Origin of the sequence: Streptomyces nitrosporeus (assembly GCF_008704555.1) — a bacterium.
Lineage (GTDB): Bacteria > Actinomycetota > Actinomycetes > Streptomycetales > Streptomycetaceae > Streptomyces > Streptomyces nitrosporeus.
Genome location: NZ_CP023702.1, coordinates 5,096,030 through 5,211,372 on the forward strand (window position 1 = coordinate 5,096,030; position 115,343 = coordinate 5,211,372).

Genomic DNA, 115,343 nt, shown 5'->3' on the forward strand with positions numbered 1-115,343 from the left:
CCGGGCGCTGACGCGGCTCTCGTTCTGTGTGCTGTCGTAGCGGCGGCAGGCGGGGCCTGGATGGCTTTCACCGGCGCCTGAGGCATCCGGCCCGCTGACGAGCATCCCGCGTGAGAGAGTTCACCGGTGCTTCCCCCGGTGCCCGACGGTGCCGGACTCGCGCCGCTGGGCTTCCAGAACGGCGCACCAGCGTGAATGGTCCCGGCCGGGGTGGCATACGGGCCGGGCTTTCGTGGCCTCCACGCGCCCGAGCCCGGTTTTCTATCCAAAACGCGCGTTGTTCTTAGAATGGGCGGGTGGAGGACATCGAGACGATCGCGGTGCTGCAGGACCCGGTGCGGCGCCGCCTGTACGAGTACGTGGCGGCCCAGGGCCGGGAGGTCGGCCGTAACGAGGTCGCCGAGGCGGCGGGGGTGTCGCGCACGCTCGCCGCGCACCACCTGGACCGGCTGACCGAGGCCGGACTGCTGGTGAGCGGCAGCCGCAGGCTGACGGGGCGGTCGGGGCCGGGGGCGGGCCGCCCCGCCAAGGTGTACACGCGGGCGCGGGCCGAGTGGTCGGTGTCCCTGCCCGCGCGTGACTACCGCACCGCCGCCGAACTGCTCGCCGAGGCCGCCGAGGAGGCCGGGCTGGACGCCGGGCTCTGCGCGGCGGCGCGCCGTCGGGGCGAGGTGCTGCGGGGGGAGGCCGGGCCCTGCGGCAGCCTGGGCGAGGTCATGGGGGTGCTGGCCGCCCGCGGTTACGAACCGCACCTGGAGGAGAAAGCCGGAGCGGAAGCGGGGGAGGGCGCGCGTGCCGTCCGTATGCGCAACTGTCCCTTCGACGTCGTCGCCGAACGCTTCCCCCCGCTCGTCTGCGGCATGAACCTCGCACTTCTGGAGGGGCTGCTCGGCGCGGACGGGTCCCTCCGCGCCCGGATGGACGCCCGGCCGGGGGAGTGCTGTGTCGTGGTCGAAGATTCTAAAAACAATACTGATTGACATAGAAAAGCGGGCCGTGCTGGGATGTGGTCATGACCGCACCCCGGCCGACCGCCCATCTCGCCGAACTCAACATCGCCACCCTCAGCTACCCCCTCGACGACCCGCGCGTGGCGCCGTTCGTCGAGGCGCTCGACCCCGTCAACGCCGCCGCGGACGGCACGCCCGGCTTCGTGTGGCGGCTGGTGGACGAGAGCGGGGGTGACGCCACCGGCCTGCGCCCGGCGGGCGAGAACGTCATCGTCAACCTGTCGGTGTGGGAGACCCAGGAAGCCCTGTGGGACTTCACCTACCGCAGCGGGCACCTGGAAGTGATGCGGCGACGGCGCGAATGGTTCGAACGGCACGTCAGGGCGCACCTGGTGCTCTGGTGGGTCCCCGCCGGCCACATCCCGACCGTGGAGGAGGCCCTGGAACGGCTGGCGGACCTCCAGGCGCACGGGCCCTCGCCCCGGGCCTTCACCTTCGCCTCGTCCTACACCGCCGCCGAAGCCGCCCCGTACCTCCCGGACTCCCCGCACCCCTCGGACTCCCCGAGTACTCCGTGCCTCCCGGACTCCCCGGACTCCCCGGACTCCCCGGGCCTTCCGGCCGCGCGGCCCGTGTGACCCGCCCGGGGTGCCCGGCGAGGGCGGGCCGGATGCCGGACGAGGGGGCGGAGGCGGCGGCCCGGCTTCGCCGGCCGTCATCGGCATGGCGAACCTCTTCTCTCCGTGACGCACCGGCACCAGGAACGGCACCGGTGCGTCACGGGGGCTTCCCGTGCTGTCGTACCCGCCCGGTACGGTCGGTCCCATGTCCAACACCGCCGTGCTCGAAGGCGTCCTGGAGCGGATCACCTACGCCAACGAGGAGAACGGGTACACGGTCGCCCGGGTCGACACCGGGCGGGGGAGCAACGACCTGCTCACCGTCGTCGGTTCCCTGCTGGGCGCGCAGCCCGGGGAGTCGCTGCGGATGGAGGGGCGCTGGACCTCGCACCCGCAGTTCGGCAAGCAGTTCCAGGTGGACAACTACACCACCGTCCTCCCCGCCACGATCCAGGGCATCCGCCGCTATCTCGGCTCCGGGCTGATCAAGGGCATCGGCCCGGTCATGGCCGACCGGATCACCACCCACTTCGGTGTCGACACCCTGGACATCATCGAGCAGCAGCCGAAGCGGCTGGTGGAGGTGCCGGGTCTCGGACCGAAGCGCACGAAGATGATCGCGGCGGCCTGGGAGGAGCAGAAGGCGATCAAGGAGGTCATGGTCTTCCTCCAGAGCGTCGGCGTCTCGACCTCCATCGCCGTCCGCATCTACAAGAAGTACGAGGACGCGTCGATCTCCGTCGTGAAGAACCAGCCCTACCGGCTGGCCGCCGACGTCTGGGGCATCGGCTTCCTCACCGCCGACCGCATCGCCCAGGCTGTCGGTATCCCGCACGACAGCCCGGAGCGGGTCAAGGCCGGCCTGCAGTACGCACTGTCGCAGTCCACCGACCAGGGGCACTGCTTCCTGCCCGAGGAACGCCTGATCGCCGACGGGGTGAAGCTCCTCCAGGTCGACACGGGCCTGGTCATCGACTGTCTGGCCGAGCTGGCCCAGGACCCCGAGGGCGTCGTACGCGAGAAGGTGCCCGGACCCGAGGGCGGTGAACTGGTCACCGCCGTCTACCTGGTGCCCTTCCACCGTGCCGAACTCTCCCTCGCCGCCCAGGTGCAGCGGCTGCTGCGTACCCCGGAGGACCGGATGCCGGCCTTCCAGGACGTCGACTGGGAGAAGGCGCTGGGCTGGCTCGCGCGGCGTACGGGGTCCACCCTCGCCCCCGAACAGGAGGCCGCCGTACGGCTCGCGCTCAGCCGGAAGGTCGCCGTCCTGACCGGCGGGCCGGGCTGCGGGAAGTCGTTCACCGTACGCTCCGTGGTCGAGCTGGCCCGTGCGAAGAACGCCAAGGTGGTGCTGGCGGCCCCCACCGGCCGTGCCGCGAAGCGCCTCTCGGAACTGACCGGCGCCGAGGCGTCCACCGTGCACCGGCTGCTGGAGCTGAAACCGGGCGGGGACGCGGCCTACGACCGTGAACGCCCGCTCGACGCGGACCTGGTGGTCGTCGACGAGGCGTCCATGCTCGACCTGCTGCTCGCCAACAAACTCATCAAGGCGGTGGCACCCGGTGCCCACCTCCTCCTGGTGGGGGATGTGGACCAACTGCCCTCGGTCGGGGCGGGGGAGGTGCTGCGCGACCTGCTCGCGGACGGCGGACCCGTCCCGGCGGTGCGGCTGACCACGATCTTCCGCCAGGCCCAGCAGTCCGGAGTCGTCACCAACGCCCACCGGATCAACTCCGGCACCCCGCCCCTGACCCAGGGCCTCGACGACTTCTTCCTCTTCGTGGAGGACGAGACGGAGGACGCCGGGGTGCTCGCCGTGGACGTCGCCGCCCGCCGCATCCCCGCCAGGTTCGGCCTCGACCCGCGCCGTGACGTCCAGGTCCTCGCCCCGATGCACCGGGGCCCGGCGGGCGCCGGCCATCTGAACGGGCTGCTCCAGCAGGTCATCACCCCGGGCCGCCCGGACCTGCCCGAGAAGCGGTTCGGCGGCCGGGTGTTCCGGGTCGGCGACAAGGTCACCCAGATCCGGAACAACTACGAGAAGGGCGAGAACGGCGTCTTCAACGGCACGGTCGGCGTCGTCACCGCCCTCGACCCGGACGAACAGCGCCTCACGGTCCGTACCGACGAGGACGAGGAGATCGGCTACGACTTCGACGAACTCGACGAACTGGCCCACGCCTACGCCATGACCATCCACCGGTCCCAGGGCAGCGAGTACCCGGCGGTCGTCATCCCCGTCACCACCAGCGCCTGGATGATGCTCCAGCGGAACCTGCTGTACACGGCGGTGACCAGGGCGAAGAAGCTGGTCGTCCTGGTCGGCTCCCGTAAGGCCATCGGACAGGCGGTCCGCACCGTTTCCGCAGGCAGACGCTGTACGGGGCTGGCCTTCCGGCTGAGCGGAGGAGCCGGCGGAGAGCCCCGGGAAGCGGCCCCGGAGACCTCCCGGGAAAAATGATCGATCAAAACGGTGGGAAACATCACTACGCCCTTCCGGAACCGGATCCGAGGGGGCAGGATGAGAAAGTTGACGGCACTCAGTGCCGTCGGTAGGTCCAATGGACGACCCCGAGTGCACTCTCCTGAGCCAAATGGGGGAGGGTGGAGACAGTCAGGGCACCTCGAAGAAGAGGCACTACGTCGGTGAGGGATGACGTGAGCGACAAATCTGTAGTACTGCGGTACGGCGACGACGAGTACACCTACCCGGTGATCAACAGCACCGTCGGTGACGAGGGCTTCGACATCGGGAAGCTGCGGGCCAATACCGGCCTGGTCACGCTGGACAGCGGATACGGCAATACGGCCGCCTATAAATCCGCCATCACCTACCTCGACGGCGAGCAGGGCATCCTGCGGTACCGCGGATACCCGATCGAGCAGCTCGCCGAGAGCTCGACGTTCCTCGAGGTCGCCTACACGCTCATCAACGGTGACCTTCCCAAGGCCGACGAGCTGTCGGCCTTCAAGGACGAGATCACCCAGCACACCCTGCTGCACGAGGACGTCAAGCGCTTCTTCGACGGCTTCCCGCGTGACGCCCACCCGATGGCCATGCTGTCCTCGGTCGTCAGCGCGCTGTCCACCTTCTACCAGGACAGCCACAACCCGTTCGACGAGGAGCAGCGCCACCTCTCGACGATCCGGCTGCTCGCCAAGCTGCCGACGATCGCCGCGTACGCGTACAAGAAGTCGATCGGTCACCCGTTCGTCTACCCGCGCAACGACCTGAGCTACGTCGAGAACTTCCTGCGGATGACCTTCTCGGTCCCGGCCCAGGAGTACGTGCCGGACCCGATCGTTGTCTCGGCGCTCGAGAAGCTGCTCATCCTGCACGCGGACCACGAGCAGAACTGCTCGACCTCCACGGTGCGTCTGGTCGGCTCCTCCCAGGCCAACATGTTCGCCTCCATCTCCGCCGGTATCTCCGCGCTGTGGGGCCCGCTGCACGGCGGCGCCAACCAGTCGGTGCTGGAGATGCTGGAAGGCATCCAGGCCAACGGCGGCGACGTCGACTCCTTCATCCAGAAGGTGAAGAACAAGGAGGACGGCGTCCGCCTGATGGGCTTCGGCCACCGGGTGTACAAGTCCTTCGACCCGCGCGCCAAGATCATCAAGGCTGCCGCGCACGACGTGCTGTCCTCGCTCGGCAAGTCCGACGAACTGCTGGACATCGCGCTCAAGCTGGAGGAGCACGCGCTCTCCGACGAGTACTTCGTCTCGCGCAACCTCTACCCCAACGTGGACTTCTACACGGGCCTGATCTACCGGGCCATGGGCTTCCCGACCGAGATGTTCACCGTGCTCTTCGCGCTCGGCCGCCTCCCGGGCTGGATCGCCCAGTGGCACGAGATGATCAAGGAGCCGGGTTCCCGCATCGGCCGCCCGCGCCAGATCTACACCGGCGAGGTCCTGCGCGACTTCGTCCCCGTCGAGAGCCGCTGAACCCTCGGCGTACCGGTTCCGGTCCGACGGCACCCCTGCCGGCTCCGGCCTGAGGAACCCGTGTGACGCCTGGCGGCACCGCCGCCCACTGCCTTCGCCCCGCGTGCCGCGCTCATCCCGTCGAGCGCGGCGTCGGGGCGATTCGGCTGTCCCGAGGGCTTTTCCTGAAGGCTCCCGGGCTGTTCCAGGGGCTTTGGGGGCTTTCCGAGGGCTTCCGGGGCGGGCGCCGCTGCCTTCCGAGGGCTTCCGGGGGCGGGCCGCTGCCTTCCGAGGGCTTCCGGGCCGGCCGCATTCAGAGGCCGAGTGGTCCTGACCGCGGCCGTACGGCCGATCCCTGGGGCGGACCCGTACAGCCGGGCCCGTAGCCGATCCGTGCGGCCAGCCAGCCGTACAGCCTTGCAGCCGTGCGGCGTGGCCGGGAGTGGGACAGGGGCGGCCGGGCGCCGGGCCGCCGGGCCGGAACGCGAGAAGCGCCCCGTTTGTCGATCCCCCCACGGGTCGACGGACGGGGCGCTTCCCATATCCCGGAGCGGATTCCCCCCACGGGATCCGGCCGGGCGTCTGCCGGGAGCCGGAGCTCCCGTTGTTCCGGTGATGTGCCTGTTCAGTTCATCCTGCTGTGCGATCTGCCGGGGTACGTACGCACGGGAGGGCCGCTCAAAGCTCCCCGGTGCACGTGCCCCGGCCAACGCTTGCCCGGAGCGTCCCCCAAGACACTCCGTCGGACGTCCCCCAAGACATCCTTGGCATCGCACTCTTAGACTCACCAACCCATCAGATGGTTACCCTCGAATCGGTGTGATCTAAGTCTCTTTGTGGGAATTATGTGAAGGAGCGCAACCGCAGGCTGTTCGTCACGACGAAGACCGACGAAAACGCCATCGCCGCTCCCGCAATCATGGGGCTGAGCAGGCCGAACGCAGCCAGAGGCAAGGCAGCCACGTTGTACCCGAAGGCCCAGAACAGGTTGCTTCTGATGGTCGACAGAGTACGCCTCGACAGCCGGATAGCGTCAGTGGCCACCTTGAGATCTCCACGAACCAGCGTGAGATCGCCCGCCTCGATCGCCGCGTCCGTGCCGGTGCCCATCGACAGGCCCAGGTCGGCGACCGCCAGGGCCGCCGCGTCGTTGACGCCGTCACCGGCCATCGCCACGGACCGGCCCTCGGCCTGGAGACGCCGGATCACCTCCACCTTGTCCTCGGGCATGACCTCCGCGTGGACCTCCTCGATCCCCACCGCGCGGGCCACGGCGTCCGCCACCGCCCGGTTGTCGCCGGTGAGCAGGATCGGCCTGAGACCCAGGGCGCGCAGCTGCGCGACGGCCTGCGCACTGCTCTCCTTCACCGTGTCCGCCACCTCCAGCACGCCCCGGGCCTCGCCGTCCCAGGCGACGGCGACGGCCGTACGCCCCTGGGCCGCCGCGTCCGCCATCGCGTCGGACAAGGTCTGCGGGAGGCTGATCCCGGCGTCCTCCAGCAGCCGGGCCCGGCCGGCCAGCACCTGGCGCCCGTCCACGGCGCCCCGCACCCCGAGCCCCGGTACGTCGGTGAACTCCGCAGGGGCGGGCAGGGCGCCTTCCGTACGCTCGGCGGCGCCGGAGGCGACGGCCCGGGCGACCGGATGCCCGGACGCGTGTTCCAGACCGCCCGCGAGGCGGAGCAGTTCGGCCTCCTCCGTACCGGCCGCGGTGTGCACCGCGCCCAGGGTCATCCGGCCGGTGGTGACGGTGCCGGTCTTGTCGAGCACGATCGTGTCGACGCGGCGCGTGGTCTCCAGCACCTCGGGGCCCTTGATCAGGATGCCGAGCTGGGCGCCGCGCCCCGTACCGACCATCAGAGCGGTGGGTGTCGCGAGTCCGAGGGCACACGGACAGGCGATGATCAGCACGGCCACCGCCGCGGTGAACGACGCGGTGACGTCGTCCGTGACCAGCAGCCAGGCGACCAGCGTCACCAGGGCGATCAACAGGACCACGGGTACGAACACGGCGGAGACGCGGTCCGCGAGACGCTGGGCCGCCGCCTTGCCGCTCTGGGCGTCCTCGACCAGTTTCGCCATCCTGGCCAGCTGGGTGTCCGCTCCGACGCGGGTCGCCTCGACGACCAGCCGCCCCGACATGTTGAGCGTGCCCCCGGCGACGGAGTCACCCGGCACGGCGTCCACGGGCACGGACTCCCCGGTGAGCATCGAGGCGTCCACGGCCGACGCGCCCTCGACGACGGTGCCGTCCGTCGCGATCTTCTCACCGGGCCGGACGGCGAAGCGGTCCCCGACGGCGAGCCGGCCGACGGGGACACGGACCTCCTCGTTCCCGCGCAGCACCGTCACCTCCTTCGCACCCAGGTGCAGCAGGGCCCGGAGGGCCGCACCCGCCTTCCGCTTGGCCCTGGCCTCCAGCCAGCGGCCCAGCAGGATGAAGGAGACGACGCCGGCCGCGACCTCCAGATAGATGGTCGAGGAGGGATCGGTACGGGAGACGGCGGCCTCGAACCCGTGCCGCATCCCGGGCATGCCCGCGTCGCCGAAGAACAGGGCCCACACCGACCAGCCGAAGGCCGCGAGGGTGCCGACCGACACCAGGGTGTCCATCGTCGCGGCTCCGTGCTTGAGGTTCGTCCACGTCGCACGGTGGAAGGGCAGGCCGCCCCAGACCACCACGGGGGCGGCGAGCGTGAGCGAGAGCCACTGCCAGTTGTCGAACTGGAGGGCGGGGACCATGGCCATCAGCACGACCGGCACGGCGAGGGCCGCGGAGACCAGCAGGCGCTGCCGGAGTGCGGCGAGGGCCGCGGCGGCGGCCTGTCCGCGGGTGTCGGCGTCGGCGTCGGTGGTGGGGGTGAGGTCAGGGACGGGGGGAGGCGCGCTACCGGAAGACAGGGCGCCGGGCGTGGCTGTCCGCAGGGGCTCCGCCTCGGGAGCGGGCGCCTCCGGCCCCCCTGCCTCCGAGGACTCTGGGGCCTCCGGAGCGGCCGTGTCCTCCTGGCCCGATGTCCGGGAAGGCGCAGGGGCGGCGCGGGTCACGTGCCGGGCGGTGTAACCGGTCCGTTCCACGGTGGCGACCAGGTCGTCAAGCGAGGTTCCGGAGGTGAACCGGACGCGTGCCTTCTCGGTCGCGTAGTTGACGGTGGCGGTGACACCGTCCATCCGGTTGAGCTTCTTCTCGACGCGGGCCGCGCACGAGGCGCAGGTCATTCCGCCGATCAGCAGCTCGGCCTCGGACGTCTCCGCTACCGGGACGTCCGCGGCGGCGGTGGTGGTGCTGGCCATGGTGCCGTACTCCTGAATGACGCGGATCGGGCCGTCTCCCTCCCCAGTATCCGCTGCCCGCGGATCACCGGCTGGAGGGGACGGCCCGAGGGGCGGGGCGTGTCAGGCGGCCCGGCCCACGAGCTCGTAACCCGCCTCGTCGACGGCGGCCCGTACGGCGTCGTCGGCCAGCGGGGCCGTGGAAGCGACGGTCACGCGGCCGGTCGCGGCCTCCGCCTTGACGGAGGTGACCCCGGCGAGCTCGGAGATCTCCTCGGAAACGGCCCCTTCGCAGTGACCGCAGGTCATGCCCTTCACCTCGTACACGGTGGTGATGCCGTCCGTCTGGGCCGCGGCCGCTCCGTCGTGGCAGGAACCGGTGGACGAGCAGCAGGAGCCGGCGGCCTGAGGCGTGTCGGTTTCGGCGGTCATGACGTTCTCCTCTTCGCGAGCACACTTGGACAGGGCGGGGAATCGCCGCGGTCGCGGCGGCCTCACCTGAGAACCACTATACCCCTAGGGGGTATCAAAGTGCCGTAGTGGTGGAAGAACGGTCCGCGGTGGTGGCGGGATGCGCCCGCCGGGACGGGGAGCGGGGCGGGAAGGCCGGGTGGCGGGAGCGGCGGGAAGGGGCGGCGCGTCCCGGCCCCTCCGGGACGGGCCCGGGGTGCGCCGGGACCCGGCCCCGGTCCACGGTCCCGGTCCGCAGCTCCGTCCGCGGTCCCGGCCCGCAGCCCCGTCCGTGGTCCCGGTCCGCGGCCCCGGTCAGGGGCTCAGTGTTCGCGGTTGCCGGGCCGGGAGGCGACCCAGGTGAGCACGGTGTCCACGTACCAGTAGGGCCTGCCGTGCTGAACGGCGTCGGGCGGAGGGAGCAGCCCGTGCTTGCGGTACGACCGGACGGTGTCCGGCCGGACGTGGATGTGCGCGGCGATGTCCTTGTACGACCAGAGCCTTCGGTCCGTCATGGTGTGCCCCTCTCCATACCCGCCCCCGCCTCTCGCGTCTTCGTGCGTCCGCCCTGTTCGTTGCCGAACGAGCGGCACCGGCATGTGGTCGGGGAGCGTCACGGGCCTGTGACGCGAACCCGACGGAACACGGATATGTGTGACAGAGGGGTGACTACCGGGCGGCGGGCGGCGAGGGGCGACGGGAACGGCGGCGGGGCCCGGCCGGTCAGCCGGCGGGGCGGGCGGGGCCGCAGGCGCGGAGGAACTCGCGGGTGCGCCGGGCGACCGGCAGGGGCTTGTCGGGCGGGCACGGGTACATGTCCTGTTCGACGATGGCGAAGAGGTCCCTGCCCAGGGCGCGTGCGGCGTCCAGTACGGGTTCCAGCGCGGGCACCCCGCCGGGCGGTTCGCACATCACTCCACGCGCCACCGCGGGACCGAACGGCACCCCGTTCGCCACCACATCGGCCAGGATCACCGGATCGACCTGCTTGAGGTGCAGGTAGCCGATGCGTTCACCGTAGGTCTCGATGAGCTTCACGCTGTCCCCGCCGCAGTACGCGTAATGACCGGTGTCCAGGCAGAGCGAGACCAGTGCGGGATCGGTGGCGTCGAGGAAGCGGCTGACGTTCTCCTCGCTGTCGATGTGCGTGTCGGCGTGCGGGTGCACCACGGTCCGCAGCCCGTAACGGTCCCGCACCTCGCGGGCCAGCCGTTCCGTCTGGGTGGTCAGCTCGCGCCACTGGGCGGCCGTGAGCGTGCTGTCCTCCAGCACCTCGCCGGTCTTGTCGTCCCGCCAGAACGACGGAATGACCACCAGGTGCCCGGCACCCACGGCCTGGGCGAGTGCCGCGTTGTCGGCGACATGGGCCCAGGTGCGTTCCCAGACGCCGGGGCCGTGGTGCAATCCCGTGAAGACGGTGCCCGCGGAGACGGACAGCCCCCGACGCGCGGTTTCGTCCCTCAGCCTGGCCGGGTCGGTGGGCAGGTAGCCGTACGGGCCCAGTTCGATCCACTCGTAGCCCGCCTCGGAGACCTCGTCCAGGAAGCGTTCCCAGGGCACCTGGCGGGGGTCGTCCGGGAACCACACCCCCCACGAGTCGGGTGCCGAGCCGATACGGATGCCGGTCGGAGACGGTGCGAAGGAGGTCATATCGCTCACACTCACCGTCCCGTGAGGGAGTGTCAAGGCTTCGTCCGAATGTCCGGACAAAGTGTTGACAGGGTTCCCGGGCCGGACAACCCTTGGGCCTGGGCGGGAACCGGCCGGCGGACAGCCGAAGGGATGCGCATGCCTGAGCCGTACGACGTGATCACGATGGGCCGGATCGGGGTGGACCTCTATCCGCTCCAGGCCGGCGTGCCCCTGGCCGACGTCGAGTCCTTCGGGAAGTTCCTCGGCGGCTCGCCCGCCAACGTGGCCGTGGCCGCGGCCCGGCTCGGACGTCGTACCGCCGTGATCACCAGGACCGGCCGCGACCCCTTCGGCGACTATCTCCGCCGGACCCTCGACGAGTTCGGGGTCGACAGCCGCTGGGCGACCCCCGTCGCGGAGTACCCGACACCGGTCACCTTCTGCGAGATCTTCCCGCCGGACGACTTCCCCCTCTACTTCTACCGCCTGCCCACGGCACCCGACCTGGAGATCCACGGCGAGGAACTCGACCTGGAGGCGGTACGCGACGCCCGTATCTTCTGGATGACCGGCACCGGCCTGTGCGCCGAGCCGAGCCGCACCGCCACCCTCACCGCCCTCCGGGCCCGCGCCACGGCCCCGGCCGGCCGGCCGGGACCGGGGCCGCGCGCCACCGTGTTCGACCTCGACTGGCGGCCCATGTTCTGGACCGGCCGGGACGGTGCCGGGGACTCCGCCGCACGCGCCCCCGCCCACTACCGGGAGGCGCTCGCGTACGCCACGGTCGCCGTCGGCAACATCGACGAATGCGAGATCGCCACCGGCGAGCGTGAACCGTACGCCGCGGCCCGCGCCCTGCTGGCGGCCGGAGTCCAGCTGGCCGTCGTCAAGCAGGGGCCCGCCGGTGTCCTCGCCGCGCACCGGGACGGCACCGTCACCGAGATCCCGGCCCTCCCCGTGGACGTGCTCAACGGACTGGGAGCCGGTGACGCCTTCGGGGGCGCCCTCTGCCACGGGCTGCTCGCCGGCTGGGAGACCGGACGGATCATGCGGTACGCCAACGCCGCGGGCGCCGTCGTCGCCTCCCGGCTGGCCTGCTCCTCGGCGATGCCCCGCCCCGACGAGGTGGAACAGGCTCTCAGCGACGGCGCCGTCCGCCGGCCGGCCCCCGGCACCGGGGCGGACCCCCGGGAATCCGCGGCCGGGGCGGACCCCCGGGGATCCGCGGCCGGGGCGGGCCCCCGGGAATCCGCGGCCGGAGCGGCCCCACCGGCGCCGGAGGCCACGGCCCCCGCCCCCGAGGCCGCGTCGTGAGCGGGCCCGCCGCCGGCAGCACCGCCGATCTCGTCCGGCTCAGGGCCCATCACCCCGAAGCCGTCGCCGTGGCCGCCGGGGCCCGCCGCAGACGGCCCCTCATCGGACCCACCGGCCGCCTGATGATCATCGCCGCGGACCATCCGGCGCGCGGCGCGCTCGCCGTCGGGGACGACGCCTACGCGATGGCGGACCGCTTCGACCTGCTGGAACGCCTCTGCCTCGCCCTGTCCAGACCCGGCGTGGACGGGGTCCTCGCGGGCGCCGACGTGCTGGAGGACCTGCTGCTGCTCGGAGCGCTGGAGGACAAGGTCGTCATCGGCTCCATGAACCGGGGCGGACTCGCCGGTGCCGCCTTCGAGCTGGACGACCGTTTCACCGGCCACCGCCCCGCCGACCTCTCCCGGCACGGCTTCGACGCGGGCAAACTGCTGCTGAGGATCGACCGCGACGACCCCGGTTCCCTGGAGACCCTGTACACCGCCGCCCGTACCGTGGACGAGATGGCGGCCCACCGGCTGCCCCTGTTCATCGAACCGTTCCTCTGCCACCGCGCCGGCGGCGCCCTGCGCACCGACCTGTCGGCGGCGGCCGTCACCACCTCCATCGCCGTCGCCTCGGGCCTCGGCGGCACCTCGGCGTACACCTGGCTCAAGGTCCCCGTCACCGAGGACCCGGAGGACATGGCCCGGGTGATGCAGGCGTCGACCCTGCCCGCCGTCCTGCTCGGCGGCGAGGTGAGGGGCGATCCCGGCCCGGCGTACGAGAGATGGCGCGCGGCGCTGCGGCTGCCGACCGTGCAGGGGCTCGTCGTCGGGCGTTCGCTCCTCTACCCGGCCGACGGCGACGTGGCCCGGGCGGTCGACACCGCCGTCGGACTGCTGTGAGCCCCGGCGCGGAAGACGGCCGGAGAAGGGTAGGGATGGACCCATGACACGCGAGACACAGCAGCGGCGGTACCACGTACGGGCGAACCGCCGTGCGACGGACGGCCCCTACGCCCTCGACATCAGCCCCGAGTCGGCCGGCTGGGAGCGTTCGGCCCTGCGTGTCCTGGACATCGGACCCGGCGGTGTTCATACGCTGGTAACCGGCGGGAGCGAATGGATCGTCCTGCCGTTGTCCGGTGGCTGTACGGTGCGCACAGCGGATTCCGTCTTCGAACTCCTGGGCAGGGAAAGCGTGTTCAGCCAGGTGACCGATTTCGTCTATCTGCCCCGTGACGCCCGCGCACAGATCACCTCCGGCGCCGGAGGCCGCTTCGCCCTGGCAGGAGCGAAGTGCGAGCGACAACTCCCCGCTCGCTACGGCCCCGCGCCGGAGGTCCCGGTGGAACTCCGCGGGACGGGAAACTGCTCACGGCAGGTCAACAACTTCGCGGCGGCGGACACGTTCGAGTGCGACCGCCTCATCGCCGTCGAAGTGCTCACCCCGGGCGGCAACTGGTCCTCCTACCCGCCGCACAAGCACGACGAGCAGATCCCCGGCACCGAGTCCGAACTGGAGGAGATCTACTACTTCGAGGTCGAGGGAGGCGGACCGGCCTACCACCGGGTGTCACCGTCCCGGCCCGGCGGCACGGACGTCCTCGCGGAAGTGTCCACCGGTGACGCCGTCCTGATCCCCGACGGATGGCACGGCCCGTCCATCGCACCACCCGGCCGCACCCTGTACTACCTGAACGTCATGGCCGGACCCGGCGAACACCGCGAATGGCTGATCCGGGACCACCCCGACCACCGCTGGATCCGCGACACCTGGCCGGACCAGCCCGTCGACCCCCGCCTCCCGCTGCACCGGCCCCCGTCCCCGTCCCCATCCCCATCCCCTCCCGCGTCTCCGTCCACGTCTCCGTCCTCCTCGCCGACGCCTCCGGAGGCCGCCCGGTGACCCGCACCCCCCAGTCCCGGCCCTCCGCCGCGCCGCCGTCCCGCAGGCTCACCACCGCGCAGGCACTGATCACCTTCCTGGCCCGCCAGTACACCGAGCGCGACGGCCGCCGCCAACGGCTGATCAACGCGACCTGGGGCATCTTCGGACACGGCAACGTCGCCGGTGTCGGCCAGGCCCTCGTCGAGGCCGGGCCCGCGATGCCCTATCTCCAGGGACGCAACGAGCAGTCCATGGTCCACGCCGCCGTCGGCTACGCCCGTCAGTCCGGCCGCCTCTCCGCCCACGCCGTCACCACCTCCATCGGCCCCGGCGCCACCAATCTCGTCACCGGCGCGGCCCTCGCCACCGTCAACCACCTGCCCGTCCTCCTGCTGCCCGGCGACACCTTCGCGACCCGGCCTGCCGACCCGGTGCTCCAGCAGCTCGAAGCGCCGCACAGCGGAGACGTGTCGGTCAACGACTGCCTGCGCCCCGTCTCCCGCTACTTCGACCGGATCACCCGCCCCGAGGCCCTGATCCCGGCCGCCCTCCAGGCGATGCGCACCCTCACCGACCCCGCCGCCACCGGCGCGGTCACACTCGCCCTGCCGCAGGACGTCCAGGCCGAGGCGTACGACTGGCCGGAGGAGTTCTTCGCCGAGCGGACCTGGCACGTACGCAGGCCCGCCCCCGACCCGTACGAACTCGAACAAGCCGTCCGCGCCGTCCGGACCGCCCGGCGCCCCCTGATCGTCGCGGGTGGCGGCGTCCACCACAGCGCCGCCGAGGAGACCCTCGCCGCGTTCGCCGCCGCCACCCGTATCCCCGTCGCCTCCACCCAGGCAGGGAAGGGCTCGCTGCGCCACGACCACCCCGCCGACGTCGGAGGCATCGGGCACACCGGTACCGCCACAGCCGACCACCTCGCCCGCGAAGCCGACCTGGTCATCGGCGTCGGCACCCGCTACACCGACTTCACCACCGCCTCCGGCACCCTCTTCGCCCACCCCCGCGTCCGCTTCCTCAACCTCAACATCACCGGCTTCGACGCCCACAAGCTCGCCGCCCAGCCCCTCGTCGGAGACGCCCGCACCTGCCTGGAAGCGCTCGGCGCCGCCCTCGAAGGCTCCCGCCCCTGGCGCGTGGACGCCTCCTACGAGACCGAGTACACCGACGCCAAGGAACTCTGGGAACGCCGTGTGGACGCGGCGTACGCCACCCCCGACCCGGACGCCCGGCCCACCCAGGTCCAGGTCCTGGGACTGCTGGACGCCCTCGTCGACGAGGACGACATCCTGATCAACGCGGCCGGTTCACTCCCCGGCGACCTCCACAGACTCTGGCGGACCCGCGCCCCCGGGCAGTACCACGTCGAATACGGCTACTCCTGCATGGGGTACGAGATCCCGGCCGCCCTCGGGGTCCAGCTCGCCGCACCGGGACGGCCCGTATGGGCCCTCGTCGGCGACGGCACCTACCTCATGAACCCCACCGAGATCGTCACCGCCGTACAGGAGTCCCTCCCCGTCAAGCTGGTCGTCCTCCAGAACCACGGGTACGCGTCCATCGGCGGCCTCTCCGCGTCGGTCGGCGCCGAAGGCTTCGGCACCGCCTACCGCTACCGCGCCGAGGACGGCGGCTACACCGGTCTGCCGCTCCCCGTCGACCTCGCCGCCAACGCCGCCTCACTCGGCATGCGGGTGCTGCGCGCCCGGACGGTGGACGACCTGCGCGCCGCTCTGGCCGAGGCCCGCACCGCGGACCGCCCCACTTGTGTCTACGTCGAGACCGAAACGCCCGACACAGTGTCGGGGCCGCCTCCCGCGCAGGCGTGGTGGGATGTTCCCGTGGCCCGGACGGCGACCCGGCCGCAGGCGGTCGAAGCCCGCAAGGAGTACGACCGTCAGGCCGCCACCCGCCGCCACCACCTCTGAACCCGGCGCGCCGCACGCCCGTACCGTCCGCCCCGTACCGCACACCCGTACCGCCGCCCCGGCCCGGCGCGCCGCCCCCGTGCCGCCGCCATCCGTGAACCCGGCGCGCCACGCGCCCGTACCGCCGACTCCGTACCGCACATCCCGTACCGCGCCACCTGTGAAGGAGCCCCGCCTTGAAGACCCTCAACCACTGGATCGGTGGCAAGACCGTCGAGGGGACGTCGGGTAACTACGGCCCGGTCACCGACCCGGCGACCGGCGCCGTCACCACCCGGGTCGCCCTCGCCTCCGCCGACGAGGTGGACACCGCCGTCGCCGCCGCGAAGGCCGCGTACGCCACCTGGGGCACCTCCTCGCTCTCCGCCCGCACGAGCGTCCTCTTCCGCTACCGGGCCCTGCTGGACGCCCACCGCGACCAGATCGCCGCACTGATCACCGCCGAACACGGCAAGGTGCACTCCGACGCCCTCGGCGAGGTCGCCCGCGGCCTGGAGATCGTCGAACTGGCCTGCGGGATCACCACCCAGCTCAAGGGCGAGCTCTCCACCGAGGTGTCCAGCCGGGTCGACGTGGCCTCGATCCGCCGGCCGGTCGGCGTCGTCGCCGGGATCACCCCGTTCAACTTCCCGGCCATGGTGCCGATGTGGATGTTCCCGCTGGCCGTCGCCTGCGGCAACACCTTCGTCCTCAAGCCCAGCGAGAAGGACCCCTCGGCGGCGAACCTGCTGGCCGAACTCGCGGCGGAGGCGGGCCTGCCCGACGGCGTACTGAACGTGGTCCACGGCGACAAGGCCGCGGTCGACGCCCTCCTCGCCCACCCCGACGTCGCCGCCGTCTCCTTCGTCGGATCCACCCCGATCGCCCGTCACATCCACACCACCGCCTCCGCGAACGGCAAGCGCGTACAGGCCCTCGGCGGTGCGAAGAACCACATGCTGGTCCTCCCCGACGCCGATCTGGACGCCGCCGCGGACGCCGCCGTGTCCGCCGCGTACGGCTCCGCCGGTGAGCGCTGCATGGCCATCTCGGCCGTCGTCGCGGTCGGTTCGGCCGGGGACGGCCTGGTCGCCCGGATCAAGGAACGCGCCGAGAAGATCAAGATCGGCCCCGGCACCGACCCCGCCTCCGAGATGGGCCCGCTCATCACCGCCGCCCACCGCGACAAGGTCGCCTCCTACGTCACCGGCGCCGCGGCCCAGGGCGCCGACGTCGTCCTCGACGGCACGGGGTACACGGTCGACGGCTTCGAGGACGGCCACTGGATCGGCATCTCCCTCCTCGACCACGTCTCCACCGACTCCGACGCCTACCGGGACGAGATCTTCGGCCCCGTGCTGTGCGTGCTGCGCGTCGGCACGTACGAGGAAGGCGTCGCCCTGATGAACGCCTCGCCGTTCGGCAACGGCACCGCGATCTTCACCCGCGACGGCGGAGCCGCCCGCCGCTTCCAGCTGGAGATCGAGGCCGGCATGGTCGGCGTCAACGTCCCGATCCCCGTCCCCGTGGGCTACCACTCCTTCGGCGGCTGGAAGGACTCCCTCTTCGGCGACCACCACATCTACGGCGACGACGGCGTGCGCTTCTACACCCGGGGCAAGGTCATCACCACCCGCTGGCCCGACCCGGCCGACGCCCCCACCGGCGTGGACCTCGGCTTCCCGCGCAACCACTGAGATTCCTGTGAGCTTCCTGGCCAACCGCTGAGCGCCTGGCCAACCACTGAGCGCCGGGTCCCGGACGCGCCCGCCGGGGCCCGGCGGCGGGGCCCTGGCGCCCGGACTCCGGCGGCTCGGCCCTGGAGGCTTGGCCCGGCCGCAAGCACTTCGAGCCGCGGATCGCCCTGCCGTACGCCGTCCCGGGTGCCAGCCATACCGCCCTGGGCTTCTTGCCGCCTGTGCCCGCATCGGTGAAAGGGGTCGAGGGCGGCGAGAGCGGCCGCCGGACTCCCTGGCCAGGGAGTTGCTCCCCGCACGTGCGGGGGTGACCCCGATCAGGCGGTGCGTGTCGAGCGAGGCGACGGCTGCTCCCCGCGTTGCGGGGATGACCCCATCCTCAGCGCGGGCATCTGCCCGGGCCGACTCTGCTCCCCGCGTACGCGGGGATATTCCGGCCGGAACAGGTCTGTCGGGTGGGCGAAGATACTTCCCGCACGCGGGGAAGCCCGTCGCCGAGGCCGGGTAAAGGTACTCGAACTCGTTCTGTACTCCGATGGCGGCCTACGGCTTCGCGGGGGAAGCGGATAAATGGGCGCGGAGCCAGAATTTCACACCAGTTGCCGCTGACCTTCCCCCGGGAAGGCGCCGGAGCATCATTCTGAGCCAATGGTGAAGTCTTCACGGGCGAAACCGAGGGGCTCGCGTGCACCGGTCGGGAGCAGGTCGTTGCTGTGGCCATGAGAGGCAGATGTATGGGGCACTTTTGCGCCGTCTTCTGGGCCCGGCGGGCCGAAGAAAGAAACGGAGATGGCTGGAGAGGGAGCAGTTGGGTTTACTTCCCGTCGAAGATCCCACAACGACCTGCCGCGACATCTTGCGATGCGCGGCAGCTTGAGAGGAGATCACCTTGAAGTTGCTCGCTCGTTTTCGGAAGACCAAGAGGACGGCGATCCTTTCCACAGCCCTTCTCGGCCTGGTCATCCCGACGAACGCTCTGCTCACCGCCACGCCGGCCGCCGCTGTCTCTTGCAGCGGATGGGGATGGAGCAACCCCGACGCAGGCCACGGTTACATGACGAAGAGCGGTACCCATCTGAAGTCCGGCCCGTACTCGGCATGCGCCGACCTGACGACCACGGTCCCCGTCGGCACCCACCTGTACTACCACTGTTACGTGGTGAACGACTACGGCAACACCTGGACCCACGTGCGGATCGACGGAACGAGCATCGAGGGCTGGACTTCGGACGACAACCTCGACGACAACGGGGCGACCAGCCGCTGCTGAGTCCGTGGCGGTGCCGCTCCGCAACTGAGGAGATCTGGTCCCCGGTCGGAGCCACCCGCTGACAGTGATGTGACCGGTGTTTCTGCTGATGAGCTGACTTGCCCACGGGCTGTCGTCGCCGACTGCCCTGTCCGAGGTCGTCGACCCGTCGGCGGGACCACCGGTCACGTGGCCGGACGGGCTTTGCCACGTCAGGAACCCGGCCGGCTGGGGCTTTTCCGGGCGGCGTCGGTGGACACCCCCGCACCGCGTACGGAAAACCAGATGCCGGGGCGCACCGGGGTCGCGCATCCTGGGCCGCATGAACGACCCTCTCCTTCCGCCCCGTTACGAGATCCGCGCACAGCACACCGAGTCCACCGTCACCGTGTACCAGGCGTACCGTCCCGCCATCGGACTGCCGGCCGCACGCGACGGGAGGTTTCCCGACGCGTGGAAACGGGAGCGGATGACGTGGATCAAGCCGAGTTTCCTGTGGATGATGTACCGCTGCGGATGGGGGACGAAGGAGGGACAGGAGGTCGTCCTCGCCGTCGAGATCGAACGGAGCGGTCTCGCCTGGGCCCTGGAGAACGCCGAACTCTCCCACTACGTGCGGGGTGTGCACGAGGACCAGGCGGCGTGGAAGCGGGCGCTGCGTGCGGCACCGGCCCGGGTGCAGTGGGACCCCGAACGTGACCTGGACCTGAACCCGCTCGGGTACCGCTCGCTGCAACTCGGACTGGCGGGAGAGGCATCCCGGCGTTACGCGGACGAGTGGACGGTGTCCATACGCGATGTCACACCCCTGGCGCGTGAGGTGCACGCGGCCGTGCGGGCGGGGGAGCGGGAGAGGGCAGCCGCCCTGCTGCCCGTGGAGACGCCGCTGGACCTGGGAGCCCCGCGTCCGGTGGCGGCAGCGGTGTGAGCCCTCGCGGGTGACACCCGGCTGTACGGGAACCCTGCCGCCCCTGTGCCCCTGCCGCCTCTGTGCCTCTGTGCCTCTGTGCGGGATCGTCGACCGGGCCGAGCACGGCCGACAGCTGTACTCTGCTGCGGAAGTTGAAGATGTACAGGACACACACGTGGGCTTTCGGCGGGGGGCGAAGGATGCGCGTACGTCAGGCCGTTCTCCCTGTTCTCGCCCTGCTGGTGCTGACGACAGCGGGGTGTTCCTCATCCGGGGACGAGGACGGGGACGGAGACGATCAGAGGCTGACCGGGCTGCGGGAGACCTACTGCAGGGAACTGGGGATGTGGCAGAGGGTGCGGAACTCCGCGGACACGGTCACCCCGGACCCGTCGGCGTACGACGAGGCCGGGGACGTGGCTCAGGACGTGTTGCGCGCGATGCGCCCGCTCCGGGAGGAGAGCGTCCACGGGGGAGCCACCACCTTGGGCGAGGCGACGGCGCGGACGGTCGGCAACAGCGACGGCGAGGCGGAGGGGAGCGTCGTGCGGTACTGCGCTGACGCCGGCTTCGAGACGCTGACACGCTGAGGGCCGTCCGCCAAAGCTCCCTCGGAGGCGAGCCGAGAGCAGGAGGACCACCCGTCGGCTTCCGGGGAGGCGAGGTCTCTTTGGAAACGAAGCGTGCGCGGCGCGGGGGCCGTGCGCACCGGGGAGAATCGCCCCATGCGGATTCTGATCATCACCGCCGGTTCACGAGGAGACGTCGCGCCCTTCACCGGCCTGGGGCGGCGCCTGCTGGACGCGGGCCATCAGGTCGCCGTAGCCGCTCACCCGTCCTTCGCCGCACTCGTCGGCGGGTGCGGTCTCGATCACCGGCCCATGCCGGGAGACCCGCAGGAGCTGATCCGGGGCTGGGCCCGTGCCGCGACGCGGGAGGAACGCCGGGCGTTGACGAGGGCGTACGCGGACGGGCTCGCCGACGGAGTGGCGCAGGCCGTGGCGGGCGGAACCGACCTGGTACTCACCGCCTTCGGCCCGGCACCGCTCAGCCGGGCAGCCGGTGAGGCGTTCGGGGTCCCCGTCATCGGTACCTACCTCGTACCGCAGTTCGCCACCCGGCAGTTCGCCCTGCCCGGCGCCCAGGACACCGGAGAGCTGGGGCCGGAGGGCAACCTCGCCGCAGGCCAGGAAGTGCTGAGGCGTGCGGAAGGGCTCTTCGCCGGCGCCGTGACCCGGCTGCGGGCCCGCCTCGGACTGCCCGCCGCCCCGCCCTCCGTACCGGCGGACACCGGGCCGGTCTTCCACGGTTTCAGCCAGCTGGCGGTTCCGCGCCCGGAGGACTGGCCGTCCCGGGCCGAAGTGACGGGCTACTGGTGGCCTCCGAGGCCGTACGGCTGGCAGCCCCCGGCTGAACTGACCGACTTCCTCCAGGACGGTCCGCCCCCGGTGTTCATCGGATTCGGCAGTATGGCGCCGGGGCACGGGGAACGGCTCAGCGAACTGGTGACGGCGGCGGTGAAGCGGGCAGGAGTACGCGCGGTGGTGCAGGCGGGATGGGCCGGACTGGACGGCTGCGGACCGGACACCCTGGCCATCGGCGACCTCCCGCACGACTGGCTGTTCCCCGCACCGCCGCCGTCGTCCACCACGCCGGGGCGGGCACCACCGGAGCCGGACTGCGGGCCGGGGTGCCCGCCCTGCCGGTACCTGTCATGGCCGACCAGCCGTTCTGGGCCTCCCGGCTGCACCGGTTGGGTGTCGCCCCCCGGCCACTGCCGTTCCAGGACCTCACCGCCGAAACCCTCGGTGACGCGATCACGTCCTGTCTGGCCGAGCCGTCCTATCGCCACCGTGCGACCGAACTCGCCCGTGGCATCGCCGCGGAGGACGGCGCGGGGGCGGTGCTGGCCCACATCGGACCGGGCGGGCCCGGGTGAACCCGGCGCTTCTCGGCGGCTGGGCGGGCGGGTACTTTGGAGCCTGTGTGCCTCGGGCCGGAAGCGGTGAAGACGGACCAGAACGGCAAGGCCGGCCGATAGAGCCCCTGGCCAGGAAGACTGCTCCGCCGCCTGTGCGGGGATGACCCCCTGTCCGAGCCGGAGGCGGAGGCCAACCGGCTCTGCTCCCCGCACGTGCGGGGATGACCCCACGCGGATCGTACCCACCGGCTTGCCCGGTATCCGCTCCCCGCGCACGCGGGGATGACCCCACCCCGGGCGGTGACATCGGTATCGGGTACCTCCGCTCCCCGAGTGCGGGGATGACCCCGGCGACGTGCGCATCGGCGAGGGAGGCAGCCTCTGTTCCCCGCGCACGCGGGGATGCCTCCGCCCTCGCCCCGTCCCCGTACCCGCGTTGCCGTACCGCACCCGGAGTACGAGCGGCCCGCCCGTACCCCCAGGGGAGGGCGGTGGCCTCCCCCCGGGGTGGGCCCGGGACGCGGAACCAGCCGTTTAGGGTCGAGACATGCAGACTCCGACTTCCCGGTGGCGCGCCCGCGTTCCCCGCCTCCCCCGGTCACGGGGCCGGCGGGCCGCGCTCGTCGCCGTGTTCGCGCTGCTCGTCGGGGCGGGCACCTGGACCGCCGTCGCCGACGACAACGCGCCGTCCGTACATCGTGAGGACCGGATGATGCGGGTGAACGGGGTGTCCGTGGACACCTCGTACTTCACCACCGGCGGGTCGCGGCCCAGACCCGCCGTGCTGATCGGCCACGGTTTCGGCGGCAGCAAGGACGATGTGCGCGCACAGGCCGAGAAGCTGGCCGCCGACGGGTACGCCGTGCTGACCTGGTCGGCGCGCGGGTTCGGGAGGACGGGCGGGGAGATCACGCTCAACGCCCCGGACCGGGAGGTCAAGGACGTCTCCGGGCTGATCGACTGGCTGGCCGGGCGGCCCGAGGTGAGGCTCGACGCGGAGGGGGACCCGCGCGTCGGTGTGACGGGTGCTTCCTACGGTGGTGCCGTGTCGCTGCTGGCCGCCGGATACGACCGGCGGGTCGACGCGATCGCGCCGATGATCACTTACTGGGACCTGGCCGACGCGCTGTTCCCCGACGGGGTGTTCAAGAAGCTGTGGGCCGGGATCTTCGTCACGAGCGGCGGCGGCTGCGAGAAGCTGGAGAAGCGGCTCTGCGAGATGTACGAGCGCGTCGCGGTCAGCGGTGAGCCCGACGCCGCCGCGCGCCGGCTCCTGACGGAACGTTCACCCGTCGCCGTGGCCGACCGTATCGACGTTCCCGCGCTCATCGTCCAGGGGCAGAGCGACTCCCTGTTCCCGCTCTCGCACGCCGACACGATGGCGAAGGCCATCCGCTCCAACGGGGCGCCCGTGTCCGTCGACTGGATCGCCGGTGGCCACGACGGCGGCGACATGGAGGGCGACCGCGTCGAACGCCGGATCGGCAGCTGGTTCGACCGGTACCTGAAGGACGAGAAGGGCACCGACACCGGCCCCGCCTTCCGCGTCACCCGGACCGGAGGGGTGGACTCGACCGACGGGGCCGCCCTGACCCGTGGTGCGGACGGCACCGTGTACCCGGGCCTGCACAGCGGTGGCGAGCGGATCGAGCTCGGTGACGGGCAGCGGCGTACGCAGACCCTCCACAACCCCGCGGGCGGCGGACCGCCCTCCGTCTCCGCCGTCCCCGGCATCGGCGGCGGACTCGGACAGCTGTCCTCCTTCGGCGTCGGCCTTTCCATGGACTTCCCCGGCCAGTACGCCCGTTACGACTCCGCCCCGCTGGACGGCCCGCTGCGCGTCACCGGTTCACCCACCGTCCGGGTCGCCGTAAGGGCGGACGACGTGACGGCGGAGGACGTGACGGCGGACGACGGGAAGACGGAGGACGGGAAGCCGGGGGACGGGAAGGACGTCGTCCTCTTCGGCAAGGTGTACGACGTCTCGCCCGACGGGAAGCAGCAGCTCCTGCCGTCGCAGCTCGTCACCCCCCACCGGATCACACCGGACGAGCAGGGTGAGCCGGCCGAACTGGCCCTGCCCGCCATCGACCACGAGTTCGACGCCGGCCACCGGCTCCGTCTCGTCCTGTCCGCGACCGACCTCGGCTACGCCTCACCCGCCGAACCCGCCACCTACACCGTCTCCCTCGACGGGCCGCTCACCGCCCCCACCGCGCCCGCCGTGAAGACCGCCGCCGCCCCGCCCGCCCGGTGGGTGTGGGCCCTGCCCGCCGCCGCCCTCGTCGTGGCCGCACTGCTCCTGCTCACCGCGCGCAGGCGTACGACGACCCCGGCCCCCGACCCGTCCCTGGCCGGCGTACCGCTCCTGATCACGGGCCTGTCCAAGAAGTACGCCAAGTCGTCCGACCGGTACGCCGTACGCGATCTCGGCTTCCGGGTCGAGAAGGGACAGGTCCTCGGCCTCCTCGGGCCGAACGGGGCGGGCAAGACCACCACCCTGCGCATGCTGATGGGGCTCATCACCCCCGACGCCGGTGAGATCCGGGTCTTCGGACACGCCATCCGCCCCGGTGCGCCCGTGCTGTCCCGGGTCGGCTCGTTCGTCGAGGGCGCGGGATTCCTGCCCCACCTGTCCGGGCGCGCCAACCTGGAGCTGTACTGGCAGGCCACCGGCCGTCCCGCCCAGGACGCCCGTCTCGACGAGGCGCTGGAGATCGCCGGACTCGGCGACGCGCTGGCCCGCGCCGTACGGACGTACTCCCAGGGCATGCGGCAGCGGCTCGCGATCGCCCAGGCCATGCTCGGCATGCCGGACCTGCTGATCCTGGACGAGCCGACCAACGGTCTGGACCCGCCGCAGATCCGCGAGATGCGGGACGTGATGATCCGGTACGCGGCGGGCGGGCGCACCGTGATCGTCTCCAGCCACCTCCTGTCCGAGGTCGAACAGTCCTGCACCCACCTCGTCGTGATGGACCGGGGACGGCTGGTCCAGGCCGGGCCCGTCGCCGAGATCACCGGCTCCGGGGACATGCTGCTGGTCACCACCGCCCAGGAGGTGCCCGAGGTCCTCGCCGAGAAGGCCGCCGCCCTGCCGGGCATCGGCTCCGTGACCCGCACGGACGACGGCCACGGGCTGCTGGTACGCCTCGACGGCGCCACCACCGACCGGCTGGTCGCCGAACTCGTGCGCCTGGACGTACGGGTGACCGGGGTCGGGCCGCACCGCCGCCTGGAGGACGCCTTCCTCACCCTGATCTCCGGAGGTTCCGCATGAGCGCCGAGACGGACACGAGTACCTCGACCGACCTCCGGAGCCTGGCCGAAGCCCCCGGCTACCGTGCCGGCCGCACCCTGCCGCTGCGCGTCGAGGCGATGCGCCAGCTGCGCAGACGGCGCACCCTGCTCATGGGCGGGGTGCTGGCCGCCCTGCCCTTCGTCCTGATCGTCGCCTTCGCCATCGGCGGCACCCCCGGCGGTGAGGGCGGGGGAGGGGGCGGTTCGCGGATCAACCTGATGGACGTGGCCACGGAATCCGCCGCGAACTTCGCCGCGACCTGCCTGTTCGTCTCGGCGGGCTTCCTGCTGGTCGTACCGGTCGCGCTGTTCTGCGGGGACACCGTCGCCTCCGAGGCGAGCTGGTCCTCGCTGCGCTACCTGCTGGCCGCACCCGTGCCCCGGGCCCGGCTGCTGTGGAGCAAGCTGGTCGTGGCGCTCGGCTTCAGCCTGGCCGCGATGGTGCTGCTGCCCCTCGTCGCCCTGGCCGCGGGAGCCGTCGCGTACGGCTGGGGGCCGCTGAGGCTGCCGACCGGGGGAGCGCTCGCCACCGCCGACACCGTGCCCCGGCTCGCCCTCGTGGTCGCGTTCGTCTTCGTCTCCCAACTCGTCACGGCCGGACTGGCCTTCTGGCTGTCCACCAGGACCGACGCCCCTCTCGGCGCGGTCGGCGGCGCGGTCGGGCTGACCATCGTCGGCAATGTGCTCGACGCCGTCACCGCGCTCGGCTCCTGGCGCGAATTCCTGCCCGCCCACTGGCAGTTCGCCTGGGCGGACGCCCTCCAGCCCGAACTGGAGTGGGGCGGGATGGTGAAGGGCGCGGCCGTATCGGTGACCTATGCCCTGATCCTGTTCGCTCTCGCCTTCCGGGGGTTCAGCCGTAAGGACATCGTGTCCTGAGGGAGACCTTCCGGCCCCCTCCCGGGCGCTGTTGCCGCATCGAGACTCTTCCGCAACACATTCGTCCGATCCGCCCCGGCACCTCGTACGTCCCATCCACAGATGTTCCCGACGACATGGGGGGTACGGATGGAACACAGGACGAGGAACCGTCACGGCGCGCTGGCTCTGCTGCTGGCGGGCGGCATGCTGATCACCGGCTGCGGCGCGGGCGGCCCGGACCAGGAGACCGCCGCCGACCGGAACACCGGCACCCGCGCGCCGGCGGCCGGGGGGACACCGGCCCCCGCGCAGGGGTCCGCCGCTCCCGGGCAGCGGGACGAGGCGGCACCGGGGCAGGGCGAGGAGGACAGCGCCGCCGGAGCGGAGAAGGCCGCACCGGACTACCTCTCGACCTTCGCCCTGGACGTCGACACCGCGAGCTACGGCTACGCGCGCCGGACGCTCGGTGACGGACGGCTGCCCGAACCGGGCACCGTACGGCCCGAGGAGTTCGTCAACAGCTTCAAGCAGGGATACGAGCGGCCCGAGGGCAACGGGTTCTCGGTCACCGTCGACGGTGCGCGGGCCGCCGGTGCGGGCGACTGGTCCCTCGTACGCGTCGGACTGGCCACCAGGCCCGCCGCCCGCACCTCCGAACGCCCGCCCGCAGCACTGACCTTCGTCGTGGACATCTCCGGGTCGATGGCCGATCCCGGCCGCCTCGACCTGGTGAAGACCTCGCTGGGCATCCTCACCGACGAGCTGCGCGACGACGACTCCGTCTCCCTGGTCACCTTCAGCGACGAGGCGAAGACCCTGCTGCCGATGACCCGGCTCAAGGGCAACCGCACCGAGATCCGTGACACCGTGGGGGAGATGGAGCCCGCCGCCTCCACCAACGTGGCGGCCGGCGTCGAACAGGGCTACGACGAAGCGGTCGACGGATACCGCGAGGGCGCCAACAACCGGGTCGTCCTGCTCTCCGACGCCCTCGCCAACACCGGGGAGACCGAGGGCGAGGCGATCCTCGAACGGGTCGGTGACGCGCGCGAGGAATACGGCATCACCCTCTTCGGCGTCGGCGTCGGCAGCGACTACGGCGACGAACTGATGGAGACCCTCACCAACAAGGGGGACGGCAACACCACCTACGTCGCCGACGAGGCCCAGGCCAGGAAGGTCTTCGTCGACCAACTGCCCGCCCATGTCGAACTCAGGGCCCGCGACGCCAAGGCCCAGGTCGCCTTCGACCGCGAGACCGTGCGGCAGTTCAAGCTCATCGGCTACGAGAACCGCGAGGTCGCCGACGAGGACTTCCGCGACGACAGCGTGGACGGCGGTGAGGTCGGCCCCGGCCACACGGTGACCGCGCTGTACGCCGTACGGCTCCGCGAGGGCGCGTCCGGACACGTGGCGACCGCCACCGTGCGCTGGCTCGACCCGGAGACCCGCACGGCGCGGGAGGAGACCGGTTCGGTGGAGACCGGCGCCGTCGACGGCGCGCTCTGGACGGACAGCGACCCCCGGCTCCAGGTCACGGCCGTGGCCGCGTACTTCGCGGACGTACTCCGGGGCGGCGACCTGCCCGGCACCCCCGCGCTCGGCGTACTCGCCGACCGCGCGCGCACGCTGGCGGCCGCCACGGAGGACAGCTCGGTGGAGAAGCTGGCCACCGCGATCGAGCAGGCCGAGCGGATCGGCGGCGGCAGTGGTGACGGGGCGCCGGGCGGGGAGGGCGAAGGAGAGATGGACTGACCCTTGCCCCTTGATCCCTGCCCTCTGACCCCTGATCCCTGACCTCTGATCCCTGACTCGCGTCCCGCGAGCTGCGGCCCGCGTCCCGTGCGGGCGGGCGGTCCGGTCGCCCGGGGGCGGGTGGCCGGACCGGCTCCGGGCGTCGGTCCCGGGCGACGGCTCCGGGCGACGGTTCCGGGCGTCGGTCCCGGGTACCCGGGGCCGGGCGGCGGCCCGGGGGATCCACGACCGGGCAGCGGTCCGGGCGGCCGGGCCCGGTTCCGGTGCCGGGCGGGGCTCAGGCGAGGTGGAAGACCTCGGTCAGGGGGACCATCGCCTCGTCCGGCGCCTCCGGCTGCTCGAAGAACTCCGCCATCTCCCGCTGCCACCGCCCGTTGACCTCGGTGGCCGCCATCGCCTCGCGGGCCGCGTCGAAGTCCTCCGTCTCCAGGTATCCGACGAGCAGGCCGTCCTCGCGGAGGAAGAGCGAGTAGTTGTGCCAGCCGGAGTCCGACAGCGCGGCGAGCATCTCCGGCCACACCTCCGCGTGCCGCCGACGGTATTCGTCCTGTCGGTCCGCCCGGACCTTCAGCAGAAAACAGACACGCTGCATGATGACGCCGCCCCCTCGCCCCGGACGCTCCCGGATTCGCTGGACAGATTGGCTCTGAAAGGATTCAGCGCCTCGGAACGTAGCGGGGGCGGAGGACTCCGTCAATGGCCGAGGACCCGGCCGGGACGGGCTGGGACACCCGGCCCGGCGCGGAACGCCACGCAGGGCTCGGGTCTCCTGTCCGGCCGCCCCTACTCGGCGCCGTACGCTCCGGTGGCGGGGGCCGCCGGATGGTCCGGGCCGAGGAACACGGCCAGAGCTCCCCTCCCGGGCACCCCCACCGGCACCTGGTACCAGCCGGCACGCCGGTAGAACCGCACCGCGTCCTTTGCCCGCAACGAGGTGAGCAGCCAGCACCGTCCGTCCGGGGCCGCCTCGGTGACCGCCGCGAGCAGCGCGAAGCCGGTACCGGTGCCACGGGCCCAGGAAGCGACGGCCAGTTCGTCGATCTCCAGCGCCCCGCACAGCCAGGCGGCGACCCGGTCCGGGCCGAGGGCCGCTGCGACGTCCGCGTAACTGCGGTCGTCGGGGAAGGGAGCGGGGGTGGTCCAGGCGGTCGCGAACCCGCACACACCGCCACCCGGCCCGCTCTCCCAGGCCGCCCGGTTCTCCCCGCCCGGCTCGCCCTGCCCGCCCGGCTCCCTCTCCCCGCCCGGCTCGCCCTGCCCGCCCGGCTCCCTCTCCCCGCCCGGCTCGCCTGTGCCGCCCGGTCCGTCTGCGGCGTCCGGTCCGTCTGTGCGGCCCGGCTCGCCTGTGCCGTCCGGACCGCCCGTACGGCCCGGTCCGCTCGCGCCGAGCGCCACGGCCCCGATGAAGCCGGGGCGGACCGCGTCGGAGGCCAGCCGCTCGGCGTACCGCCCGGCCGCCGACGGGTCCTCGTTCCACGGCGGCCCGGAGAAGGCGTCCGCGTAGACCTCCCGGATTTCTTCGATGTACGCCGATACGCCCTGGCCGTCCACAGCCGTCACCCGCACGCCCGCCACCACTCCGCCCTCGTCGCCACGCGGCTCCGTCCGCTCCGTCCACCGGCCGCCGCTTCGCCCGGTTGCCGTTCCGCCCCCACCACCGTGGCACCCGGCATCCCGTTCCGTGCGACAGAGGGTAGACGGGGGCCGGGGCCGGCGGAGGGCGGTGGCTCAGCCGGGGCCGTCCGCCCGGTCCGGCAGGAGGTGCCGGGTGAACCACCGTCCGGCCAGGTCCGCGACCCGGTCCAGGGCTCCCGGTTCCTCGAACAGATGGGTGGCGCCGGGGACGACCTCCAGCCGGTTCTCGCAGTGCAGCGCAGCCTGCGCCTGCCGGTTGAGATCGATCACCGTGGTGTCGTCGCCGCCGACGATCAACAAGGTCGGCGCGCGGACCGTGGCCAGGTCCGCGCCCGCGAGGTCGGGGCGTCCGCCCCGGGAGACCACCGCCCCCACACCGGAATCCGCGGACGCTGCCGCCCGCAGAGCCGCCGCCGCACCGGTGCTCGCGCCGAAGGTTCCCACCGGGACGCCCACCCGGTCGCGTACCCAGCGGGTGGCGTCCGCCAGCCGTTCCGCGAGCAGCCCGATGTCGAACACGCGGGCACGGTCGCCCTCCCCCCCGGGGGTGAGCAGGTCGAAGAGCAGCGTGCCCAGACCCGCTGCGTTCAGAGCCTCCGCCACGGCACGGTTGCGCGGGCTGTGCCGGCTGCTGCCCGAACCGTGCGCGAACACGACGACCGCACCGGTGCCGCGCGGGAGGGTGAGACTCCCGGGCAGCCGGACCCCGCCCGCCGCCACCTCGATGTCCCCGGCCCGGCCCTCGGCCCCCTCCCCGGCCAGGTCTCCGGTCCGTTCCCCTGCCTGCTCCCCGGCCCCGGCCTCCCGGGGGCCGCCTCCCGTGGCCCGCGCCAGCAGGGCGACCACCTCGTCGTCGGCGGTCTGCGAGAAGTCCCGGTACCACTCGCCGACGGACGCCAGGGGGACCGGGGTGGACACGCACACCACCTCGTCCACGTCCTCGCGCAGCCGCTCCACCACCTCCGGGGACGCCACGGGGACCGCCAGCACGACACGGCCGGCGCCCTGGGCCCGTACCACCTGGCAGGCGGCGCGGGCCGTCGCACCGGTGGCGATCCCGTCGTCCACCACGATCACCGTGCGGCCCGCCAGCGGCAGTCGCGGCCGGCCCGCGCGGTAGGCGTGGGCCCGGCGCGCCAGCTCCGCCTCCTCGGCACGTTCGACCTCGGCGATCTGCTCGTCACCGACCCCGGCACGGCGGACGATGTCGGCGCTGATGACCCGTGTGCCGTCCTCGCCGATGGCTCCGAAACCCAGCTCGGGGTGGTACGGCACACCCAGTTTGCGGACCACCGTCACATCCAGCGGCGCGCCGAGGGCCCGCGCCACCTCGAACGCGACCGGGACCCCGCCACGCGGCAGCCCCAGGACCACCGGGTCCCCGCTCCGCAGATGCCCGAGTTCCTCTGCGAGTCGGCGCCCGGCGTCCGTACGGTCGGTGAACAGCACGGTGAGTCGCCTCCATGCCCGGGGGGCGGGGGAGTGGGTGTTCGAAGAGGGCTCCGGCGGGGCACCGGAAGCGATCCCGCCCCCTTCGAAAGAAGCTCATGAGCGAAGGCCCGGCAAGTGCTCACGCCGGCCCGTACGCCACGAACCGGGGCGGACGCACCGCCCCCCGGGGGACCCGCCCCGGCCCCTTGTCCACCTCCAGCCCCTTGTCCACCCCCGGCCCTTGTCCACCCCCGACCTGCGCCCGCCCCGGCCCCTTGTCCGCCCCGGCCCCCGCCCGCCCCGGTCAGCCCGGCCGCTGCGCCGCCGCCGTGCGGCCGGTCCGTACGGACCAGCGGCCCTCGTCCCGGAAGAGGCGTACCGGGTGGCCGAAACAGGCGCTGACCAGCTCACCGGTCAGGGTCTCCCCGACCGGCCCCGCCGCCAGACGGCGCCCGCCCCGCAGCAGCATCGCGTGGGTCGTACCGGGCGGCAGCTCCTCCAGGTGATGCGTCACCAGCACCGAGGCGAGCTCCGGATGGCTCTGCTGGAGCGTGTCGATCCGCTCGATCAACTGCTCGCGTCCGGCCACGTCCAGCCCGGTCGCGGGCTCGTCCAGCAGAAGCAGCCGTGGGCGGGGCATCAGCGCCCGCGCGATCAGCGCACGCCCCCGTTCGCCCTGGGACAGGGTCGGCCAGGCCGCCTCCCGGCGATGGGCGAGACCGAGCAGTCCGATGAGATGGTCGGCCCTGGCCGACTGCTCGGCTGTCGGATGCCGGCGGGGGACGCGCTCGATGCTGTTGGTCAGCCCCGTCAGCACGACATCGCGGACCTTCAGCGGAGACCGCAGGGCGTGCCGCGGATCGACATGGCCGACGTACGTACGCAGGCTGCGCAGATCGACCCGCCCCAGCCGGTGCCCCAGGACGTCCACCGTCCCGCGCGACGGGTGGGTGAGGGCGCCGAGCAGACCGAGCAGGGTGCTCTTGCCGGCACCGTTCGCACCGAGCAGCGCCCAGTGCTCACCGGCGCGCACGGTCAGTGACAGCCCCTCCAGGATCGGGTTGCCGTCGCGTACGACGTCCACGTCCCGGGCGCACAGCACCGGGGGAGCGTCCGCCGGACGGGCCGGGGCCGCTTCCGCGTCCGGGGCGCCGCCGGCCGCCGTCTCCGTGGTCACGGCCGGTCTCCCAGCGCGCGGTTGACGGCCGCCAGCACCGAGCGGACCGACGCGGTGAGGACCGAGGTGTCCCACCCCGCGCCCCAGGCGACCACGGGGTCCGAGGAGGCGCCGGCGACCTGGCACCGGACATAGGCGACGGCAGGGCTGTCCGGCCCCGCGGCCGTCGAGTGCTCCGAGTAACCGAGGATGCCGACGGTGACACCGGCCGTGCGCAGGGCGTCGGTGAGGGCGGCGAGCGGACCGTTGCCCGCACCCTTGCCGGAGTACTCCCGGCCGTCGGCACGCAGCACACAGCTGAACTCATGTGCGCCCGGCGCCGGTTCGGCGGTGCTCCAGGAGAGCATCTCGACCCGGCCGCCCCCGGCGGGAGCGAGGTACGTGGCTCGGAACAGCTCCCACAGCTCCTCGGCGGAGAGCTCCCGGCCGGTCGCGTCGGCGACCCGCTGCACCTCCCGGGAGAAGTCGGGGCGCATGGCCGAAGGGAGGTCCAGTCCGTACCGGGACCGCAGCATATGGGCGATCCCGCCCTTGCCCGACTGGGAGTTGATGCGGATGACCTCCTCGTACGTCCGCCCGATGTCACCCGGGTCGATGGGCAGGTACGGCACCTCCCACGCCAGGGCGTCCGCCGGCACGCCCTCTGCGGCGGCACGCTCCGCGTGACGGGCCAGCCCCTTGGAGATCGCGTCCTGATGGGTACCCGAGAACGCGGTGTGGACCAGCTCCCCGCCGTAGGGGTGGCGGGGGTGCACCGGGAGGCGGTTGCAGTGCTCCACCACCTCCCGTACGGCGTCGATGTCGGAGAAGTCGATCATCGGGTTCACCCCCTGGGCGTACAGGTTGAGCGCCAGGGTGACGAGGTCGACGTTCCCCGTACGCTCACCGTTGCCGAACAGGCAGCCCTCGACGCGCTGCGCACCGGCCAGTACGGCGAGTTCCGCGCAGGCGACCCCGGTGCCCCGGTCGTTGTGCGGGTGGACGGAGAGGATCACCGCGTCCCGGCGGGCCAGATGGCGGTGCATGTACTCGATCTGGTCGGCGTACACGTTGGGGGTGGCGATCTCCACCGTGGCCGGGAGGTTGTGGACGACCGGCCGGTCCGCGCACGCCTCCCACAGCCCGGTCAGGCTGTCGCACACCTCCAGCACGAAGTCCGGCTCGGTCAGGTTGAAGACCTCAGGGGAGAACTCGAACCGGATGTCCGCGCCCGGCCGTTCCTCCGCGCGCCGCATCAGATGCGTGGCGGCGTCCAGGATCATCGCGTGCAGCCCGGCCCGGGACCGGGCCAGGACCACATCGCGCCAGACGGGCGCGGTGGCCGTGTAGAGGTGGACGAGCGTGCGCGGGAGCCCCGCGACCGACTCGACCGTGCGGTCGATCAGGTCCCGGCGGGCAGGGGTGAAGACCGACACCGTCACGTCGTCCGGTACCGCGCCGCTCTCCGCCAGGTGCCGGACGAAGCCGAAGTCGGTCTCACTGGCGGACGGGTAACCGACCTCGATCTCCTTGAAGCCCATGGCGACCAGGAGGTCGAACATCCGGCGCTTGCGCGTGGTGTCCATGGGCTCGGCCAGCGCCTGGTTGCCGTCCCGCAGGTCCACCGGCACCCACAGCGGGGCCTCGGTCAGCCGGGCCGACGGCCAGGAGCGGTCGGCCAGGGGCAGGGCCACCCGGTCATGGGCCGGGCGGTAACGGTGGTGCGGCATCGCACTGGGACGCTGCGGATTCCACGCCGGGGCACGGTCGGGAACACCGCCGGAGGGGGTACGCAGGGTGGGGAACGCCGTGGCCCCGGGGGGCACGGGCACAGTCGCGGTCACAGGGAACTTCCTTCGTCGGCCGTCGGACGACCGGCGCGGCACGACCACCGCTGCGGGGAGCCGGTCGTCTCAGGCCCCGCAGCGGCGACCGAGAAGAAGGACCTCGCGCTGTGGCATGCCGGGTACAGTAGGGCAAAGGAACTCCTCAGACAAGCTGAGGTGTGAGGAGAGGCGGACGGCATGTCACCGAGCGGATCCGGCGGTCTCGGAGTCCTGCGGCCGTCACCGCTGGTCGAGCAGGCCACCGAGCGGCTGCGGGAGCAGATCACCGGCGGCGCCTGGCCGGTGGGCACGAAGCTGCCCGGCGAGACCACGCTCGCCGCGTCCCTGGGGGTCGGCCGCTCCACCGTCCGCGAGGCCCTCCGGGCGCTCGCCGGGGCCGGCCTCGTCCAGGCGCGCCAGGGCGCCGGTGTCTTCGTCATCGCGACCGAGGCCCAGGAGGACTGGGCCACCCAGCTGCGCCGGGCCGCCGTCACCGACGTCTACGAGGTCCGCATGCTCATCGAGGTCGAGGCCGCCCAACTCGCCGCGACCCGGCGCACCGAGGACGACGTGCGCGCCCTGGAAGCCGCCCTGGCCGGGCGGCGCGCGGCCGGGGACGCGGACGACGCCGCGTTCGTCGACGCCGACATCGCCCTGCACGCCGCCGTCGTCGCCGCCGCGCACAACCCCGTACTGACCGACCTGTTCACCCGGTTCGTCCCCGCCCTGCGCCGGGGCCTCATCGACATGCTCGGCCTCCTCGCCCTGCGCGCCACCGAACCGGACCACGGCGACGCGGGGCACGCCGCTCTGGTGGACGCCGTCAGGACGGGCGACGCGGACCGCGCGGGCGGCATCCTGCGGGGCGAACTGGCGGGGACCCTGGAGCGGTTGCGGACGGTGTGAGGCACCGCGCGGCACCGGCGGGCCCAGGAGCGGCCCTCGGCCGCCTCCCCCTCGGACGACGTGGCGTTCCCGCCCGGCGGGCGCAGGGCGCTCCGGGGCGTACGAGCACGCCGGGCCGCCGGGGCGAGGGGACGGGCGGCAACCGAAGGCCCCCAGGCGCGCGGGCGGGCCGGTGCACCGTACGCGGCCGGCCCGCCGAAGCCTCACCCGGTGGCTCCGGCCGTATGCGCGAGAGCCAGTTCCGCGAGCCGGGGGAGAGCATCCGGGGCCAGCCGCGGCAGGAGCGGCAGCGCGTACCGCCAGTGCTCGCCCGCCAGCACCTCACACGCGAGACGGCGGGCCTCCTCCTCGTCCCGGGAGGAGTCCGCCCCCAAGGCGTCGGCGAGAGCGAGGAACCGCAGCACCGAAGTCCGCTGCGGCGCCCACCCGTCCGCCACCGGAAGAACGACCGGCACCTTCGCGAGGTACGTCGCCACCGCGGCCAGAGCAGCCGAGCGCTCCTCCGAGGTCTCGGCCCGCTCGGCAGTGCGCCGCATCCCGCGGGCATCACCCCGGAAAGCATGCAGGACCGCCCACTCGGCGACAGGGAGCACGCCCGGAGGGAGCGGGGTCGTGGCCATGGAGTGCTCCCAGCGGCTCAGGTTGTCGCGCATCGGCGGCACCGTGTGACAGCACCCGCTCGCGGCGAGCAGGCCGTTCAGCAGCACGGAGTGCGCGTCCCAGCCGCGCAGGTCCTCCTCCGGGCGGGCACAGGCGGCACCGAGCGCCGCACACACGGCGGCACCGTGTTCCGTGAGGTCCGGCAGTGCGAGCAGCAGATCCACGAGGCCCGGGAGCGCACGGCCCCTGAGATACGGGAGGCGGGCCAGACGGCCGAGCTCACCCGCCCTCTCCTCCATGAGCCGGCCCGTGGCCCGGAGGCCGGGGAGGACCGGCCCCGTGGCCGCCGCGTTTCCCACGGGTACGGCCTTCCGGGGCTTTTTGCCCGAGGGATTCCGCGGACCCAGCCACTCCTCCGCGGCGTCGGCATCACCGGCGTAGGCGAACGCCTGCGCCACGAGGCTGCGTACGGCTGGATCGTCCGCCGACGCCGCCATCCCCGCGGCGCTCCGCGCGAGACGCACGGCCCCGACGGAGTCACCGCCCACCGCGCAGCCTGTCGACACCACGGCCAGAGCACCCGCCAGCCCGGCCGGCTCCCGCGACCGTTTCGCGAGCCGCGCAGCCTCGTCGGAACGACCCGCCCTCGCGAGGGCCTCGGCGAGCGGAAGCCCCCACCCCTGGGTGTTCGCCACCGCGGCGTCCTTCTCCCGCCGGGCGAAGGCGGCCGTGAGCAGTTCCCGACCGGCGACAGGATCCTTCCGCAACGCTGCCTCGATCTCCTCGAACAGGTCTTCTCCGGGCGGCGGTTCGCCAGGACCGTCTCCCACGGCTCGGCCCATCACGTCGCGAGCGGGCTCCCGGACGTCATCACCGAGCACATCCAGGAGCAGACCGTCCGGTACCAGTTCGAGGACCTCCCCGGCACGCTCCCCGTGCCCCGTTTCACGCAGAGCGGCCACCACGCGCGCGAGTGTGGTGGACAGTTCGAGACGCAGATGGCCGCGGTCGGCCGGTGAACGTGTCTCCGGGTCGGTGAAAGCCCCGAGCAGTGCCCGGCGTGCCCGCAGGGCGAGTTCCCCGGCACTGTCCGGGCGCACCGAGGCCAGGGCACCGGCACCGAGTGCCAGCAGGTCGACGTGCGTCAGGTCCGACGCGGGGTCCAGTCCGGCGCAGAAGGCCTCGACACGGTCCCGCGCCCCCGTGCCGTCCGCCACCATGTGGGCCCAGATCTCCAGCGCTTCGGCCTGTTCGGCGAACGTTCCCCAGCTCAGCGCCTCAGCATGCTCCATCACCCTGCCGAGCGGCCCGTCCGTCTCCCCGTCCGCCCTCCCCTCCTGATCGAGCACCTCGATCGCGCGCATACGGGAGTCCCACCCCGCGGCCGCGTGGTCGGCGACCGCGTACAGAACCGAAAGTCCGGCCTCGCGCTGCCCGCAGCCACGCAGCACGAGACCCGCCCGAAGCAGCTCACCGGCCTTCTCGCTCAGGTCGGCCGTACCGTCCGGGACGGAAGCGAAGAACCGCCTCGCTCGTACGACTGCCTCTTCGCCGGCCTTTTCGGCCTCCTCCCGCCGCTGGACGGAGAGGACCTCGGCCACCTGCGCCAGCCGCAGGGCGGCGACCGCCCCGTCGGGTGCGGAACAGGCCAGTGCGCAGGCTCGGGAAGCATCCCCCGCAAGCGCGAACAGGCGGGGGAAACCGCCCGGTTCGAACCGGGCGCGGCCGGACAGCGCCGCTCGAGAGAGAGCCACTCCCGCCCTTGCCCCCACCTCCTCCCCTCCTGCGGTCGGCACACGTCCGAGCTGCGCCAGTGCCTCGTCCAGACGCCCCGACGCCACAAGCCTCAGCTGGCGCCGCGGGTCGAGTACGACGCGCTCGGTACGCCCGGCGTCGCGCAGGAGGCGCGGGTAGTGGGACAGCAGATAACCGGGGGTGGCTTCCGGCCAGCCTTGTCGCTGCCAGCGTTCGGCCCAGGCGTGCAACCGCCCGGTGCAGTCCTCCAGCAGAGCGGAACCGCTCAGCTCCTTCGCGGCCCGCAGCAGTTCGCTGTGCCCGAGTACGTATGCGCCGGTGTCGGTGCCCGCCCGGTCGGGGACCAGACAACGGCCCCGCGCACTCTTCAGCAGACGGTCGATCTCCGCCCGGTCCACCCCCGCCAGCTCTGCCAGCTCCTCCGCCCGCAAAGTGGTTTCGGCCATTGCGAGGAGCCCGGCCACGGTGCACCCCAACGGGGTCTCCCTCAGCCGCCCCAGTTCCACGCCGGCGATGTACCGGACGTCCTCGTCACCCACCAAGGGAGGGAGCACCCGTACGTACCTCCGCTTCCGCAGAGGATGGGACTTCGGCACGTCCGAAGGCGGTCTCTTCGCCGGACGACTCGAGACGATGACGCGGACCGCGGACTCCGCGGCGCGCCCGGACGCCGGTAACGGTACGTGCGGGAGCAGCGAAGCGATGCTGGCGTCCGGCTTCCGGGCCCCCGGGGGCCCGCCGCTCCACGCGGCGTCCTCGTCCAGACCGTCCACCACCAGCAGCAGCCGGCGTTCCCGTGCCGCGGCCCTCCGGAACAGTGCCTGAAGGCCGGCGGGTGAGAATCCCTGCCGGGGAAACGGCTTTCGCACCCCCAGCAGTCCCATCAGCTCCTTTGCCACGCACGTCACGAACCCCTCGGCACGATCGGTGCCACGGACCGGGTCGAGAGGACAGAAGACGATGTCGACCCCCGCGGGCGGCCGCGACACGAAATCGCCCAGCAGCGTGCTCTTCCCGGCCCACTGCGGCGCCTGCCACCAGAGATAGGAAGGGGCGTCGGGAGCGGGGTCGCACGCGAAGTCCCGCATGGCCGCGAGCGCGGCCGCGCGGGCCTGGCGAGAGGTGTCGCTCTTCACGCCTCCGGGGCCGGCCCAGGAGGAGGGAACGCCCCGGCGCCCCTCCCCCTCCCGCTGTGCCGCTTCGAGCGCCCGTGCCCACTCGGCGTCGAACTCCGCGGGCTCACCGGCCTTGAGCCGCAGGCTCGTCACCAGGACCTTCACAGCCGGTGTGCTGGTGCGCAGCGGCGCGGACCGGCCCTGGCACCACGCCGAGACCCTTCTCCGGCTCAGTCCGGCCGCGCTTACGCAGGCGGCCCAACTGCCGGGCTCCCGCTCGTCGGCGTTCTTCCCCAACTGGTTCAGCTTCCGGCCGAACGCCCTACGGGCCGTTCGGTATGTGTGACCGGGAACAGAAGCCTTCACAGTATCTCCATGTCGAAGTTCCTTGCTGTTAACTATCCCGCTGAGCTGCGGTTTCAGGAGCGTCGATGACCGGACATGGCCACCTGTCACGCCGGGTCGTCAAAGTGGCCTCACCGCCCGGCGACCGGACAGGCCGGGCGTCGAAACGGAAGGACCACCGTGCCCGTACTCCCCGCACTTCTCCAGGACGCCGCCACCCTCGCCGCCGCCGGCGGCACCCTCTATACGGCGGTCCTCGCCGCCGTCGCGCTCACCTCGGTCCTGGCCGCCACGCCGGACCGCCGCCGCGACGCCCGGGCCACGCTGACGATTCTGATGCGACGTCGGCCCCCGAGGTGAGCGGAAGTCCTTCCGTCGCCGTTTCCATGAGGCCGGAGCGAACTTACGAGGTTCGCTGTTTTCCTCCCGTGAACTCAGCTCTCTGTGCGGGACCGGAACCACCCGTATGGTGCCGCGTTGCGCAGGCGGGAGAACCCGTCACGCCGGAGAGGATGGCCGGGCAGGGAGAAGGTGTTCCCTGGCAGGAAAACTCTGGAGAGGAGCGTTCGATGATGCGGCAGAGACCTCGTATGCGCTGTGGGCGTGACCCGCGGCGGCTTGTGAGCCACGAGGAGAGACAGGAACACGGCAGGTCCTGGAGGCGTCCGCTGGTGCATGCGGTGCTCGTCGCGTCAACGGCATCCCTGGTCGCCGAGCTCAGCGGGTACGCGTTGACGTGGGTGGCTCCGGCGGCCTGACGTCGTGAAGGGCGTCCACGCCGGGCGCCCTTCACGACGGTCCTCCGCCCAGCCTCGAACAGGGGTCATGGCCGGATGGGCACGCGCGGCCGCTTCGACGTGAGGCGGCCGGAGCGCACACATCGCCGACCGGGCCGGTTTGCCCAGGAATAGGGATATCCATGTACTATCCCCTACTTCAGGGCGATATCCCGCTCCTGCGGGAATGACCCGTTACGGGGCTCGCTGGCTCCTTTTGGGCTTCACTCCTCCCCGCGTCCGCGGGGATGAACTGTCTCCGTCACACCCTCTCTTGGGTGCGTGTGCGCAGTTTCCGGAACCACCTGTAACCCCGCCGGTCCGCTGCTACCGTCTCATCACTCAACGTGTCCGACGAGTGATGAGAGCGGTAGCCGTAGTCGTGCTGGAACTGCCCGTTTCCACTGGGCGGCGTCCCTCCTGGGACCCCCGGTATCAGCCCTGTGTGCCCGTCATCTCCTCCGAGGGTGTGGCCGCCGACCTGTCCCTGGTGGAAGTCCTGCGCTGGTCGGAGAAGCTGAGTTCTCTTTTCTGCCCGACACCCGGCGAAGGCGTGGCTCTCGTCGAGTACCTGCTGGGTATCTGCTTCGCGGCCGGCGTTTTCCCCTCCTCCTCCGAGGAGTGGCGTGCCTGGGTCGCCGAGGAGCAGTCGCTCGAAGGGGCCGTGGCATGGCTGGCCGATCAGCCGGCCGACCAGTGGGATCTGTTCCACCCCAAGCACCCCCTCGGGCAGAACAGCAGATTGTGGCCCCAGTTCGACGAGGACTGCACCGGACCGGCGCAACTCGTCATCGAGAGGGCCGGTGACTACTGCCAGTTCTTCGATCACCACCACCTCGAACACTCCGCCCCGCTCCCGGCCGCCGAAGCCTTCCGCGCCATGCTGACCCAGCATGTCTACGGGCTGTCCGGCCGCGCCCGGCTGTCCGGCAAGAGGCTCGGCCCCAAGCTGACCAACCTCTCCGCGGGACGCCTCCAGGGCCGGATCAGGGTCGTGGTCCAAGGACGTACCGTCGGGGACACCCTGCGGCTGAACCTCTATCCACCGGCCGGGGGAGAGGCCGGGCACTTCAACCGCTCGTGGACCACCGGCGGGAACCCGCGCCGTGAGTTCACCACGAAACCGCCCGGCCGCCCCACGTCCGGCCCCGCCGACCTGCACAGCTGCCTCGGCCGCTCCGTGCTGTTGCGCCCGGTGCCGGCGGATGAGGGCGAGCCCGTCTTCGTCGACCGCGTGCTGATCGGGGCCGGGGAACTCATCAGCCTCGACCCGGACCGCGACCTGGAGGACGCCGTCCTGGGGAAGAAGGCTCTGAACGGCCACAGGAAGCCGCTCTGGCCCTCACCCACCCGCGCCCTGTGGCGTGACGCGCACGCGCTCTACAGTGCGGCGACCACGGAGACGACAGGCCTGTTCGGGCGGCTGCGGGACCTCTGGCTGCGGGAATTCGCCTTCCCGGAGGGTGGAGACGGCCCGCCCTGCACGCTCCAGGCCGTCGGGCTCATCGCCGACAAGACGCTCGCGGCCACCTGGACGGAGGGCCGGTTCCCCTACGCCCCGAGCATGGGAGAAGCCCTGTGCGAGGCGTCACGAGACGGCTCGGTCATCGCCGACCACCTGGCACGGGCCCTGGAACGTGCCGCCTACGTGGCTTGGAAGGTGATGTACCCCAACCCGAAACCCGCCGACAGGGCCGCACAGATGGCCCGTTTCGACGCCCGGCGGGAGTTCTGGCCCGCAGCGGAGGAACCCTTCCTCCGTCTGCTCAGCGTGACGGCCGGCGGGGCGGACGTACCGGCCGCCCTGAGGGACTACGCCGGTGAAGTCCGCTCCAACGCCGAGGACTTCCTCAGACAGAGGCTCGACGCCCTTCCCCGCAACGAGCAGGGATTGATCGCCCGTTCCCGTGCCGAGGAACGATTCCGGGCGGACATGGCCGACGTGAAGGCCCCCGCCGCACTCCGGAAGGAGACACAGTGACGACCCGACAGCCCTGGCCCGCACCGGACGGCGGCGGCGAGGCCCTCACGAACTGGCTCGTGAGCCTCGTGCGCAACCACGATTACGGGAAGCTCGCCGAGCTGCGCCGCACCGGACAGACCGAGGCCCACATCCAGGCCGGATGGTCCGCCCCGGGCGACGAACACCGGGAGATCTACGAGAAGGTCGCGTTCCTCTTCGGCGTCTACCACCAGGGAGCGCCCCGGCCCTCGTACGGCAGGGGCAGCCTCGGCGCCGCCGCCCGGAGGATCGGGGACGGTGCGGGGCGCGGCCCCGACAACCCCGGCGCGCAGCGGCTGATCTCCCGGGTGGTGTCGAGCCGGGGCATCCCCTGGCGCCACCTCCAGCACGCAGTCACCCGCCTGCGGGCCTGTGAACAGCCGCCGCCCTCCTGGACCGAGCTCACCGAAGACCTGACGCGGTGGCACGACCGCAGCGCGCGGATCGCCTACTGGTGGACGGTGGACTTCCACGAGCCGCCCGGACGGAGCCGCAGCGGAACGCACACACAGCCGACACGGAAGGACACGAGTACGTGACCGAGGCACCCCGAAGCCAATTCCTCTCCCTGCACGTGCTGGAGACATTGGTCGCGGTACTTCCTGTGCGCGACGAGAACGGCTCGCCCAAAAGCCTCGTCTATGGCGGCGTAGAACGTCATATGATCACAAGTCAGGCGCGTCGCCGGGCCGAACGTGTCCACGCGCGCAACCGGGCGAACGCGGGCGTCGGTGCCCTGGCAGGCCGGAGTACGGGCCTCCGTACGCGCGAATGGGCCCTCATCACCGCCAAGTCGCTGGAGGACGACCACGGCTGGGGCAGGGAAGAAGCCGTCGCCACCGCCCGTGCGGTCATCGAGGCCGTCGGCCTGAAGTTCGGTGACCCCGCGAAGAAGACCGTGGCCCACCTGACCAAGGTGCTGCTCTTCGCCCCGTCCGACACCGGGACCCGGATCGCCGCTCACATCGACGAGCACGCGCAGGAACTGCGGGACTGGCGGGACGGCTACATCCGGATCCAGGAGGAGACCAGGAAGAAGACGGCCCGCAAGGGCGGCCGGAAGACCGTCCCGGACACGGAGTCCGTCCAGGAGGGAGCGGAGGGAGCAGCCGAGGCGTCACCGCCGCCGCTGCCCAAACGGCACCGTGACGCGGTGCTGTCCGCCATCGCACCGCGCGACGCCATCGACATCGCGCTCTACGGCCGCTTCCTCGCGGAGATCGCGGACTCGCCGAACGTGGACGGTGCTGTGCAGAGCAGCCACGCCTTCACCGTCCAGCAGGCGGAGCAGGTGGACGATTTCTACGCCGCGGCGGACGACGCCAAACTGCACCGCAAACGGAACGCCCTGGACTTCCTCGACTCCGCGGACGACGCCGGAGCCGGTATGACCGGCTACCAGTCGCTCATCTCCGGTACCTTCTACCGGCACGCCGTCCTGGACCGCACCCAGCTGTACGCCAATCTCCGCGCGGCCGGGATGGCCGAGGAGGAGGCGGCGCGCACGGTGGTCGATGCCGAGAAGGAGTTCGTCAACGCCTTCGTCGAAGCCTTCCCCGAGGCGAAGAAGAACTCGACGGCCTCCACCGGCTCGCTGCCCGCGCTGGTTCTCGCCTTCGAGGGCGAGCGTCCCTACAACTACGCCGCCGCCTTCCAGCTCCCGGTCGACGAAAGCCCGGTCAGCGCGGGCGGGGAGGGGCCCGCCGGCCCCGCGGCCGTCCGCAGGCTGCTGGAACACCACGCCTTCGTCAGCGCCCGCCGCCCTGACCTGAAGTCCGCCCGGGTGCTGACCTACGACCCGCGGATCGACGCCGTACTCAGGGAGTTCGAGGTCGCGAGCAGTACCTGCGTGAAGCCGGTGGCGGCGATCGAGGAGCTGACGCGGTGAGCCACGTGCTGCTCATCCGGCTGGCCGCCCCCCTCCAGTCCTGGGGGCTGGCCGGCCGTTTCTGGCAGCGCGACACGCACAGCAGGCCCACCAAGTCAGGTGTGATCGGACTGTGCGCCGCCGCGCTCGGCCTGCCGCGCGAACCACCGGCGGACGGTCCCGGAGAGGACCCGCTGGCCGAACTGGCCCCACTGCTCTTCGGCGTACGGGCCGACCACCCCGGAAAGCCGGTGCGTGACTACCACACCGTGGGCGCGGGCCGGTATCCGCTGCGCCCGCGCGACCTCGTCACCGACCACCGGCGCGCCGCGGCGGCGGCCGCGAAGGTGGACACGGGCACCGGGGAGACCTTTGGCCACCACGAACTCGCCGACTGGTACGGGGCGCCGAAGAGGATCACCGCAGACCCGCTCTCCGGCACACTCGTCTCCGCCGAGATACGCAGGAACGCGCTGGTCAGCGAACGCTGGTACCTGGCCGACGCGGCGTTCCTGGTGGGTCTGCAGCACACCGACCAGGCTCTGCTGGAGCGGATCGCCCATGCCCTGGAGCACCCGAAGCGCCTCCTGTGGCTCGGACGGAAATCCTGCCCGCCCTCCGGGCAACTGGACCTCGGCGTACACCCCGGCACCCTTGCCGAGGTGTTCGCGTCCAAGGCACTGCTGCCCCGGCTGCCGGAGGAGTCACCCCGCACGCGAGGCGGCCGGCCCTGGGCGTGGATCGAGAGCCGTCTCCCGGTACCCGGCACCGGCCCGGTCATGGACCAGCCGGTGGGCTTCCACGCCACGGGACCCGAGCACGCTCCACGCTGGGAGACCAGGACCCGTGTCACCATCGACCCGCACGCCCGCGATTGGAACATCATCCTGTGACAGCGCCCCGTGCCACGGCTGCCAGGTTCGTCGCCACACAGACCCTGCTGACCCTCGACGCCAGACACCCTTACGTCGCCAAGTCGCTGATCGACGCCCAGGACATGCACCGGAACGTGATGAGCGGTTTCCGGGGCTGGGTCGACGACGGCAGCCGAGACGCCCGTGCCCAGATGGGCGTGCTGTCCGCCTGGACCCTCGACCTGCGCGAGGCCCGCCTCTCACTCGTCGTGCAGTCACGGGTGCCCGGCGACTGGAACCTTCTTCCCAGGGCGGCCTTGGTGGAGGAGCCCGAGACCCTGACCCTCGACCGCACCTTCGGCGTGGGGGACGTCGTCGACTTCCGTACGGTCGTCAACCCCGTGTACAGCCGTCCACCCGCACCGGGCGCCACGGAGAGGACCCGAGGCCAACGGGTCGCCCACACGCGGCCCGACCATGTGAAGGCGTGGTTCGTCCGGCGCCTCCAGCCACCGCATGAAGCCGTCGGCTCCCCCGGCGGCCCGGCCCGCCTGGGCGCCGACGCCCACGCCGACGACCTGGCCGTCCGGATGCTTCCCCGGATCTCCAGCCCCGCCTCGCACAAAGGGCTCCGTCTCGTCCGGGCGGAGATCCGGGGCAAGCTGACCGTGACAGCCCCGGACACCTTCGTCGACGTCCTCACCAACGGTCTCGGGCACGGGCGGGCCTATGGCTGCGGTCTGCTCCTGGTGCGTTGACGGCGAAGGGCGGGCGGAGCGCAGCCGCCCTTCCCGTTTCTCCGCGGGCCTCGGCGCGGACGGAAGGGCAAGGGGCAGGGCCTGAGGCATAGAGCTCCAGGCGCTTGGCCTCAGGCCCTCGACCGGGCGGTGCACGCGGTGCCCGGCATCTGTTCCACTCTGCTCTTTCCAGGTCAGATGCCTTGTGCGCCCCCGGCAGGACTCGAACCTGCGGCCAAGCGCTTAGAAGGCGCCTGCTCTATCCACTGAGCTACGGGGGCCGGTGTGGGCCTCGTCGGCCGCGGAAGGCGCTGATTCAAGCCATCCGTGACCTTGCCGGGACAAGGATAGGGCTCCTGCTGCCCTGCCCCGGTTGCTTCACCTGCGTGGCACGATGTGGAGGTTCGGTGAAGCGAACCGATAATCCCAGGTGGGCCCCGATCGTGCATCGCTTTTCGCGCCCTACGCGCCGGGTGTTGTGCACTCGTTATGCCTGCGCCCCACTCGTCCCCTCTGTCCACCGGGGTGGAACCGCCGCGCAGAGAGGTCTATACGCTTCAAAAAGACACCAAAATTGGGCATTCTTCCCATGTGGTAACCATGGATGTACGGCCCCAGCTCATCGACGCACTCACCGCCCTGCGCGACCGTGTCGCTGCCGTGCGTCTCCCGCTGCCGCTCCCCGGGGTCGAACGTGCCCGGCAGACGCGGAGCGAACTCCTCGCCCAGCTGGACGACTACCTCGTACCCCGGCTCAAGGACCCCGAGGCGCCCCTGCTCGTGGTGATCGGCGGATCGACCGGGGCCGGTAAGTCGACGCTCGTCAATTCGCTGGTGGGCTGCCGGGTCAGCGAGGCCGGGGTGCTGCGTCCGACGACGCGCACCCCGGTACTGGTGTGCCACCCCGACGACCACCACTGGTTCGCGGGGGCACGGGTACTGCCGCGCCTGACCCGGGTCTGGCTGCCGCCGGGGCAGACCCCCGACCCCGAAGGGCCCGACCCGCGCGGGGCCGGCGACGGTCAGGACGACACCGTGCTGCGGGTCGAGACCGCGGCCACACTGCCCCGGGGCCTCGCCCTCCTGGACGCCCCGGACATCGACTCGCTCGTCGTACGCAACCGGGCCCTGGCCGCCGAACTCATCTGCGCCGCCGACGTATGGGTCCTGGTGACGACCGCGTCCCGGTACGCGGACGCGGTGCCCTGGCACATGCTGCGCACCGCCAAGGAGTACGACGCCTGTCTGGTCACCGTCCTGGACCGGGTACCGCACCAGGTCGTCACCGAGGTGTCCCGGCAGTACGCCGCTCTGCTCACCCGGGCCGGCCTCGGCGGCGTACCCCGGTTCACCATCCCCGAACTCCCGGAGTCCACGGGCGACGGCAGCGGACTGCTGCCCGCCACCGCCGTCGCCCCGCTGCGCGCCTGGCTCACCCACCGGGCCCAGGACCCGGCGGCCCGGCAGCAGGCCGTCGGGCGGACCGCGTGCGGGGTGATCGACTCGCTCGACGTCCGGATGCCCGAGCTGGCCGGGGCCGTCTCGGCCCAGTACGCGGCGGCCGTACGGCTCACCGGCACCGTCGAGGACGCGTACGCCAAGGAGTCCTCACGGGTGCGGCGGCGGCTCGCGGACGGGGCCGTGCTCTCCGGGGCCGCCCGGACCCGGTGGCGCGGCTACCCGCTCTACAGCACCGCCGGCGAACTGCTGGACGCCCTCGTCGAGAGCCTGGTGACGCTGCTCCAGTGCTCGGTGGACGCCTCCGACGAGAAGATCCGCGCGACCTGGCGGCGCGACCCGGCGGCGGGCGGCCTCCGGTTCGAACGCACCGGCCGTGAAGCCGGGGGGTGGGGCCCCGCCGAGGACGTCCAGGGCCGCATCGCCGTGGCCGTACGCCGCTGGCGCAGGGTCCTGGAGGAGCTGGCGGAGGAGGAGGCCCAGCTCCTCGAACGCAACGCCGCGCCCGACGCCGAGACGGTCGCCGCCCTCCTGGCCGCCGTGCTGCTCGGCGGGCGCCGGGCACGCGGCGCGGGGGAGCAGCTCGCCGAACGCATCGGCGCCCAGGGCGCGGTACGGCTGCGGGACAAGGGAGGGGCACTGCTCACCGCCTGTCTCGACCAGGTGCTGCACGGCGAACGCGACCGGCGGCTCACCCCGCTGGACGCCCTGGAAGTGGCCCCGGAACCGCAGGCGGAGCTGATCGCCGCGCTGTCCGTACTGCAGAGGGAGAGGAGCCGGCGATGACCGCCGTCACCGACGAGGACCAGGATCAGGACCGTGGCCGGGGGTACGGGCGGGAACCCCGGCACGGAAAGCGGGCGGAGGCCGCCGAACGGCACTGGGACGACGGGCTGATCGCCCGCCGGGCCGTCGGGGCCGTGGCGGACGGCACGGTGGCGCGGTCCGCCCCGGACACCGCTGCCCGGCCGCAGACCGAGGCGTACGGCCTGCGGAGCGGCCCGCTCCGGCCCCGGCTGGACGCCCTGCGCGAACTGCTCGGGCTGTCCAGGGCCCGGCTCGACGGGGACACCCTCAACGAGGCGGGACGGGTGCTCGACGAGGCGTCCGCACGGCAGCGCCTCTCGTCACGGCACACCGTCGTCGCCATCGCCGGGGCGACCGGCAGCGGGAAGTCGACCCTCTTCAACACCCTGGCCTGCTCCCAGATCTCCGAGACCGGGCTGCGCCGCCCGACCACCTCCTCCCCGATCGCGTGCAGCTGGACCGACGGGGCCGCGGGGCTGCTGGACCGGCTGGCCATCCCGGGCCGGCTCAGGCGCCGGCCCGTGCTGGGAGGCGCGCAGGGCGACGAACCCCTGGACGGGCTGGTGCTGGTGGACCTGCCCGACCACGATTCGGCGGCCACCGGCCACCGGGACGAGGTGGACCGGGTGCTGGCCCTGGTCGACGCGGTGATCTGGGTCGTCGACCCGGAGAAGTACGCCGACGCGGCCCTGCACGAGCGGTACCTGAAGCCGCTCGCCGGCCACGCGGAGGTCACCTTCGTCGTCCTCAACCAGATCGACCGGCTGCCCGGCGAGGCCCGGGACCTCGTCCTGGACGACCTGCGGCGGCTCCTCGACGAGGACGGCATGGCGGTCGGCGAGCACGGCGAGCCGGGCGCCACCGTCATGGCCCTGTCCGCGCTGACCGGCGAAGGCGTCGGCGACCTGCGGGAACTGCTCGGCCGGTTCGTCCAGGACCGTACGGCCGCTGCACGCAGACTCTCCGCCGACGTGGACGCGGCGGCGGCCAGGCTCCGGCCCGTGTACGTCGGCGAGGGACGGCCCGGACTGGGGGAGCGGGCCCGCGACGAGTTCACCGGCCGGCTGGCGGACGCCGTGGGCGCGGCGGCGGCCGGGGAGGCGGCCGAGCGCGAATGGCGCAGGAACGCGGGCCGGGCGTGCGGGACACCGTGGCTGCGGCTGTGGCGCTGGTACGAGTCCACCCGGCAGCTCGGCGGCGGACTCGACCTGATGGCACAGGCGCTCGCGCCGCCGGAGGAGGAGCTCACCGCCCGCCAGCGGGTGGAGCAGGCCGTACGCAAGCTGGCGGACGACGCGACCGAGGGGCTGCCCGCGCCCTGGGCGCAGGCGGTCCGTGAGACGGCGGTGAACGGGGCGGAGGGGCTGCCCGAGGCGCTGGACGAGCTGTCGCGCCAGGTCCAGGCGGGCGGCGGGGGCGGAAAGGCGGCCGAGGAGCCGGAGGACACCGAGGACGCGGGCCGCGGCGAGAAGTCCGGGCGGGGCAAGGGCTCCGGGCGCGGCAAGCGCTTCCGGCGAGGCAAAGGCTCCGGGCGCGCGAAGAAGACCGGGGCGGGGCGGGCGGGCGGGAGCGGCGACGGGCTCGCGGGGGACGACGGGCTCGCGGGGGACGACGGGCACGCGGGGGACGACGGGCTCACGGGCGATGGCGGCGGGCGTACGGGCGAGGGCAGGCGTGCGGATGACGGTGCCGGGGCCCCGTCCGGGCGGGGCGGGGCAGGCCGGGGCGCGTCCGGGGTGCGGGGTCCGGGAGCCCCGGCGGGCGGAGCGGCCGGCGGGGTCCATGTGAAGGGTGTGGCCGCCCGGGGCGTGCCCGGGGGCGGTGGGCCGGCCGCCGGGACGCCGGGGAGGAGCAGGACGCCCGGAAGGGCCGGCGGACCTGCGACGGGCTCACTCGGCGGACGCGTCGCCAAGCCCCCGCGTCCCAGGTGGTGGCCGGCCGCCGTGCTCACGCAGGCGTCCATGACGCTGCTTCAGGTCTTCGGCGGGCTGTGGCTGCTCGGTCAGATCATCGGGGTGCTCGAACCCGGCCTGATCGTCCCGGCGCTCCTCATGCTGGCCGGAGTCGTCGGCGGGCCCCTGGTCGAGTGGGCGTGCGCGGCTGCCGCGCGGGGGCCCGCGCGCCGGTACGGGCAGGAGGCCGAACGCCGGCTGCGGGAGGCGGCGGCGGGATGCGGCAGGGCCAGGGTCCTCGACCCGGTCGCCGCGGAACTGGCGCGCTACCGCGAGGTCAGGGAGCGGTACGCGGCGGTGACGGAGATTTCCACAACCGGCCGGTAATCCACAGGCCCCGGCGCGTTCGCCGGTTCCCGTCCAGGATGGGAACCGGCCGTGGACACCGCGGCCGCACGGAGAACGACGGGGCACGGGGACGGGGACGGAAATGAACGACACATGGGTGACGCTGGTGGGGAACGCCGCCACACCGGTGGACTTCCGGGAGGCGGCGACGGGCGCGACGGCCCGCTTCAGGATGGCGGTCACACCCCGGCGGTGGGACCGCGAGAAGCAGGCGTGGGCGGACGGGCACACCAGCTTCTACACGGTGTGGGCCTGGCGGACCCTCGCGGCCAACCTCGCCGGGTCGGTCTCGGTCGGCGAACCCCTCGTCGTACACGGGCGTTTGAAGGTGCGCGAGGAACAACGCGACGGGACATGGAGGACGTCGGTGGACGTCGAGGCCGTCGCGGTGGGCCACGATCTGACCAGGGGGACGGCCGCCTTCCGTAGAGTGCTGAGAGCGGACCCCTCCCTCACAGCCCCGCAGGGGCGGCGGGAACCGGGGCGCACGGGGCGTCAGGAACCGGCCACAGTGCTCGCGCCGGTGTCCTGAACAAGGGGGGCGCGCCGGAGTCGCGATAACGATTCTGATTCGGAATGCTTATCTGACGGTATCGCGGGGGACTCTTCTACGCTCCGTCCATACGATTCCTCAGTACTCATGCGGCACTTGAGTTTGCTGGCGAGGCACCTCCCACACGCGCACCACGTGCGTGAAGGTCTCGCCCGGAGGGGAATTCTGTGTTTTCAGCGTCTTCAGCAGCCACTGCATCGCCCGGGGCGACGACGGAGCAGTCCATGCACAGCCGGAGTGGAGGTCGCAGAAACGGCCAGGAGCCGGGTCGTGCCGGACTGGGGCGCGGCCTCGTCCGGACCGTCGCGGCTCTGCTCACCTCGGGCCTCGTGGCCGCGGGTACCCTCGCCGGTGCCTCCACGGCCGCGGCGGACGAGACCGGGGAGCACCAGGGTGGCGCGGTGGCCGTGCTGGACGGCCTGAAGACCTACGACATGGCGCGGCTCGACAACGGTGAGGGCAAGAAGCCCCAGGACATCCCGGCCGGGCTGTTCGAGATGACCGTCGACGGCGGCGGCAAGCTCAAGACGTACTGCATCGACATCCACAACCCCACCCAGGACCGCGCCAGGTACCTGGAGACGCCCTGGGACCAGTCCTCGCTCGGCGACAACAAGAACGCCGGCAAGATCCGCTGGATCCTCCAGAACTCCTACCCGCAGGTGGACGACCTGGCGGGGCTGGCAGAGAAGGCCGGCACCGGCCCGCTCACCGTGAAGTCCGCCGCCGCCGGTACCCAGGTCGCCATCTGGCGCTTCTCGGACGACGCCGACGTCACGGCCAAGGACGAGCACGCCGAGAAGCTCGCCGACTGGCTGGAGGAGAAGGCCCAGAACGTCGCCGAGCCCAAGGCGTCCGTCTCCCTGAGCCCCGCCGCCGTCTCCGGCAAGGCCGGTGGCCGCCTCGGCCCGGTCACCGTCCACACCGACGCGGGCCAGGTCTCCGTGGCACCGCCCGCCGACGCCGCCGCGAGCGGTGTCCAGGTCACCGACAAGGACGGCAAGGCCGTCTCCACCGCCACCGACGGCAGCGACCTCTACTTCGACATCCCCGAGGACACCGCCGACGGCTCCGCCTCGCTCTCCGTCCAGGCATCGACCTCCGTGCCCGTCGGACGTGTCTTCGCCGGACTCACCAAGAGCCAGACCATGATCCTGGCCGGCTCCAGCGAGTCCACCGTCACCGCGGCGGCCACCGCCACCTGGGCCGAGAAGGGCGCCGTCCCGGCGGTCACCGCCCAGAAGAACTGCGCCAAGGGCGGCGTGGACATCACCGCGAGCAACAAGGGCGACGAGGCATTCACCTTCGAGCTGGCCGGTACCGAGCACACCATCGCCGCCGGTGAGACCCGCACGGTGACCGTCCCGGTCGCCGAGGACCAGGCGTACGACTTCACGATCACCGGCCCCGGCGGCTTCGAGCAGAACTTCAAGGGCGTCCTGGACTGCGAGACGGCCGGCACCCCGCAGCCGAGCGAGGGCACCGACACCCAGAGTGGTTCGAGCCCGTCCCCGGTTCCCTCCTCCACCGACGCCGGCACCGGGACCAGCGGCACGGAGGGCGGCGACCTCGCCGCGACCGGCGGCTCCAGCGCCACCCCCGTCATCGCGGGTGTCGCCATCGCCCTCGTCGTCCTCGGCGGCGGCGCGGTCTTCCTGCTCCGCCGGAAGAAGCCGCAGACCAGCGGTGAGTGAGTGACCGCTTGAGCGACCGCCGGCACCCGTGAGGAGCGCGGCGGCGAGGGCCCGGTACGGACATCCGTACCGGGCCCTCTCGCGTCCCCGGCCTCCTAGGCCCGCCCCGGCTCGTCAGATGACCCGTCCTGACCCGTCCTGGTCCCGCGCGGCCGTGCCCGCACCGCGTACCCCCTGCCGTGCCCGGCGCGCCCCCCGCAGTGCCGCGCCGCGTCCCCTTGCCGTGCGTACCGCGCGCCCCGCAGTGCCGTGCCGCGTCTCCCTGCCGTGCCGCGCCGCGTCCTCCGCGGTGCCGCGCCGCGCCCTCTGCCGGTGCGCGCCGCGTGCCCGGTGCCGGGGAGGCGGGCGCGGGGGCCGGAGGGCGGACTGGTTTCCGTCCGGGTGCGGACGTCAGGCAAGATGGGTGTATCTGCCCACACCTCTATTGCTGCCGGACGGTTTCTCTTGGCTGAGTACATCTACACCATGCGCAAGACGCGCAAGGCGCACGGCGACAAGGTGATTCTCGACGACGTCAACTTGAACTTCCTGCCCGGCGCGAAGATCGGTGTCGTGGGACCCAACGGCGCCGGCAAGTCCACGGTGCTGAAGATCATGGCGGGCCTGGAGCAGCCGTCCAACGGTGACGCGTTCATCTCGCCCGGCTTCAGCGTCGGCATCCTCATGCAGGAGCCGGAGCTCGACGAGAGCAAGACCGTCCTGGAGAACGTCCAGGACGGCGCGGCCGAGACCATGGGCAAGCTCAAGCGCTTCAACGAGGTCGCCGAGCTGATGGCGACCGACTACTCCGACGCGCTCATGGACGAGATGGGCAAGCTCCAGGAGGACCTGGACCACGCCAACGCCTGGGACCTGGACGCCCAGCTGGAGCAGGCCATGGACGCCCTGGGCTGCCCGCCCGGCGACTGGCCCGTGGTCAACCTCTCCGGTGGCGAGAAGCGCCGGGTGGCGCTCTGCAAGCTGCTGATCGAGGCCCCGGACCTGCTCCTCCTCGACGAGCCCACCAACCACCTCGACGCCGAGTCGGTGAACTGGCTGGAGCAGCACCTCTCGAAGTACGCGGGCGCCGTCGTCGCCGTCACGCACGACCGGTACTTCCTGAACAACGTCGCCGAGTGGATCCTCGAACTCGACCGCGGCCGCGCGCTGCCCTACGAGGGCAACTACTCCACCTACCTCGACAAGAAGGCCGCCCGCCTCAAGGTCGAGGGCCGCAAGGACGAGAAGCGCGCCAAGCGGCTCAAGGAGGAGCTGGAGTGGGTCCGCTCCAACGCCAAGGGCCGGCAGACCAAGTCCAAGGCACGTCTCGCCCGTTACGAGGAGATGGCGGCCGAGGCGGACAAGATGCGGAAGCTGGACTTCGAGGAGATCCAGATTCCGCCGGGGCCGCGCCTCGGTTCCATCGTCGTCGAGGTCGAGCACCTCTCCAAGGCGTTCGGCGACAAGGTCCTCATCGACGACCTGTCGTTCACCCTGCCGCGCAACGGCATCGTGGGTGTCATCGGTCCGAACGGCGCGGGCAAGACCACGCTGTTCAAGATGATCCAGGGCCTGGAGACGCCGGACTCCGGTTCCATCAAGGTCGGCGAGACCGTCAAGATCTCCTACGTCGACCAGTCCCGCGCCAACATCGACCCCAAGAAGACCCTCTGGGCCGTCGTGTCGGACGAGCTGGACTACATCAACGTCGGCCAGGTCGAGATGCCCTCGCGCGCCTACGTCTCCGCGTTCGGCTTCAAGGGCCCGGACCAGCAGAAGCCGGCCGGTGTCCTCTCCGGTGGTGAGCGCAACCGCCTCAACCTGGCGCTGACGCTCAAGGAGGGCGGCAACCTGCTGCTCCTCGACGAGCCCACCAACGACCTCGACGTCGAGACCCTGTCCTCCCTGGAGAACGCCCTCCTGGAGTTCCCCGGCGCCGCGGTGGTCATCTCCCACGACCGCTGGTTCCTGGACCGCGTCGCCACGCACATCCTGGCGTACGAGGGCGACTCCAAGTGGTACTGGTTCGAGGGCAACTTCGAGTCGTACGAGAAGAACAAGGTGGAGCGCCTCGGCGCGGACGCGGCCCGCCCGCACCGTGCCACGTACAAGAAGCTCACCCGGGGCTGACCGTGGCGCGTCACATCTACGCGTGCCCGCTGCGCTGGTCGGACATGGACGCCTTCGGGCACGTCAACAACGTGGTCTTCCTGCGGTACCTGGAAGAGGCGCGGATCGACTTCATGTTCCGGCTGGCGCCGGGGGACGGCTCGCCGTCCTTCTCCGGCGGATCGGTCGTGGCCCGGCACGAGATCGACTACGTACGCCCCCTGGTCCACCGGCACACGCCGGTGACCGTCGAGTCCTGGGTGACGCGGATCAACGCCGCCTCGCTGACGATCTCGTACGAGATCAAGGACCCGGACCAGGTGTACGTGCGGGCCTCGACGGTCGTCGTGCCCTACGACCTGGCCGCGGGCCGGCCCCGGCGGATCACCGCCGAGGAACGGCTCTTCCTCCAGGACTATCTGGATCAGGAGCCCGCTGCCGCATGACGGTGTCCGTACGGCCGCTGCAGTTCGCCGACCCGGGGGAGGCCGCCGACCTGGCGGCCTTCCTCGGCCGGCTGCTCCACTACGACCGGGCCGCGGCGGTGCGGCTCCAGGCGGGCGGGGGGACCCTCGCGGTGTTCGGCCGGCCGCCGTCCTTCGAGGTCCTCGCGATCCGTACGGCCCGGCTGGCGGACGACCACGCCTTCGACGTCACCGTCTCCGCCGGTGAACTCCTCGAAGCGCTGGGCCCCGACGGCTCCGGGCCCGGAGCGGCCGGCACCGCCGCCGTGCTGCCCGGGGCCGTCACCGGCCCGCCGTGGTCCGGGGTCCTGCCCCCGCGCGGCGGCTGGACCGCCCGCCCCGGGCTGCCGTCGCCGGCGGACCTGGGCGCCGTGCTCAAGGCCGCCGTCGCCGAGTTCCGGACCAGGGACGCGGCGCTGCCCGAGGGACGGCGTACGCGTGAGGAGCGCGAGCTGATCGGCCGGGACATCTGGTCCCGCACGCTCGGCGACACCCGGCTCCCGCTGCGGGCCGTCCACGCGGCCCAGTCCCTGGGCTTCCTGCGCCGCACCCCCGGCTTCCCGGTCGCACTGCTCACCGCGGGACCGTGGCTGCGCCTGCGCACCCCCTACGGCTCGATCGCCCTGCGAGGCCCCGACGGCGGCCTCGGCACCCTCGCCGTCACGGTCCGGCGCCCCCACACGCACTGATCCGCCCCCGGGCGGGCGGACTACCCGGCGGACGCGCCCGGGGAGCCGGACGGGCCGGGGGCGTCGGGCGCGTCGGACGCGCCGGGGGAAGCGGGCGCGTCGGGCCAGACGCCGATGTGGTCCTGCTCCAGTTCCAGCATCACCCGGTGCTCCATGCCCAGGGCCGCCGTGTAGTCGGCCGGCAACTGCAGCCGTCCGGCCCGGTCGAGCATCGCGTACTCCCGGGCCACCTGGGACTCCTGGCCCGTCGCCTCGTCCACCTCGGTGCGGCGCAGCACCTCCGAGGAGGTCCGGCCGTCGCGGATCGCGACCGTACGGCGCACCTCGTCCGCCACCGCCTGGTCATGGGTGACGATCACGATCGTCGTGCCGAGTTCCTCGTTGGCGCGGCGGAACGCGGCGAAGACCTGCTCGCCGGTGGCGGAGTCCAGCTCACCGGTCGGCTCGTCGGCCAGCAGTACCGACGGGTTGTTGGCGAGCGCCACCGCGATCGCCACCCGCTGCTGCTGCCCGCCGGACATCTGGGACGGCCGGCGGTCCCGGCAGTCCTCCACCTCCAGCATCCGCAGCAACGACTCGGCCCGCGCGGCCCGTTCACGGGTCGCGCCCCTGCCGCGCAGCTGCATCGGCAGCGTGATGTTCTGGACCGCCGTCAGATACGACAGCAGATTGCGGGCCGTCTGCTGCCAGACGAAGCCGACGACGTCCCGGCGGTAGCGCAGCCGCTCCTTGGGCCCCATCGCCAGCAGGTCGCAGCCGGCGACCTTCGCGGACCCGGCCGTCGGCACGTCGAGGCCCGCCAGGATGTTCATCAGGGTGGACTTGCCGCTGCCCGACGCCCCCACCAGGGCCATCAGCTCACCCTCGGAGACCAGCAGGTCCAGGCCCTGCAGCGCCTGCACCTCCACCCCGTCGGCGGAGAAGATGCGGACCAGCCGGTCGCAGGTGATCAGCGCGTCGTGGCCGTAGGACGGCCGGTCGCGGCGTGCGGCGGCCCGCTGTTCGAGTTCCGCCAGGGTGGTCTCTGTCGACGATGACGTCATCGGGTGTCTCCTGCCCTGAGTTCCTTGATCGATCCGCGACGGCTCGCCCACCATGCCTGGACCCCCGCCACACCGGCGGTGAGCAGGACCACACCGACGGCCGGGAGGACCAGTGAGACCGGGTCGGCCCGCAGCGACGCGGTGGACGCCGCGGCGGGGCCCGCATCGGCCAGCGCCAGTGCGGCCAGGTCGATCCCCGGCGCCAGCAGGACGACGGCCGTCCAGCCGACGAGCAGCCCGCCCACGGCGGCCAGCAGCGCCTGCGGCATGGCCTCGGACGCCAGCAGCCGCCGGCCCTGCGCGGTGGTCAGGCCCATGGTGCGCAGCCGTGCCAGCAGCGTCCTGCGCTCCGGAGCGGTCCGCAGCAGCGAGAGGAGGACGGCGAGCAGCGCGTAACCGGCGCCCGCGCCGACCGCCGCACCGTAGACGCGCTCCGCGCCGGTCTGGAGCGGGGTGTCGGAAAGGGCCTCGCGCTCCTCGGCCCGCAGCCGCACACCGAGGGACGCGTCCGCGTCGTGCGCCACCGCCCGCAGCGCCTTCCCGTCCAGCCGGCCGCCGGTGACCAGCAGCGTCGTGGGACCGGACACCTCCAGAGAGGACCGGTCGACGATCATGAACGTGTCGGAGTCCACCGCCGAGGTGCGTGGGAGGACCCCGGCGACCCGCACCGTGATGTCCCCGCCCGACGACCGGACGGTGTGCGGCCCGTCACCGAGCTTCCCGGCCACCGAGGGCGAGACGATCACCGGCAGGGCGTCCCCCTCGCCGCCGGCCGCCAGCACACCCGCGGAGAAGGACGGCAGCCCCGCCGCCCGGTCCAGCCGGGCGTAGGCGTCCGGTTCGACACCCAGCAGCGTCACGCGCGGGGTGTCCGAACGGGCCTTTGACGCCGGGCTCAGCGGGTTCGCGTACTCGATGCGCACCGGCACCACCCCGTCGGCACCGCGCACCGCGCGCACATCCGCGACCAGGCCGTCGGTGAGCGCCTCCGGACGGCTCTCGCCGCTGATCCGGGCATCCGCGCCGACCGCCCGCAGCGCCGCCTCGTCCCGTGCGTCGGAGATCCCGGCCAGCACCGAACCGCCGAACGACGCCGTGGTCAGCGCGATCAGCAGGGCCAGCAGCGGCAGGGTCCCGCTCGCCGACGCCCGGCCCGCCCGGGCCAGCGACAGGAAGCCGACCGCCCCGCGTAGCCGCGCCACCGGACGGGCCGCCAGCCGCAACGGCAGCGGGTACAGGCGTACGAGGACCAGCGCGGCGATCAGCCCGACCAGGACCGGAGCGGCACTGACCAGCAGGTCACCGTCCGAGCCCGTGCCGCGCCTGCGCAGCGCGGCGACCGCGCCGACGGCCAGGACCAGCAGGGTCAGCTCGGCGACCGTACGGCGGCGCGAGGGCCGGGCCGCCACGACGTCCTCACGGGCACCGTGCAGCAACGGCCTGCGGTGCTCCAGGGCCGTCCGCGCCGGCAGCGCCGCACAGACCAGCACCGCCACCGAACCGGCACCGACGACGGACGGCCACCACCGGGCCTCACCGATCAGCGCCACCGCCAGCCCCAGGCCCAGTGCCGCCGCCGGCACCACGGCCACCGCCGTCTCCGCGAGCAGCCGCCCGCCGATCCCGGCCAGGGAGGCGCCACGGGACCGCAGCAGGGCGAGTTCGCCGTGCCTGCGGCCGCCGATCAGCCCGCCCGTCATCAGCAGGACCACGGCGGCCACCGTCCCGACCCCCACCGCGGCGACCGTGACGACCGGGTCGATCGCCTCACGCGTCGCCGTGTACGAGTCGACGAGCGCGTCCAGGTTCGTCAGCAGCGCCGTGTTCGGGCCGATCAGCGAGCGCAGCTCCAGCAGCCCGGGGCCGTTCTCCAGGGAGGCGAGCGCCGACCGCAGCCGCGGCACGTCCGTCGCGGTGAGCCCCGAGGCGTCCGGGGCGAGCCGCCAGTACAGCTCCGGCTCACCCGTCGTGTCGAGCAGCACCGGCCCGGCGTCCGGGGCGAGCAGCAGCGCCGCCGTCCAGTAGTAGACCGGGGTCGGGGAGCCCGGGTCCTGGACCAGGGACGGTGCGCGGTAGAGCGGGTCGACCGCCCAGTAGCCGCTTCCGGGCCGCAGCGGCTCCACGACACCGGTGACGCGTACCGTCAGCGGCTGCCCGCCCTGGGTGGGCACCGCGATCGTGGAGCCCGGCTCCATCCCCAGCTCCGCGGCCGTCTCCACGGTGACGGCCGCCTCCACCTCACCGGTCTTCGCCGTCACCTCGCCCCGCACGGCCGGCCACCGGCCCGCGGTCAGCGTGCTGTGCTCGTCGAGCGCCGACGGGGCGGCGTAACGGAACTGCGGGGGTGCCGCGTTCGGGCGGGGCAGCCACGGCTCCGTCGCGACCATCCCCTTGGTCGTGTGCACCCCGTACGACGAGTCCTCCGCGTCGGCGCGCACCGGCTCCGGCAGCGACGCGAGCAGGGAGCGGTGGATCCCGGACAACGGCTCCTCGCGGAGCGCCTGTTCACGGGCCGGGAGCGGCTCGCCGAGCGGCGGCGGGGGCGAGGTCACCTCCAGCACACTCTGCCCCGGCGGCGCCGTACCCACCTCACGGCGCAGCGCCTCCGTCCCGTACGCGTCCACCGCACGCGGGAACGCGGCGGCGAGGAAGGCCGTCACCAGCACCAGGACCGCGAGGGCGGCCGTGATGCCGGGGGCGGTACGCAGCCGGGTACGCACCCACGGGGCGCAGGCGGCGGAAACCTTGGCGGTCCTCATGTCAGTTGTCCCCCTGGTGGCGGAGCGATACCGCGGGATCGGACCGGCGCAGCGTGAGCGCCGCGACGATCAGCAGCGGCAGCGCGGCGACCGCGGTCAGCAGCACCGCCACCTGCCCGGGCGGCAGCACCACCAGCACATCGGGCACCGGCCGGGCGGCCTGCCCGGTCAGCACGACCAGCGGCACGACGGCCCGGGTCAGCACCGCGCCCAGCGCCAGGCCGATCAGCACCGCCAGGGCGATCAGCACCCCCTGCTCGACGGCGACCATGCGCGCCAGACCACGCCGGGGAGCCCCCAGCGCCCGCAGCACCGCGAACTCCGCCGTCCGTTCGCGCTGGGAACCGGCCATCCCCACCGCGAAACCGACCGCGGCCAGCGCCGCCGCGACCGCCGCGACCGCCAGCAGCGCCGACTGCGGGCCGGCGCCCAGCGGATCGTCGGCCAGCTCCCGCGCGGTCTCGTCACGCACCAGGACCTGCGCCGGGTCCGTCCCGGGCAGCCCGCGCAGCAGGGCGGCGACCTCCGCCCCGCCCCCGGGCGCGGTGCTCAGCCACCACTCGGTGGGCGCGAGCGTGGCCCCGGCCCGGTGCGCCAGCACCTCGGAGACGGCCCGCAGATCCAGCAGCACGCTCCCGCCGGGCGTCACCGACGACCGCTCCCCGGGGCCGCCCGCCGCACCGGCGCCCCCGGAGCCGGCCCCGGTGGTGGGCAGCTCACGCACCGCCTTCACCAGCTCCACCCGGACCGTGTTCCCGGCCAGGACCAGATCGACCTCCTGGCCCAGCTCCGCGCCCGAGTGCTTCAGATAGGCGTCGGTGGCGACCGCCTTCAGCGCGGGGGCGGCGGGACGCAGCGCGGTGACCCGCAGCGTGTGCACCGGCGGCTCGAAGAAGCCGGGAGCGGCCCGGGAGGCGGAGCCGGTGGCGTAGCGGAAGGAGGGCGCGGCCCCGGAGTCCGTCACCGCCGCGGGCTTCGCACCGGGCTGTTCCTCGCCCGACGCCGTCAGCGTCGTCGCGGCCTGCCAGCGCACCGCGTCCGCGGACGCCACCGGGCGCTCGGCGCCGTCCGGGCCCTGCCCCCGCAGACCCGTCAGCGAGACCAGCCGGGTCCCGGGGGAACCGGGCACCTCGGTGTCCAGCTCGAAACCGGTGACGGCCAGGCGGCCCGCCGCCGACACGGGGAAGGAGAGCGTGTGCGGGCGCCCGTCCGCGGGCACCGGCCCCACACCGGTCCGGTACCCGATGCCGTAACGGTCCTCCAGCAGCACGCTGACCAGCGGAGCCGGCCCGGACTCCGGCCCCTTCCCGGCCGCGTCGCCGCGGATGCTCAGCTCGAACAGCCCCCGGGTGCTGCCCTCGGGCAGCACCAGCCCGGCCCGCGCCGTCCGGGGAGGAGCGATCGCGTCGTACAACTCCTGCGGGGCGGTGCCCGCGAGGTCCTCGCGCATCAGCATCCGCTCGCCCGCGTGCGCCGTGTCCAGAGCCAGCACGGTGGCCGTCAGCCCGCCCGAGAGCTCCGCCGTCGTACGGTACGCGGCCGCCGCGTCCCGTACCCCGGGCAGCTCCGTGTACGGGGCGGCCTTCGCCGGGTCGTTGCCGAGCCCGGCCGTCATCCGCACCGAGGCACCCGACCGGAAGTCCGCCTGGTCCCGCTGCGAACGGTCCCACGAGGCGCTCTGGCCGATCGCCAGCATGCCCGTCGCCACGGCCAGCACCAGCAGCAGCACCGGTCCCGCGCCCCGCAGCGGGCGGCGGCTGAACTGCCAGCCGGCCAGCGCCGCCTGGAGCCCCCGGCCGCCGGCCGCACGGCGCTCCGCGAGCCGGGCCGCCGGCGGCAGCAGCCGCAGGGTCAGCACCGTGCCCGCCAGCAGCGCCAGCGCCGGCGCCGCCACCAGCAGCGGATCGATACCGAGTTCGCCCTCCCGGTCCCCGCTGAGCGCGCCACCGGCCCCGGTCTGCCGGTTCAGCTGCCAGTACGCCACCCCGGCGACCAGCAGCAGGGCCAGGTCCGCGCCCGCGCGCACCGGGGCGGGCAGCGCGGACGCCCTCGCCCGCCGGACCCCGTCCGCACCCGCCCCCAGCGCGGGCGCCACCACCGCCAGCGCGCACACCAGCGCGACGCCCACGGCCACCAGCCACACCGTCCCGCCCGCCCCGCCCGCCAGCCGCAGACCGAGCCCGGTCAGCCCGCTGCGGTCGGCCAGCAGACCGGTCAGCGGCCCCGCGAGCAACGGGGCGGCCACGGCGGCGGGCACCGCGAGCAGCAGCGCCTCCGTCGCGGCCAGTCCCGCGATCCGGCGCCGCGAGGCGCCCCGGGCCCGCAGCAGCTCCGTCTCCCCGGCCCGCTCACTGCTCAGCAGCCGGGCCACCAGCAGCAACGCGTACCCGGCGAGCAGGACCAGCTGGACCGCGACGATCATGATCGTGGAACGGGCCACCAGCAGCGCCCGCTCGACCTGGCCGATGACCGTCGGCAGCGACGTACGCACCGTGGCACCGTCACCGAGCACGGCCCGCAGCGCCTCGGGGCCCTCGGTCGCCGCCTCGCTCAGGGACCGGGTCCGGTCGGTGGTCAGCCCCCGGAAGTCGGCCGAGGCCAGCCAGGACATCCGGTCGACGGTGACCCGGCCCGAGCCGATCACGGCCGGATCGGTGAGCAGCGGCCCATAGGTGGTGAAGACGACCTCGCGGACACCGCGCCCCTCCAGCGGGTCCAACTGCCAGTAGGGGTCCGCCAGATCGGCCGGCTCGTACAGGCCGGTGACCTCGATCCGGAGCGGCTGCCCCTTCAGCCTCTCGGTGAGCCGGAGCCGTGCGCCCGGCTCCAGCTCCAGGGCCTCGGCGGCGGCCCGGGGCAGCGCGACCTGCACCGGACGGTCCTTCCGCCCCGCCCCGGCCTCGGGCATCCGCCCGGCGGTGAGCCGGACCCGGCTGCGGTCGAGCGAGGCGAAATGCGTGAGGTCGGGTTCGCCACGCCGGGCGGCACCGTCCCCCGGCGAACGGGGCAGCGCGTACGGGCCGGAGGCCGCCAGCTGCCGCACGGTCACCGGCAGCCCGTCGAAGGTCTCCCCGGCGGCCCGGCGCACCGCCGCGTCCGCCTCGGCCCGGTCCTCCAGGTCCACCCCTGCGGACACCACCAGGGACGCGGGCTCGGCGGACCGGTGGGTGAGCGTGTGCCGCAGCGCGGCGTCGCCTATGGAACCGGAGAACGCGGTGAGCGCCGCCAGCACGCAGGTGGTGAGCAGAACGGCCAGCAGGGCGGCGGCGAGCAGGAGCCGGTGCGCCCGCACCCGCAGAAAGACGAACCCCGTCACCCGATCCCCCGTACCTCAGCAGTCACACGCCCCCCGACGTTCCCCGGATGCTTTCAGAGGGCAGAGCGCTTGGAAACCGCCCGGAGGCGCATTTGACGGGATCGTGACCGTTATCCGGTGCCGGAGTACCGCATTCCGGAAACCGCCGGACGGCGGCGGCCGGCCCGCGGTGACCTGCGAGGGTCTGCGGTGGCCTGCTGTCCCCGCCCCCGCCCCCGCTCACGGTCCGGGCGGGGGAGAGGGTGGTCAGTCGGCGGTGTTGACCATCGAGGCGGCGGCGTAGGTGAGGTAGTCCCACAGCTGCCGGTCGTGCTCGGGGGAGAGCCCCAGCTCGTCGAGCGCCGTCCGCATGTGGCCCAGCCAGGCGTCGTGCGCCGCACGGTCCACCCGGAACGGGGCGTGCCGCATCCGCAGCCGGGGATGCCCCCGGCGGTCGCTGTAGGTGCGCGGACCGCCCCAGTACTGCATCAGGAAGAGGGCGAACCTCTCCTCGGCCGGGCCCAGATCCTCCTCGGGGTACATCGGCCGCAGCAGCGGGTCGTCCGCGACGCCTTCGTAGAAACGGTGGACCAGGCGCCGGAAGGTCTCCTCGCCACCGACCTGTTCGTAGAAGGTCTGCTCCTGAAGCGTGTCGCGCCGAATCTCAGTCACCCGTCCATGGTCGCAGACGCACCGGCCGAGTACGGAGGGCTTAGGTCCCCGCTCCGGGCCGGCCGGCCCCGGGCGCACGGCCGCCCGGGGCCGGGCTCAGTCGCGGCGGACCGTGATCGTCGTCCAGGCACCGACATGGACCTGGTCACCGTCCTGGAGCGGGACGGGGACGTACGGCTGGATCGGGTCCTCGGCGCCGTTGAGGGTCGTGCCGTTGGTGGAGTTCTGGTCCACCACGGCCCAGCTCCCGTCCGGCTGCCGCACCAGCACCGCGTGCTGGTGCGAGACGCCCGGGTCCTCCGGCGGCACGGCGAGGTCGATGTCGGGCGACTCCCCGGTGCTGTGCCGGCGCCGGCCGATGGTGACCTGGTTGCCGCCCAGCGCCAGACGCTGCTCCGGTGAGTACGCGGGCAGGTTGAGCCCTGTGGCCTCGGGCCCGCTCCGCTGCATCATCGCCAGGAAGTACTCCCGGTCCGGTGCGATCACCGCGGTCCACGTGCCCGGTCCCGGCCCCTGGCCCGCGCCCTGCTGACCCGGGCCCTGCCCCGGGAACTGCTGCGGCGGGCCCTGGCCGGGCTGCGGCGCCGGACCGCCGGGAGGAGCCTGCGGCCCCTGAGGCCCCTGCTGGAAGGACTGCGGCGGCTGCTGCTGCGAGGGCGGCGGCAGCATCCAGTCGTCGTCGCCCCCCGGCCGCGGCGCCTCGGGAGCCTGCGGGCGGGGCGGGGCGGCCGGACCCGCCTGCTGCTGGAACACCGGCGGCGGTCCCTGGCGCTGCGGTTCGAACGGCGACGGCCCGCCGGGCCCGCCCTGCGGATTGGGGTGCCCCTGCGGACCGGGGTGCCCCTGAGGCCCGGGATGCCCCTGTGGACCGTGGTGTCCCTGAGGGCCGGGATGCCCCTGCGGGCCGGAGGGCGGCTGGGCGCCGGGACGGCCCTGCTGGTCGAACGGGGACGGCGACTGCTGCTGGAACGCGGGCGGAGGCGGAGGCCCCTGCTGGAACGACGGCGGGGGCGGCGGACCGCCCTGCTCCGGGGCGAGCGGCTCGGCCGGCCGGTTCACCTGCGAGGGCCGCGAACTCTGGTACTCGAACGGGTCGCGCTGCTGCGGCGGCGGGCCCTGCTGCGCCTGGAAACCCGGCGGCAGGTTCAGCCCCGGCACCGGGCCGCCCGGCGCCCCGGGCTGCGGAGCCAGCGGGGTGTACGACGTCGCCGTGTTGGTGAGGAAGTTCCAGCGGCACTCCTCGCAGAACGGCGCCATCGCCTCACGCGGGGTACGGCACTGCGGGCACAGCTCGGCCTGCGCGGTCGGCTCGCCGGGCCCGGAAGGGCCCTGCGGGTAGCCGTAACCGGCGGCGGGCGGCGGAGGCGGGGGAACGGCGCCCGCAGGCGCGCCCACCCCGGCCATGCGATGTCCGCAGACCTCGCACCAGTCCTCGGAACCCGACTGGTGTCCGTTCGGGCAGGTCGGCATGTCGGCGCGTCCCCCTCTCCTCGTCCGGCCCCAGGGGCCGTCATGCTCTGTCGTCTCAGCGGCTACTTCTTGACGCGGACGGTCTTGGTCGAGCGTGTCTCGAGTGTCATCTCGTCCGCTTCCGCCACCTTCGCCTTCAGTCGCACAGTACCGGTCGCCGCGTCGACGACGTCGACCACCTTCGAAAGCAGTTTCGCAGTATCCGCGTTTCCGGAGGCGGACGCGAGCTGCACCGCACGGCCCAGTTTGGCGGTCGCGCCGTCGAAATCTCCCGATTTGCGCGCGTCGAGGCCCTGTTGGATGACCTGTGCCAGTTCGGCCTGTCCCGTGTAGTGGGCGACCTGCGGGTTGATCGAGGTGGACGCGGTCATGTCATCGGTCCACACCGCCCGCACGAGCCCCTGCGACAGGGGCCGGGGCGGCTCACCGGGAGCGGTGGCCGGCAGGATCAGCGAGACCCGGACCGCCAGCATCTCCTGTCCGATGCCGGCCTCCGGAACCCGTACGCAGACGTGGTAGTCCCGGGACTCGTCCCCCCACGAGCCGGTCGGGTAGTCCCCCGCCCGGGGGCCCGCCGCGGTGCGCCGGCCGGTCAGGTCGACGACCGTGGGCGCCACCTGCTTGACGAACGCGATCTCCGCGCCGACGGGGGTCCAGAGCCGCAGCGCCACGTCCGCGACCTCCTTGCCCATCACGTCCTCCATCATCCGCGTGAAGTCCGCCGACAGTCCCGAGGGATCGGCCACGATGTCGGCCGAGCCGAGCAGCGCGGAGGCGATCGCTGTGACCTCTTTCACCTCCCAGTCGGTCCCGACACCCCGGGCGTCACAGGTGAAACGGCCCGCGCAGGCATCCAGCGCCGCCCGCAGGTCCTCCGGCGACTCGTGCTCGTTGCGCCCGTCGGTGAGGAGGACGCCGTGCCGGATGTCCACGTCGGCGGCGCCCAGCAGCCGGTCGGCCAGCCGCAGCCAGGTACCGATCGCCGTACCGCCGCCCGCGCTCAGCCCGCGCAGCGCCTCCTTGGCCTGGGCCCTGGTCCCGGCGTCGGCCGTCGCCAGGGCGCCGTCGCCCGGATACACGTCCTTGGCGACGTGGGTGCCCGCCACCACCGAGAACCGTGTGCCGTCCCGCAGCGTGTCGATGGCCGCCGCCGTCGCGTCCCGGGCGTGACGCATCTTCGTCGGCGGGTACTCCATCGAGCCGGAGCAGTCCACCATGAGCACCACGGCGGCGTCCGGCCCCCGCCCCGGGCCGCGGGACCCGGAGCCCGGCGCGTCGGACAGCGGCTCCCCGCCGGTGGTGCCGCCCCCGGTGGACGTGACGGTGACGATCGCGTTGACCTCGCGCCCGCCTTCGGGCAGGTACTCGTTCTGGTACACCTCGACGGAGAACTGCGGCACGTTCGACTTGGAGAAGATGGCCATCTGATCGGCTCCTTGGGGCTCCACACAGGTCAGGTGAAGGCCGGTGTAAGGACAGAGTTCAGGCCGGGCGGGAGCGCCGGGCGCGAGGAGGTGCGGGCCGTACGGGGAGGGCGCGGGCAGAGTTCCGGCCCGCGCCGCTCAGGTGGTCCGGTAGGCCGATCCTGCCCCCTGCGGCGGCACGGCGAACGGCAGCAGGGCCACTGTTACGTTGTCGTGGCCCCCGCCGTCCAGCGCGTGGCCCACCAGGGCCCTGGCGCCGTGCAGCGGCCGGGCGTAGGCGTCGGACGGCACGGCCGAGGCCATCTCGGCCGCCGCCTCCGCGTAGTTCCACAGCCCGTCGGTGCAGACCACCACCAGACCCGGCCGGTCGGGCTTGAACGACGCGGTGTGCGGCTCCAGTTCGTACGCGTCGGCGCCGAGCCACCCCGTGATGGCGTGGGCGCGCTCGTCGGCGTACGCCTCCGCCTCGTTCATCAGGCCCGCGGCGACCATCTGGGCCGCCCACGAATCGTCCTCGGTGAGCCGGGCCGGAGGGGACGCGGGGTCCTGGGGGACCCAGTAGACACGGCTGTCCCCGACCCACCCGACGACCAGCAGACCGCCGGCCGCGATCGCGCCGACCAGGGTGCAGGCCGGGGCGTTCTGATGGCGGTGCGGATCGTGTTCCGGGGCCTGGGCACCGTCCTGGGCCAGGGCGTTGACCGCCCCGGCCGCCGCCAGGATCGCTTCGTGCATCGCCGTCTGCGGGTGCGTACCGCGCGGCAGCGCCTCCAGCAGCGACTCGTTGGCGGCGCTCGCCGCGGCGGCGGAGGCCTCGTCGGGGCGGCTCGCGGACGAGACACCGTCGCAGACGACGGCCACGACGGCCGGCGAACCGTCCGGCAGGGCGGTACTGGACACCGCGAACGAGTCCTCGTTGCGGTGATGGCGCAGTCCCCGGTCGCTGACCGCCGCCACCGCGCCGAGTTCCTGTTCCATGTGGTCGCGCTCACGGGGCTGGGCATGACCGCAGTTCTCGCAGTACCCGTCGGTGTCCACCCGGCCCGAACGGCAGGCGACGCAGACCTTGCCGCCGGCGGCACCCGCCCTGGCCGGCGGGTGCTCGGCGGTACGCGGATCGGGCGCGGCGAGCTCGAAGTCGCCGGAGCCGGCGGCGTCCGGACCGTCGAAGCGGACCGGCGCGGGCTCCCGGACGGGCAGCGGATCGCCCCCGGAGTCCACCCCCGGCAGGTCACCGGGGCGGTGGGTGGGCGCCGGTACGTCCGAACTGTCGGCCTCACGCGCCGCGGGCCACTCCACGGCCCCGGCCCCCGGAGCGTCCGGGACGCCACCGCCGCCCGCGCCCGGGGCCGCGTTCCGCGCGGGAAGGGTGATCGCGACGGTCGGGCGGTCGGGCGGGGGAGCCGGGACGACCGAGAGGTCGTAGCCGCACGCCCCGCAGAACAGGTCGCCCGGTTCCAGCGGTTCCTCGCAGCTGGGACACCCCGGCAAGGAGGTCCGCTGGTGGCTCTGTGACATCTTCACACCCAGGTCCGGGGGCGGAAACGGTTGGCCCGTTCCACCAGTTCGATCCTCTCGTCGCCCCGCTGCGCCAGCCGGGCGAGCATCCGGTACGAGCGTTCGAGCCCGAACCGGAGGCCCCGCTCGTCCAGTTCGCTGCCCAGCAGCTTCCCCGGTCCGCCCGGGGAGGGGGAGGCCGGGGACGGCGGCTGGGCCGCGGGACTACCGGAGAGTACCCAGTCCAGGGCCTTCCCCAGCACCTCGGTCGCCAACTGCTCCCTGCGCACCGCGTCCAGGCCGTACCCCCGCAAGGCGGTCACCTGGTCCGCCGCCGCCGACAGGTCGCCGAACAGCGCCTCCTGCGGGGCCCGTTCGCGCAGCCGGGCGCGCACCGCGGCCACCCGGGCCGCCGTGTAGTGGATCGACGCCTCGGGGACCGACTCCAGCGTCCGCACCGCCCCGGCCCGGTCACCCACCGCGAGCTGCACCCGGGCCAGACCGAACGCCGCGCTCACGAAACTGGGATCGGTCGTCCACACCAGCCGGTAGTACTCGGCGGCGTTGTCCAGCTGGCCCAGCACCTCCGCGCAGACACCGAGGGCCAGCTTCGGCGCGGGCTCGCCCGGGAACGCGTCGTAGACCGCGTCGAACGCGAGGGCCGCGTGCTCCTTGTCACCCGTCACCAGCGACGTCAGACCCCGGTACCACACCACCCGCCAGTCGTCCGGGTGCTGGGACTCGACGGAGGCCAGCACCCGGACCGCGGAGTCGAGTTCCCCCGTCTCCAGCCGGGCACGCAGCTCCCGCAGCCGGGTCTCCAGCGACGCGGCGGGCACCGAGCGCAGGGCCGTGATCAGTTCGGCCGGAGCCGAGGCCGGCATCCCGGCGAGGAAACCGGCGTTCGGGTCGTTCGCGTCGACCCGGGGGACCGGCAGGGCCAGCGAGGTGGCCCGGGCGTCGAACACCGCGAGCACCGGGGCACCGCCGACGGGCGCGGCGGGCGGGGGACCGGGATCGGGGACCGCGCGCGGTCCCGGGACGGCCGTCCGCGTCGCGGCGTACGCGAGCGCCCCGCCGGCCCCGCCCGCCGTGCCGGCCGCACCGCCCCGGACGTGCGTGTCGGGCGCGTACACCGGAGCGGCCCCGGCGGCCGGTCCGGCCGGGACGGGCGGAGCGGCCGGGGCCGCCGCCCGGCCCGCCGGCCCGGGGGCCCCGCCCGCCGCGGCGGCCGGTGCCCGGCCCCGGCGGCGCCCGGGTCCCGGGGCCCGCCCGGACCGGGCGCCCAGCAGCGACACCTCGTCCGCCGGGTCGGCGAACAACCGCGTGTCCGTCACCCGCAGTTCCGTGCCGAAGAGCGTGGACAGCGCGGGGCGCGGGCGCCCGGTCTGCAACGCCACCACCTCCCGCAGCACCCCCGTCAGCTGCTCGGCCATCTCCGCCGCCGAGGCGAACCGGCGCGCCGGATCGGGGTCGGTGGCCCGCACGAGCAGCCGGTAGAAGGACTCGTAGCGCCGGAACACCTCGATGTTGTCCGGATCGGGCAGCGAGTCCACGAAGACGTTGGTGTACCCCTGGAAGTCGAAGGTCAGCACCGCGAGCGTCCGCGCGACCGTGTACAGGTCGGAGGCGACGGACGGGCCCGCCTCGGCCACCTCCGGCGCCTGGTAGCCGACGGTGCCGTAGATCGCCGACTCGGCGTCGTCCATCCGGCGCACCGCGCCCATGTCGATCAGCTTGAGCTGGTCCTCCGTCTGGATCGCGTTGTCGACCTTGAAGTCGCAGTAGAGGAGGTTGCGGCTGTGCAGATGACCGAGCGCCTCCAGCGCCTCGATCCCGTACGCGCAGGCCTGCTCGACCGGCAGCGGGTCCCTCTTCCCCTCCGGCGTACGGCGCTCGTTGGCGATCTCCTTGAGCGCCTTGCCGCCGATGTACTCCATCACTATGTAGCCGTCCAGCGAACCGGTCCGCTGGTCCAGGTGCTCCACGAAGTTGTAGATCCGCACGATGTTGGAGTGCTCGATCTCCGCGAGGAAGCGCCGCTCGGAGATGGCCGCCGCCATGGCGTCCTGGTCCCCGGTGTCCAGCAGGCCCTTGAGGACCACCCAGCGGTCCGCGACCGCGCGGTCCACCGCCAGGTACACCCAGCCCAGCCCGCCGTGCGCCAGACAGCCCGCCACCTCGTACTGCCCGTGCACGATGTCACCGCCGCGCAGCTTCGGCACGAAGGAGTAGGGGTGGCCGCACTTGGTGCAGAAACCCTCGGTGCGGCCCGGCCGGTCACCGCGCGAGCGGCCCACCGGGGCACCGCAGTCCGACCGCGAGCAGAACCGCTTCCGCTCGGGTACCTCCGGGTTCGGCATCACCGCGGTCCGCGGGTCGGGCCGGGGCACCTCGGGGACGAGCACCAGCCCGGCCCCCAGTCTGCTCCTGCTGGGCGCGGAGCCCGTCGAGCCGCCCGAGGCGCGCACCGACACCGAGCGGGACGTACGGGTCCCGGACAGCGAGCGGGAGAGCCGGCCGGAGACCGAACGGCGGGACGTCGAGGAACGCGAGGACCCCGACGAGGACCGTGAGGAGGAGCGCGAACCCGACCGCTGCGAACCGCTGCCGCTCACCCCGCCGCCCGCGACCCCGGTGGGCGGGGAGCTGAGCAGGCCGGCCCCGGGCCCCCGGCCGTGCCCGGACGGGGGCCCCGCGGACGCCACCACCGGCGCCAGCCCGCAGGTGTCGCAGTACAGCTCACCGCCGCCCATGTCCTCGTAGTTCCCCTCGCACAAGGGGCGCTGGCACCGCGTACTCATGTCGTCCCCCCGTACCCGTACGCACCGGATCCGCCGTGGTCCCGGGGTGCCAGCAGTTCCGCGGCGGCCCGCTGGTAGCGCAGCACCGCCTGTTCGGCGGCCCGCAGATCACAGGGCGCGCTCCACAGCATCCGGCGGGCCAGGTCGTACCGTTCGATCAGCAGAGGGTCCTCCGCCCCGCCGTGCCGGGCCACCTTCGCCCGGTACGCGTCGAGCCGGCCGCGCAGCTCCGCGCGGACCGCCAGCGGGGCGGTGACCGACGTCAGCGACTCACGGGCCCGCAGCAGTTCGTCCTCGGCCTCCCGCTCCAGCGCGTCCAGCAGCGGCGAGAGACGGTTCCACCGGGCGTTCCTGCGGTGCTCGGAGGCCGCCGCCAGCCGCTCCTGGAGAGCGGTCGGCGGGCCGCTCACCGCGGGCACCTCCGAAGCGGCGATCTTCGCGAGCACCTCCCCGCGCGCCGTCCGCGCCTCGGCCAGCGTCCGGTCCGCCCGGGAGAGCACGTCACGCAGCCTGACCAGGCGCTGCTCGGCGTCCTGCCGCACCGCGAGCACCGCCTCGATCTCCCGGCGCACGTCCTCCAGGGCGCGGGCCGCCCGGTCGTAGCGGCTGGTGTCCGGCCTGCCCCCGCCCGGCGCCGCGCTGCCGGGACCCGGCAGCCAGAACGCCAGCGGGTCGGAGACCACCTGCGTCCGGAGCGTGGCCAGCTCCCGGGTGATCTCCTCCAGGTCGTCCCCGGCCGGGTGCTCCCCGGGCCTGACCCCCACCGACCGGGCCAGGGACAGGGTGCGGCGCAGCTCGGCGGCGAGCAGGTCTATCCGGGCGGGCAGCGCCGACCACACGGAGTCGGAGGCGACGACCATGTCCAGCGAGCGGGCGTACAGGTCGTTCATCCGGGTGACCAGCTCCTCCAGCGTGAACCGCTCGGAGAGCCTGGCCGGACCGGTCTCCGGGGACGCGCCGGCCGCCCCCGGATTCGCGACGGCCACCCCGTCACCGCGCAGCAGCTCCGTCAGCGCCACCAGGTCGTCCCTGCTGGGGTGGCGCCGCCTGGACCTGATCCCGCGGGCGGAGGCGAGCGCCCCGGTGTACGCGTCGAAGTACGTCCACAGCAGGGTGATCGCCTGCTCGGTGGCGGCCCAGCGCTCCCTGGTCACACCGGTCAGCTCGGCCCCCTCCAGGAGCCGGCGGCCCGCATGGTCCTGGAGTGCCAGCAGCGAGGTCTCCACGGCCTCGTGCTCGGCCCCGAGCCGGGCCAGCGCACGGTCCGCCTCGTCCCGGTCCATGACCGGGCCGGGACGTCCGCCCGCGTAACCGGGGAAGGAACCCGCCACGCCCATCGATCACCTCTCCGCTCGTCACCCGGGCCGCGGCCCGGAAGGTCAGTTGCTCCGGTACAGGGGCGCCGGCGGCGCCTCGACACCGGGCAGCCCCTCCTCCAGCCAGGCGCGGTACGACTTCATCCAGGGGCTGTCGTCACCGCCCCTGCGGTACTCCTCCAGCACGTGGTTGACCCGGGCCACCAGGTCGTCGGAGCCCCGCTTCACCGCGACGCCGTAGTACTCGGTGGTGAAGGGCGCGCCCTTCAGCTCCACCGCCGGGTCCTGGGCCGCCTGCCCGGCCGCCAGGGCGTTGTCGGTGACCACCGCGTCGACCTCGCCGAGTTGCAGCCGTACCAGGCAGTCCAGCTGGCTGGGGACGGTCAGCCGGTCCAGGTCCCGGCCGGTGCCGTCGTGCTCGTCCTTGAAGACCGCGCCGAACGACTCCTTCTCCAGGGCGTCGTAGGCCGTCGAACCCTCGGCGCTGCACACCCGCTTGCCCTTCAGGGAGGTGTCGTACCCCGTGATGTCCGACTCCTTCGGGGCCAGGACCTGCTGCCCGGCGCGGAAGTAGGCGGTGGAGAACGAGACCTGCTCCAGGCGCTTGCAGTTGATGGTCATCGTGCGGACGACGACGTCGACCCGGCCGTTCTCCAGGGCGGCGATCCGCTGGTTGGTGGGGATGGCCCGGAAGATCACCGCGTCCCGGTCGCCGAGGACGTCCTCGGCGATGGCCCGCACCAGGTCGATGTCGAAGCCCTCCAGCGTTCGCGTCTCGGGGTTGCGGTACCCCCAGCGGAAGCTGTTCTGGTCCACCCCGGCGACCAGCTTCCCGCGCGCGCGGATCTTCTCGATGTCCGGCCCGCCCCCGCTCGACGCCGGCAGGCTCGCCTCCGGGCTCGTGCACGCCTCGTCGGCGGCGGGCACCGCGGAGGCCACCGGTGTGCCGGCGCCCCGCCCGGCGGTGTCCGGGCCCTTGTGGTGCGCCAGGGGCAGCAGGGCGGCCGCGGCCGTGACGGCGCAGGCCACCGCCATGCCCGCCACCCCGCCCCAGCCGCGCAGCCCGCCGCGCACCACGCGGACGTCTCTTCCTCTCATCGTCCCCCCTCTCACCGGTACTCCGAGAGCCTGCGGTTGATCCCGGCGATCGCGGCGACCGCGCCCAGGGCCGCGAGCACGGCCGCCCCGGCCGGCAGCCCGCCGAACGCCCCGCGCCCGCTCTCCGCCGCGGCGGTGAACTCGCCCTGTTCGTGACCGAGGGCCCGGGTCAGCGCGGCGTCCACCTCCGCGAAGGACTCGCCCGTGGACCGCCCCGGGCCGATGATCTGCTCCAGGGCGCCGTTGTAGTCGCCCTGGTCGTCGGTCGCCCTGGCCGCCCGGTGGCGCTTCTGCCACTCGGCCGCACCGCTGACGGCCTCCGCCACCGGCCCACCGCCCGGGGAGCCCCCGGCGAGCCGCCCGGCGTGCTCCAGCCGGCCGCGGAGCGACTTCATGCCCGTGGTGTAGTCCTTCTCGTACTTGTCCTGTGCGCCGTCGGCCGTCAGCACCGCGCCGCGGGCGACCAGGGTGAGGTTCTCGTTGGCGCGCGCCTTCAGCGAGTCGATGCGCGCCTTGTTGAGGACGTCCAGCGACTCCTGCCCGTGGACCATCGCGTCGCGCAGTCCGGCCCGCGCGACCGTGTGCCCCACGGCCAGCCACAGCAGCACCACCGCCGTCACCGCGGTCGCCGCCAGCAGCCCCTGGTTGAACACCCGGTTCGTACGGCGGTAGTTGCGCCGCTGCGTCCACACCAGCGCGGCCAGGGCCACCACTCCGGCGCCCAGCGCGAAGAAGGGCCACCGCCGGGCGTCGTCCGTGTCGGAGTGCAGCCGGCCGGTCTCCGTCTCGTACAACCGTTCGGCCGCCGGGAGGAGTTCGGCGGTCATCTTCTGGTTGGCGTACCGGAGGTAGGCGCCGCCGAGCGGCAGCCCCTGCCGGTTGTTGGCGCGGGCCCGTTCGACCAGCCCCGTGTAGACGGGCAGCAGTTCGTTGAGGGTGGTGATCTCCTGGCCCGAGGCGGAACCGGCGTCCGTGTTCGCGGCGGCCCTCACCAGGAGCCGGGCCGCTTCCCCCACGGCCTTCTCGTACTGCTCGTGGACGGCTTCGGGCTCCTCGGCGCCGGCCAGGAAACCGCTCGCCGCCATCGTGTCGGCGCTCGCGAGCGAACGGTAGACGGCCGCCGCGTCCGAGCTCAGCGGCTGACTGCGCGACACCACGTCGTCCGCGGCCGAGGAACGGTCCGAGACCTCCAGGGCGGTGACCGCGCCGAACGCCACGACCAGGAGGGCCAGTACGGCACCGATGATCTGGAGCCGGCCGGGTTCCGTCGTCGCCGCCGCACGCAGCCGTTCGGCGGCCACCGCGCGGGCGCTCCCGCGCTGCGCGGGCACGGCCGCCGGCGCGGCGGGCCGGCCGGGCACGGGCTCCCGCTGCGGCTCCGCGTTCGGCGGGTGTGTCACGTGACCTCCCCCTCGGTCATCGGCGGCGGCCGCCCCTCCGGCCGTCCGGAGGAAGGGCTCCGGCCAGAAGTATGGCCGCAGGAACCGCCATTCACCAGGAACGCCCGGATCCCGCACCGGTTCCCGTATTCGATCAGGACCGGCACGGGCGATCAAGGCGTTCCCCGGCGAGCCCCCCGGAGACCGGAAGGGATCGCCCCCCGTCCTGAACACGAACGGGACAACTGATCGGTTCCCGTACGCAAGGGGCAGCCCGCCGGCCCGGGACCGCCGGGCCCCGGGAGGCTCCGGACCAAAGGGCCCCGGGAGGCTCCGGACGAAAGGGGCGTCCGGAGCCCTCAGGCGTAGTGCGCGCGCAGGGCGCGGTGCGCCGCGGGTGCCGCCCCGACCCGGTCCAGGCCCAGCAGTCCCGCCCCCAGCACCGGAGGCTGGCCCACCACCCGGATCACCGCTCCGGGGGCACGCTCGGACAGAAGTGCGGTGATCCTCCGGTCCAGCCGGGCGTGCCGCGCGGCCAGCACACTGCCGCCCAGGACGACGGGGACCTCCTGGTCCAGCAGTCCCAGCCGGCCCAGCGCCACCGACGCCATCGCCACGACCTCGTCGGCCAGCCGGTCCACCAGGGCGGCGGCCACCGGGTCGCCGGCCTCGCTGGTCGCGAACAGCACCGGGGTCAGCGCGTGCCGCTGCCGCGCGTCGATCCGGCCGCGGTGCAGCGCCTCGATCAGCTCGTACATCGAACCCAGCCCGAAGCGGGCGGGCAGCGCCCGCGCCAGCTCCGTCGGCTCCCCGCGTCCGTCCTCGGCCCGCGCCGCGAACCACAGGGCCTCCTCGGCGAGGCCCGAACCGCCGCCCCAGTCACCGGATATCCGGCCGATCGCCGGGAAACGCGCGGTACGCCCGTCGGGCACCATGCCCACGCAGTTGATCCCCGCGCCGCAGACCACGGCGACGCCCCGCGGCTCGTCCACCCCGGCCCGCAGGATCGCGAAGGTGTCGTTGCGCACCTCGACGGTGCGCCCCCACCCCCGGGCCCGCAGGGCCTCGGCCAGCTCCTCCTCCTCGACCGGGAGATCGGCGTTGGCCAGACACGCCGACACGTGCTCCACGGGGCCGGCGGACTCCCCGCACAGCGCCAGGGCGTCCCCGACCACCGCGGCCAGGACGTCCACCGCCGGCTCCACCCCGACCAGCGGCGGCTGGAAACCCCCGCCGCGCGCGGAGGCGAGAACGGTGCCGTCCTCGCCGATCAGCGCCACGTCGGTCTTGCTGTTCCCCGCGTCGACGGCGAGGACCGAAGCGTTCACGCCCACGCCAGGTGCTCCCGGTTGTGCGCGATCAGCAGGTCGGTGAGCTTGTCGGCGTACTCCACCTGCCCGACCAGCGGGTGGGCCAGCAGGGCCTTGAACACCCGGTCCCTGCCGCCGTGCAGCGCCGCCTCCAGCGCCAGGCCCTCGTACGCGCTCACGCCCGCGACCAGCCCCGCGTAGAGCGGGTCGAGCGCCGGGACGGCCAGCGGGAGAGCCCCCGTGCCGTCCACCCGGGCCTGCGTCTCGATCACCGCGTCGTCCGGGAGGAACGGCAGCGTGCCGTTGTTGTACGTGTTCACCACCTGCACCGCCGGACCGCCCCCGCCGAGCAGCGAGGCCGCCAGGTCCACGGCCGCCTCGGAGTAGAAGGCGCCGCCGCGCCGGGCGAGCAGTTCCGGCTTCTCGTCCAGTGCGGGATCGGCGTACAGGGCGAGGAGTTCCTTCTCCATCGCGGCGACCTCGGCGGCCCGGGACGGCTTGGTGCCGAGCTCCCGGACCACCTCGTCGTGGGCGTAGAAGTACCGCAGGTAGTAGGAGGGCACCACACCGAGCCGGTCCAGGACGGAGCGGGGCATCCGCAGGTCGGCGGCGACGGCCTCCCCGTGCGCCTCCAGCAGCTTCGGCAGGACGTCCTCGCCGCCGGGGCCGCCGAGGCGCACGCCCAGCTCCCAGGAGAGGTGGTTGAGCCCCACGTGGTCCAGGTGCACCTCGGCGGGCGCCACGTCGAGCAGCCGGGCGAACTTGCGCTGGAAGCCGATCGCCACGTTGCACAGCCCGACCGCCTTGTGCCCGGCCCGCAGCAGGGCCCGGGTCACGATGCCGACCGGGTTGGTGAAGTCGATGATCCAGGCGTCCGGGTTGCTCCGCCGGACCCGCTCGGCGATGTCCAGGACGACCGGCACGGTGCGCAGCGCCTTGGCGAGACCGCCGGCCCCGGTGGTCTCCTGGCCGACGCAGCCGCACTCCAGCGGCCAGGTCTCGTCCTCGTTGCGGGCGGCCTGCCCGCCGACCCGCAGCTGGAGCAGGACGGCGTCGGCGCCCTCCACCCCCGCGTCCAGGTCGGCGGTGGTGGTGATCGTGCCCGGGTGGCCCTGCTTGGCGAAGATCCGCCGGGCGAGCGGGCCGATGAGGTCGAGCCGGTCGGCCGCCGGGTCGACGAGGACCAGCTCCTCGATGGGCAGGGTGTCGCGCAGCCGCGCGAACCCGTCGATCAGTTCAGGGGTGTAGGTGGATCCCCCACCCACTACTGCGAGCTTCATCTCAGCCCTTCACTCCGGTCAGTGTGACGCCCTCGACGAACGCCTTCTGGGCGAAGAAGAAGACGGCGATCACAGGGGCCATGACCAGAACGGTCGCGGCCATGGTCAGGTTCCAGTCGGTATGGTGCGCGCCCTTGAAGGACTCCAGGCCGTAGCTCAGGGTCCAGGCGCCGGGGTTCTCGGAGGCGTAGATCTGCGGCCCGAAGTAGTCGTTCCAGGCGGCGAAGAACTGGAACAGCGCGATCGCCGCGATCCCGGGCTTCGCCATCGGCAGCACGACCCGGAGCAGGGTGCGCAGTTCGCCGCAGCCGTCGACCTTCGCCGCGTCCAGGTACTCGTCGGGGATGGTCAGCAGGAACTGCCGCAGCAGGAAGATGGAGAACGCGTCACCGAAGGCCATCGGGATGAGCAGCGGCCAGAGCGTGCCGGACAGGTCCAGCTGCTTCGCCCAGAACAGGTACATCGGGATGATGATCACCTGGGGCGGCAGCATCATCATCGAGATGACCAGCATCAGCGACAGCTTGCGCCCCCGGAAGCGGAACTTCGCCAGCGCGTAGGCCACCGGCACGGACGAGAGGACCGTCAGGACGGTCCCCAGCCCCGCGTACAGCAGCGTGTTGCGCCACCAGGTCAGGAAGCCGGGGGTGTCGAAGACGCGCTTGTAGTTCTCCCACTCCCAGGTGTCGGGGGTGAGGTCCCGGGTCAGGGCCTGCTGGTCGCTCATCAGCGAGGTCAGCACCACGAAGACGAAGGGCAGGACGAAGAACAGGGCGGCGGCCACCCCGAGGGAGTGCACCGCGATCCAGTGCAGCACCGCCTTGCGGCGGGCGGTGCGCGCCGCGGGGGTCGGGTCCGGTGCGCCGGCGGGGGCGAGCGGCCGTGCCGGTCCGAGGAGTTGGGTCATGGTTCAGTCACCGGCCTGGATCAGGTTGTTGCGGCCCCGCATCAGCAGTGCGGTGAAGGCCATGGCCAGGGCGAACAGGACGAGCGCGACCACACAGGCGGAGCCGTAGTCGAAGCGCTGGAAGCCCAGGTTGTAGACCAGCTGGGGCAGGGTGAGGGTCGACTTGTCGGGGTAGCCCGGCTCGAACTGCTGCCCGGAGCCGCCGATCACCCCCGAGGCGACCTTCCCGGCCACCAGCGGCTGGGTGTAGTACTGCATCGCCTGGATGACACCCGTGACGACCGCGAACAGCACGATCGGCGAGATGTTCGGCAGCGTGACGAAGCGGAACCGCTGCCAGGGCGACGCCCCGTCCAGCTCGGCCGCCTCGTACTGCTCCTTCGGTACGTCCAGGAGCGCGGCCATGAAGATCACCATCAGGTCGCCGATGCCCCACACCGCGAGCATGGTGAGCGCCGGCTTCGACCAGGAGGCGTCGTTGAACCAGCCCGGCGCCGGCAGCCCCAGGTCGCCCAGGATCGCGTTGACCGGCCCCGTCCCCGGGTTGAGCAGGAAGACGAAGGCCAGCGTCGCGGCGACGGGCGGGGCCAGGTAGGGCAGGTAGAAGAAGGTGCGGAAGAGGCCCGTGCCCGTCCTGATCTTCGTGATCAGCATCCCGACCCCGAGCCCGAACACGACCCGGCAGGTGACCATGACGAGCACCAGCCACAGGGTGTTGCGCAGCGAGGGCCAGAACATCGGGTAGTCGGTGAAGACGTACGTCCAGTTCGTCAGCCCGTTGAAGACCGGCGCCCCGAAGCCGTCGTACTTCATGAAGGAGAAGTACACGGTGGAGACCATCGGGTAGGCGAAGAAGACCGCGAACCCGATCAGCCACGGCGACATGAAGGCCGCCGTCCGGAGCGCCGCGCCCCGGCGCTTGGAGCGGAGTGTGTGCGTGGCCATGGACTACTTCGCCTTGGCGATGTCGGTGTCGATCTGGGCGGCGGTCTTCTCCAGGCCCGCCTGGAGGTCCTTCACGGCGCCCTTCTCGTACTGGAAGCCGAAGTCCTGGAGCGTCTGCTGGTAGGCCGAGCCGTTGACCGCGCCGTCGGGGGTGTTGGACTTGGGGTGCTGGGCGATGTCCAGGAAGGTCTTGAAACGCGGGTCGAACTCCAGGCCGGGCGAGTTCAGCGCGGCGAAGGTGGAGGGCACGTTGCGGATGCCGTTGGCGAAGCCGACGACGGCCTCGGTGTCGCTGGTCATGAACCGGACCAGCTCCCACGCCGCGTTCTGCTTCTCGCTGGACGGGGCGATGCCCATGATCGTGCCGGACAGGAAGCCCTTGCCGTAGCTGTCCGCCTCGTCGTCGGCGACCGGCATGGGCGCCACCCCGATCTCGAACGGCACCTTCGCGTCGGTGGCCATCCCGAGCCGCCACTCGCCGTCCAGCTGCATCGCGACCTGACCGGTGTGGAAGGGGTGCTTGGCCCCCCACTCGTCACCGAAGGTGCCGCGGTACCTCTCCAGCTTCTCGTAGCCGCCCAGCTCCTCGACCAGCTTCTTCTGGTACGTGAACATCTCCGCGAACGCCGGGTCCTTGGCGATGTTCGACTTGCCGTCCTCGTCGAAGTACGTGTGGTCCCAGGAGGAGAGATAGTGGTCGGCGACCGTCTCGTAGCCGTGGAAGGTCGGCATGAAGCCGAGCTGCTCGTAGGTGTCGCCCTTCTCGACCGTCAGCTTCTTCGCGACGGAGGCGAGTTCGGACATGGTCTTCGGCGGCGCGGTGATCCCGGCCTTCTCGAAGGCGTCCTTGTTGTAGTAGAGGCCGTAGGCGTCGGCCAGCAGCGGCAGGGCGCAGCGCTTGCCCTCGAACTGCGTGTAGTCCAGCAGGACCTTCGGGAAGGTCTTCTCCAGGTCCAGACCCGACTTCTCGATGAACGGCCCCAGATCGGCGAAGGCACCGGACGAACAGAACTTGCCGACGTTGGCGGTGGTGAAGGAGGACACCACGTCAGGGCCCTTGGAACCGCCCGCGCGCAGCGCCTGGTTGAGCTTGTCGTCGTTGATGTTGCCGATGACCTTCACCGTGATGTTCGGGTGGGCCTTCTCGAAGCGGTCCACGGTGTCCTGGACGGCCTTCACCTCGGACGGCGCACTCCAGCCGTGCCAGAAGTTGATGGTGGTCTTCGCGTTCGGGTCGTCGTTCGCACCGGATTCGGTCTGGCCCGTGCAGGCGGTGGCGAGCACCGAGATCGCGGCGACGGAGACGGCCGCGATGGTCATCGTGCGGCTTCTGCGCATGACAAAACTCCCAGGGACGGGGGATGAGGACGTGACGGCAGGAGAGAGCAGAGAAGACAGGGAGGACAGAGGACGGAGACGATGGAGGGGACGGAGGGGTACGGGGAGCGGGCGGGTCAGCGTGAGGTGTCGAACACCTCGTCGCGGGTGTCCGCGAGGGCCCGCTCCAGAGCGCCCCGCAGGACCGGACGGTCGTCGATCAGCCCGAGCGCCAGCCGCGGACGGGACGCCGCGAGCTCGGCCAGCTCGGCCTGGACCAGGGAGAGCAGGAGGTCGCCGCCCGGGGAGACCAGCCCGCCCGAGAGCACGATCAGCCCCGGGTCGAGCACCGCGGTGACGGAGGCGAGGCCGGTGGCGAGCCGCTGGGCGTACTGCCGCAGCAGCTCGGTCAGCGCCGGGTCCCGCTCGTACGCGGCCGTCGCCCGGGTCAGCAGCCCGGCCGCGACCTCGGCGTAGGGCTGGTGCGGGGTGTCGATGCCGAGCGCGGTGGCCAGCCTCGGCACGGCCTGGGCGCCGGCCAGTTCCTGGAAGCCGCCGGCGTTGGCTTTCACCACCTGCCGGACCAGGGGGGTGCCGGGCACCGGCAGGAAGCCGACCTCACCGGCGCCGCCGGTGAAGCCGCGGTGCAGCCGGCCGTTGATGACGAGGGCCGCGCCGAGACCGCCCTCGTTCCACAGCAGTACGAAGTCCTCGTGCCCCCGGGCCGCGCCGAGCACCTGCTCTGCCACCGCCACCAGGTTCACGTCGTTCTCGTACTCCACCGGCATCGGCAGACAGGCGGCCAGCTCCTCCAGCAGGGTGGGGGAGTGCCAGCCGGGCAGGTGCGAGGCGTAACGCAGCCGTCCGGTGCCGGGGTCGAAGGCGCCCGGGGTGCCGATGACGACCCGGTGCACATCGGGGCGGGTGAGCCCGGCGGCCTTCACCGCGCCGTCCAGGGCCTCCGTCACCTGCCGCACCGCGGTGTCGCCGCGCCGCCCGGGGGTGGGCAGCTCGTACTCACCGGCCGTCCGGCCCGTCACGTCGGCGACCGCCGCGACGATCCGGTGCGCGGTCACATCGAGCCCGGCCACATACGCGGCCCGTGCGTTGACCTCGTACAGCTGGGCGCTGGGCCCCGGCCGCCCCCCGCTGGTCCCGGACGCCACGACCAGCCCGGCCGCCTCCAGCCGCGCCAGCAGCTGGGACGCGGTGGGCTTCGACAGCCCCGTCAGCTTCCCGATCCTGGTACGCGTCAGCGGCCCGTGCTCCAGCAGCAGGTCCAGCGCGGCCCGGTCGTTCATGGCCCGCAGCACGCGGGGGGTGCCCGGAACGCCTGGTGTGTTTCCCGCCATATCGGATGAGCCGCCTCTGCCCCAGGTCTCTGTTAGGAAAGTTTCCTATCGGTTGAGGGAAAGGTAGGGCTCACGTCACCGGGCCGTCAATAGGCAGCCCGCGAGGAGACCGGCACGCGGCTCCGCCGCCCCGGAACCGCGGACGGCCGGCAAAAGGACGAAGGGGCGCCCGGCGCGTACGCCGGGCGCCCCTCCGGGCCAAAGGTCACTTCGACAGGTTCGGCGGCGGTATCGGGGTCGCGGCCAGGGACTGCGGGGAGGTCGCCGAGGCGAAGGCCGACGGGGCGGCCATGCCGGCCGTCGGGTCCGGGGCCGCGGCACCGTCCGTCTCGGCGGGCCGGGGGCCGACCATCCGGATCCCGGCCGCGTCCAGGGCCCGCTTGATCCGCCAGCGCAGCTCCCGCTCCACCGACAGCGCCTTGCCCGGCATGGTCTTCGCGCTGACGCGTACGGTCATCGAGTCCAGCAGGACCGCGTCCAGGCCGAGGATCTCCACCGGCCCCCACAGCCGCTCGGCCCAGGGCTCGTCCTTCGTCATGGCCTCCGCCACGTCGGTGATCACGGCGCGGACCCGGTCCAGGTCCTCCGTCGGGCGGACGGTGACGTCCACCCCGGCCGTGGACCAGCCCTGGCTGAGGTTGCCTATCCGCTTCACCTCGCCGTTGCGGACGTACCAGATCTCACCGTTGTCGCCCCGCAGCTTGGTGACGCGCAGGCCGACCTCGATGACCTCGCCGGAGGCCACACCCGCGTCGATGGTGTCCCCGACGCCGTACTGGTCCTCCAGGATCATGAACACGCCGGAGAGGAAGTCGGTGACCAGGTTGCGGGCGCCGAAACCGAGCGCCACACCGGCGACACCGGCCGAGGCCAGCAGCGGGGCCAGGTTGATCTGGAACGCGCCCAGGATCATCAGCGCCGCGGTGCCCAGGATCAGGAACGACGTGACCGATCTGAGCACCGAACCGATGGCCTCCGACCGCTGCCGGCGGCGCTCGGCGTTGACCAGCAGACCGCCGAGGGCGGTGCCCTCCACGGCCTGGGCGCTGCGGTTCATCCGGTCGATGAGGTTGGTCAGGGCACGCCGGATCACATAGCGCAGGACGAGCGCGATCGTCGCGATGAGGATGATGCGCAGACCGGTGTTCAGCCAGGTGGACCAGTTCTCCTGGACCCAGCCCGCGGCGTTGCCGGCCCGCTCGGCGGCTTCGTCCAGCGAGCCGATCGGCTCGGGCGACGGAGCCGCGGCCATGAGGGCGGACAGGGACACGACGGGGACCTCCAGATGGGGCGGCAGCAGACCAACAACAGTAACGAAGCCCGGGTGGGGGATCGTTGCCGCGGCGAGGGGAGAGACACGTCTCACGCCCCGGGCGCGGGGCTGTGGCCGATCGCACAGCGGACGCCGGGGGCGGGCGGCAGCGGCTGTTCCGGTGCCCCGCGGCGGCGGGCCGGACGGGCCCGCGGAAAAAATCCTTCCGGCCCGTTACCCGTACGTGGTGGCGCTACGACCAGCGATGAGGACAAACTGAGATCGGATCGTCCCGGCGCGAGCCACGCGCCGCCGGCGTACAAGGAGGCATCCACCGTGCCGCACGTCCTGGTTCTCAACGCGTCGTACGAGCCGCTCGGCGTCGTACCGCTCCGCCGCGCGCTCGTCCTCGTCCTCGAGAACAAGGCCATCTGCCTCGAGGAGTCCGGCGCCTTCATGCACAGTGCCACCCGTGCCGTGCCGGCGCCCAGTGTCGTCCGTCTCAAGCGCTTCGTACGGGTCCCCTACCGGGGGCCGGTGCCGCTGACGCGGCGGGCGCTCTTCGCCAGGGACGGCGGGCGCTGCGTGTACTGCGGGGCCGCCGCGACCAGCGTCGACCACGTCATCCCGCGCAGTCGCGGCGGGCAGCACGCCTGGGACAACGTGGTGGCCGCCTGCCGCCGCTGCAACCACGTCAAGGCCGACCGCCATCTGCCGGAGCTCGGATGGCGGCTGAGCCATCAGCCCGCCCCGCCCACGGGACTGGCCTGGCGGATCATCGGGACCGGGCATCGCGACCCGCGCTGGCTGCCCTACCTGCAGCCGTTCGGCGCGGACGACGTGATGGCCCGGATCGACGGCGTGTCAGCCTGAGACCGGGCCTCCGCCGTCTTCGGGGCCTTCTCCGTGCCCGGGGGCTTCCCCGTGCCCGGGGCCTCTCCGTGTCCGGGCCTCTCCGTCCCCGGGCCTTCGCCGTCCCGGGGCGGAACCCTCCGGGCGGCCGGGCTCCTCAGTCCTGCGCCCGCCCGCCGACCGCGTACGCCTCCACCGACCAGAGCGAGTAGCCGTAACGGGTGGCCCGGCCGTCGCCCTGGATCCTGACGAAGCGGATGTCCTTCTCGTCCATCCGCACCGACTCCCGCCCGCCCCGGCCCTCCCGTACGGTCGCCGCCGTGCGCCAGGTGCGGCCGTCGGCCGAGACCTGGACGCGGTAGCGGGCGGCGTAGGCGTCCTGCCACCGCAGCACGACCCGGCCCAGCCTGACCGGTTCCGGCAGCTCGGCCTGCCACCAGGCGCCGTCCTCGGCGGGCGAGGACCAGCGGGTCTCCAGATCGCCGTCCGAGGCCGCCGCGGCCGGGAAGTCGGGGGTCTCGTCGGCGGAGGAGGACGCCGTGGCCGTACGCAGCAGATCGGGGCCCGCCGTGGGCGGGAAGGCCCGTACCGTCAGGGTCCTCTCCTCGCCGTCGAAGCGGATCGGTACCTCGTACTCGCCGGCCGGGGTGTCCTTCGGCACGGTGATGTCCACCGGCACATCGGTGCGCGAACCGCGCGGCACCGTCGTCCGCTCCGGGACCTTCACCTCGATGCCCTCGGGCGCCTTCGCGGTGAGCGTGCCCGTCACCTCGGCCGGGCGCCGGCCCGCCAGCCGCGCCTCGACCCGCTGTGTGCCGCCGCCGATCACGGCGTCCGTCTCCCCGTGCGCGAGGTCGAGGCGGGCCGCCGGCTCGTCACCGAACCACGGGACGAGCGCGCGCACCGCCGTGGTCGCCCCCGTGGGGTCCCCGGCCGACGGGGCCGGGCCGGCGGCACCGGGGGCCGGGGGGACGAGGAGGGCCGGGCGGGCGGACGGCACGGTCACCCGGAGCGCGTCGGCACGCACCCCCTTCGCGGCGGTCTGGGTCCAGCCGTCCGCCGACAGGGCGCCCAGCCGGCGCCAGCCCCGGCCCGGCACATGGGCCTCCAGGACCGCGCCGGTGTCCAGCCGGTCCGGTTCGGCCAGGGTGGTGACGGCCTGGACGGGGCGCGCCCGGTCCAGGCGGACCGTGTAGGTGCCGGCGTCCCGGTGCACTGTCCCGGCGTCGCGGTCGGTGCCGTTCCAGCTGCCGGCCTCCTCGGCCGCCCGCTCCAGGAACGGGCCCAGCACGCCCTCGCCGACCGTTGCCCCGCCCTCCTCGGTCTCCTTCAGCAACGGCTCCAGGGCCAGCTGTGCCTGCCAGGCGGCCGGGCCGTCGCCCCGGGCCTGCGCCTGGAGCAGGTCGACGGCCAGTTCGCCCGCGCGGCCGTACCGGGCCAGCCGGCCGGCCCAGGGCCGCACCTCCCGCGCCAGCCGCCCGTCGGCCGGGCCGGCCAGCTTCCCGGGGGCCTGCCGCATCACCGTGAACGCGGCCCTCAGCTCACGGGCCGCGGCCTCGCCGCCGGGCCGGCCCGCCGTCGCGCGGGCCTTCCAGAACGCGTCCAGCAGGGGCCGCAGATACGCCGACTCCTCGCCGCCCAGCACCGAGGACGCGCTGTTGCCGGCCAGCGCGAGCAGTGCGGCCCGGGCCTCCGCGTCACCGGCCGCCAGGTCGTCCAGGGCGGCACGCCAGGACTCCCCGGCCCGGTAGCCCTCCGGGTTCCACGCGAAGTCCGCCGCGGTGAACAGCGGGATACGGGAGGCCGAGGGCTGCTCCATGGCGTTGGCCAGCAGGGCGGCCGAACCGTTCGCCACCGCCGGGTCCCGGCCGGTGTAGGGACCCAGGAAGATCCGGTCCTGGGCGTAGTCGTTGACCGGGTAGTTGTCCATGGTGACCAGCGGGTGCCGGAAGGCCGCCCGGGCCCCGGCCAGTTCGCTCCCGGTGATGGTCTCCGGCACCACACCGACCCCCGTCCAGGCCACCTGCACCCGGTCGTCGAGCTCGGCGGCCAGCGCGGTGCGGTAGTCGGTGGCACCGTCCTGGTAGTACTCCGTGGGCATCAGCGACAGCGGCTGCGCGCCGGGGTGGCGCTCCTCCAGGTGCCGGGCGAGGGCACCGGCCACCCGCGCCTGCGCGCGGGCCGCCGCCTCGGGGCCGCTGCCGAAGGTCTCCGCGTCCAGGTCGCAGTGCCATTCGCTGTAACTGACGTCCTGGAACTGCAACTGGAACGCCCGTACGCCCAGCTCCCACATCGCGTCGGCCTTCCGGGTCAGCGCCCGGACGTCCGCGTCGGACGCCATGCACATCGCCTGGCCGGGGGCGACGGCCCAGCCGAGCGTCACATGCGCGGACCGCGCCTTCTCGGCCAGGGCGCGGAAGCCGGCGCGCTGCTGTGCCGGATAGGGCTCGCGCCAGCGGGCGTGCCGGTAGGGGTCGTCACCGGCCGCGTAGAGATAGCGGTTCTGCTTGGTGCGCGCCATGAAGTCGATCTGGGCCAGCCGTTCCTCGCCGGTCCACTGCCGGCCGTAGAAACCCTCGGTCGTCCCGCGTACGGCGGTGCCCGGCCAGTCACGTACCACCGCACCGGCGACGGTGCCGTCCGTGACCAGCTGACGCAGCGTCTGGACCGCGTGGAACAGGCCGTCCTCACCCGCCCCGTCCAGTGCGACGGCCGGCCGCCCGTCCGCCTCGCCCGCCGCGAGCAGATACCCCCCGGCCGGCAGGGTGCCGCGCCGCGGCGCGCCCATCGCGCGCAGCGCCCGGACGGCGTCCGGGCCGCCGAGCCGGACCACCGGGCCGCGGCCGGGCAGCGCCTCGTGCACGGTCCGCACCCCGGCCTCGCGCAGCAGCGCCCGGACCTCCTCCACGGCGTAGGGGTCGGCGCCCGCACCGGTGAGCAGGGTGGCCTCGGTGCCCAGGACGACCGGCCGGCCGGCCGCCGTGATGGTCCGCGGCCGGGGCCAGACGGCGGGCAGCGGGGACGCCTCCGTGCGGTCGGGGGTGCTCGCGGCCGGGGCCGGAGGGGCGGCCGGCACGCCGGGGGCCGCGAACACCGCCGGTGCGAGCGGGCCGAGCAGCCCGCCGATCACAGCCGCCGCGGCCATCGCCGCCTGCCTCCCGCGCCCGAGCTGCACGCCGCTCTCCCTCGTCTCCCGGTGCGACCTGCCGCCGCGCTCTGTGATCCGCCCGTGACCCGAGCCCACCACCCGGCGCCGGAGGTGTCAATGTGCATGGCCGGTGTGACGGAAATGCCCGATGTGTCGCGCTCGGTGCGGGAGGATGGGCCGCGGGTGACCGGGTGGCCGAAAACCGCCCATACCCGGTGCGCGGGGAACGGAATGTGATCTGCGGCACGTTGGGGTGGTTGTCATCACACCTGTGTCACGTCTGTGCCTGCCCGCGCGCCCACGGGGTAGGTCTGCTGTGTCCTGTTGTCCACGGCCAGGAGGCCACCGTGCCCGCATCCGCGCAGCTTCTGTTCTCCGCCCTCTCCAAACAGGTACCGGGCCCCATGGATCCCGCCCCGACCGACGCACCGCCGATGATCAGCGAGCTGCCGCTCGCCGAGGTGTCCCTCCTGGCGGCCGGCGAGCCCGGCTTCGCCGAGACCACCTCGCTCTGCGGCGAGCCCCCGCTCACCAGTGAGCCCCCGCTCGCCGACGCCACACCCCTCACGAGCGAGCCACCGCTCGCCGCCGTCGCCCCTCTGACCAGCGAGCCGACCGTACCCGGCACCGCAGGGGGCATGGAGTCGCCAGGAGTCTGAATGGGCTTGTCCCGGCTCGCCGCACTGCACGGCGTCGCCACCTCCTTCTCCCCTTCCCCGGACGTCACGGTGCCCGTCCCCGACGGCACGGTCACGGCCGTGCTCGCCGCGCTGGGCGTAGACGCCGCCACCCCCGCGGAGATCGGGAGATCGCTGGCCGCGGCCGAATCGGCGGCGGCCTCCCGACTGCTCCCGCCCACCGTGGTGGTCTGGTCGGGGGAGCCGCTGCCCGCCGCGCTCGCCGCACTGCCGCCCGGCGCCGACCTCACCGTCGAGCCGGAGAGCGGACCGGACGCCACCGAACCGCCGCCACCGCTGCGGATGCGGGTACCCGGGGCACCCGGAACACCCGGGACGGTCTCCCAGGACGGGCCCGCACCGTCCTGGTGGACCGAACCCCCGCTCGGTGTCCACCGGCTGACGGCCCGTGCCGCCGGGCACCGCTACGCCGCCGCCACCCTCGTCGTCGCTCCGGACCGCGTACCCCGGCCCGCCGCACGTACGCACGGCTTCCTGGTCCAGCTCTACTCCCTGCTCTCCCGGCGCTCCTGGGGCATGGGCGACCTCGGGGACCTGGCCGACCTGGCCGCCTGGGCGGGACGCACCCTGGGCAGCGGATTCGTCCAGGTCAACCCGCTGCACGCGGCGGTACCGGGCGCCCCCACCGACCCGTCCCCCTACCGGCCCTCCTCGCGGCGCTTCCCCGACCCGGTGCACCTGCGCGTCGAATCAATCCCGGAGTACGGGCACGTACCCGACCGGGCCGCCCTGGAGGATCTGCGCCAGGACGCCGCCTCCCTCGCCGAAGCCGTGCTGGGCAAGGGCGCGCTGATCGACCGGGACGCCGTGTGGGAGCTGAAGCGGCAGGCCCTGGAACACGTCGTCCGGGTCCCGCTCACCCCCGGCCGCCGCGCCGCCTACTGCGACTTCCTCGCCGGGCAGGGCCGGGCCCTGGAGGACCACGCCCTGTGGTGCGCCCTGGCCGAGGTGCACGGCCCGCACTGGCGCGGCTGGCCCGCCGGACTGCGCGACCCCCGCTCCCCGCAGAGCGCCCGCGCGCGGAGCGAGCTCATGGACCGGGTGGACTTCCACTGCCGCCTCGCCTGGCTGGCGGACGAGCAGCTCGCCGCCGCGCAGGCCGCCGCCCGGGACGCGGGCATGGCCGTCGGGATCGTCCACGACCTCGCCGTCGGCGTCCACCCGGACGGCGCCGACGCCTGGGCCCAGCAGGACGCCTTCGCCCGGGGCATGTCCGTCGGCGCGCCCCCGGACGCCTTCAACGCCCACGGGCAGGACTGGGGCCTGCCCCCGTGGCGCCCCGACGCCCTGGCCGCCTCCGGCTACGCCCCCTACCGCGACCTGCTCCGCGGCCTCCTCGTCCACGCGGGCGCCCTGCGCATCGACCACGTCATGGGGCTCTTCCGGCTCTGGTGGGTCCCCGAGGGCAGGCCGCCCACCGAGGGCACCTACGTCAGCCAGGACGCCGAGGCGATGCTCGCCGTCCTCGTCCTGGAGGCGCACCGCGCCGGCGCCGTCGTCGTGGGGGAGGACCTCGGCACGGTCGAACCCGGCGTACGCGAGGCGCTGGCCCGGCGCGGGGTGCTCGGCACCTCCGTGCTCTGGTTCGAGCGCGACTGGGACGGCGACCGGCGCCCGCTGCCCCCGGAGCGGTGGCGCCGGGACTGCGTGGCCACGGCCACCACCCACGACCTGCCCTCCACCGCCGCCCGGCTGACGAGCGACCACGTGACGCTCCGTCACCGCCTCGGCCTCCTCGGCCGCCCCCTGGACGAGGAACTGGCCGAGGACGTCGCCGGCACCTCCGAGTGGCTCGCCCACCTGGCGGCACTCCGGCTGCTGCCCGAGGGCGAGGGTGACGAGGAGGCGGCCGTCCGCGCGGTCCACCGCTTCCTGCTGCGCACCCCGGCCCTGATGACCGGCGTCTGGCTCCCCGACACGGTGGGCGACCGGCGGCCCCAGAACATCCCCGGCACCTGGGACCAGTACCCGAACTGGCGTCTGCCCGTCGCCGGTCCGGACGGCCACCCCCTCACCCTGGAGGAGATCGCGCTCTCCCCCCGGCTGCGCCGGCTGATGGAGGTCTTCGGGCCGCCCCGGGACACGCCGGGGGAGCGTACGCCACCCCCGGCCGCGCGTCGCCCGTGAGCGTTCGCTACGTTTGCACCGTGGACAAGAAGAACGCTCTGCGCGCCGGCGCCGTCACGGCCGGTACGACGCTGATGATGATGCTCATGTCGTCCCCCGCGCTCGCCCTCACCCGCGACGACGGCGACGACCCCGGCGAGGGGATCGGAGCGCTGGAGACCGTCGGTCTCTACGTCGCGCTGCCGATCGTCCTGTTCCTGGCGATCAGCGCCGCGGTCATGGTGCTGGACAAGTCCAAGAAGCAGCCCCGGTAGTCTTCCGCGGACGCGCCGCCGGTACCCCGTACCGCGCGGCGCTTCGCCGTGTCCGGGCACCGGTAGGTTGCGGGCATGACCGAGTGGGACGTCAAGAAGCTCCGCATCCTGCGCACCCTGCGGGAGAAGGGCACGGTGACCGCCACGGCCGAGGCCCTGCTGATGACCCCCTCCGCCGTCTCGCAGCAGCTCAGCAATCTGGCCGGACAGCTGGGTGTGACCCTCCTGGAGGCGCGCGGACGGCGGGTCCGGCTCACCGACGCCGCCCACCTGGTGCTGCGCCACGCCGAAGCCGTCTTCGCCGAGCTGGAGCGGGCGGACGCGGCCCTGGCGGCCTATCTGGCGGGCGAGGCGGGCCGGGTGCGGGTCGGGGCGTTCTCGACGGCCGTCCCCGCCCTCGTCGTCCCGGCCGTGCGGCTGCTGCGCGAGGAGGGCCGGCCGGCCCCGGAGATCCGCGTACGGGAGGCCGAGGCGGGCCAGGCGTACGAACTGCTGTCGGCCGGTGACGTCGACCTGGCGCTCTCCCTGGCGGCGCACGCCCCGACCGCCCGCGATCCCCGTTTCACGGTGCTGCCCCTGCTCGCGGACCCCCTGGACGTGGCGCTCCCGGCCGGCCACCGGCTCGCCGCCGCCCCCGGCCTGCGGCTGGCCGACCTCGCCGCCGAACCCTGGATCTTCGGCGGCTCGGGCCCCTGGTCGCAGATCACGACCGCCGCCTGCGAGGCCGCCGGTTTCGTCCCCGAGCAGGCCCACAGCGCCTCCGGCTGGACCGCGATCCTGGCCCTGGTCGAGGCGGGCATGGGGATCGCGCTGGTCCCCCGGATGGCGTCCGCCCCCGAACGGGCCGGGGAAGGCGTGGTCATGCGCGTCCTGGACGCCGACCGCCCGCGGCGCCATGTGGTGGCGGCGGTACGGCGGGGCGGGGAGGAGGCTCCCGCGGTGGCCCGGATGCTGCGGGCGCTGGAACGGGCCGCCGCCACGATCGTTCAGCAGAACTGAAAAGACCGTGCGGAAACTTTCGATGGACGTGATGGTCCGGGGCGGGCCACAGTCACCCCATGACCATCGACGCGAGCGAGAACCCCGACCGGGACACCACCGCCCAGGACACCGACCCGCACGCCAACGACGCGGCCCCCTACGGCGGAGGCGACCCCTACGCCGACTACCGCGCAGCCACCGGCGTCCCCTTCACCGCTCTCGTCGACCTCGCGGACCGCAGGCTGGGCGCCGGTGTGATCGCCGCCAACGACGAGTTCTTCGCCGAACGCGAGAACCTGCTGACCCGCGGACCCGCCGTCTTCGACCCCGAGCGCTTCGGCCACAAGGGCAAGATCATGGACGGCTGGGAGACCCGCCGCAGGCGCGGCGCGGACGCCGCACACCCCTTCCCCGCGCCCGGGGAACACGACTGGGCGATCATCCGCCTCGGCGCCCCCGGAGTCATCCGCGGCCTCGTCGTCGACACCGCCCACTTCCGCGGCAACTACCCGCAGCGCGTCTCCGTCCAGGCGACCGCCGTCGAGGGGTCACCGGGCCCCGAGGACCTCCTCGCCGACGACGTGAAGTGGGAGGAGATCCTCCCGCCGACGCCCGTGCGCGGCCACGCGGCCAACGCCTTCGAGATCACCGGCGACCGCCGCTGGACCCACCTGCGCCTCTGCCAGCACCCCGACGGCGGCATCGCGCGGCTCCGGGTCCACGGCGAGGTCGTCCCCGACCCGGCCTGGATCGCCGCGCTCGGCACGATCGACCTGATCTCGATCCTCAACGGCGGCACCTACGAGGACGCCTCGGACCGCTTCTACTCCTCACCGGCCCAGATCATCCTGCCCGGCACCTCCCGCAAGATGGACGACGGCTGGGAGAACCGCCGCCGCCGGGTCCGCGGCACCAACGACTGGGTCCGCTTCCGGCTCCCCGCCCAGGGCGCGGTACGGGCGGTGGAGATAGACACCGCCTACCTCAAGGGCAACGCGGCCGGCTGGATCGCCCTGCACGGCCGCGACGGCGAGAGCGGCGACTGGAGCGAGATCCTCCCGCGCACCCGGCTCCAGCCCGACACCGTGCACCGCTTCGTCCTGGACGAGGAGGCCGTGGTCACCCACGTACGCCTCGACGCGTTCCCCGACGGAGGGGTGGCTCGGATGCGCCTCTACGGGGCGCTGACGGAGGCCGGGGCGGCCGGACTGGCCCGGCGCCACCGCGAGACGACGGCATAACGGACGGGAGGGGCGCCCCCCCGGAAGGAGGGCGCCCCCCGGCCGTGCCGGATCCGCCGTTACGCGGACGCCGCCGCGGCGTCCGCCGCACGGGCCCTCAGGGCGCGCTCCACACCCGCCCGGGACTCCGAGACCAGCCTGCGCAGCGCCGCGTTCGGCCCGGCCGACTCCAGCCAGGCGTCCGTGGCGTCCAGCGTCTCCTGGGAGACCTGGAGCGCCGGGTACAGGCCGATCGCGATCTGCTGGGCCATCTCGTGGCTCCGCGAGTCCCAGACCGCCTTGACCGCCGCGAAGTACTTCTCCGTGTACGGCGCCAGCAGCTCACGCTGGTCGCTCTGCGTGAAACCGGCGATGACCGACTCCTGGAGGGAGTTGGGCAGCTTGTCGGACTCGACGACCGAGGCCCACGCCTCGGCCTTCGCCTCCTCGGAGGGCTGCGCCGCCCGCGCCTCGGCCGCGTGGCGCTCGCCCGCCGCCGTCCGGTCGCGCTCGTACTCGGCGGCGATCTCCTCCTCGTCCAGCAGCCCCGACGCGGCCAGCCGCTGCACGAACGCCCAGCGCAGTTCCGTGTCGACGGCCAGGCCCGCGATCTCCTCGGTGCCGTTCAGCAGGGCCTGGAGCAGGTCCAGCTGGAGCGGGGTGCGGGCGGTCGCCGCGAAGGCGCGCGCCCAGGCCAGCTGGTGGTCGCTGCCCGGCTCCGCCGCGCGCAGGTGCGCCAGCGTCGCCTCCGTCCAGCGGGCCAGCCCCGTCTCACGCCACTCCGGTGCCGCGTACTGGTCCACGGCCAGCTTCACCTGGCGGTGCAGCGACTGGACGACACCGATGTCGGTCTCCTTGCCGACGCCCGAGAGGACCAGCTCCAGGTAGTCGCGCGTGGCCAGCTCGCCGTCGCGCGTCATGTCCCAGGCGGAGGCCCAGCACAGGGCGCGCGGCAGCGACTCGGTGAAGTCGCCCAGGTGCTCGGTGACGACCCGCAGGGACTCCTCGTCGAGGCGGACCTTCGCGTACGACAGGTCGTCGTCGTTGAGCAGCACGACCGCCGGACGGGCCCGGCCGGCCGGGAAGGGCACGGTGGTGCGCTCCCCGTCGATGTCCAGCTCGATCCGGTCGGTGCGGACCAGCTTGCCCGCGCCGTCCAGGTCGTAGCACCCGATCGCGATCCGGTGCGGGCGCAGCGTCGGCTCCCCCTTGGCGCCGGCGGGCAGCGCGGGGGCCTCCTGGAGGACCGTGAAGGAGGTGACGTGGCCGTTCCCGTCGGTCTCGATCTCCGGCCGCAGGATGTTGATGCCGGCCGTCTCCAGCCACGCCGTCGACCAGGCCCGCAGATCGCGGCCGGAGGTCTTCTCCAGGGCGCCCAGCAGGTCGGACAGGCGCGTGTTGCCGAAGGCGTGCGCCTTGAAGTAGGCCTGCACGCCCTGGAAGAACGCGTCCTTGCCGACGTACGCCACGAGCTGCTTGAGCACCGAGGCGCCCTTGGCGTAGGTGATGCCGTCGAAGTTGACCAGGACGTCGTCCAGGTCGCGGATGTCCGCCATGATCGGGTGCGTCGAGGGCAGCTGGTCCTGGCGGTAGGCCCACGTCTTCATCGAGTTGGCGAACGTGGTCCAGGAGTGCGGCCACCTGGAGCCCTCGGCGTCCGCCTGGCAGGCGATCGAGGTGTAGGTGGCGAACGACTCGTTGAGCCAGAGGTCGTTCCACCACTCCATGGTGACCAGGTCGCCGAACCACATGTGGGCCAGCTCGTGGAGGATGGTCTCGGCACGCGTCTCGTACGCGGCGTCCGTGACCTTGGAGCGGAAGACGTACTGGTCGCGGATGGTCACCGCGCCCGCGTTCTCCATCGCGCCCGCGTTGAACTCCGGGACGAAGAGCTGGTCGTACTTGGCGAACGGGTACGCGTAGTCGAACTTCTCCTGGAACCAGTCGAAGCCCTGCCGGGTGACGGCGAAGATGTCGTCCGCGTCGAGGTACCCGGCGAGCGAGGGACGGCAGTAGATGCCCAGCGGCACCACCTGGCCGTCCTTCTCGTACGTGCTGTGCACCGCGTGGTACGGACCGGCGATCAGGGCCGTGATGTAGGTGGAGATACGCGGCGTCGGCTCGAAGGACCAGACGTCGTCCACCGGCTCGGGCGTCGGCGAGTTGGAGACCACGGTCCAGCCGGCCGGTGCCTTCACGGTGAAGCGGAAGGCCGCCTTCAGGTCGGGCTGCTCGAAGGAGGCGAACACCCGCCGGGCGTCGGGAACCTCGAACTGGGTGTACAGGTAGGCCTGTTCGTCGACCGGATCGACGAAGCGGTGCAGCCCCTCACCGGTGTTGGTGTACGCGCAGTCGGCGACGACCTTCAGCTCGTTGCGGCCCGCCTCCAGGTGCTTCAGCGCGATCCGTGAGTCGCGGAAGACGGAGGCGACGTCCAGGGCCCTGCCGTTCAGCACGACCTCGTGCACCGCCGGGGCGACCAGGTCGATGAAGGTCTCGGCGCCTGCTTCGGCCGAGTCGAAGCGCACGGTGGTGACGGACCGGTAGGTGCCGCCCTCCTGCGCTCCGGAGAGGTCGAGATCGATCTCGTACGCGTCCACGGTCAGCAGGCGCGCCCGCTCCTGTGCCTCTTCGCGGGTCAGATTCGTGCCAGGCACGCGGTCATCTCCTTGATCTGTGATGTTTCGGGTCATCCTTCCACGGGGGGTGCGCCCCGCGCGATGTCCGTTTTCCCACGAGGCCGTGTCACTTTCCGGACGGTACGCGTGTGGGGGCGGCCACCGGGATCCCGGTGACCGCCCCCACGGCGCCGTACGGGTCAGGCGGACAGCTCGGCCGCGACCAGCTCGGCGATCTGGACGGCGTTCAGGGCCGCGCCCTTGCGCAGGTTGTCGTTGGAGACGAACAGCGCGAGGCCGTTCTCGACGGTCTCGTCGACGCGGACGCGGCCCACGTAGGACGCGTCCTTGCCGGCCGCCTGGAGCGGGGTCGGGATCTCCGAGAGCTCGACGCCCTCGGCGTCCTTCAGCAGCTCGTAGGCGCGCTCGACACCGATCGGGCGCGCGAAACGGGCGTTGACCTGGAGGGAGTGGCCGGAGAAGACGGGCACGCGGACGCAGGTGCCGGAGACCTTGAGGCCGGGGATCTCCAGGATCTTGCGGGACTCGTTGCGGAGCTTCTGCTCCTCGTCCGTCTCGAAGGAGCCGTCGTCCACGATCGAACCGGCGAGCGGCAGCACGTTGAAGGCGATCGGGCGCTTGTAGACGCCCGGCTCGGGGAACTCGACGGCGCCGCCGTCGTGGGTGAGCCTGTCCGCTTCGGCGACGACCTTCGACGCCTGGCCGTGCAGCTCCGCGACGCCCGCGACCCCGGAGCCGGACACCGCCTGGTAGGTGGCGACGGTCAGGGCCTCCAGCCCCGCCTCGTCGTGCAGCGGGCGCAGCACCGGCATGGCCGCCATCGTCGTGCAGTTCGGGTTGGCGATGATGCCCTTGGGGCGGTTCCCGACCGCGTGCGGGTTCACCTCGGAGACGACCAGCGGGACCTCGGGGTCCATGCGCCAGGCCGAGGAGTTGTCGATCACGACGGCGCCCTGCGAGGCGACCTTCCCGGCCAGCGCCCGGGAGGTCGCGCCGCCGGCGGAGAAGAGCACGATGTCCAGGCCGGTGTAGTCCGCGGTGGAGGCGTCCTCGACGGTGATGTCGGTGCCCTCGTACGGGATCGTGGAGCCCGCGGAGCGCGCGGAGGCGAAAAGCCGCAGCTCGTCGACCGGGAACTTCCGCTCGGCCAGGATGCTGCGCATGACTGTGCCGACCTGACCGGTGGCGCCGACGATTCCGACCTTCACGGGGACTCCTTCGAGCGTACGAACTGACACGGTTGCCGGTCCATGATGCGTATGTCCCGGGCCGCCTTGTCCAATCCATTGTCCGGCAGGCGGACGGGCCCCGGACAGCGCTGTGGGGCGGGAGCCCTTGCGGGCGCCCGCCCCACGGACGCCGGGTGTCGTAGGGATCACACCCGGCGCCTCACGCTACGGCGTGACCTTGCCGATCACGACGCTGCCGGTGCCCGCCGCGGTGCCCCGGGCGTTCACCAGCCGCACCTCGCCGAAGAACTGCCGGCCCTCGGGCGCCGCGCCGGCGACCAGGACCTCGGCGCCGACCTGTGCGGACGCGCCGTTGGCCAGGTTCACGGCCTTCGACTCGTCGACCTTGATCTCACCGAGCGAGGACGAGTAGTACACGTCCCGGTAGTCGTACTCGGTGGTCCCGGCGGGGACCGAGTAGCCGTCGATGACGACCGTGTAGGTGCCGGCCGCCGGGTTCACCAGGCTGACGGACTCCTCCGACCCGGCCGTCGTGGACGCGCCGACCTCGGCCGCGCCCTTGTAGACGTACAGGTCGATGTCGGCGTTGGGGTCCGAGGTGCCGCCGATGGCGACGTCCAGCTTCTCGACGCCCTCACCGATGGTCACCTCCTTGACGTACTCGCCGCCCGTGGAGATCGACGGACGCTCGACGTCGGCCGAGCCCAGCGAGCCGCCCTCCAGCCTGCCCGCCAGGTCACCGGCGTTGTTGGTGACGGTCCAGTCCACCGTGGCCGGGGTGCCGATCTTCGCCTCGTCGATGGTCCGGACCGCCGGGTCGAAGGTGGCGCCGAGCAGCGAGACGTCCAGCTTGTACGGGTTGTCCAGCAGCGGCGACGTACGGCGCGACTCGACCTCGATCTCCCAGACGCCGGGCTGCGGGTCCTGGTAGGAGCGCGTGTCCGGGCGGCAGGTGTTGGCCGGGTTCTCGTAGTTCGGGTAGCAGTAGACCGTGGAGCTGTCCTCCACCGCGACCCCGTAGGGGTGGATGGAGATGAACCGGGTCTGGCTGCCCGAGCGCAGGGCGCTCAGCGCGACCTCGAGGGTCTTGGAGCCCTCGGGGACGTTCAGGAAGTACGAGGTGGTGCCGTTGCGCTGCACCGAGCCGGACGCCTTGAACGCGTAACCCGGCTTCACCAGGTCCGTGGCGACGACGACCGTGGAGAGGATCTGGTGGTCCACGCCCTTGGTCTTCTTGTCGTCGACGCGGAGGATCGCGCTGTGCACGCCCGCGCTGCCGGGCTTCGCCTGCACCTTGACGGTGACCGGCTCGCCGAGCGGCAGCGAGACCGTCTTCGAACCGGTCAGCTCGAAGGTGCCGTCGTTGTTCTTCCAGGACAGCGTGTGCTTCACGGCCTCGTCCGGGCCCGTGGTGCGGGTGATGACGACGTCGTACGTCTTCTTCTGGCCGGTCTTGAGGCCGCCCTCGCGGTCGTACAGGCCGGTGCCGAAGCCCGGGGTCTTCAGCGCGAAGTCGATCGCGGTGTCGACCGGGGCCTTCACCGTGTACTCGTGCGCCGCGGAGCCCTTCTTGGTGATGTGCTTCCAGGCGGCGACGATGTCGATCAGACCGGAGCCCTGGGCGTGCGCGGGCACGTCCTTGATGGGGGAGGCGGTGCTGGTCAGCGCGGTCCGCAGGTCGGCCGGGGGCAGCTCGATGTGCTTCTGCTTCGCGGCCGACAGCAGCAGGGCCGTGGCTCCGGCGGCCTGCGGCGAGGACATCGAGGTGCCCTGCAGCATGGAGTAGCCGGCCGGGAGCGAGTAGCCCGCCTCCTTGACCGGACCGCCGGGGAGCCAGGTCTGGGTGGTGTTGATCGAGGCACCGGGAGCCGTCAGGATCGGCGCGAAGCCGCCGTCCTCACGCGGACCGCGCGAGGAGAAGGGCAGCATGTCGTACTTCTTGGTGACGTTCGAGCCGTAGTTGGCCGCCCAGGTCTCCTTGGAGATGGACGCGCCCACCGAGATGACGTGGTCGGCGAGGCCGGGGTCACCGATGGTGTTGACACCCGGGCCGTCGTTGCCGGCCGAGATGACCAGCTGGACGCCGTAGACGTCGATGAGCCGCTTGTAGAGCTCGGCGCGGGCGTTGTTGCCGTCGTTGAGCGGCGGCAGACCGCCGATCGACATGTTGACGACGTCGACCCCGCGGTTCACGACGAGGTCGATCATGCCCTCGGTCAGCGCGATGTTGGTGCAGCCGCCGGACCAGGTGCAGGCGCGGGAGGAGACCAGCTTGGCGCCGGGCGCCGCGCCGTTCATCCTGCCGCCGAACAGGCTGTTGGCCGCGGTGATGCCCGCGACGTGCGTGCCGTGCTCGCTCTCGATGACGCCGATGTTCACGTAGTCGGCCTTGGCGCCGGCCGCGTTGTACGTGACGTTCTTGCGGGTCTCGATCACGAACGGGATGCGCTCGACGACCTCGGTCCGCGGGTCGTCCGTACCGAAGTAGCCGACCTGGAAGCCGTCCTTGTACGGCTTCATCGCCTTGTCGTCGGTGAAGTCCGCGTTGTTGTTCAGGTCGACGCGCGCGGCGCCGGTGACCGGGTCGTACAGGACCGCCCAGACGTCGGTGGTGTCGCCGTCCCGGTTGAGGTCCCCGGCCATGTCGCCGCCGCGCGTGGCGGCCTCGGAGAAGAGCTGGATCTTGTAGGACCCCGCGGGAGCGGTGTAGCTGCGGCCGCCGATGGTGAAGGCGGGGCCCTCGACCGAGGCCGACATCCGCAGCCAGGTGCCGTCGCCGTCGCTGACCGGGTCCGTGGCGGTCACCCAGTCGACGATCTTGCGCTCGCCGGTGGTGGTCTTCTGGAGCGCGGGGTGGGCGATGTCCACACCGGAGTCCAGGATGCCGATGGTGACGCCGCGGCCGTCGGCCTTCGGGTTCTGCTCCACGAAGTCCACGGCACCCGTCTCGAAGGACGGGTTGTACGGGTTCTTCGCCGGGGTGTCCTTGCCCGGCGCCGGGTAGCTGCCGGTGGCCTTCGGCTGCTTCGCGCCGGCGGCGCGGTCGGCCGACGGGGTCGGGTCGTCCAGCTCGATCTCGTGCTTGAGATCGATCCCGTGGACGCTCGACAGCTTCTGCGTCGCCTTGATGGTGGCCTCGGCCGTGGCGGTCGGCACGGTCGCCCGGACGTAACCGAGCTTGTCGTACGTCCGGCCCAGCACGGACCCCTCGACGGAGTCGAGCTTCTTCGCCACCTCCTCGGTCGCGCCGGGGGCGGTGGCGACCATCATGGTGATGTTCTTCTCGCCCTTCGCCTCGGCCTTCGCCAGCAGGTCGGCGTCGGCCTCACCGAGCTTGTCGCCCTTGTCGCTGGTGGCGGCGGGCTTCACCGGGGCGGTCGCCGGGTCGTCGGCGGCGAACACCGGGGCGGCGCCGGTGGCGGCCAGCGCGGCCGCCAGACCGGCGGCGGCCGCGATGCGCGCCGCGCGTCTGGCCCCGGGTATGGAGCTGGGGGATTCCTTGGTCATCAGCATCCCTGTACGTGAAAGAAAAAGAGAGTCCGGATTTCGGTACCGGATGACCGCTCAGCCTTTCGTAAAGGACAGGGGTTTGTGGAGACTTGGCGGGGGCGAGACATGGACATGGCGTAGATCCGCCACGGGGGCCGATGTGCCACCCGGGACGAACGGGACGGAACGCCAGAGCGCCCGGAGGCCGGCGGAAGGCCCCGTCCGGCGGACCGGCGCACCGTCCTGGCATCAGCCGGGCAGGACCACCACGTACGCGGCCGGCTCCCGGTCCTCGGCCGCCGCCATCGCCGTGCGGACCGCCTCCGCCTGGCGGTCCGCCGCCTCACGCAGCCCCCGGGCCGTGACCCGGACGACCGTGATCCCCAGCCGCTCCAGGTGCTCCCGGTCCGCCGTCCGGCCGGTGGCGCCCGCCTCACGGGGGGTACGGGCGCCGAGGAGCAGCGCCACGGCCGGTTCGGGCCAGTAGGCGTCGACCCGGCCCAGCGGGGCGCCGCCGGGCAGGCGGAGGTCCACGTTCCACAGCGGCTCGGGCAGGACGTGCCCGCGCACCATCCCGTACAGCCGGTCCTCCGCCACCGCCCGCCCCTCGGCCAGCAGTCCGTCCACCGCGCCGGCCACCTGGGCCCGGCCCAGCAGCCTGGCCGCGCTCAGTTCGTGTACGACGGCGGCCGGTTCGCAGTGCCCGCCGCGGACCGCCTCCACCAGCAGCCGGCGCACCGCGGCGGCGTCGGTCAGCGTGGCCACCGTGTCGGCGAGCGCCCGCTCCACCGGAGCCACCGGCGTGCCTCCCCGGTAGGCGGGGCCGGGCGGCCGGGCGGTCCGTACCACCCGTACGAAACGGGTGGAGCGCAGCCGCCGGGTCCGTGGCACCAGGACGTCGATCCGGTGCGGCGCGGTCATCGGCGGTACGGACGTGAAGCCGTACAGGGCCAGGGCCGCCGGCCCGGTGACCATCACGCCGCCGTGGCCGGGACCGGTCCGCCCGCGGCCGGTCCGCCCGGCGTAGAGCAGGGCGCCGCACAGGCGCTCCCGGTCCGTCGGCGGCCCCGGGTGGAGCAGATAGACGCCGGGCAGCAACTGCTGCCACGGGCCGCCGGGCAGACACCGCGCGGCGGCCCGCGCGGCGGTCACCCCCTCGGCGCGCAGCTGCCGGGCCGACCGCACACGGCGGGCCGCTGCGGGGGAGGGGCGGGTGGTGAGCGAGGTGTTCCGGTCCATGTCCGGAGGTTCCCCGCACCGCGCCCGGAGGCCGGCCGGTGTTACACGTCCGTCGACGTACCAGGACGAGCCCGCGTCGAAGAACGGCGGTTCGAAGGCCGAAATGGGCCGTCACGCGGGGGATCGCCCGGCGCGCGCCCCGCGCGTGTGTGCGGGGCGCGCACCCGGGCGCTCACGCCGCCGCGTCGCACTCCTGGCCCCGGAGCACCCGGGCCAGGTCGTCCCGCGCCTCCAGCACGAGCCTGCGCAGCGCCGGTGCCGCGTCCGGGTGGGAGGTCAGCCACGCGTCCGTCGCCGTGAGCGTCGCGGGATCGTCCTGGAGCGACGGGAAGAGCCCCTTGACGACGTCCATGCCGATCTGGATGGACCGCTCGTCCCACACCCGCTCGATCGCCTCGAAGTAGGCGGCGGTGTACGGCGCCAGCAGCTCACGCTGCGAGGGCCGCCCGAAGCCCGCGATGGTCGCCCCGACGAGCGCGTTGGACAGCTTGTCCGACTCCACGACCGCCGCCCACGCCTGGGCCTTGACCTCCGCCGAGGGACGCGAGGCCAGGCAGCGCACCTGGTGCCGCTTGCCGGACGCCGTGTCGTCCCGGGCCAGTTCGGCGTCGACGGCGGCCTCACCGGCCACCCCGTGCGCGACCAGCGGGGAGAGGAACGCCCAGCGCAGTTCCTGGTCGACCTCCAGGCCCTCGATCACCGCCGAGCCGTCGAGCAGACCGACCAGCAGCTGGAAGTCGGCGCCGGACCCCGCGACCGAGGCGAAGAACCGCGCCCACGTCAGCTGGTGCTGGCTGCCCGGCTCGGCGAGCCGCAGCTCCCGCAGCGCCCCCTCCGCCAGCAGCCTGCCGCCCTCCTCGCGCCAGGCCGGGGCGGCGTAGTGCGTCAGGGCCGACTCCGCCCAGGAGTGCAGCATCTGGAGGACCCCGATGTCGCTCTCCCGCCCGGCGAAGGCCAGCACCAGCGAGACGAAGTCACGGGCCGGCAGCAGCGCGTCCCGCGTCATGTTCCACAGGGCGGACCAGCACAGCGCACGGGCCAGGGGGTCGGTGATGCCGCCGAGGTGCCCGCGCAGGGTCGCCAGCGACCCCTCGTCGAAGCGGACCTTGCAGTACGTCAGGTCGTCGTCGTTGACCAGCACCAGGTCGGGCTTCTCGGCACCGGCCAGCTCCGCCACCGTACTGCGCTCCCCGGCGACGTCCGTCTCGGCGCGGGCGTACCGCACCAGCTCGCCCCCGGGCGTCAGCCGGTACAGACCCACCGCGATCCGGTGCGGGCGCAGCTCGGGGTGCGAGGGGGCGGCCCGCTGGGTCACGGCGAGCTCGGCGATCCGGCCCTCCTCGTCGTAAGTGACCTCGGGGGCCAGCACGTTGACGCCCGCCGTCTGGAGCCAGGAGCGGGACCAGGCCGTCATATCGCGCCCGGACGTCTCGGCCAGCACCGACAGCAGGTCGCCCAGCTGCGTGTTGCCGTAGGCGTGCCGCTTGAAGTAGCGGCGGGCGCCCTCCAGGAAGGCGTCCCGGCCGGCATACGCCACCAGCTGCTTGAGCACCGAGGCGCCCTTGGCGTAGGTGATGCCGTCGAAGTTCAGCTTGGCGTCCTCCAGGTCCCGGATGTCGGCGGTGACCGGGTGGGTGGAGGGCAGCTGGTCCGCGCGGTAGGCCCACGCCTTGCGGTTGTTGGCGAAGGTGATCCAGCCGTTGGTGAAGCGGGTCGCCTCCACCATCGAGAAGGTGCCCATGAAGTCCGCGAAGGACTCCTTCAGCCACAGGTCGTCCCACCACTGCATGGTGACCAGGTCGCCGAACCACATGTGCGCCATCTCGTGGAGGATGACGTTGGCACGCCGCTCGTAGGAGGCCGAGGTGACCTTCGACCGGTAGATGTACTCCTCGCGGAAGGTGACACAGCCCGGGTTCTCCATGGCGCCGAGGTTGTACTCGGGCACGAAGGCCTGGTCGTACTTGCCGAAGGGGTACGGGTAGTCGAAGTGGTCGTGGAAGAAGTCCAGGCCCTGCTTGGTGATCAGGAAGACGTCGTCCGCGTCGAAGTGGCGCGCGAGCGCCTTGCGGCACATCGCGCCGAGCGGGATCTCCAGCTCCGACCCGTCGTCCAGGGTCCGCGTGTAGGAGTCGGTGACGCAGTGGTAGGGGCCGGCGACGACCACCGTGATGTAGGTCGAGATCGGCGCGGTCTCGGCGAACCGCCACACCTCGCCCTCGTGGAACTCCTCGGCGCCGTTGGACCTGACCGTCCAGCCCTCGGGGGCGGTGACCTCGAAGCGGTAGGGGGCCTTGAGGTCGGGCTGCTCGAAGTTGGCGAAGACGCGGCGGGCGTCGGCCGGCTCGTACTGCGTGTAGAGGTAGACCTCGCCGTCCTCCGGGTCGACGAAGCGGTGCATGCCCTCGCCGGTCCGGCTGTACGCGCAACGCGCGTCAACCACCAGGACGTTCTCGCCCTCGGCGAGCGAGTCCAGGGCGATCCGGCTGCCGTCGAAGACCGCCGACGGGTCCAGCGCCACACCGTTCAGCGTCACCGAGGTCACGGCCGGGGCGAGCAGGTCGGCGAAGGTGGAGGCGCCCGCGCGGGCGGCACGGAAACGGATCGTGGTCAGCGAGCGGAACGTGCGCGCACCGGTCTCACCGTCGCCCTCCGCCGGCTCGCCGACGGCGGAACGCAGGTCGAGGGCGACCTCGTAACCGTCGACGGTCAGCAGCTCGGCCCGCTCACGGGCCTCGTCGCGGGACAGGTTTTCACCGGGCACGGAACACTCCTTTGTGTCTCGGACCGACCAGCAAGCGGGGGGTCCCTTTCGAACACCTTTGATCCTCGCATGCGGCTCCACGGGTCCGTACACGGGAATGACCACGAGCGGTCGTGGCGTTGTCCCGCTGAGTCCGCCCGACAGGCTCCCAGCGCAGACCGATCTTCCGATCCCAAGGAGAGACATGCCCGAGAACAGCACGTCCGGCAGCCGGGTCCCCGCCGACTTCTGGTTCGACCCGCTCTGCCCCTGGGCCTGGATGACCTCGCGCTGGATGCTGGAGGTGGAGAAGGTCCGCGACGTCGATGTCCGCTGGCACGTGATGAGCCTGGCCGTCCTCAACGAGGAGCGGCTGGACGAGCTGCCCGAGGAGTACCAGGAGATGATGCGGACCCAGGCGTGGGCCCCGGTCCGCGTCGTCGTCGCCGCCCGGGAGAAGCACGGCGACGAGGTCGTCGGCCCGCTCTACACCGCGATGGGCACACGCTTCCACAACAACGGCGAGGGCCCGACCCGCGAGGCGATCGCCGGCGCGCTGGCGGACGCCGGCCTCCCGGCGGACCTGCTGGAGTACGCCGACTCCGACGCCTACGACAAGGAGTTGCGCGCCTCGCACCAGGAGGGCATCGACAAGGTCGGCCAGGACGTCGGCACCCCGGTCATCGCCGTGCCCGGCCCCGACGGTGAGCAGATCGCCTTCTTCGGCCCGGTCGTCACCCCCGCCCCCAAGGGCGAGGAGGCGGCGAAGCTCTGGGACGGCACACTGCTGGTGGCGTCGATCCCCGGCTTCTACGAGATCAAGCGGACCCGCACCCAGGGCCCGGTCTTCGACTGACGGCACCGGCGTGGCACTTCCGGGGGCGGCACCGCGGCCGCCCCCGGAAGCCCCGTACCGGAGCCTTGTCAGACGCCCGGGGTCCCACCATGATCTCCTCATGCCCGCAGCAGTACCGGTCCCGGAACCCGGACTCCCGCGCCGGATACGCGTCGGCTACGGGCTCGGTTCCCTGTGCACCGGCACCTTCGCCACCGTGCCCGGCCTGATCCTGCTCTACTACCTCACCAACGTCCTCGCGGTGCCCGCCGCCGTCGCGGGAGCCGCCGTCTTCCTGCCCAAGGCGTGGGACGTGCTGATCAACCCGCTGGTCGGCGCCCTGTCCGACCGCAGCCGGCTGCCCGGCGGCCCGCGCCGGGCGTTCCTGCTGACCGGCGCCTGCACCCTGCCTCCGCTCTTCGCGCTGATCTTCGCCGCGCCCCCGCTGCGGGGCGCCGCGGCGGCCGGCTACGTCGCCGTCCTGTTCCTGCTGGCCGCCACCGCGTACGCCGTCTTCCAGGTGCCGTACGTGACGATGCCCGCCGAGATGACCGAGGACCCGCACGAACGCGGCCGGGTGCTGGGCTGGCGGGTCGGGTTCCTCGGCGTCGCCATCCTGCTCTCCGGTGCCGTGGCGCCCGCCCTCGCACACGCCGACGGCGGCACCCCGGCGAGCTACCGGCTGATGGGGGCCGTCGTCGCCGTCCTGCTGGCCGTCGGCATGTTCGGCGCCTGGGCCGCCACCCGGGGCGCCCCCGAGGCCGCCCGCAGCGAGGGCGAACCGTCCCTGCGCGCCCAGCTCGCCGTGGCCCGCACCCACCGGCCCTTCCTCCACCTGGCCGGGATGTGGACCCTCCAGGCGCTCGCGATCGGCGTGATGCTCGCGGGCGTCCAGTACTTCGCCACGTACACCCTCGGCTCGGCCGGTGCGGTCACCCCGCTCTTCGCCTGCCTGATCGGCCCGCTCGTCCTGTTCATGCCGCTGTGGAACCGGCTGGCCCGCCGCAGGGGCGTGCGGTACGCCCAGTGGTGCGCCTCCCTGCTCTACACGGCGGGCGCCCTGCTCCTCGCGTTCACCCCGGCGGCCGGACCCGCCGTCGGGTACACGGCGGTCGTCCTCGTCGGAATCGCCTACGCCGGGCTCCAGTTGCTGCCCCTGACCATGCTCGCCGACACCCTGGCCGCCGACGCCGCCCGCACCGGCCGCCGCCGGGCCGCGACCTTCACCGGGCTGTGGACCGCCGCCGAGACGCTCGCCTTCGCCCTGGGCGCCGGGGTGTTCGCCCTGGTCCTGGCCGTCACCGGCTTCCGCTCCTCGGACGCCGCCCACCAGGTGGAGCAGCCGGCCGCCGCGCTCACCGGCATCACCGCCGGCATGAGCGTGCTGCCCGCGGCCCTCGCCGCGGCGAGCCTCTGGCTGCTGCACCGCTACCGCGAGCCCGCCACCGAGTCCCGCCCCCCGACGGAAGAGCACACCCATGCCGACTGACCCCGCACCCGAGCACGAAGCCAGGACCGGGACCGCCCCGTCCGCCGGCCGGCCCGCCGCCGAGGTGCTCGCCGTACTGCGCTCCCTGCGCACGGACGACGCGCCCACCCGAGGGGGCCGGACCTTCGCCTACGTCTACGACGCGGGCCTCGAAGGCCTCGACGAACTGGCGGCCGCGGCCTACACCGCCTTCTCCACCGTCAACGGACTCGACCCCACCGTCTTCCCCAGCGTGGCCCGCCTGGAGAACGACCTGGTGGGCGCGGCCGTCGCGCTGCTCGGCGTCCCCGGCGCCCAGGGGACCTTCACCAGCGGCGGCACGGAGAGCATCCTGCTCGCCGTCAAGACCGCCCGGGACCACGCGCGTGCGGTACGCGGGATCACCCGGCCCCGGATGGTGCTGCCCTCCACCGCCCACGCCGCCTTCCACAAGGCCGCCGCCTACCTCGGTGTGGAACCGGTCGTGGTCCCCGTCGACCCGGACACCTTCCGGGCCGACGCCGCCGCCATGGCCGCGGCCCTCACCGGGGACACCGTCCTGGTGGTCGCCTCCGCGCCCTCGTACGCCCACGGGGTCCTCGACCCGGTCGCCGAGATCGCCGCGGCCGCCGCCGGACGCGGGGTGCTCTGCCATGTGGACGCCTGCATCGGCGGCTGGCTCCTGCCCCATCTGCGGCGCGCCGGCCAGGAGGTGGAGCCCTTCGACCTGTCCGTCCCCGGTGTCACCTCACTCTCCGTGGACCTGCACAAGTACGCCTACGCCGACAAGGGCGCCTCCGTGGTCCTGTACCGCGACGCGGAGCTGCGCCGCCACCAGTACTTCGCCCACGCGGGCTGGCCCGGCTACCCGGTCGTCAACCCGACCGCGCAGGGCACCAAGTCCGGCGGGCTGCTCGCCCAGGCCTGGGCGGTCCTGCGCCACATCGGCGAGGACGGCTACACCGCGCTGGCGGGGCGGGTCGCCACGGCCTCGGCCCGGCTGCTCGCCGGACTGCGGGCGACCGAGGGGATACGGGTGCTCGGCGACCCGGCGGCGGGCCTCGTCGCCTTCACGGTCCTCTCGCCCGGGGACGGCCGGGACCCCGACCTCAGCCTGCTGCTGCACCTGGCCGACGAGATGCGCGAACTCGGCTGGTACCTCCAGCCCCAGCTCTCCTTCGACGGCCTGCCGCCGAACCTGCACCTGACCCTCACCCCCGCCACGGTCGGCCGGGTCGACGCCCTGCTCGCCGACCTCTCCACCGCCCTGGCGAAGGCGCGGGCCCTGGAACCGGTGACCGTGGACCCCGCGCTCGCCGGACTCGCCGCCGGCCTGGACCCCCAGCGGCTCGGCCCGGAGGAGGTCGCCGCCTTCCTCGCCTTCGCGGGCCTGGGGGAGGGCGCCGGCACCGGGCTGCCGGCCCGGATGGCTCCCGTACTCGTCCTGCTGGACGCGCTGCCGGGCCCCCTCAAGGAGCGGCTGCTGGCGGAGTTCATCGGCTCGCTGTTCCGCGTCTGAGGGGGCGGCACCGCAGCCTGGGGCGACCCGTCCCGGACCGGGGGCGGCCGGCTCCGCGCCGGGAGGCGGCCGGCTCCGGGTGCGGGCACGGGAGAGCCCCCGCGAGTCACGTCCTCACGGGGGCTCTCCTTCCATCCGCCTGCCGGGTGAAGGCTGAGAAGACGATCACGAGGCAGGACGATCACAGGGCGGGGTGTCCACGGGGCAGGGCGTCCACAGCCGCCGGCCGGCCCGGCTCAGGGAGCGAGCAGCAGCACGTCCACGCGCTCCTTGGCGGCGGCGTAGCGCTTCGCCACGTCCTGCCAGTTGACGACCGCCCACATGGCGTCGATGAAGTCGACCTTCTGGTTCTTGTACTGCAGGTAGAAGGCGTGCTCCCAGGCGTCGAAGACCAGGATCGGGGTCGAGCCCTGGCCGACGTTGCCCTGGTGGTCGTAGACCTGCTCCACGATCAGCTTCCCGCTGAGCGGCTCGTACGCCAGCACGCCCCAGCCCGAACCCTGGGTGGTCGCGGCGGCCTTGGTGAGCTGGGACTTGAAACCCGCGAAGGAGCCGAAGGACTCGGCGATCGCGTCGGCGAGGTCGCCCACACCGTCCGCGGCCAGCGGCTCGCCGCCGCCGTCACCGGTCATGTTGTGCCAGTAGACCGAGTGCAGGATGTGGCCGGAGAGGTGGAAGGCGAGGTTCTTCTGGAGACCGTTGACCGCTCCCCACGCCCCCTTGTCCCGGGCCTCCTCCAGCTGCTCCAGCGCGTCGTTGGCGCCCTTCACGTACGCGGCGTGGTGCTTGTCGTGGTGGAGCTCGACGATCTGCGGGTTGATGACCGGTTCGAGTGCCGCGTAATCGTAGGGAAGTTCGGGGAGCGTGTACGTGGCCATGGGTGCGAACCCTCCAACTGCTGGCTGGTTGTTATTGCAACTCTTTCGCAAATGCAGGCTAGCAGGAGGAAGGTCGCGAAGTGATCAGCCGTCGGATCCGGGGCCGGGTGTCACACGGAGCACCGGGAAGGGAAGGAGTGAGCGATGACGCACGTACGGGAGGGGCGGCCCGGCGAGGCCGCCGCACTGACCGCCCTGGCACTGCGGTCGAAGGCCCACTGGGGTTACGACGAGGAGTTCCTCGCCGCCTGCCGGGACGAACTGGCGATGGAACCGGCCGAGGTGACGTCCCGTCGTACGGCGGTCGCGGAGCGGGACGGCCGGATCCTGGGGTTCGCCACGCTGGAGGGCCGGCCGCCCCGGGGCGCCGTCGGCATGATGTTCGTCGAACCGGACGCCCTCGGGCAGGGCGTGGGCCGCCTGCTGTTCTCCCGTACGGCGGCCGAGGCCCGAAGGCTCGGCTTCCGCACCCTCACCATCGACGCCGACCCGAACGCCGAGCCCTTCTACACGGCGATGGGCGCCGTACGCGTCGGAGCCGTCCCGTCCGGCTCGATCCCCGGCCGGGTACTGCCCCTGCTGGAACTCACCCTCGGCCGACAGCCGGGGTGAGGGCCGTCCCGTCGCGCCGCAGCCCCGGGGCGAGCGCCAGGGTGACCACGGCCGAGGCCGCCGCCATCACGGCGATCGCCGTCCCGGCCGGCACCCACTGGGCCACGGCGCCCGCGAGCGCGGCCGCCGCGCCCTGCGCCGTGAGCATCCCGCAGGAGTGCAGGCCGAGGGCCTGCCCCGTCATCGCCCGCGGGGTCAGGGCCAGCAGGCGCTCCTGGAGCAGCAGGCTCGCCGAGAAACCGGTGGAGGCCGCGGCGGCCAGGACGAGGGCCCAGGGCAGGCCGGGCCGCAGCGCGAAGAGCAGATAGGGAGCGGCCAGCAGCAGGAGCAGCCGGACGGGCGCGGTCCCGCCCCGGGCGGGCGGGAACCGCCCCACCAGCGTGTCCCCGGCGAGCATCCCCAGCGCCGCGCAGGCGAACAGCAGCCCCGCCCGGTCCGGGCGGTAGGGGACGAAGAGCGACTCGCAGCCGACCACCAGCCCGTTGGGCAGCCAGAGCGAGAGGTAGACGCGCCTGCGGGGCGCCGACGACCAGAGCAGCCTGTTCGTCCGCCAGGTCTCACCCACCGACGGCCGCCCCGTGGCCCTGGCCGGCCGCCGGGTCAGGCACCCCCGGAGCACCGCCGCGCCGGCGAGGTGGAGGCCCGCCGCCACCAGCAGCGCGCCGCGCGGCGAGACCGCGGCCACCAGGGCGGCACCGGCGGCGTACCCCGCGATCTGGGTCACCCCCGAGCACATGTTGAGCACCGAACGCCCCAGCAGATAGGCGTCCTCCGGCAGGACCTCGGCGAGCAGCCCGTACCGCACCCCGCCGGTCACCGCCGCGACGAGGCCCTGGCCGAGGAGCACCGCGAACAGCGCGGGCAGCGGCAGGCCGGGAAGGGCGAGGAGCGCGGTGGCGAGGCCGAGGGCGAGGGCCGAACCGGTCAGCGCGGCACGGGGCGGCAGCCGGTCCGCCGCCGACATCAGCAGGACCGCGCCGAGGAGTTGGGTGAGGGAGGAGCCGAACATCGACAGGGTGGACAGCAGCGGCGACCCGGTCGCGGCGAACACCATGACGCCGAGAGCCGGTCCGCTCGTGGTGGCGGCCCCACCTTGGAGGACATCAGCGGTGAAAAGGGCGCGGAAGTGGGGTATTCGGAACACATCGCGGTAAGCGGGCACGGTGCGGAGTCTCTGCCGGGCGGCCGCGGGACCGTTACTGTTTCGCGGGGAGGCGAAACCATGGGCTGGTGGCAGATCAACGCGGACACCCTCGCGGGGAGCCGCTTCCTGGTGTCGGAGCTGATCGAGACGGTCGCCACCCTCCAGGCCCTGGAGTGCGGCACCGCCACCCACCCCGCCGAACGCGCCTGGTTCGACACCTACCGGCCCGCCTACCGGGAGCGCCTCGCCGCCGACCCGGTCACCGCCCAGCTCGTGGAGACCGGCCTCGGCGGCCTCTGGAACGCGGACTTCCTCACCCCCACCCCCACCGGGAACACCACCCTCGCCCAGGACCTGGACCGGGTGCGGCGGACCCGCCCCGGTCAGGCGCGCGCCGACCTGGAGGTGTCCAGAGGCGGCCCGCTGCCGCCCTCACTGCACCGCGAGGACCTGCCCGGGAGGGCGGCCGACCTGCTCGCGTGGGTGTGGGAGCACATCGTGGGCCCCGACTGGCCGCGCCGCCGGGGGATCCTGGAGGCGGACATCGTCGCGCGGACCGGACAGCTCGGCCAGGGCGGCTGGGCCGCCGCCCTGGACACGCTGAACCCCGGCGTGCGCTGGCTCGGCGGCAGCCGCCTCCAGGTCAACCCGCGCGACTACCCGCCGCGTGAACTCACCGGTGCGGCCCTGGTGTTCGTGCCGGTCACCCCCCGCCAGGGCTGGGTGTCCTGGGACGCGGAGGAGCTGCGCTACGCCGTGGTCTACCGCAGTTCCGGGGTGCTGTCCGACGCGGACCGCCCCCTGGTGCCGGACAGCCTCGGACGGCTGCTGGGTCCGGCCCGTGCCGGGGTCCTGATGCTGCTCGACACCCCCAGGAGCACGACCCGCCTGGTCGCGCTGACCGGCCAGGGGCTGGGCTCGGTGGGCCGCCACCTGAAGGTGCTGCTGGACGCGGGGCTGGCCGCGCGGCGCCGGTCGGGCCGGTCGGTGCTCTACTTCCGCACGGAGGCCGGCGAGGTGCTCGTACGGGCCCAGGAGCGGGCGGGGGTCCCGGCCGCCTCCCAGGAACGGGCAGGGGTCCCGGCCGCCGCCCCGGAGGGCCCCCGGGGGACCGGCTGAGCGGCCCGGCACCGCCGGGCGGGTGTCACGGGGCCGCCGCCTCCAGCTCGTCCACGCTGCCCGACATGACGGTACGGATGTGCGCGGTGAGGTGCTCGGCCGGCCAGTCCCACCAGGCGACGGCCAGCAGCCGGGCGACGTCCGCGTCGGAGTACCGCATACGGATCGGCGCCGCCGGATTTCCGCCGACGACGCAGTAGTCCGGGACGTCCCGGGTGACCACCGCGCCGGCCGCGACGATCGCCCCGTTGCCGATGCGGACGCCCGGCATCACGGTCGCCCCGTTGCCCAGCCACACGTCATGGCCCACCACGGTGTCGCCCCGCGAGGGCAGCGAGGCCAGCAGGTCCGCGTGGTCCGCCCACGAACCGCCCAGCATGGGGAAGGGGAAGGTGGAGGGGCCGTCCATACGGTGGTTGGCGCCGTTCATCAGGAACCGCACCCCGGTCGCCAGCGCGCAGAACCTGCCGATGACCAGCTTCTCCGGCCCGTAGTGGTAGAGCACGTTCCGGGTCTCGAAGGCGGTCGCGTCGTCGGGGTCGTCGTAGTAGGAGTACTCGCCCACCTCGATGAGAGGGGACGTCACCAGCGGTTTCAGCTGTACCACCCGGGGCTGGCCGGTCATCGGGTGCAGCGCGGTGGGGTCGGCGGGGACGGGATCCATGCCGCCACCCTGCCAAGGGCGGCCGGGCGGCGGCCAGCCGTTTTCGGTCCCGGGCCTTTTGGGCCGGCCGTTCTCAGTCCCGGACCGCCCGCTCCGCCTCTCCGGCCCGCTCCGCCCGTCCGGCCCGCCTCTGCCGCACCAGACCGGTCGCGATCAGTACCACGGTCAGCGCGCCGGTCGCCATCAGCTGGTCGCGGGTGTCCGGCTGTCCCAGCATCAGGACGAAGATGCCCGCCATGGCCAGCAGCGCCAGGACGGTCAGCCAGGGGAAGAGCCACATCCGGACGACCAGCCTCCCGGGCGCCTCGCGCTCCAGCCGGCCGCGCAGGACCAGCTGGGAGACGGCGATGAAGATCCAGACGACCAGGATCACCGCGCCGATCATGTTGAGCAGCCACGGGAACACGTCGTCGGGCCGCCAGTAGCTGAGCAGCACGCAGAGGAAGCCGAAGACCGAGGAGCACAGCACCGCGGTGCGCGGGACCCCCGAGGTGACCCGGCCGAGCCGCTTCGGGCCCTGGCCGCGCGCGACGAGGGAGCAGGCCATGCGTGAGGCACCGTAGATGTTGGCGTTCATCGCGGAGAGCAGGGCGACCAGGATGACCACGTTCATGATCTCCGCGGCGCCGCCGATGCCGAGGTGGTCGAGCATCGCGTAGAACGGGCCGACCTCGGCGACCTGGGGGTCGTCCCACGGCACCAGGGTGACGACGACCGCCATCGAGCCGACGTAGAAGACCGCGATCCGCCACATCGCCGTACGCACCGCCCCCGCGACGCCCTTCACCGGGTTCTCGGACTCGGCCGCCGCGATGGTGACCGTCTCCAGGCCGCCGTACGCGAAGACGGAGGCGAGCAGCCCGATGATGAAGCCCTCCGAACCGTTCGGCAGGAACCCGCCGTCCCCGGTCAGGTTGGAGGTGCCGGGGGCGTCCGTGCCCGGCAGCACACCGAGGATCGCGAGCACACCGAGGACCAGGAACAGGGTGATCGCGATCACCTTGAGCGCGGCGAACCAGAACTCGAACTCACCGAAGTTCTTCACGGCCGCGAGGTTCGTGCCGAGGAAGACCACCATGAACAGGGCCACCCAGGCCCACTCCGGCGTACCGGGCAGCCACCCCGTGACGATCTGCGCGGCCCCGATGCCCTCCAGCCCCACGGCCACGCAGAGCAGCACCCAGAACGCCCACCCCGCGGTGAACCCGGCCCACGGGCCGATCGCCCGCTCGGCGTGGACCGAGAAGGAGCCGGAGGCCGGGTTGGCCGCCGACATCTCGCCGAGCATCCGCATCACGAACATCACCAGCAGCCCGGAGATCCCGTAGGCGATGACGATCGAGGGGCCCGCAGCGGCGATACCGGCGCCGGAGCCGACGAACAGCCCCGCCCCGATGACACCTCCCAGCGCGATCATCGACAGATGGCGCTGTTTGAGGCCCTGGGTGAGCGCGGAATCGGGGGAGGGGGTGACGGCGTCCGTGGGGGGCGGCGCGGAGGTCCGGGACATCGACGGGCTCTGTTCACTGGTCGGGACACTGACGGCCACAGTCTGGAGGCCGACCGCTCACAAGGAAGAGGTATCCGCTATACGGTCACCGGCCTCACACATGGCGCACACCCGCGCACGCTCTCCACGCCGTCCGCGATTATGGGGACTCGACAGACCACGCCGACGTATCCTTCCCCGCACCGTGGTGGCCACTCCCCACTGTCACCAGCGTGACCAGCGTCACGCCTCCGGACGGTTGAGTTCCGGGTTTTGTATGAACCCCACCAACCCCTCAACGGCCGCTTTGTCGGCGGCTGATGGTGATCGAGCGATATTCCGTCAGCTAACGTCACCATCAGTCCGTCCTGCCGACCCTCACCCGCGGAGTCCCGATGAGCACTGCTGCCGCCCCCGCCCGTTCCGGAGCGGTCCTCGCCGACCTGCTGCCCGCAGCCCGGCACCGCTACGCGGTGGACACCGCGCTCGTCGCCGGAGGCGCCGTCCTCACCGGCATCGCCGCCCAGATAGCCGTGCCGGTCCCCGGCTCCCCGGTCCCCGTCACCGGCCAGACCTTCGCCGCGCTGCTCATCGGCACCGCGCTCGGCGCCCGCCGCGGCTTCCTCTCCCTCGCGCTGTACGCGCTGGTCGGCATGGCGGGCATGCCGTGGTTCTCCGAGGGCACCTCCGGCCCCGGCGGCGCCTCCTTCGGCTACGTCCTCGGCATGCTGCTCGCCGCCACCGTCGTCGGCGGCCTCGCCCGCCGGGGCGGCGACCGCTCCGTGCTGCGCACCGCGGGCACCATGGCCGTGGGCTCCCTGGTCATCTACGCGGTCGGCGTGCCGTACCTGGCGCTGTCCACCGGGATGTCGATGAGCGCCGCTGTCGCCGCCGGCCTGGTGCCCTTCCTCATCGGGGACGCCCTGAAGGCCGCCCTGGCCATGGGCGCCCTGCCTGCCTCCTGGAAGCTCCTCGGCCGCCGCGGCTGACACCGCGCCCGCCACGAAGAAGGCTCCCCGGACCGCGTACCACGCGGACCGGGGAGCCTTCTCGCACGCCAGGGCCCCTACGGGACGTGCCGCACGAACGCCAGGGCGAGCACGAAGCCGCACGATCCGGCGATCAGGCAGATGAGCAGCGGCCCGGCACAGCGGCCGGCGACGCGGACGGCGTGCCTCACGCCACCGGCCCGGGTGCGGCGCACGCCTCGGTCACGGGTTCCCGGACGCGCGCGTCCAGCGCGAGGTTCAGCTCGTCCACGAGGTCGATCGCCTCGTCCACTCCCAGCCGCAGGCACACGGCGCCCCGCACATGTCCGTTGAACGTGACCAGCAGCGGCAGATCGAAGCTGGTGTCCTGCTTCCGTACCTCGATGACCCGCATGACGGGACGGCCGGGGATGCGCTCGACCTGCCAGCCGTCCTTGAGGTCGTAATGCGGTGGTGCGCCCATGGTTCTTACCTTCCGTGACGGGTTCTTCTCTTTCCGCTACGAGCATCGGCGCCGCTGGCTAGGCTCGGAAGAGGGACGGCGTAGCCCTGTCCCCACAGGACACAGGAGAGTGGGAATGCCCAAACGCAGGTCCGATTCAGGCGGGGAGGCGTCCGCCCGGAGGATGTTGCACGAGACCTTGGGGCGGCTGCGGGAGCGGTCGGGACTGTCGCTGGAGGAACTGCACGGCGAGACGACCTACGACCGGTCGTATCTGCACAAGCTGGAGACCGGCGCGCGGCTGGGCTCGCCGGAGGTCATGGCGGCGCTCGACAAGGTGTACGGCACGGGGAATCAGCTGCAACAGCTCTGGGAGCTGGCCCGCGACGACGCCTTCGGCAGCCGGTACCAGCGGTTCATGCAGCTGGAGCGGGAGGCGACGGTCCAGTACAAGTACGCGTGCAGCACGATTCCCGGTCTGCTCCAGACCCAGGCGTATGCGACCGAGGTTCTGGGGCATGCGCGGCCACGGGACGCGACGGAACTGCAGGAGGACGTAGCCGCACGGATGAGCCGTCAGTCCGTCCTCGACGGTGAAGACGTTCCGTACTTCCGGGCAGTACTCGACGAAGCGGTGTTCCGGCGGGCGGCATCGCAACCCGCCGTATGGCTGGAACAGTTGGAGACGCTCCTGGAGTGGCAGAAGCGGCCGAACGTCACGCTTCAGGCTTTGCCCTTCTCAGCAGGTCTGCACGATCTGATGGGCGGCTCGCTGACGGTCCTCTGGCTGGCCAACGGCAAGGCCGTCTCCTATCTGGAGGGCAGCAAGTCCGGCGAACTGATCGAGGAACCGGGACGCGTCGAAGAGCTGCGTCTGTCCTACGATTTGCTGCGAGACAAGGCGCTTTCCCCGGAGCGGACGACCGAGTTCATCCAGCAGCTGATCAAGGAGATCCGAACATGCGATCCCGCCGACCCGACCTGACCTTCGCGACGTGGCGGAAGTCCTCGTACAGCAACTCGGACGGCGGAGACTGCGTCGAGGTTTCCGACGACTTCGCGGGTATCGTCCCCGTGCGTGACTCGAAGTGCCCGCAGGGCCCGGCGGTGGTGTTCGGTGCCTCGGCGTGGACGGCGTTCGTCCGCGACGTGCGCTGACCCCCCGCCGACGGCCCCCGGGCACCTGCCGGGGGCCGTCGGCGTATCCGCACACCCCGCCGTCACCGTCCCTGTCACTTGTGAACGCCGACAGCCGAGGCGATGAGTCGCCGCAGTTCAGCTTGAAATCCGCTTCGCTCGGAGTGAGCTGTTGTGGTCCGTGGGTCAGCCCTGACGCTTCGAAGGGGCGGATACGTGCGGACGAGCCGAGGGCGATGGCGTAGGAGCCCAGACACGTCCAGGAGGAGGCGGCCAGACCCGCCTCCTCTCCGTTGCCCATGCCCGGTGAGCGTAGTGCGTCACCCGTGCAGGAACGCCGCGAACGGTACGTCCACGACGGTTGGACGGGCTGTGCCGCGGTCGTGGAAACCGTCGTCTCCGTCAGAGGAGCAGAATCCGGGCCGTCAGTGATCCTCGTCGCGGAGACAGCGGGTTCCGGAAGAAGGAGAGGCGGTATGGCCTTGCTCCCCCAGGACACAGGAGAATGGGAAGGCCCCGAAGCAGGCCCGACGCGAGTGGGGGCGCCCGTCCTGGGAGTGGTGAGTGAGACCTTGGGACGGCTGCGGGACCAGGCGCTCTCCCCGGAGCGGACGACCGAGTTCATCCAGCGGCTGATCAAGGAGATCC

83 protein-coding genes, 1 tRNA gene and 2 pseudogenes (1 of these 86 cut by a window edge) are annotated in these 115,343 nt (G+C 72.9%); 46 read left to right on the forward strand and 40 right to left on the reverse strand.

Annotated elements, in window-relative coordinates; translation table 11 throughout:
* The first annotated feature begins 296 nt into the window (after positions 1 to 296).
* From CP967_RS22590 to CP967_RS22605, 4 genes are all read left to right on the forward strand, one after another.
* Complete coding sequence (locus tag CP967_RS22590; protein WP_150489712.1) at positions 297 to 980, forward strand: helix-turn-helix transcriptional regulator; 684 nt, start codon at positions 297 to 299, stop codon at positions 978 to 980.
* Between the two features lie 32 nt (positions 981 to 1,012).
* On the forward strand, positions 1,013 to 1,588 hold the full coding sequence (locus CP967_RS22595) for a DUF3291 domain-containing protein (RefSeq protein WP_150489713.1): 576 nt from the start codon (positions 1,013 to 1,015) through the stop codon (positions 1,586 to 1,588).
* 187 nt (positions 1,589 to 1,775) lie between these two features.
* Positions 1,776 to 4,031 carry an SF1B family DNA helicase RecD2 gene (recD2, locus tag CP967_RS22600; RefSeq protein WP_150489714.1) on the forward strand — a complete coding sequence of 752 codons (2,256 nt, stop codon included), beginning with the start codon at positions 1,776 to 1,778 and terminating at the stop codon, positions 4,029 to 4,031.
* A gap of 197 nt (positions 4,032 to 4,228) precedes the next feature.
* Entirely contained in the window at positions 4,229 to 5,518 is a 1,290-nt protein-coding gene (locus CP967_RS22605; protein ID WP_150489715.1) for a citrate synthase, read from the forward strand.
* A gap of 822 nt (positions 5,519 to 6,340) precedes the next feature.
* On the opposite strand, the gene CP967_RS22610 is transcribed toward CP967_RS22605, so the two are convergent.
* The 4 genes from CP967_RS22610 to CP967_RS22625 form a co-directional block, all read right to left on the reverse strand.
* Entirely contained in the window at positions 6,341 to 8,788 is a 2,448-nt protein-coding gene (locus tag CP967_RS22610; protein WP_150489716.1) for a heavy metal translocating P-type ATPase, read from the reverse strand.
* Between the two features lie 102 nt (positions 8,789 to 8,890).
* Positions 8,891 to 9,199: a heavy-metal-associated domain-containing protein gene (locus CP967_RS22615; protein WP_150489717.1), complete on the reverse strand. Its 309-nt coding sequence runs from the start codon at positions 9,197 to 9,199 to the stop codon at positions 8,891 to 8,893.
* A gap of 341 nt (positions 9,200 to 9,540) precedes the next feature.
* A complete protein-coding gene (locus CP967_RS22620) occupies positions 9,541 to 9,732 on the reverse strand; it encodes a helix-turn-helix transcriptional regulator (protein ID WP_150489718.1) in 192 nt (63 codons plus the stop codon).
* A gap of 208 nt (positions 9,733 to 9,940) precedes the next feature.
* Complete coding sequence (locus tag CP967_RS22625; protein ID WP_150489719.1) at positions 9,941 to 10,867, reverse strand: sugar phosphate isomerase/epimerase family protein; 927 nt, start codon at positions 10,865 to 10,867, stop codon at positions 9,941 to 9,943.
* Positions 10,868 to 11,005: 138 nt separating this feature from the next.
* Here CP967_RS22625 and iolC point away from each other — a divergent pair, with 138 nt between their 5' ends.
* The 13 genes and pseudogenes from iolC to CP967_RS22685 all read left to right on the forward strand — a co-directional run bounded on the left by iolC (position 11,006) and on the right by CP967_RS22685 (position 27,641).
* Positions 11,006 to 12,163 carry a 5-dehydro-2-deoxygluconokinase gene (gene iolC, locus CP967_RS22630; protein WP_150489720.1) on the forward strand — a complete coding sequence of 386 codons (1,158 nt, stop codon included), beginning with the start codon at positions 11,006 to 11,008 and terminating at the stop codon, positions 12,161 to 12,163.
* Positions 12,160 to 13,050, forward strand: coding sequence for a Cgl0159 family (beta/alpha)8-fold protein (locus CP967_RS22635; RefSeq protein ID WP_150489721.1), 891 nt, complete (start codon positions 12,160 to 12,162; stop codon positions 13,048 to 13,050). The genes iolC and CP967_RS22635 overlap by 4 nt, the downstream gene beginning before the upstream one ends.
* A gap of 43 nt (positions 13,051 to 13,093) precedes the next feature.
* Entirely contained in the window at positions 13,094 to 14,053 is a 960-nt protein-coding gene (gene iolB / locus CP967_RS22640; RefSeq protein ID WP_150489722.1) for a 5-deoxy-glucuronate isomerase, read from the forward strand.
* Positions 14,050 to 15,969 (forward strand): 3D-(3,5/4)-trihydroxycyclohexane-1,2-dione acylhydrolase (decyclizing), encoded by a 1,920-nt coding sequence (iolD, locus tag CP967_RS22645; RefSeq protein WP_150489723.1) that lies wholly within the window; start codon positions 14,050 to 14,052, stop codon positions 15,967 to 15,969. The genes iolB and iolD overlap by 4 nt, the downstream gene beginning before the upstream one ends.
* A gap of 176 nt (positions 15,970 to 16,145) precedes the next feature.
* Entirely contained in the window at positions 16,146 to 17,645 is a 1,500-nt protein-coding gene (locus CP967_RS22650) for a CoA-acylating methylmalonate-semialdehyde dehydrogenase (RefSeq protein ID WP_150489724.1), read from the forward strand.
* 889 nt (positions 17,646 to 18,534) lie between these two features.
* Positions 18,535 to 18,915 (forward strand): SH3 domain-containing protein, encoded by a 381-nt coding sequence (locus CP967_RS22655; protein ID WP_150489725.1) that lies wholly within the window; start codon positions 18,535 to 18,537, stop codon positions 18,913 to 18,915.
* 301 nt (positions 18,916 to 19,216) lie between these two features.
* Positions 19,217 to 19,822 carry a DUF4291 domain-containing protein gene (locus tag CP967_RS22660; RefSeq protein ID WP_150489726.1) on the forward strand — a complete coding sequence of 202 codons (606 nt, stop codon included), beginning with the start codon at positions 19,217 to 19,219 and terminating at the stop codon, positions 19,820 to 19,822.
* A gap of 182 nt (positions 19,823 to 20,004) precedes the next feature.
* Positions 20,005 to 20,394 (forward strand): hypothetical protein, encoded by a 390-nt coding sequence (locus tag CP967_RS22665; protein ID WP_150489727.1) that lies wholly within the window; start codon positions 20,005 to 20,007, stop codon positions 20,392 to 20,394.
* A gap of 135 nt (positions 20,395 to 20,529) precedes the next feature.
* Positions 20,530 to 20,673, forward strand: a pseudogene (locus tag CP967_RS35255) (glycosyltransferase); the annotation flags it as partial.
* Between the two features lie 686 nt (positions 20,674 to 21,359).
* Complete coding sequence (locus tag CP967_RS35260; RefSeq protein WP_308436084.1) at positions 21,360 to 21,743, forward strand: glycosyltransferase; 384 nt, start codon at positions 21,360 to 21,362, stop codon at positions 21,741 to 21,743.
* 529 nt (positions 21,744 to 22,272) lie between these two features.
* Positions 22,273 to 25,005 (forward strand): alpha/beta fold hydrolase, encoded by a 2,733-nt coding sequence (locus CP967_RS22675; RefSeq protein WP_150489728.1) that lies wholly within the window; start codon positions 22,273 to 22,275, stop codon positions 25,003 to 25,005.
* Positions 25,002 to 25,904: an ABC transporter permease gene (locus tag CP967_RS22680; protein ID WP_150489729.1), complete on the forward strand. Its 903-nt coding sequence runs from the start codon at positions 25,002 to 25,004 to the stop codon at positions 25,902 to 25,904. Before CP967_RS22675 ends, CP967_RS22680 begins: the two co-directional genes overlap by 4 nt.
* A 129-nt stretch (positions 25,905 to 26,033) precedes the next feature.
* Positions 26,034 to 27,641 (forward strand): vWA domain-containing protein, encoded by a 1,608-nt coding sequence (locus CP967_RS22685; protein WP_150489730.1) that lies wholly within the window; start codon positions 26,034 to 26,036, stop codon positions 27,639 to 27,641.
* Between the two features lie 277 nt (positions 27,642 to 27,918).
* Here CP967_RS22685 and CP967_RS22690 read toward each other — a convergent pair whose 3' ends face one another.
* The 5 genes and pseudogenes from CP967_RS22690 to leuA form a co-directional block, all read right to left on the reverse strand.
* Positions 27,919 to 28,233, reverse strand: coding sequence for an L-rhamnose mutarotase (locus tag CP967_RS22690; RefSeq protein ID WP_150489731.1), 315 nt, complete (start codon positions 28,231 to 28,233; stop codon positions 27,919 to 27,921).
* 191 nt (positions 28,234 to 28,424) lie between these two features.
* Positions 28,425 to 28,814 (reverse strand): annotated as a pseudogene (locus CP967_RS22695) (GNAT family N-acetyltransferase); the annotation flags it as partial.
* A gap of 555 nt (positions 28,815 to 29,369) precedes the next feature.
* Positions 29,370 to 30,725 (reverse strand): phosphoribosyltransferase family protein, encoded by a 1,356-nt coding sequence (locus CP967_RS22705; protein ID WP_150489732.1) that lies wholly within the window; start codon positions 30,723 to 30,725, stop codon positions 29,370 to 29,372.
* Positions 30,726 to 31,011: 286 nt separating this feature from the next.
* Complete coding sequence (locus CP967_RS22710) at positions 31,012 to 31,809, reverse strand: ABC transporter ATP-binding protein (RefSeq protein ID WP_190175020.1); 798 nt, start codon at positions 31,807 to 31,809, stop codon at positions 31,012 to 31,014.
* Between the two features lie 71 nt (positions 31,810 to 31,880).
* Positions 31,881 to 33,593 carry a 2-isopropylmalate synthase gene (leuA, locus tag CP967_RS22715; protein ID WP_229888246.1) on the reverse strand — a complete coding sequence of 571 codons (1,713 nt, stop codon included), beginning with the start codon at positions 33,591 to 33,593 and terminating at the stop codon, positions 31,881 to 31,883.
* Between the two features lie 294 nt (positions 33,594 to 33,887).
* On the opposite strand from leuA, the gene CP967_RS22720 reads away from it, so the two are divergent.
* Positions 33,888 to 34,595 (forward strand): FadR/GntR family transcriptional regulator, encoded by a 708-nt coding sequence (locus CP967_RS22720; protein ID WP_150489734.1) that lies wholly within the window; start codon positions 33,888 to 33,890, stop codon positions 34,593 to 34,595.
* A 203-nt stretch (positions 34,596 to 34,798) separates the two neighbouring features.
* Here CP967_RS22720 and CP967_RS22725 read toward each other — a convergent pair whose 3' ends face one another.
* Complete coding sequence (locus CP967_RS22725) at positions 34,799 to 38,362, reverse strand: hypothetical protein (RefSeq protein ID WP_150489735.1); 3,564 nt, start codon at positions 38,360 to 38,362, stop codon at positions 34,799 to 34,801.
* Between the two features lie 228 nt (positions 38,363 to 38,590).
* On the opposite strand from CP967_RS22725, the gene CP967_RS22730 reads away from it, so the two are divergent.
* From CP967_RS22730 to CP967_RS22755, 6 genes are all read left to right on the forward strand, one after another.
* Complete coding sequence (locus tag CP967_RS22730; protein ID WP_150489736.1) at positions 38,591 to 38,770, forward strand: hypothetical protein; 180 nt, start codon at positions 38,591 to 38,593, stop codon at positions 38,768 to 38,770.
* 861 nt (positions 38,771 to 39,631) lie between these two features.
* Complete coding sequence (locus tag CP967_RS22735; protein ID WP_229888224.1) at positions 39,632 to 41,167, forward strand: type I-E CRISPR-associated protein Cse1/CasA; 1,536 nt, start codon at positions 39,632 to 39,634, stop codon at positions 41,165 to 41,167.
* Positions 41,164 to 41,727 (forward strand): type I-E CRISPR-associated protein Cse2/CasB, encoded by a 564-nt coding sequence (casB, locus tag CP967_RS22740; protein WP_150489738.1) that lies wholly within the window; start codon positions 41,164 to 41,166, stop codon positions 41,725 to 41,727. Before CP967_RS22735 ends, casB begins: the two co-directional genes overlap by 4 nt.
* Positions 41,728 to 41,762: 35 nt before the next feature.
* Positions 41,763 to 43,076 carry a type I-E CRISPR-associated protein Cas7/Cse4/CasC gene (locus CP967_RS22745; RefSeq protein WP_229888247.1) on the forward strand — a complete coding sequence of 438 codons (1,314 nt, stop codon included), beginning with the start codon at positions 41,763 to 41,765 and terminating at the stop codon, positions 43,074 to 43,076.
* A complete protein-coding gene (gene cas5e, locus CP967_RS22750; protein ID WP_150489740.1) occupies positions 43,073 to 43,948 on the forward strand; it encodes a type I-E CRISPR-associated protein Cas5/CasD in 876 nt (291 codons plus the stop codon). The genes CP967_RS22745 and cas5e overlap by 4 nt, the downstream gene beginning before the upstream one ends.
* The gene (locus tag CP967_RS22755; RefSeq protein ID WP_150489741.1) at positions 43,945 to 44,667 is read left to right on the forward strand and encodes a type I-E CRISPR-associated protein Cas6/Cse3/CasE; all 723 of its coding nucleotides are present in this window, start codon (positions 43,945 to 43,947) and stop codon (positions 44,665 to 44,667) included. Before cas5e ends, CP967_RS22755 begins: the two co-directional genes overlap by 4 nt.
* Before the next feature lie 187 nt (positions 44,668 to 44,854).
* On the opposite strand, the gene CP967_RS22760 is transcribed toward CP967_RS22755, so the two are convergent.
* Positions 44,855 to 44,927, reverse strand: a tRNA-Arg gene (locus tag CP967_RS22760).
* Positions 44,928 to 45,246: 319 nt separating this feature from the next.
* Here CP967_RS22760 and CP967_RS22765 point away from each other — a divergent pair.
* The 7 genes from CP967_RS22765 (at position 45,247) to CP967_RS22800 (ending at position 54,699) form a co-directional block, all read left to right on the forward strand.
* Positions 45,247 to 46,890 carry a dynamin family protein gene (locus CP967_RS22765; RefSeq protein WP_150489742.1) on the forward strand — a complete coding sequence of 548 codons (1,644 nt, stop codon included), beginning with the start codon at positions 45,247 to 45,249 and terminating at the stop codon, positions 46,888 to 46,890.
* The gene (locus tag CP967_RS34795) at positions 46,887 to 49,190 is read left to right on the forward strand and encodes a YfjP family GTPase (protein ID WP_229888225.1); all 2,304 of its coding nucleotides are present in this window, start codon (positions 46,887 to 46,889) and stop codon (positions 49,188 to 49,190) included. Before CP967_RS22765 ends, CP967_RS34795 begins: the two co-directional genes overlap by 4 nt.
* Before the next feature lie 103 nt (positions 49,191 to 49,293).
* The gene (locus CP967_RS22780) at positions 49,294 to 49,743 is read left to right on the forward strand and encodes a single-stranded DNA-binding protein (protein ID WP_150489743.1); all 450 of its coding nucleotides are present in this window, start codon (positions 49,294 to 49,296) and stop codon (positions 49,741 to 49,743) included.
* Positions 49,744 to 49,988: 245 nt separating this feature from the next.
* On the forward strand, positions 49,989 to 51,458 hold the full coding sequence (locus tag CP967_RS22785; RefSeq protein ID WP_150489744.1) for a Cys-Gln thioester bond-forming surface protein: 1,470 nt from the start codon (positions 49,989 to 49,991) through the stop codon (positions 51,456 to 51,458).
* A gap of 444 nt (positions 51,459 to 51,902) precedes the next feature.
* Positions 51,903 to 53,567, forward strand: a complete 1,665-nt coding sequence (gene ettA / locus CP967_RS22790; protein WP_150489745.1) for an energy-dependent translational throttle protein EttA — start codon at positions 51,903 to 51,905, stop codon at positions 53,565 to 53,567.
* A 2-nt stretch (positions 53,568 to 53,569) separates the two neighbouring features.
* On the forward strand, positions 53,570 to 53,992 hold the full coding sequence (locus CP967_RS22795) for an acyl-CoA thioesterase (protein WP_150489746.1): 423 nt from the start codon (positions 53,570 to 53,572) through the stop codon (positions 53,990 to 53,992).
* Positions 53,989 to 54,699: a DUF8010 domain-containing protein gene (locus CP967_RS22800; protein ID WP_150489747.1), complete on the forward strand. Its 711-nt coding sequence runs from the start codon at positions 53,989 to 53,991 to the stop codon at positions 54,697 to 54,699. The genes CP967_RS22795 and CP967_RS22800 overlap by 4 nt, the downstream gene beginning before the upstream one ends.
* 20 nt (positions 54,700 to 54,719) lie before the next feature.
* On the opposite strand, the gene CP967_RS22805 is transcribed toward CP967_RS22800, so the two are convergent.
* The 18 genes from CP967_RS22805 to CP967_RS22890 all read right to left on the reverse strand — a co-directional run bounded on the left by CP967_RS22805 (position 54,720) and on the right by CP967_RS22890 (position 81,837).
* A complete protein-coding gene (locus CP967_RS22805; protein WP_229888226.1) occupies positions 54,720 to 55,742 on the reverse strand; it encodes an ABC transporter ATP-binding protein in 1,023 nt (340 codons plus the stop codon).
* Complete coding sequence (locus tag CP967_RS22810) at positions 55,739 to 58,501, reverse strand: FtsX-like permease family protein (RefSeq protein ID WP_150489748.1); 2,763 nt, start codon at positions 58,499 to 58,501, stop codon at positions 55,739 to 55,741. Before CP967_RS22810 ends, CP967_RS22805 begins: the two co-directional genes overlap by 4 nt.
* Position 58,502: 1 nt before the next feature.
* Positions 58,503 to 61,817 carry an ABC transporter permease gene (locus CP967_RS22815; RefSeq protein WP_150489749.1) on the reverse strand — a complete coding sequence of 1,105 codons (3,315 nt, stop codon included), beginning with the start codon at positions 61,815 to 61,817 and terminating at the stop codon, positions 58,503 to 58,505.
* Positions 61,818 to 62,063: 246 nt separating this feature from the next.
* A complete protein-coding gene (locus CP967_RS22820; protein ID WP_150489750.1) occupies positions 62,064 to 62,468 on the reverse strand; it encodes a globin in 405 nt (134 codons plus the stop codon).
* A 96-nt stretch (positions 62,469 to 62,564) separates the two neighbouring features.
* Positions 62,565 to 63,938, reverse strand: a complete 1,374-nt coding sequence (locus tag CP967_RS22825; RefSeq protein ID WP_150489751.1) for an FHA domain-containing protein — start codon at positions 63,936 to 63,938, stop codon at positions 62,565 to 62,567.
* A gap of 62 nt (positions 63,939 to 64,000) precedes the next feature.
* Positions 64,001 to 65,362: a vWA domain-containing protein gene (locus CP967_RS22830; RefSeq protein WP_150489752.1), complete on the reverse strand. Its 1,362-nt coding sequence runs from the start codon at positions 65,360 to 65,362 to the stop codon at positions 64,001 to 64,003.
* Between the two features lie 138 nt (positions 65,363 to 65,500).
* Positions 65,501 to 66,880: a PP2C family protein-serine/threonine phosphatase gene (locus CP967_RS22835; RefSeq protein WP_150491998.1), complete on the reverse strand. Its 1,380-nt coding sequence runs from the start codon at positions 66,878 to 66,880 to the stop codon at positions 65,501 to 65,503.
* Between the two features lie 2 nt (positions 66,881 to 66,882).
* Positions 66,883 to 69,663: a tetratricopeptide repeat protein gene (locus CP967_RS22840; RefSeq protein ID WP_208838876.1), complete on the reverse strand. Its 2,781-nt coding sequence runs from the start codon at positions 69,661 to 69,663 to the stop codon at positions 66,883 to 66,885.
* Entirely contained in the window at positions 69,660 to 71,000 is a 1,341-nt protein-coding gene (locus CP967_RS22845) for a coiled-coil domain-containing protein (protein ID WP_150489754.1), read from the reverse strand. Before CP967_RS22845 ends, CP967_RS22840 begins: the two co-directional genes overlap by 4 nt.
* Before the next feature lie 42 nt (positions 71,001 to 71,042).
* Positions 71,043 to 72,077: a glutamate ABC transporter substrate-binding protein gene (locus CP967_RS22850; protein ID WP_150489755.1), complete on the reverse strand. Its 1,035-nt coding sequence runs from the start codon at positions 72,075 to 72,077 to the stop codon at positions 71,043 to 71,045.
* An 11-nt stretch (positions 72,078 to 72,088) separates the two neighbouring features.
* A complete protein-coding gene (locus tag CP967_RS22855; RefSeq protein WP_150489756.1) occupies positions 72,089 to 73,477 on the reverse strand; it encodes a hypothetical protein in 1,389 nt (462 codons plus the stop codon).
* Positions 73,478 to 73,815: 338 nt separating this feature from the next.
* Positions 73,816 to 74,790 (reverse strand): N-acetylglucosamine kinase, encoded by a 975-nt coding sequence (locus CP967_RS22860; RefSeq protein ID WP_150489757.1) that lies wholly within the window; start codon positions 74,788 to 74,790, stop codon positions 73,816 to 73,818.
* A complete protein-coding gene (locus tag CP967_RS22865) occupies positions 74,781 to 76,046 on the reverse strand; it encodes a 6-phospho-beta-glucosidase (protein WP_150489758.1) in 1,266 nt (421 codons plus the stop codon). The genes CP967_RS22860 and CP967_RS22865 overlap by 10 nt, the downstream gene beginning before the upstream one ends.
* A 1-nt stretch (position 76,047) precedes the next feature.
* A complete protein-coding gene (locus CP967_RS22870; protein ID WP_150489759.1) occupies positions 76,048 to 76,953 on the reverse strand; it encodes a carbohydrate ABC transporter permease in 906 nt (301 codons plus the stop codon).
* A 3-nt stretch (positions 76,954 to 76,956) separates the two neighbouring features.
* Positions 76,957 to 77,898 carry a carbohydrate ABC transporter permease gene (locus CP967_RS22875; protein ID WP_150489760.1) on the reverse strand — a complete coding sequence of 314 codons (942 nt, stop codon included), beginning with the start codon at positions 77,896 to 77,898 and terminating at the stop codon, positions 76,957 to 76,959.
* 3 nt (positions 77,899 to 77,901) lie between these two features.
* Positions 77,902 to 79,236: an ABC transporter substrate-binding protein gene (locus tag CP967_RS22880; RefSeq protein ID WP_150489761.1), complete on the reverse strand. Its 1,335-nt coding sequence runs from the start codon at positions 79,234 to 79,236 to the stop codon at positions 77,902 to 77,904.
* A gap of 116 nt (positions 79,237 to 79,352) precedes the next feature.
* Complete coding sequence (locus CP967_RS22885; RefSeq protein ID WP_150489762.1) at positions 79,353 to 80,567, reverse strand: ROK family transcriptional regulator; 1,215 nt, start codon at positions 80,565 to 80,567, stop codon at positions 79,353 to 79,355.
* Positions 80,568 to 80,772: 205 nt separating this feature from the next.
* A complete protein-coding gene (locus CP967_RS22890; protein ID WP_150489763.1) occupies positions 80,773 to 81,837 on the reverse strand; it encodes a mechanosensitive ion channel family protein in 1,065 nt (354 codons plus the stop codon).
* A 318-nt stretch (positions 81,838 to 82,155) separates the two neighbouring features.
* Between CP967_RS22890 and CP967_RS22895 the strand changes: the two genes are divergently transcribed.
* On the forward strand, positions 82,156 to 82,692 hold the full coding sequence (locus CP967_RS22895; RefSeq protein WP_150489764.1) for an HNH endonuclease: 537 nt from the start codon (positions 82,156 to 82,158) through the stop codon (positions 82,690 to 82,692).
* Between the two features lie 136 nt (positions 82,693 to 82,828).
* Here the strand turns inward: CP967_RS22895 and CP967_RS22900 are convergent, their stop codons facing one another.
* Positions 82,829 to 85,846, reverse strand: a complete 3,018-nt coding sequence (locus CP967_RS22900; RefSeq protein ID WP_150489765.1) for a glycoside hydrolase family 84 protein — start codon at positions 85,844 to 85,846, stop codon at positions 82,829 to 82,831.
* A 320-nt stretch (positions 85,847 to 86,166) separates the two neighbouring features.
* Here CP967_RS22900 and CP967_RS22905 point away from each other — a divergent pair, with 320 nt between their 5' ends.
* The 5 genes from CP967_RS22905 to alc all read left to right on the forward strand — a co-directional run bounded on the left by CP967_RS22905 (position 86,167) and on the right by alc (position 91,120).
* Complete coding sequence (locus tag CP967_RS22905) at positions 86,167 to 86,478, forward strand: hypothetical protein (protein ID WP_150489766.1); 312 nt, start codon at positions 86,167 to 86,169, stop codon at positions 86,476 to 86,478.
* Complete coding sequence (gene malQ, locus CP967_RS22910; RefSeq protein WP_150489767.1) at positions 86,479 to 88,644, forward strand: 4-alpha-glucanotransferase; 2,166 nt, start codon at positions 86,479 to 86,481, stop codon at positions 88,642 to 88,644.
* Positions 88,645 to 88,664: 20 nt separating this feature from the next.
* Entirely contained in the window at positions 88,665 to 88,898 is a 234-nt protein-coding gene (locus tag CP967_RS22915) for a hypothetical protein (RefSeq protein WP_150489768.1), read from the forward strand.
* Positions 88,899 to 88,973: 75 nt separating this feature from the next.
* The gene (locus CP967_RS22920; protein ID WP_150489769.1) at positions 88,974 to 89,897 is read left to right on the forward strand and encodes a LysR family transcriptional regulator; all 924 of its coding nucleotides are present in this window, start codon (positions 88,974 to 88,976) and stop codon (positions 89,895 to 89,897) included.
* A gap of 59 nt (positions 89,898 to 89,956) precedes the next feature.
* Positions 89,957 to 91,120, forward strand: a complete 1,164-nt coding sequence (alc, locus tag CP967_RS22925) for an allantoicase (RefSeq protein WP_150489770.1) — start codon at positions 89,957 to 89,959, stop codon at positions 91,118 to 91,120.
* 59 nt (positions 91,121 to 91,179) lie between these two features.
* On the opposite strand, the gene pepN (CP967_RS22930) is transcribed toward alc, so the two are convergent.
* The 5 genes from pepN (CP967_RS22930) to pepN (CP967_RS22950) all read right to left on the reverse strand — a co-directional run bounded on the left by pepN (CP967_RS22930) (position 91,180) and on the right by pepN (CP967_RS22950) (position 102,420).
* The gene (gene pepN / locus CP967_RS22930) at positions 91,180 to 93,756 is read right to left on the reverse strand and encodes an aminopeptidase N (protein WP_150489771.1); all 2,577 of its coding nucleotides are present in this window, start codon (positions 93,754 to 93,756) and stop codon (positions 91,180 to 91,182) included.
* A 161-nt stretch (positions 93,757 to 93,917) separates the two neighbouring features.
* On the reverse strand, positions 93,918 to 94,946 hold the full coding sequence (locus tag CP967_RS22935; RefSeq protein ID WP_150489772.1) for an aspartate-semialdehyde dehydrogenase: 1,029 nt from the start codon (positions 94,944 to 94,946) through the stop codon (positions 93,918 to 93,920).
* A 186-nt stretch (positions 94,947 to 95,132) separates the two neighbouring features.
* Complete coding sequence (locus CP967_RS22940; RefSeq protein WP_190175003.1) at positions 95,133 to 98,441, reverse strand: S8 family serine peptidase; 3,309 nt, start codon at positions 98,439 to 98,441, stop codon at positions 95,133 to 95,135.
* A 225-nt stretch (positions 98,442 to 98,666) separates the two neighbouring features.
* Complete coding sequence (locus tag CP967_RS22945) at positions 98,667 to 99,656, reverse strand: hypothetical protein (protein ID WP_150489774.1); 990 nt, start codon at positions 99,654 to 99,656, stop codon at positions 98,667 to 98,669.
* A gap of 172 nt (positions 99,657 to 99,828) precedes the next feature.
* On the reverse strand, positions 99,829 to 102,420 hold the full coding sequence (gene pepN, locus CP967_RS22950) for an aminopeptidase N (RefSeq protein ID WP_150489775.1): 2,592 nt from the start codon (positions 102,418 to 102,420) through the stop codon (positions 99,829 to 99,831).
* A gap of 184 nt (positions 102,421 to 102,604) precedes the next feature.
* On the opposite strand from pepN (CP967_RS22950), the gene CP967_RS22955 reads away from it, so the two are divergent.
* The 3 genes from CP967_RS22955 to CP967_RS22965 all read left to right on the forward strand — a co-directional run bounded on the left by CP967_RS22955 (position 102,605) and on the right by CP967_RS22965 (position 106,221).
* Positions 102,605 to 103,255 carry a mycothiol-dependent nitroreductase Rv2466c family protein gene (locus CP967_RS22955; protein ID WP_150489776.1) on the forward strand — a complete coding sequence of 217 codons (651 nt, stop codon included), beginning with the start codon at positions 102,605 to 102,607 and terminating at the stop codon, positions 103,253 to 103,255.
* Between the two features lie 100 nt (positions 103,256 to 103,355).
* Positions 103,356 to 104,723 (forward strand): MFS transporter, encoded by a 1,368-nt coding sequence (locus tag CP967_RS22960; protein ID WP_150489777.1) that lies wholly within the window; start codon positions 103,356 to 103,358, stop codon positions 104,721 to 104,723.
* Positions 104,713 to 106,221, forward strand: coding sequence for a pyridoxal phosphate-dependent decarboxylase family protein (locus CP967_RS22965; protein ID WP_150489778.1), 1,509 nt, complete (start codon positions 104,713 to 104,715; stop codon positions 106,219 to 106,221). Before CP967_RS22960 ends, CP967_RS22965 begins: the two co-directional genes overlap by 11 nt.
* A gap of 236 nt (positions 106,222 to 106,457) precedes the next feature.
* Here the strand turns inward: CP967_RS22965 and CP967_RS22970 are convergent, their stop codons facing one another.
* Entirely contained in the window at positions 106,458 to 107,099 is a 642-nt protein-coding gene (locus tag CP967_RS22970; protein WP_150489779.1) for a superoxide dismutase, read from the reverse strand.
* A gap of 144 nt (positions 107,100 to 107,243) precedes the next feature.
* On the opposite strand from CP967_RS22970, the gene CP967_RS22975 reads away from it, so the two are divergent.
* A complete protein-coding gene (locus CP967_RS22975) occupies positions 107,244 to 107,711 on the forward strand; it encodes a GNAT family N-acetyltransferase (RefSeq protein ID WP_150489780.1) in 468 nt (155 codons plus the stop codon).
* On the opposite strand, the gene CP967_RS22980 is transcribed toward CP967_RS22975, so the two are convergent.
* Positions 107,686 to 108,873 carry an MFS transporter gene (locus CP967_RS22980; RefSeq protein WP_150489781.1) on the reverse strand — a complete coding sequence of 396 codons (1,188 nt, stop codon included), beginning with the start codon at positions 108,871 to 108,873 and terminating at the stop codon, positions 107,686 to 107,688. The genes CP967_RS22975 and CP967_RS22980 overlap by 26 nt on opposite strands.
* 60 nt (positions 108,874 to 108,933) lie before the next feature.
* Between CP967_RS22980 and CP967_RS22985 the strand changes: the two genes are divergently transcribed.
* Positions 108,934 to 109,974, forward strand: a complete 1,041-nt coding sequence (locus CP967_RS22985) for an ArsR/SmtB family transcription factor (protein ID WP_229888227.1) — start codon at positions 108,934 to 108,936, stop codon at positions 109,972 to 109,974.
* Between the two features lie 25 nt (positions 109,975 to 109,999).
* Here the strand turns inward: CP967_RS22985 and CP967_RS22990 are convergent, their stop codons facing one another.
* On the reverse strand, positions 110,000 to 110,638 hold the full coding sequence (locus CP967_RS22990) for a CatB-related O-acetyltransferase (RefSeq protein WP_150489782.1): 639 nt from the start codon (positions 110,636 to 110,638) through the stop codon (positions 110,000 to 110,002).
* A 73-nt stretch (positions 110,639 to 110,711) separates the two neighbouring features.
* Positions 110,712 to 112,148, reverse strand: coding sequence for an amino acid permease (locus tag CP967_RS22995; protein WP_150489783.1), 1,437 nt, complete (start codon positions 112,146 to 112,148; stop codon positions 110,712 to 110,714).
* 374 nt (positions 112,149 to 112,522) lie between these two features.
* Here CP967_RS22995 and CP967_RS23000 point away from each other — a divergent pair, with 374 nt between their 5' ends.
* Positions 112,523 to 113,116 carry a biotin transporter BioY gene (locus CP967_RS23000; RefSeq protein ID WP_150489784.1) on the forward strand — a complete coding sequence of 198 codons (594 nt, stop codon included), beginning with the start codon at positions 112,523 to 112,525 and terminating at the stop codon, positions 113,114 to 113,116.
* Between the two features lie 187 nt (positions 113,117 to 113,303).
* On the opposite strand, the gene CP967_RS23005 is transcribed toward CP967_RS23000, so the two are convergent.
* Entirely contained in the window at positions 113,304 to 113,579 is a 276-nt protein-coding gene (locus tag CP967_RS23005) for a hypothetical protein (protein WP_150489785.1), read from the reverse strand.
* Positions 113,580 to 113,742: 163 nt separating this feature from the next.
* Between CP967_RS23005 and CP967_RS23010 the strand changes: the two genes are divergently transcribed.
* The 3 genes from CP967_RS23010 to CP967_RS23025 all read left to right on the forward strand — a co-directional run.
* The gene (locus tag CP967_RS23010; protein ID WP_229888228.1) at positions 113,743 to 114,543 is read left to right on the forward strand and encodes a helix-turn-helix domain-containing protein; all 801 of its coding nucleotides are present in this window, start codon (positions 113,743 to 113,745) and stop codon (positions 114,541 to 114,543) included.
* Complete coding sequence (locus CP967_RS23015; RefSeq protein WP_150489786.1) at positions 114,519 to 114,716, forward strand: DUF397 domain-containing protein; 198 nt, start codon at positions 114,519 to 114,521, stop codon at positions 114,714 to 114,716. The genes CP967_RS23010 and CP967_RS23015 overlap by 25 nt, the downstream gene beginning before the upstream one ends.
* A 455-nt stretch (positions 114,717 to 115,171) precedes the next feature.
* A protein-coding gene (locus CP967_RS23025; RefSeq protein WP_150489787.1) for a hypothetical protein crosses the window boundary here: on the forward strand, positions 115,172 to 115,343 show its 5' portion. 29 nt of this gene lie beyond the right edge of the window; 172 of the gene's 201 nt are visible here — the first part of the coding sequence; its start codon is at positions 115,172 to 115,174; its stop codon lies off the right edge, out of view.

What these genes read in the sequence shown, in the direction of transcription:
- CP967_RS22595 (WP_150489713.1), top strand. Translation starts at nt 1,013, where the DNA reads ATGACCGCACCCCGGCCGACCGCCCATCTCGCCGAACTCAACATCGCC.
- recD2 (WP_150489714.1), top strand. Translation starts at nt 1,776, where the DNA reads ATGTCCAACACCGCCGTGCTCGAAGGCGTCCTGGAGCGGATCACCTAC.
- CP967_RS22610 (WP_150489716.1), bottom strand. Translation starts at nt 8,788, where the DNA reads ATGGCCAGCACCACCACCGCCGCCGCGGACGTCCCGGTAGCGGAGACG.
- CP967_RS22615 (WP_150489717.1), bottom strand. Translation starts at nt 9,199, where the DNA reads ATGACCGCCGAAACCGACACGCCTCAGGCCGCCGGCTCCTGCTGCTCG.
- CP967_RS22620 (WP_150489718.1), bottom strand. Translation starts at nt 9,732, where the DNA reads ATGACGGACCGAAGGCTCTGGTCGTACAAGGACATCGCCGCGCACATC.
- CP967_RS22625 (WP_150489719.1), bottom strand. Translation starts at nt 10,867, where the DNA reads ATGACCTCCTTCGCACCGTCTCCGACCGGCATCCGTATCGGCTCGGCA.
- iolC (WP_150489720.1), top strand. Translation starts at nt 11,006, where the DNA reads ATGCCTGAGCCGTACGACGTGATCACGATGGGCCGGATCGGGGTGGAC.
- iolB (WP_150489722.1), top strand. Translation starts at nt 13,094, where the DNA reads ATGACACGCGAGACACAGCAGCGGCGGTACCACGTACGGGCGAACCGC.
- CP967_RS22660 (WP_150489726.1), top strand. Translation starts at nt 19,217, where the DNA reads ATGAACGACCCTCTCCTTCCGCCCCGTTACGAGATCCGCGCACAGCAC.
- CP967_RS22665 (WP_150489727.1), top strand. Translation starts at nt 20,005, where the DNA reads ATGCGCGTACGTCAGGCCGTTCTCCCTGTTCTCGCCCTGCTGGTGCTG.
- CP967_RS35260 (WP_308436084.1), top strand. Translation starts at nt 21,360, where the DNA reads ATGGGCCGGACTGGACGGCTGCGGACCGGACACCCTGGCCATCGGCGA.
- CP967_RS22675 (WP_150489728.1), top strand. Translation starts at nt 22,273, where the DNA reads ATGCAGACTCCGACTTCCCGGTGGCGCGCCCGCGTTCCCCGCCTCCCC.
- CP967_RS22680 (WP_150489729.1), top strand. Translation starts at nt 25,002, where the DNA reads ATGAGCGCCGAGACGGACACGAGTACCTCGACCGACCTCCGGAGCCTG.
- CP967_RS22685 (WP_150489730.1), top strand. Translation starts at nt 26,034, where the DNA reads ATGGAACACAGGACGAGGAACCGTCACGGCGCGCTGGCTCTGCTGCTG.
- CP967_RS22690 (WP_150489731.1), bottom strand. Translation starts at nt 28,233, where the DNA reads ATGCAGCGTGTCTGTTTTCTGCTGAAGGTCCGGGCGGACCGACAGGAC.
- leuA (WP_229888246.1), bottom strand. Translation starts at nt 33,593, where the DNA reads ATGCCGCACCACCGTTACCGCCCGGCCCATGACCGGGTGGCCCTGCCC.
- CP967_RS22720 (WP_150489734.1), top strand. Translation starts at nt 33,888, where the DNA reads ATGTCACCGAGCGGATCCGGCGGTCTCGGAGTCCTGCGGCCGTCACCG.
- CP967_RS22765 (WP_150489742.1), top strand. Translation starts at nt 45,247, where the DNA reads ATGGATGTACGGCCCCAGCTCATCGACGCACTCACCGCCCTGCGCGAC.
- CP967_RS34795 (WP_229888225.1), top strand. Translation starts at nt 46,887, where the DNA reads ATGACCGCCGTCACCGACGAGGACCAGGATCAGGACCGTGGCCGGGGG.
- CP967_RS22780 (WP_150489743.1), top strand. Translation starts at nt 49,294, where the DNA reads ATGAACGACACATGGGTGACGCTGGTGGGGAACGCCGCCACACCGGTG.
- CP967_RS22785 (WP_150489744.1), top strand. Translation starts at nt 49,989, where the DNA reads ATGCACAGCCGGAGTGGAGGTCGCAGAAACGGCCAGGAGCCGGGTCGT.
- CP967_RS22800 (WP_150489747.1), top strand. Translation starts at nt 53,989, where the DNA reads ATGACGGTGTCCGTACGGCCGCTGCAGTTCGCCGACCCGGGGGAGGCC.
- CP967_RS22805 (WP_229888226.1), bottom strand. Translation starts at nt 55,742, where the DNA reads ATGACGTCATCGTCGACAGAGACCACCCTGGCGGAACTCGAACAGCGG.
- CP967_RS22810 (WP_150489748.1), bottom strand. Translation starts at nt 58,501, where the DNA reads ATGAGGACCGCCAAGGTTTCCGCCGCCTGCGCCCCGTGGGTGCGTACC.
- CP967_RS22825 (WP_150489751.1), bottom strand. Translation starts at nt 63,938, where the DNA reads ATGCCGACCTGCCCGAACGGACACCAGTCGGGTTCCGAGGACTGGTGC.
- CP967_RS22830 (WP_150489752.1), bottom strand. Translation starts at nt 65,362, where the DNA reads ATGGCCATCTTCTCCAAGTCGAACGTGCCGCAGTTCTCCGTCGAGGTG.
- CP967_RS22835 (WP_150491998.1), bottom strand. Translation starts at nt 66,880, where the DNA reads ATGTCACAGAGCCACCAGCGGACCTCCTTGCCGGGGTGTCCCAGCTGC.
- CP967_RS22840 (WP_208838876.1), bottom strand. Translation starts at nt 69,663, where the DNA reads ATGAGTACGCGGTGCCAGCGCCCCTTGTGCGAGGGGAACTACGAGGAC.
- CP967_RS22845 (WP_150489754.1), bottom strand. Translation starts at nt 71,000, where the DNA reads ATGGGCGTGGCGGGTTCCTTCCCCGGTTACGCGGGCGGACGTCCCGGC.
- CP967_RS22850 (WP_150489755.1), bottom strand. Translation starts at nt 72,077, where the DNA reads ATGAGAGGAAGAGACGTCCGCGTGGTGCGCGGCGGGCTGCGCGGCTGG.
- CP967_RS22865 (WP_150489758.1), bottom strand. Translation starts at nt 76,046, where the DNA reads ATGAAGCTCGCAGTAGTGGGTGGGGGATCCACCTACACCCCTGAACTG.
- CP967_RS22870 (WP_150489759.1), bottom strand. Translation starts at nt 76,953, where the DNA reads ATGACCCAACTCCTCGGACCGGCACGGCCGCTCGCCCCCGCCGGCGCA.
- CP967_RS22875 (WP_150489760.1), bottom strand. Translation starts at nt 77,898, where the DNA reads ATGGCCACGCACACACTCCGCTCCAAGCGCCGGGGCGCGGCGCTCCGG.
- CP967_RS22880 (WP_150489761.1), bottom strand. Translation starts at nt 79,236, where the DNA reads ATGCGCAGAAGCCGCACGATGACCATCGCGGCCGTCTCCGTCGCCGCG.
- CP967_RS22885 (WP_150489762.1), bottom strand. Translation starts at nt 80,567, where the DNA reads ATGGCGGGAAACACACCAGGCGTTCCGGGCACCCCCCGCGTGCTGCGG.
- malQ (WP_150489767.1), top strand. Translation starts at nt 86,479, where the DNA reads ATGGGCTTGTCCCGGCTCGCCGCACTGCACGGCGTCGCCACCTCCTTC.
- CP967_RS22920 (WP_150489769.1), top strand. Translation starts at nt 88,974, where the DNA reads ATGACCGAGTGGGACGTCAAGAAGCTCCGCATCCTGCGCACCCTGCGG.
- alc (WP_150489770.1), top strand. Translation starts at nt 89,957, where the DNA reads ATGACCATCGACGCGAGCGAGAACCCCGACCGGGACACCACCGCCCAG.
- CP967_RS22940 (WP_190175003.1), bottom strand. Translation starts at nt 98,441, where the DNA reads ATGCTGATGACCAAGGAATCCCCCAGCTCCATACCCGGGGCCAGACGC.
- CP967_RS22945 (WP_150489774.1), bottom strand. Translation starts at nt 99,656, where the DNA reads ATGGACCGGAACACCTCGCTCACCACCCGCCCCTCCCCCGCAGCGGCC.
- CP967_RS22955 (WP_150489776.1), top strand. Translation starts at nt 102,605, where the DNA reads ATGCCCGAGAACAGCACGTCCGGCAGCCGGGTCCCCGCCGACTTCTGG.
- CP967_RS22960 (WP_150489777.1), top strand. Translation starts at nt 103,356, where the DNA reads ATGCCCGCAGCAGTACCGGTCCCGGAACCCGGACTCCCGCGCCGGATA.
- CP967_RS22965 (WP_150489778.1), top strand. Translation starts at nt 104,713, where the DNA reads ATGCCGACTGACCCCGCACCCGAGCACGAAGCCAGGACCGGGACCGCC.
- CP967_RS22970 (WP_150489779.1), bottom strand. Translation starts at nt 107,099, where the DNA reads ATGGCCACGTACACGCTCCCCGAACTTCCCTACGATTACGCGGCACTC.
- CP967_RS22975 (WP_150489780.1), top strand. Translation starts at nt 107,244, where the DNA reads ATGACGCACGTACGGGAGGGGCGGCCCGGCGAGGCCGCCGCACTGACC.
- CP967_RS22985 (WP_229888227.1), top strand. Translation starts at nt 108,934, where the DNA reads ATGGGCTGGTGGCAGATCAACGCGGACACCCTCGCGGGGAGCCGCTTC.
- CP967_RS22990 (WP_150489782.1), bottom strand. Translation starts at nt 110,638, where the DNA reads ATGGATCCCGTCCCCGCCGACCCCACCGCGCTGCACCCGATGACCGGC.
- CP967_RS22995 (WP_150489783.1), bottom strand. Translation starts at nt 112,148, where the DNA reads ATGTCCCGGACCTCCGCGCCGCCCCCCACGGACGCCGTCACCCCCTCC.
- CP967_RS23000 (WP_150489784.1), top strand. Translation starts at nt 112,523, where the DNA reads ATGAGCACTGCTGCCGCCCCCGCCCGTTCCGGAGCGGTCCTCGCCGAC.
- CP967_RS23005 (WP_150489785.1), bottom strand. Translation starts at nt 113,579, where the DNA reads ATGGGCGCACCACCGCATTACGACCTCAAGGACGGCTGGCAGGTCGAG.
- CP967_RS23010 (WP_229888228.1), top strand. Translation starts at nt 113,743, where the DNA reads ATGTTGCACGAGACCTTGGGGCGGCTGCGGGAGCGGTCGGGACTGTCG.
- CP967_RS23015 (WP_150489786.1), top strand. Translation starts at nt 114,519, where the DNA reads ATGCGATCCCGCCGACCCGACCTGACCTTCGCGACGTGGCGGAAGTCC.